108 protein-coding genes, 2 tRNA genes, 1 other RNA gene and 1 riboswitch (1 of these 112 only partly in view) are annotated in these 111465 nt (G+C 70.4%); of the genes, 50 read left to right on the forward strand and 61 right to left on the reverse strand.

Annotated features, from left to right (window positions below):
* Together BLQ50_RS00005 and BLQ50_RS00015 are read left to right on the forward strand one after the other, a co-directional pair.
* The coding region (locus BLQ50_RS00005; RefSeq protein WP_139185625.1) for a transposase at nucleotides 1-290 on the forward strand (290 nt) is incomplete at its 5' end.
* Between the two features lie 337 nt (nucleotides 291-627).
* Nucleotides 628-1599, forward strand: coding sequence for an AraC family transcriptional regulator (locus BLQ50_RS00015; protein ID WP_093180270.1), 972 nt, complete (start codon nucleotides 628-630; stop codon nucleotides 1597-1599).
* Nucleotides 1600-1640: 41 nt separating this feature from the next.
* Here BLQ50_RS00015 and BLQ50_RS00020 read toward each other — a convergent pair whose 3' ends face one another.
* Together BLQ50_RS00020 and BLQ50_RS00025 are read right to left on the reverse strand one after the other, a co-directional pair.
* The gene (locus BLQ50_RS00020) at nucleotides 1641-2753 is read right to left on the reverse strand and encodes a 3-deoxy-7-phosphoheptulonate synthase (protein ID WP_281181281.1); all 1113 of its coding nucleotides are present in this window, start codon (nucleotides 2751-2753) and stop codon (nucleotides 1641-1643) included.
* Between the two features lie 368 nt (nucleotides 2754-3121).
* Nucleotides 3122-3412, reverse strand: coding sequence for a helix-turn-helix domain-containing protein (locus BLQ50_RS00025; protein WP_093180273.1), 291 nt, complete (start codon nucleotides 3410-3412; stop codon nucleotides 3122-3124).
* 5 nt (nucleotides 3413-3417) lie between these two features.
* Between BLQ50_RS00025 and BLQ50_RS00030 the strand changes: the two genes are divergently transcribed.
* The 3 genes from BLQ50_RS00030 to BLQ50_RS00040 all read left to right on the forward strand — a co-directional run bounded on the left by BLQ50_RS00030 (nucleotide 3418) and on the right by BLQ50_RS00040 (nucleotide 6844).
* On the forward strand, nucleotides 3418-3639 hold the full coding sequence (locus BLQ50_RS00030) for a hypothetical protein (RefSeq protein WP_139185627.1): 222 nt from the start codon (nucleotides 3418-3420) through the stop codon (nucleotides 3637-3639).
* A gap of 231 nt (nucleotides 3640-3870) precedes the next feature.
* The gene (locus BLQ50_RS00035) at nucleotides 3871-4962 is read left to right on the forward strand and encodes a hypothetical protein (RefSeq protein ID WP_139185629.1); all 1092 of its coding nucleotides are present in this window, start codon (nucleotides 3871-3873) and stop codon (nucleotides 4960-4962) included.
* A gap of 67 nt (nucleotides 4963-5029) precedes the next feature.
* Nucleotides 5030-6844: a hypothetical protein gene (locus BLQ50_RS00040; protein WP_139185631.1), complete on the forward strand. Its 1815-nt coding sequence runs from the start codon at nucleotides 5030-5032 to the stop codon at nucleotides 6842-6844.
* Here the strand turns inward: BLQ50_RS00040 and BLQ50_RS00045 are convergent.
* The 4 genes from BLQ50_RS00045 to BLQ50_RS00060 form a co-directional block, all read right to left on the reverse strand.
* Complete coding sequence (locus BLQ50_RS00045) at nucleotides 6841-7239, reverse strand: hypothetical protein (protein WP_093180279.1); 399 nt, start codon at nucleotides 7237-7239, stop codon at nucleotides 6841-6843. The two genes, BLQ50_RS00040 and BLQ50_RS00045, sit on opposite strands and share 4 nt — an antisense overlap.
* Entirely contained in the window at nucleotides 7239-7871 is a 633-nt protein-coding gene (locus BLQ50_RS00050; protein ID WP_093180281.1) for a nucleotidyltransferase domain-containing protein, read from the reverse strand. The genes BLQ50_RS00045 and BLQ50_RS00050 overlap by 1 nt, the downstream gene beginning before the upstream one ends.
* Nucleotides 7872-8049: 178 nt before the next feature.
* Nucleotides 8050-9102, reverse strand: a complete 1053-nt coding sequence (locus BLQ50_RS00055; protein ID WP_093180282.1) for an aspartate-semialdehyde dehydrogenase — start codon at nucleotides 9100-9102, stop codon at nucleotides 8050-8052.
* Between the two features lie 50 nt (nucleotides 9103-9152).
* Nucleotides 9153-10445, reverse strand: coding sequence for an aspartate kinase (locus BLQ50_RS00060; RefSeq protein ID WP_093180284.1), 1293 nt, complete (start codon nucleotides 10443-10445; stop codon nucleotides 9153-9155).
* Between the two features lie 169 nt (nucleotides 10446-10614).
* Here BLQ50_RS00060 and BLQ50_RS00065 point away from each other — a divergent pair, with 169 nt between their 5' ends.
* Together BLQ50_RS00065 and BLQ50_RS00070 are read left to right on the forward strand one after the other, a co-directional pair.
* Nucleotides 10615-11604: an ABC transporter ATP-binding protein gene (locus BLQ50_RS00065; protein WP_093180285.1), complete on the forward strand. Its 990-nt coding sequence runs from the start codon at nucleotides 10615-10617 to the stop codon at nucleotides 11602-11604.
* On the forward strand, nucleotides 11601-12713 hold the full coding sequence (locus BLQ50_RS00070; protein ID WP_245700800.1) for an ABC transporter permease: 1113 nt from the start codon (nucleotides 11601-11603) through the stop codon (nucleotides 12711-12713). The genes BLQ50_RS00065 and BLQ50_RS00070 overlap by 4 nt, the downstream gene beginning before the upstream one ends.
* Before the next feature lie 45 nt (nucleotides 12714-12758).
* On the opposite strand, the gene BLQ50_RS00075 is transcribed toward BLQ50_RS00070, so the two are convergent.
* The 7 genes from BLQ50_RS00075 to ffs all read right to left on the reverse strand — a co-directional run bounded on the left by BLQ50_RS00075 (nucleotide 12759) and on the right by ffs (nucleotide 20277).
* Nucleotides 12759-13415, reverse strand: coding sequence for a DUF5063 domain-containing protein (locus tag BLQ50_RS00075; protein ID WP_245700801.1), 657 nt, complete (start codon nucleotides 13413-13415; stop codon nucleotides 12759-12761).
* Nucleotides 13408-14007 (reverse strand): recombination mediator RecR, encoded by a 600-nt coding sequence (gene recR / locus BLQ50_RS00080; protein WP_093180287.1) that lies wholly within the window; start codon nucleotides 14005-14007, stop codon nucleotides 13408-13410. The genes BLQ50_RS00075 and recR overlap by 8 nt, the downstream gene beginning before the upstream one ends.
* 31 nt (nucleotides 14008-14038) lie before the next feature.
* Nucleotides 14039-16606: a DNA polymerase III subunit gamma and tau gene (locus BLQ50_RS00085; protein WP_093180288.1), complete on the reverse strand. Its 2568-nt coding sequence runs from the start codon at nucleotides 16604-16606 to the stop codon at nucleotides 14039-14041.
* A 139-nt stretch (nucleotides 16607-16745) separates the two neighbouring features.
* Nucleotides 16746-17408, reverse strand: coding sequence for a methionine ABC transporter permease (locus BLQ50_RS00090; RefSeq protein WP_093180290.1), 663 nt, complete (start codon nucleotides 17406-17408; stop codon nucleotides 16746-16748).
* Nucleotides 17405-18625, reverse strand: coding sequence for a methionine ABC transporter ATP-binding protein (locus tag BLQ50_RS00095; protein WP_093180292.1), 1221 nt, complete (start codon nucleotides 18623-18625; stop codon nucleotides 17405-17407). The genes BLQ50_RS00090 and BLQ50_RS00095 overlap by 4 nt, the downstream gene beginning before the upstream one ends.
* 220 nt (nucleotides 18626-18845) lie before the next feature.
* Complete coding sequence (locus BLQ50_RS00100) at nucleotides 18846-19748, reverse strand: MetQ/NlpA family ABC transporter substrate-binding protein (protein WP_093180294.1); 903 nt, start codon at nucleotides 19746-19748, stop codon at nucleotides 18846-18848.
* A 432-nt stretch (nucleotides 19749-20180) separates the two neighbouring features.
* An RNA gene (ffs, locus tag BLQ50_RS00105) (signal recognition particle sRNA small type) lies at nucleotides 20181-20277 on the reverse strand.
* Nucleotides 20278-20480: 203 nt separating this feature from the next.
* Between ffs and BLQ50_RS00110 the strand changes: the two genes are divergently transcribed.
* From BLQ50_RS00110 to BLQ50_RS00145, 8 genes are all read left to right on the forward strand, one after another.
* Nucleotides 20481-20565 (forward strand) — tRNA-Ser (locus BLQ50_RS00110).
* Between the two features lie 201 nt (nucleotides 20566-20766).
* The gene (locus tag BLQ50_RS00115) at nucleotides 20767-21522 is read left to right on the forward strand and encodes a YbaB/EbfC family nucleoid-associated protein (protein WP_093180295.1); all 756 of its coding nucleotides are present in this window, start codon (nucleotides 20767-20769) and stop codon (nucleotides 21520-21522) included.
* A gap of 57 nt (nucleotides 21523-21579) precedes the next feature.
* Entirely contained in the window at nucleotides 21580-21894 is a 315-nt protein-coding gene (locus tag BLQ50_RS00120) for a hypothetical protein (protein ID WP_093180297.1), read from the forward strand.
* 34 nt (nucleotides 21895-21928) lie between these two features.
* Nucleotides 21929-22639 carry a hypothetical protein gene (locus BLQ50_RS00125; protein ID WP_093180298.1) on the forward strand — a complete coding sequence of 237 codons (711 nt, stop codon included), beginning with the start codon at nucleotides 21929-21931 and terminating at the stop codon, nucleotides 22637-22639.
* Entirely contained in the window at nucleotides 22636-23103 is a 468-nt protein-coding gene (locus BLQ50_RS00130) for a hypothetical protein (protein ID WP_093180300.1), read from the forward strand. The genes BLQ50_RS00125 and BLQ50_RS00130 overlap by 4 nt, the downstream gene beginning before the upstream one ends.
* A gap of 72 nt (nucleotides 23104-23175) precedes the next feature.
* Nucleotides 23176-25257: an alpha/beta-hydrolase family protein gene (locus BLQ50_RS00135; RefSeq protein WP_093180301.1), complete on the forward strand. Its 2082-nt coding sequence runs from the start codon at nucleotides 23176-23178 to the stop codon at nucleotides 25255-25257.
* A 33-nt stretch (nucleotides 25258-25290) separates the two neighbouring features.
* Entirely contained in the window at nucleotides 25291-25602 is a 312-nt protein-coding gene (locus BLQ50_RS00140; RefSeq protein ID WP_093180303.1) for a type II toxin-antitoxin system VapB family antitoxin, read from the forward strand.
* Nucleotides 25603-25611: 9 nt separating this feature from the next.
* Complete coding sequence (locus BLQ50_RS00145; protein ID WP_093180305.1) at nucleotides 25612-26271, forward strand: LytR C-terminal domain-containing protein; 660 nt, start codon at nucleotides 25612-25614, stop codon at nucleotides 26269-26271.
* A gap of 14 nt (nucleotides 26272-26285) precedes the next feature.
* On the opposite strand, the gene BLQ50_RS00150 is transcribed toward BLQ50_RS00145, so the two are convergent.
* Nucleotides 26286-27596 (reverse strand): uracil-xanthine permease family protein, encoded by a 1311-nt coding sequence (locus BLQ50_RS00150; RefSeq protein WP_093180307.1) that lies wholly within the window; start codon nucleotides 27594-27596, stop codon nucleotides 26286-26288.
* Nucleotides 27597-27862: 266 nt separating this feature from the next.
* On the opposite strand from BLQ50_RS00150, the gene BLQ50_RS18150 reads away from it, so the two are divergent.
* Nucleotides 27863-28144, forward strand: a complete 282-nt coding sequence (locus tag BLQ50_RS18150) for a hypothetical protein (RefSeq protein WP_139185635.1) — start codon at nucleotides 27863-27865, stop codon at nucleotides 28142-28144.
* A 1-nt stretch (nucleotide 28145) separates the two neighbouring features.
* On the opposite strand, the gene BLQ50_RS00160 is transcribed toward BLQ50_RS18150, so the two are convergent.
* The 5 genes from BLQ50_RS00160 to BLQ50_RS00180 all read right to left on the reverse strand — a co-directional run bounded on the left by BLQ50_RS00160 (nucleotide 28146) and on the right by BLQ50_RS00180 (nucleotide 33044).
* Entirely contained in the window at nucleotides 28146-29063 is a 918-nt protein-coding gene (locus BLQ50_RS00160) for an LLM class F420-dependent oxidoreductase (RefSeq protein ID WP_093180309.1), read from the reverse strand.
* 65 nt (nucleotides 29064-29128) lie between these two features.
* A complete protein-coding gene (locus tag BLQ50_RS00165) occupies nucleotides 29129-30406 on the reverse strand; it encodes a hypothetical protein (RefSeq protein WP_093180310.1) in 1278 nt (425 codons plus the stop codon).
* Nucleotides 30407-30454: 48 nt separating this feature from the next.
* Nucleotides 30455-31030 carry an NADPH-dependent FMN reductase gene (locus BLQ50_RS00170; RefSeq protein WP_093180312.1) on the reverse strand — a complete coding sequence of 192 codons (576 nt, stop codon included), beginning with the start codon at nucleotides 31028-31030 and terminating at the stop codon, nucleotides 30455-30457.
* Between the two features lie 312 nt (nucleotides 31031-31342).
* Nucleotides 31343-31432 (reverse strand) — tRNA-Ser (locus BLQ50_RS00175).
* Nucleotides 31433-31472: 40 nt separating this feature from the next.
* A complete protein-coding gene (locus tag BLQ50_RS00180; protein ID WP_093180313.1) occupies nucleotides 31473-33044 on the reverse strand; it encodes a peptide MFS transporter in 1572 nt (523 codons plus the stop codon).
* Nucleotides 33045-33116: 72 nt separating this feature from the next.
* On the opposite strand from BLQ50_RS00180, the gene BLQ50_RS00185 reads away from it, so the two are divergent.
* Nucleotides 33117-33989 (forward strand): Sir2 family NAD-dependent protein deacetylase, encoded by an 873-nt coding sequence (locus BLQ50_RS00185; RefSeq protein WP_093180315.1) that lies wholly within the window; start codon nucleotides 33117-33119, stop codon nucleotides 33987-33989.
* Here BLQ50_RS00185 and BLQ50_RS00190 read toward each other — a convergent pair.
* Both BLQ50_RS00190 and tadA read right to left on the reverse strand, forming a co-directional pair.
* Complete coding sequence (locus tag BLQ50_RS00190) at nucleotides 33973-34869, reverse strand: DMT family transporter (protein ID WP_217629057.1); 897 nt, start codon at nucleotides 34867-34869, stop codon at nucleotides 33973-33975. The genes BLQ50_RS00185 and BLQ50_RS00190 overlap by 17 nt on opposite strands.
* Nucleotides 34870-34912: 43 nt before the next feature.
* Entirely contained in the window at nucleotides 34913-35374 is a 462-nt protein-coding gene (gene tadA / locus BLQ50_RS00195) for a tRNA adenosine(34) deaminase TadA (RefSeq protein WP_425424076.1), read from the reverse strand.
* A gap of 133 nt (nucleotides 35375-35507) precedes the next feature.
* Here tadA and upp point away from each other — a divergent pair, with 133 nt between their 5' ends.
* Together upp and BLQ50_RS18755 are read left to right on the forward strand one after the other, a co-directional pair.
* Entirely contained in the window at nucleotides 35508-36146 is a 639-nt protein-coding gene (gene upp, locus BLQ50_RS00200) for a uracil phosphoribosyltransferase (RefSeq protein ID WP_093180316.1), read from the forward strand.
* Between the two features lie 250 nt (nucleotides 36147-36396).
* Nucleotides 36397-37086: a winged helix-turn-helix domain-containing protein gene (locus BLQ50_RS18755; RefSeq protein WP_093180318.1), complete on the forward strand. Its 690-nt coding sequence runs from the start codon at nucleotides 36397-36399 to the stop codon at nucleotides 37084-37086.
* A 55-nt stretch (nucleotides 37087-37141) separates the two neighbouring features.
* Here BLQ50_RS18755 and BLQ50_RS00210 read toward each other — a convergent pair whose 3' ends face one another.
* Entirely contained in the window at nucleotides 37142-41869 is a 4728-nt protein-coding gene (locus tag BLQ50_RS00210) for a sigma-70 family RNA polymerase sigma factor (RefSeq protein ID WP_175558953.1), read from the reverse strand.
* A gap of 219 nt (nucleotides 41870-42088) precedes the next feature.
* On the opposite strand from BLQ50_RS00210, the gene BLQ50_RS00215 reads away from it, so the two are divergent.
* Nucleotides 42089-42859 (forward strand): hypothetical protein, encoded by a 771-nt coding sequence (locus BLQ50_RS00215; protein WP_139185637.1) that lies wholly within the window; start codon nucleotides 42089-42091, stop codon nucleotides 42857-42859.
* A 74-nt stretch (nucleotides 42860-42933) separates the two neighbouring features.
* On the opposite strand, the gene BLQ50_RS00220 is transcribed toward BLQ50_RS00215, so the two are convergent.
* Nucleotides 42934-43239 (reverse strand): DUF1540 domain-containing protein, encoded by a 306-nt coding sequence (locus BLQ50_RS00220; RefSeq protein WP_093180322.1) that lies wholly within the window; start codon nucleotides 43237-43239, stop codon nucleotides 42934-42936.
* Between the two features lie 195 nt (nucleotides 43240-43434).
* On the opposite strand from BLQ50_RS00220, the gene BLQ50_RS00225 reads away from it, so the two are divergent.
* Entirely contained in the window at nucleotides 43435-44244 is an 810-nt protein-coding gene (locus BLQ50_RS00225; protein WP_093180324.1) for a phosphotransferase, read from the forward strand.
* A gap of 96 nt (nucleotides 44245-44340) precedes the next feature.
* On the opposite strand, the gene BLQ50_RS00230 is transcribed toward BLQ50_RS00225, so the two are convergent.
* The 4 genes from BLQ50_RS00230 to dnaK all read right to left on the reverse strand — a co-directional run bounded on the left by BLQ50_RS00230 (nucleotide 44341) and on the right by dnaK (nucleotide 48341).
* The gene (locus BLQ50_RS00230) at nucleotides 44341-44814 is read right to left on the reverse strand and encodes a heat shock protein transcriptional repressor HspR (RefSeq protein ID WP_093180325.1); all 474 of its coding nucleotides are present in this window, start codon (nucleotides 44812-44814) and stop codon (nucleotides 44341-44343) included.
* Between the two features lie 5 nt (nucleotides 44815-44819).
* Nucleotides 44820-45818, reverse strand: a complete 999-nt coding sequence (locus BLQ50_RS00235) for a DnaJ C-terminal domain-containing protein (RefSeq protein WP_093180327.1) — start codon at nucleotides 45816-45818, stop codon at nucleotides 44820-44822.
* A gap of 118 nt (nucleotides 45819-45936) precedes the next feature.
* Nucleotides 45937-46491 carry a nucleotide exchange factor GrpE gene (locus BLQ50_RS00240; RefSeq protein WP_093180328.1) on the reverse strand — a complete coding sequence of 185 codons (555 nt, stop codon included), beginning with the start codon at nucleotides 46489-46491 and terminating at the stop codon, nucleotides 45937-45939.
* A complete protein-coding gene (gene dnaK / locus BLQ50_RS00245; RefSeq protein WP_093180330.1) occupies nucleotides 46488-48341 on the reverse strand; it encodes a molecular chaperone DnaK in 1854 nt (617 codons plus the stop codon). Before dnaK ends, BLQ50_RS00240 begins: the two co-directional genes overlap by 4 nt.
* Nucleotides 48342-48597: 256 nt before the next feature.
* On the opposite strand from dnaK, the gene BLQ50_RS00250 reads away from it, so the two are divergent.
* Both BLQ50_RS00250 and BLQ50_RS00255 read left to right on the forward strand, forming a co-directional pair.
* Nucleotides 48598-49815 carry an amidohydrolase gene (locus BLQ50_RS00250; RefSeq protein ID WP_093180332.1) on the forward strand — a complete coding sequence of 406 codons (1218 nt, stop codon included), beginning with the start codon at nucleotides 48598-48600 and terminating at the stop codon, nucleotides 49813-49815.
* Nucleotides 49816-49901: 86 nt separating this feature from the next.
* Nucleotides 49902-50654 (forward strand): DUF4118 domain-containing protein, encoded by a 753-nt coding sequence (locus tag BLQ50_RS00255; protein WP_093180333.1) that lies wholly within the window; start codon nucleotides 49902-49904, stop codon nucleotides 50652-50654.
* Here the strand turns inward: BLQ50_RS00255 and cls are convergent.
* From cls to BLQ50_RS00275, 4 genes are all read right to left on the reverse strand, one after another.
* Nucleotides 50635-52077 (reverse strand): cardiolipin synthase, encoded by a 1443-nt coding sequence (gene cls, locus BLQ50_RS00260; protein WP_093180335.1) that lies wholly within the window; start codon nucleotides 52075-52077, stop codon nucleotides 50635-50637. The genes BLQ50_RS00255 and cls overlap by 20 nt on opposite strands.
* Nucleotides 52078-52092: 15 nt before the next feature.
* Complete coding sequence (locus tag BLQ50_RS00265; RefSeq protein WP_093180337.1) at nucleotides 52093-53133, reverse strand: hemolysin family protein; 1041 nt, start codon at nucleotides 53131-53133, stop codon at nucleotides 52093-52095.
* A complete protein-coding gene (locus tag BLQ50_RS00270; RefSeq protein ID WP_093180338.1) occupies nucleotides 53130-54467 on the reverse strand; it encodes a hemolysin family protein in 1338 nt (445 codons plus the stop codon). The genes BLQ50_RS00265 and BLQ50_RS00270 overlap by 4 nt, the downstream gene beginning before the upstream one ends.
* Before the next feature lie 121 nt (nucleotides 54468-54588).
* A complete protein-coding gene (locus BLQ50_RS00275; RefSeq protein ID WP_093180340.1) occupies nucleotides 54589-55101 on the reverse strand; it encodes a hypothetical protein in 513 nt (170 codons plus the stop codon).
* Here BLQ50_RS00275 and BLQ50_RS00280 point away from each other — a divergent pair.
* From BLQ50_RS00280 to BLQ50_RS00290, 3 genes are all read left to right on the forward strand, one after another.
* Entirely contained in the window at nucleotides 54984-55604 is a 621-nt protein-coding gene (locus tag BLQ50_RS00280) for a VOC family protein (protein ID WP_245700802.1), read from the forward strand. The genes BLQ50_RS00275 and BLQ50_RS00280 overlap by 118 nt on opposite strands.
* Nucleotides 55605-55675: 71 nt before the next feature.
* On the forward strand, nucleotides 55676-56257 hold the full coding sequence (locus BLQ50_RS00285) for a TetR/AcrR family transcriptional regulator (protein ID WP_093180341.1): 582 nt from the start codon (nucleotides 55676-55678) through the stop codon (nucleotides 56255-56257).
* Between the two features lie 185 nt (nucleotides 56258-56442).
* Nucleotides 56443-58728, forward strand: a complete 2286-nt coding sequence (locus tag BLQ50_RS00290; RefSeq protein WP_093180343.1) for an exo-beta-d-1,3/1,6-glucosidase — start codon at nucleotides 56443-56445, stop codon at nucleotides 58726-58728.
* On the opposite strand, the gene BLQ50_RS00295 is transcribed toward BLQ50_RS00290, so the two are convergent.
* Nucleotides 58718-59635 (reverse strand): diacylglycerol kinase catalytic domain-containing protein, encoded by a 918-nt coding sequence (locus BLQ50_RS00295; RefSeq protein ID WP_093180344.1) that lies wholly within the window; start codon nucleotides 59633-59635, stop codon nucleotides 58718-58720. The two genes, BLQ50_RS00290 and BLQ50_RS00295, sit on opposite strands and share 11 nt — an antisense overlap.
* The gene (locus BLQ50_RS00300; RefSeq protein ID WP_093181561.1) at nucleotides 59632-60657 is read right to left on the reverse strand and encodes an SPFH domain-containing protein; all 1026 of its coding nucleotides are present in this window, start codon (nucleotides 60655-60657) and stop codon (nucleotides 59632-59634) included. The genes BLQ50_RS00295 and BLQ50_RS00300 overlap by 4 nt, the downstream gene beginning before the upstream one ends.
* A gap of 97 nt (nucleotides 60658-60754) precedes the next feature.
* Between BLQ50_RS00300 and BLQ50_RS00305 the strand changes: the two genes are divergently transcribed.
* The gene (locus BLQ50_RS00305) at nucleotides 60755-61534 is read left to right on the forward strand and encodes an NUDIX hydrolase (RefSeq protein ID WP_093180346.1); all 780 of its coding nucleotides are present in this window, start codon (nucleotides 60755-60757) and stop codon (nucleotides 61532-61534) included.
* An 86-nt stretch (nucleotides 61535-61620) separates the two neighbouring features.
* On the opposite strand, the gene BLQ50_RS00310 is transcribed toward BLQ50_RS00305, so the two are convergent.
* Nucleotides 61621-62484 (reverse strand): NAD-dependent epimerase/dehydratase family protein, encoded by an 864-nt coding sequence (locus BLQ50_RS00310; protein WP_093180347.1) that lies wholly within the window; start codon nucleotides 62482-62484, stop codon nucleotides 61621-61623.
* Nucleotides 62485-62627: 143 nt separating this feature from the next.
* On the opposite strand from BLQ50_RS00310, the gene BLQ50_RS00315 reads away from it, so the two are divergent.
* Nucleotides 62628-63677 (forward strand): GNAT family N-acetyltransferase, encoded by a 1050-nt coding sequence (locus BLQ50_RS00315; protein WP_245700803.1) that lies wholly within the window; start codon nucleotides 62628-62630, stop codon nucleotides 63675-63677.
* Between the two features lie 193 nt (nucleotides 63678-63870).
* Here BLQ50_RS00315 and narI read toward each other — a convergent pair whose 3' ends face one another.
* From narI to BLQ50_RS00345, 6 genes are all read right to left on the reverse strand, one after another.
* Nucleotides 63871-64686, reverse strand: coding sequence for a respiratory nitrate reductase subunit gamma (gene narI / locus BLQ50_RS00320; RefSeq protein ID WP_093180349.1), 816 nt, complete (start codon nucleotides 64684-64686; stop codon nucleotides 63871-63873).
* Entirely contained in the window at nucleotides 64683-65396 is a 714-nt protein-coding gene (narJ, locus tag BLQ50_RS00325; protein ID WP_093180350.1) for a nitrate reductase molybdenum cofactor assembly chaperone, read from the reverse strand. The genes narI and narJ overlap by 4 nt, the downstream gene beginning before the upstream one ends.
* Nucleotides 65396-67084, reverse strand: coding sequence for a nitrate reductase subunit beta (gene narH / locus BLQ50_RS00330; protein WP_093180352.1), 1689 nt, complete (start codon nucleotides 67082-67084; stop codon nucleotides 65396-65398). Before narH ends, narJ begins: the two co-directional genes overlap by 1 nt.
* Complete coding sequence (locus BLQ50_RS00335) at nucleotides 67084-70869, reverse strand: nitrate reductase subunit alpha (protein WP_093180353.1); 3786 nt, start codon at nucleotides 70867-70869, stop codon at nucleotides 67084-67086. The genes narH and BLQ50_RS00335 overlap by 1 nt, the downstream gene beginning before the upstream one ends.
* Before the next feature lie 97 nt (nucleotides 70870-70966).
* Complete coding sequence (locus tag BLQ50_RS00340; protein ID WP_093180355.1) at nucleotides 70967-72277, reverse strand: MFS transporter; 1311 nt, start codon at nucleotides 72275-72277, stop codon at nucleotides 70967-70969.
* Nucleotides 72278-72423: 146 nt separating this feature from the next.
* Nucleotides 72424-73062 (reverse strand): helix-turn-helix domain-containing protein, encoded by a 639-nt coding sequence (locus BLQ50_RS00345; RefSeq protein WP_175558954.1) that lies wholly within the window; start codon nucleotides 73060-73062, stop codon nucleotides 72424-72426.
* A gap of 61 nt (nucleotides 73063-73123) precedes the next feature.
* Here BLQ50_RS00345 and BLQ50_RS00350 point away from each other — a divergent pair, with 61 nt between their 5' ends.
* From BLQ50_RS00350 to BLQ50_RS00365, 4 genes are read left to right on the forward strand one after another with little or no spacing between them, the layout of a single operon-like run.
* The gene (locus tag BLQ50_RS00350; RefSeq protein WP_093180358.1) at nucleotides 73124-73630 is read left to right on the forward strand and encodes a MogA/MoaB family molybdenum cofactor biosynthesis protein; all 507 of its coding nucleotides are present in this window, start codon (nucleotides 73124-73126) and stop codon (nucleotides 73628-73630) included.
* Nucleotides 73630-74058 (forward strand): molybdenum cofactor biosynthesis protein MoaE, encoded by a 429-nt coding sequence (locus BLQ50_RS00355; RefSeq protein ID WP_093180360.1) that lies wholly within the window; start codon nucleotides 73630-73632, stop codon nucleotides 74056-74058. Before BLQ50_RS00350 ends, BLQ50_RS00355 begins: the two co-directional genes overlap by 1 nt.
* Complete coding sequence (moaA, locus tag BLQ50_RS00360; protein WP_425424070.1) at nucleotides 74055-75173, forward strand: GTP 3',8-cyclase MoaA; 1119 nt, start codon at nucleotides 74055-74057, stop codon at nucleotides 75171-75173. The genes BLQ50_RS00355 and moaA overlap by 4 nt, the downstream gene beginning before the upstream one ends.
* Entirely contained in the window at nucleotides 75166-75780 is a 615-nt protein-coding gene (locus BLQ50_RS00365) for a hypothetical protein (protein WP_093180362.1), read from the forward strand. Before moaA ends, BLQ50_RS00365 begins: the two co-directional genes overlap by 8 nt.
* Nucleotides 75781-75788: 8 nt before the next feature.
* On the opposite strand, the gene BLQ50_RS00370 is transcribed toward BLQ50_RS00365, so the two are convergent.
* The 10 genes from BLQ50_RS00370 to BLQ50_RS00415 all read right to left on the reverse strand — a co-directional run bounded on the left by BLQ50_RS00370 (nucleotide 75789) and on the right by BLQ50_RS00415 (nucleotide 84854).
* Nucleotides 75789-76853 carry an ATP-binding protein gene (locus BLQ50_RS00370; protein ID WP_093180364.1) on the reverse strand — a complete coding sequence of 355 codons (1065 nt, stop codon included), beginning with the start codon at nucleotides 76851-76853 and terminating at the stop codon, nucleotides 75789-75791.
* Nucleotides 76854-76866: 13 nt separating this feature from the next.
* Complete coding sequence (locus BLQ50_RS00375) at nucleotides 76867-77547, reverse strand: TorD/DmsD family molecular chaperone (RefSeq protein ID WP_139185639.1); 681 nt, start codon at nucleotides 77545-77547, stop codon at nucleotides 76867-76869.
* A gap of 7 nt (nucleotides 77548-77554) precedes the next feature.
* Nucleotides 77555-78502 (reverse strand): dimethyl sulfoxide reductase anchor subunit family protein, encoded by a 948-nt coding sequence (locus tag BLQ50_RS00380; RefSeq protein ID WP_093180368.1) that lies wholly within the window; start codon nucleotides 78500-78502, stop codon nucleotides 77555-77557.
* A 1-nt stretch (nucleotide 78503) separates the two neighbouring features.
* Nucleotides 78504-79121, reverse strand: a complete 618-nt coding sequence (locus BLQ50_RS00385; protein WP_217629058.1) for a DMSO/selenate family reductase complex B subunit — start codon at nucleotides 79119-79121, stop codon at nucleotides 78504-78506.
* Between the two features lie 15 nt (nucleotides 79122-79136).
* Nucleotides 79137-81590 (reverse strand): DMSO/selenate family reductase complex A subunit, encoded by a 2454-nt coding sequence (locus BLQ50_RS00390; protein ID WP_093181566.1) that lies wholly within the window; start codon nucleotides 81588-81590, stop codon nucleotides 79137-79139.
* 120 nt (nucleotides 81591-81710) lie between these two features.
* Complete coding sequence (locus tag BLQ50_RS00395; RefSeq protein WP_093180370.1) at nucleotides 81711-81950, reverse strand: MoaD/ThiS family protein; 240 nt, start codon at nucleotides 81948-81950, stop codon at nucleotides 81711-81713.
* Nucleotides 81950-82291 (reverse strand): DUF6457 domain-containing protein, encoded by a 342-nt coding sequence (locus BLQ50_RS00400; protein WP_093180372.1) that lies wholly within the window; start codon nucleotides 82289-82291, stop codon nucleotides 81950-81952. The genes BLQ50_RS00395 and BLQ50_RS00400 overlap by 1 nt, the downstream gene beginning before the upstream one ends.
* A complete protein-coding gene (gene mobA / locus BLQ50_RS00405) occupies nucleotides 82288-83007 on the reverse strand; it encodes a molybdenum cofactor guanylyltransferase (RefSeq protein ID WP_093180374.1) in 720 nt (239 codons plus the stop codon). Before mobA ends, BLQ50_RS00400 begins: the two co-directional genes overlap by 4 nt.
* A gap of 24 nt (nucleotides 83008-83031) precedes the next feature.
* Nucleotides 83032-83511, reverse strand: coding sequence for a cyclic pyranopterin monophosphate synthase MoaC (gene moaC / locus BLQ50_RS00410; protein ID WP_093180376.1), 480 nt, complete (start codon nucleotides 83509-83511; stop codon nucleotides 83032-83034).
* Complete coding sequence (locus BLQ50_RS00415) at nucleotides 83508-84854, reverse strand: molybdopterin molybdotransferase MoeA (protein ID WP_245700804.1); 1347 nt, start codon at nucleotides 84852-84854, stop codon at nucleotides 83508-83510. Before BLQ50_RS00415 ends, moaC begins: the two co-directional genes overlap by 4 nt.
* Nucleotides 84855-84987: 133 nt before the next feature.
* Here BLQ50_RS00415 and BLQ50_RS00420 point away from each other — a divergent pair, with 133 nt between their 5' ends.
* From BLQ50_RS00420 to BLQ50_RS00450, 7 genes are all read left to right on the forward strand, one after another.
* Nucleotides 84988-85392: a TOBE domain-containing protein gene (locus BLQ50_RS00420; protein WP_093180379.1), complete on the forward strand. Its 405-nt coding sequence runs from the start codon at nucleotides 84988-84990 to the stop codon at nucleotides 85390-85392.
* Nucleotides 85389-86270: a molybdate ABC transporter substrate-binding protein gene (modA, locus tag BLQ50_RS18885; RefSeq protein ID WP_245700805.1), complete on the forward strand. Its 882-nt coding sequence runs from the start codon at nucleotides 85389-85391 to the stop codon at nucleotides 86268-86270. Before BLQ50_RS00420 ends, modA begins: the two co-directional genes overlap by 4 nt.
* Nucleotides 86267-87100, forward strand: a complete 834-nt coding sequence (locus tag BLQ50_RS18890; protein ID WP_245700806.1) for an ABC transporter permease — start codon at nucleotides 86267-86269, stop codon at nucleotides 87098-87100. The genes modA and BLQ50_RS18890 overlap by 4 nt, the downstream gene beginning before the upstream one ends.
* On the forward strand, nucleotides 87097-88332 hold the full coding sequence (locus BLQ50_RS00435) for a sulfate/molybdate ABC transporter ATP-binding protein (protein WP_245700807.1): 1236 nt from the start codon (nucleotides 87097-87099) through the stop codon (nucleotides 88330-88332). The genes BLQ50_RS18890 and BLQ50_RS00435 overlap by 4 nt, the downstream gene beginning before the upstream one ends.
* 101 nt (nucleotides 88333-88433) lie before the next feature.
* Nucleotides 88434-89399, forward strand: a complete 966-nt coding sequence (locus tag BLQ50_RS00440; protein ID WP_139185641.1) for a hypothetical protein — start codon at nucleotides 88434-88436, stop codon at nucleotides 89397-89399.
* A gap of 103 nt (nucleotides 89400-89502) precedes the next feature.
* Complete coding sequence (locus BLQ50_RS00445; protein ID WP_093180383.1) at nucleotides 89503-89766, forward strand: GlsB/YeaQ/YmgE family stress response membrane protein; 264 nt, start codon at nucleotides 89503-89505, stop codon at nucleotides 89764-89766.
* Between the two features lie 522 nt (nucleotides 89767-90288).
* On the forward strand, nucleotides 90289-90993 hold the full coding sequence (locus BLQ50_RS00450; RefSeq protein ID WP_093180385.1) for a hypothetical protein: 705 nt from the start codon (nucleotides 90289-90291) through the stop codon (nucleotides 90991-90993).
* Nucleotides 90994-91183: 190 nt separating this feature from the next.
* On the opposite strand, the gene BLQ50_RS00455 is transcribed toward BLQ50_RS00450, so the two are convergent.
* Nucleotides 91184-92023: a PP2C family protein-serine/threonine phosphatase gene (locus tag BLQ50_RS00455; RefSeq protein ID WP_093180387.1), complete on the reverse strand. Its 840-nt coding sequence runs from the start codon at nucleotides 92021-92023 to the stop codon at nucleotides 91184-91186.
* A complete protein-coding gene (locus BLQ50_RS00460; protein ID WP_175558955.1) occupies nucleotides 92020-93333 on the reverse strand; it encodes an RDD family protein in 1314 nt (437 codons plus the stop codon). Before BLQ50_RS00460 ends, BLQ50_RS00455 begins: the two co-directional genes overlap by 4 nt.
* Nucleotides 93334-93679: 346 nt before the next feature.
* Here BLQ50_RS00460 and BLQ50_RS00465 point away from each other — a divergent pair, with 346 nt between their 5' ends.
* The 4 genes from BLQ50_RS00465 (at nucleotide 93680) to pnuC (ending at nucleotide 97045) form a co-directional block, all read left to right on the forward strand.
* On the forward strand, nucleotides 93680-94288 hold the full coding sequence (locus BLQ50_RS00465) for a flavin reductase family protein (RefSeq protein WP_175558956.1): 609 nt from the start codon (nucleotides 93680-93682) through the stop codon (nucleotides 94286-94288).
* A 130-nt stretch (nucleotides 94289-94418) separates the two neighbouring features.
* On the forward strand, nucleotides 94419-94892 hold the full coding sequence (locus BLQ50_RS00470) for a cupin domain-containing protein (protein ID WP_093180393.1): 474 nt from the start codon (nucleotides 94419-94421) through the stop codon (nucleotides 94890-94892).
* Nucleotides 94893-94895: 3 nt separating this feature from the next.
* Entirely contained in the window at nucleotides 94896-96110 is a 1215-nt protein-coding gene (locus BLQ50_RS00475; protein ID WP_175558957.1) for an acetamidase/formamidase family protein, read from the forward strand.
* Nucleotides 96070-96198: riboswitch (FMN riboswitch) on the forward strand. Its footprint overlaps the gene before it by 41 nt.
* Nucleotides 96199-96370: 172 nt before the next feature.
* Nucleotides 96371-97045, forward strand: coding sequence for a nicotinamide riboside transporter PnuC (gene pnuC / locus BLQ50_RS00480; RefSeq protein WP_093180395.1), 675 nt, complete (start codon nucleotides 96371-96373; stop codon nucleotides 97043-97045).
* Nucleotides 97046-97269: 224 nt separating this feature from the next.
* On the opposite strand, the gene BLQ50_RS00485 is transcribed toward pnuC, so the two are convergent.
* Entirely contained in the window at nucleotides 97270-98046 is a 777-nt protein-coding gene (locus tag BLQ50_RS00485) for an HAD-IIB family hydrolase (protein ID WP_093180397.1), read from the reverse strand.
* A 260-nt stretch (nucleotides 98047-98306) separates the two neighbouring features.
* Between BLQ50_RS00485 and BLQ50_RS00490 the strand changes: the two genes are divergently transcribed.
* Genes BLQ50_RS00490 through BLQ50_RS00505 form a run of 4 tightly spaced genes read left to right on the forward strand, consistent with a single transcriptional unit; the run spans nucleotide 98307 to nucleotide 100871 of the window.
* Nucleotides 98307-98585 (forward strand): SAV_915 family protein, encoded by a 279-nt coding sequence (locus BLQ50_RS00490; protein WP_093180399.1) that lies wholly within the window; start codon nucleotides 98307-98309, stop codon nucleotides 98583-98585.
* On the forward strand, nucleotides 98582-98872 hold the full coding sequence (locus BLQ50_RS00495; protein ID WP_093180400.1) for a hypothetical protein: 291 nt from the start codon (nucleotides 98582-98584) through the stop codon (nucleotides 98870-98872). Before BLQ50_RS00490 ends, BLQ50_RS00495 begins: the two co-directional genes overlap by 4 nt.
* Complete coding sequence (locus tag BLQ50_RS00500) at nucleotides 98869-100080, forward strand: hypothetical protein (RefSeq protein WP_093180402.1); 1212 nt, start codon at nucleotides 98869-98871, stop codon at nucleotides 100078-100080. The genes BLQ50_RS00495 and BLQ50_RS00500 overlap by 4 nt, the downstream gene beginning before the upstream one ends.
* Nucleotides 100077-100871 carry a hypothetical protein gene (locus BLQ50_RS00505; RefSeq protein WP_093180403.1) on the forward strand — a complete coding sequence of 265 codons (795 nt, stop codon included), beginning with the start codon at nucleotides 100077-100079 and terminating at the stop codon, nucleotides 100869-100871. The genes BLQ50_RS00500 and BLQ50_RS00505 overlap by 4 nt, the downstream gene beginning before the upstream one ends.
* Nucleotides 100872-101029: 158 nt before the next feature.
* Here the strand turns inward: BLQ50_RS00505 and BLQ50_RS00510 are convergent, their stop codons facing one another.
* The 7 genes from BLQ50_RS00510 to BLQ50_RS00540 all read right to left on the reverse strand — a co-directional run bounded on the left by BLQ50_RS00510 (nucleotide 101030) and on the right by BLQ50_RS00540 (nucleotide 108700).
* Nucleotides 101030-101806: a creatininase family protein gene (locus BLQ50_RS00510; protein ID WP_245700808.1), complete on the reverse strand. Its 777-nt coding sequence runs from the start codon at nucleotides 101804-101806 to the stop codon at nucleotides 101030-101032.
* The gene (locus BLQ50_RS00515; RefSeq protein ID WP_093180406.1) at nucleotides 101784-103148 is read right to left on the reverse strand and encodes an FAD-binding oxidoreductase; all 1365 of its coding nucleotides are present in this window, start codon (nucleotides 103146-103148) and stop codon (nucleotides 101784-101786) included. The genes BLQ50_RS00510 and BLQ50_RS00515 overlap by 23 nt, the downstream gene beginning before the upstream one ends.
* A 53-nt stretch (nucleotides 103149-103201) precedes the next feature.
* Nucleotides 103202-104383 carry a substrate-binding domain-containing protein gene (locus BLQ50_RS00520; RefSeq protein WP_093180407.1) on the reverse strand — a complete coding sequence of 394 codons (1182 nt, stop codon included), beginning with the start codon at nucleotides 104381-104383 and terminating at the stop codon, nucleotides 103202-103204.
* A 126-nt stretch (nucleotides 104384-104509) separates the two neighbouring features.
* Complete coding sequence (locus tag BLQ50_RS00525) at nucleotides 104510-105415, reverse strand: ABC transporter permease (protein ID WP_245700809.1); 906 nt, start codon at nucleotides 105413-105415, stop codon at nucleotides 104510-104512.
* The gene (locus BLQ50_RS00530; protein ID WP_093181573.1) at nucleotides 105412-106194 is read right to left on the reverse strand and encodes an ABC transporter ATP-binding protein; all 783 of its coding nucleotides are present in this window, start codon (nucleotides 106192-106194) and stop codon (nucleotides 105412-105414) included. Before BLQ50_RS00530 ends, BLQ50_RS00525 begins: the two co-directional genes overlap by 4 nt.
* 5 nt (nucleotides 106195-106199) lie before the next feature.
* On the reverse strand, nucleotides 106200-107651 hold the full coding sequence (locus tag BLQ50_RS00535; protein WP_093180409.1) for an amidohydrolase family protein: 1452 nt from the start codon (nucleotides 107649-107651) through the stop codon (nucleotides 106200-106202).
* Nucleotides 107648-108700 carry an MBL fold metallo-hydrolase gene (locus BLQ50_RS00540; protein ID WP_093180410.1) on the reverse strand — a complete coding sequence of 351 codons (1053 nt, stop codon included), beginning with the start codon at nucleotides 108698-108700 and terminating at the stop codon, nucleotides 107648-107650. The genes BLQ50_RS00535 and BLQ50_RS00540 overlap by 4 nt, the downstream gene beginning before the upstream one ends.
* A gap of 112 nt (nucleotides 108701-108812) precedes the next feature.
* Between BLQ50_RS00540 and BLQ50_RS00545 the strand changes: the two genes are divergently transcribed.
* From BLQ50_RS00545 to BLQ50_RS18895, 3 genes are all read left to right on the forward strand, one after another.
* The gene (locus BLQ50_RS00545; RefSeq protein WP_093180412.1) at nucleotides 108813-109472 is read left to right on the forward strand and encodes a helix-turn-helix domain-containing protein; all 660 of its coding nucleotides are present in this window, start codon (nucleotides 108813-108815) and stop codon (nucleotides 109470-109472) included.
* Nucleotides 109473-109552: 80 nt separating this feature from the next.
* Nucleotides 109553-110251: a pyridoxine/pyridoxamine 5'-phosphate oxidase gene (locus BLQ50_RS00550; RefSeq protein WP_093180413.1), complete on the forward strand. Its 699-nt coding sequence runs from the start codon at nucleotides 109553-109555 to the stop codon at nucleotides 110249-110251.
* A 62-nt stretch (nucleotides 110252-110313) separates the two neighbouring features.
* Nucleotides 110314-111300, forward strand: a complete 987-nt coding sequence (locus tag BLQ50_RS18895) for a CG0192-related protein (RefSeq protein ID WP_245700810.1) — start codon at nucleotides 110314-110316, stop codon at nucleotides 111298-111300.
* 35 nt (nucleotides 111301-111335) lie between these two features.
* Here BLQ50_RS18895 and BLQ50_RS00560 read toward each other — a convergent pair whose 3' ends face one another.
* Nucleotides 111336-111465, reverse strand: partial view of a TetR/AcrR family transcriptional regulator gene (locus BLQ50_RS00560; RefSeq protein ID WP_483826437.1) — the end only. Its footprint extends 650 nt past the window's final position; the window shows 130 of its 780 coding nt (coding positions 651-780); the start codon falls outside the window, past its right edge — the gene reads right to left on this strand; the stop codon is at nucleotides 111336-111338.

The following is a 111465-nucleotide window of genomic DNA, read 5'->3' on the forward strand; positions in this document are numbered from 1 at the left end:
ACCGGGCCAAGGACACCACCGAGGGCAAGGCGCTGGCCGAGACGGTCCTGGAGACGTTCCATACCTGCCCGATCCCCGAAATCGCCCGGCTCGGGCGGACCCTACGACGCTGGAAGAAGGAGTTCCTCGGCTACTTCAGCACCGACCGCGCCAACAACGGCGGCACGGAGGCCATCAACGGAATCATCGAACTGCACCGGCGCATCGCACGCGGATATCGCAACGGCGATCACTACCGACTACGCATGCTGCTGGTCGCCGGCGGGCTGCTCCTCCCACCGCAACTCTGATGAGCCTGATTGAGCTCAAGCACCCCGGTGAAGTACAGCGAAAGGGCGACCCCGATAGCGACGATGCCGACGGGAATCTTGTTCCAGACAAAGACGATGACGGCGATGAACAGCACGGTCACGGTGATCCACATGTCGCTCACACAGCCAGACAGTACACGGACAGGAGTGTGGCTCCCCGGTATTCACCCGCCACGCCCCCGAGGCATTCCCTCTCCCACGAAACCGTCGATTAAACTCGGCGGTGAAGCGTGCGCAGGCGTCGATCCGGTGATCGCCTTGCACATCACCATCGCGCCCGGCCACGGCGTCCGAGAAGTCAGGGCATCCGTATCTCATGTGGGAACCGATCCCGTCCTGGGCCGTCAAACAGATCCTGCGGGACTATGGCGGCGAGCCGCACCCGGATCGGGTCGCGGAGATCGGGCGCCATCTCTGGGTCCCCAGCGGCCGCCCCTTTCACTACTCCGACCACAAGCGGACGGTCGGGGAGGTCTCGTTGATGGAGACGGACCAGTCCGCCTTCCGCTCCACCACCGGAAGAGATGTTTCCGAAGACGGCATCCTCAGCATCGGCGTCGTCACCTCGGGCCAGACGCAGATGGGGCGGTCCGGGCGCACGGCCGAGGTGGTGCCCACCGGCGGTGCCTACGTCCTGCGGAGCTGGACCGAGTGGACCGTCGAGATGAGCGATGAGACCCGCGGGACCGTCGTACGGATCCCCGAGCACCGGTTGCGCGAGCGCGGGATCCGGGTCCACCCGGACAGGGTCCGCCTCGACGGGGCGCCGTCCCTCGCCGGCCCGCTCTCATCCTTCGTCTCCTCCGTGGTCCGTCCGAGCTGGCAGTCGACGGCCGTCGGCGAGGACGTCGTCGAACGAGCGGTCGAGGATCTTGTGGTCGGCATGCTCCTGGAGACCAGCGGCTATGCGATGGACAGCGAGGAGCTGCGCACCGGGTTGTGCGCCCGCGCGGCCGGTGTCATCTCCCGTGAGCACCGCAGCGGTGACCTGACCCCCGCCATGGTCGCCACTCTCCTGGGTGTGTCGCTGCGCCACCTGCAGCGCGCGCACGAGCAGAACGGTGTGACGATCGCCGCGGTCATCGCCGCGGAGCGGACGCGATCGGCCGCGCTCCTGCTCGTCGCCCCCGGCGCGATGACCCTGACCCTCTCGGAGATCGCCCGCCGCTGCGGCTTCGGGTCGACCTTCGAGCTGCGCAACCAGTTCCGCTCCGCCTATGGCGTGCTGCCGTCCCAGTACCGGGCCGACGCCGCGCTCGCGTCCGAAGGCCGCGCGCTGACCTCCTAGGGTGAGCGCCCGGCGTCGGCCCGGCTGGGTGAACGGACGCGCTAGCGTCCCGCGACCACCGTGCGGCGTGCGCGCGACGCCGCGGCGAGCTCGCGCAGCAGGTCGGCTGTGGTGTCCCAGTCGATGCACGCGTCCGTGACGGACTGCCCGTAGGTCAGCCCGCTGGCCGCGGGCTTCTGCGCGCCGGCCACGAGGAAGCTCTCGATCATGATCCCGGCCACGCCTTGGCTGCCCGCGGCGACCGAGGCGGCGATCTCGCGGACGACCTCGGCCTGGCGGACGTGGGACTTGCCGGAGTTGCCGTGGCTCGCGTCGATCATGAGGCGCGGCTCGAGCCCCGCGGCGGTGACGACCGCGAGCGCGTCCGCGACCGAGGCGTCGTCGAAGTTCGGGCCGCTGCGCCCGCCCCGGAGGATGACGTGGCAGTCGGGGTTCCCGGTCGTGGCCACCGCGGCGGCCCGGCCCTGGGCGTCGATCCCGAAGAACGTGTGCTCGGCCGCGGCGGTCACGCAGCCGTCGACCGCGGCCTGGACGTCGCCGTCGGTCGCGTTCTTGAACCCGATCGGCATGGACAGCCCCGAGGCGAGCTGGCGGTGCACCTGGCTCTCGGGGTTGCGGGCACCGATCGCGCCCCAGGACACGGCGTCGGCGATGTACTGCGGGCTCGTCGGCTCGAGGAACTCGCACGCGGCGGGGACACCCTCGTCGAGCACGCCGAGCAGCACCTCGCGGGCCAGGCGCAGCCCGCGGTGCACGTCGAAGGTGTTGTCCATGCCGGGGTCGTTGATGAGGCCCTTCCACCCGACCGTGGTGCGCGGCTTCTCGAAGTACACGCGCATGACGATGCACAGGTCTGCTGCCAGTTCGCGTTCGAGCGCGGCCAGCCGTCGCGCGTAGTCGAGGGCGGCGACCGGGTCGTGGACCGAGCACGGGCCGACGACGACGAGGAGCCGGTCATCGGTCCCGTTCATCGCGCGGCGGACATCCTCGCGGCTGCGGGCCACGAGGTCAGCCGCCTCCCCTGTGAGCGGCAGCTCGGCGAGCATGTCGGCGGGTGCGGGCAGGGGATCGAGCGCACGGATGCGCAGGTCGTTGGTGCGCGGGGAATCCATGACGATCTCCGATGAGGTGTGGGTGGACATGGGGGTAGACATGGGGCGGGGCTCCGAATCTGGGCGGGTCTGAGGGGGCATCGATCTCAGACGGGGCCGCAGAGGCCTACCGGTGTCGCGGAGTCGGCCCGTCTGAAACGACGAAGGGCCAAGACGTGTCGACGTCTCAGCCCTGTGCTGGCTCCGGGTGGAAAGTTGGTCAGGCGACTGCCCGCTGAGCTCCACCAAGAGCCAGCGTAAAGCGCCAATACCAACCGATGTTCATGCGCCGAGATTAACACACCCACCTCCGCTGAGTGCGGCCGTTCGGCTGCCTGATGTCCGGTTTGGGCAGCCATTCGCCCGCACTCAGCGGGTTTTTGGTGGGCGACGGACGCTCTGCGAACGCGCGGCGGACGCTAAGCGGACGCTCAGCGATGGGCGAGGCCGTCGACGAGGTCGCCGACCTTGCAGCCGAGCGCGTGCGCGAGGTCGATCAGCGTGGACAGCGTCGGGTTGGCGGGCGTCTTCTTCGCCCGGTCGGAGAGCCCCGACTCGAGCAGCTGGTAGTGGTTCCGGCTCAGCCCGGCGCGCTCGGCCGCCTTCTCCTGCGTGAGCCCGACGGCGTCGCGCCGGTCCCGCTTTCTTCGCCTCCCCCGAGGGCTACGGGCTCGATTCCCCGCAAACCCGGCGCCTCCTCGACGTCGTGACCGGCTACGCAAGGGACGTGCGGGGAGACGACCCGCTGCGCTGGAGCCCGGACGCACTCAGCGCCCTGCTCCGGCGGCTCCCCGGCCCCGTGGCGACCGAGGACCTCGCGCCGCTGACCGACCTGCTCCTCGCCTGGGTGCCCTACACGTGCCGGGTGCGCGACGTCGCCCCAGACACCATCCGGCAGATGGTCCCCGCCCCTCCAGGCCAGGACCCGCACCTTCCTCGACACCCTTGACGACCGCAAGAACCTGCCCGACACGGAGCCGAGGTAGCCGCGAGCGCCCGGAGCGCTATCCACAGGCAGGAGAAAACCGCCCTCGGAGGGCTCTCGCGGTCATAGATTCGGGGCATGCCCAGACATCGAACTCGCCGAAGCCGCCAACGTTCCCACGACAGCCGAGCCCTCCATCCGCGACAGGCTGCTCGCGTGCCGGCTCAGCCCGGCATTGCCGCTCCCCTCCGCACTATGCTGCGTTCCAGTCCGCTCGATTTCCTCCTCCTGATCAGCGGCCTCATCGAGACGGTTGCGCCGCCGTCGGCTCCCTCCCCTGACGACGCTGCGTTCACCTTGGCCCGCTTCGTTGCTAGTTTCGAGGCGTTCCCGTGCACCGAGACCACGGCCGCCCTCCGTCTCGTCGCAGCATTCAGCCAGGACGAGGATCTGCGCACCCACATCGGCAGCACCCTCGCCGCGAGGCGCCAGCCTCTCCCGCCCTGGCTCGCTCATCTCGACGACGCATGCGTCGACGGCGACGTGCTCCTCGTGACCGATCCCCTCGGTGACAGCTCCGGCTACACCTTCGCTGTGCGCATGGCCGGCGGCGTACGGTTCACGGTGGTCGTCGGCGTCGACCACACCGTTGCCGACGCAGTCCGGGAGGCGATGGTCGTCATCAACAGTCCGGAGGCGGTCGCGGCGACCTCCTGCGAGGCGATCAGACTCGCCAGCGCGATCGGTGGCGAGCCGGTCGTCACGCATCTCGATCCTGGCGATGCACGTGCCGTCATCGAGTACGCGATCTCACAGGGTGACCGGGTCGATCCCCCGTTCGAGTCACCGACGTGGCCAGCAAACAGGGCGCTCGTGGAATGGGCAGTCGGTCTCTTGCCCCCGGGTGGCGCGGTCCCGGTCCCGCCGTCGTGGAGCGATGACGATCTCCACCAGATCGCCGACACGTTCTTCGCCTCCACCGACGGGGCCGACTTCCCGTCCTGGGTATTCGGACGCTTCCTCGACCTGGCTCTCCGCTTCGCCGTCACCTCCCGGGCCACCGATCCGCTGCGGTGGACTCCGCTGACTACCAAGGCCCTTCTCGACTGGGCCCTATGGAGCCGTCTGATCGATCACGACGACGCCGAGCTGCTGGCCGATCTGCTCATCACGTGGGTCCCGTACACCTGCCGTCTGCGCGGCGTCGACCCGCTGATCATCGACCAGGTCCGCGACGCCGTCGAGCAGCTGGCGGATGAGCTTGTCGACCTCGTCGACGAGGTCATGACGAGCGAGGAAGAGGAGTGGGATGAGCCGGAGGACCACCTCTGCGCCCGCGACTCCTGAGCCGGAAGGATCTGCCCGCCACCCCGGTCACATCGACCGTGCTCCCGCCCACCACTATCCTCAGTCGGTGGCCAAAAACAACACGCACCGCGCGCACGAGCCTCGCCGCAGGACCCTGCGCGCACCCCACCAAGACGCTCACCCCGGCGCTGAGCCGATGATGCTCGACAGGCTGCGCAGCGGGCTGCGCTCCCCCGAACCGCTCTCGCTCCTGGACTGGATGAGCGCCATCGTCGAGGCAGGTGAGCCGTACGCCCTGCCCATGCCCGGGCAGGCCCCGACGGCGGTCACCCTCGACGAGCTGGTCGCCTCTTTCGAGGGGACCCCGTGTGCCGAGACGACGGCCGCACTGCGCGTCATCAACGAGTTCACCCGGGACGACGCGTTGCGCACCCGGATCGCAGCCACCCTGGCCGGCCGGCCCCACCACCTGCCCTTGTGGCTGTCCCACCTCGACGAGGCGCGCATCTCCGGTGACGTGCACTTCCTCACCGAGAGCCTCGGCGACGGCGACGACTTCATCTTCGGAGTGCGTCTGGCCGGCGGCGAGGAGATCACCGTCGTCGTCTTCGTCGACCACAACCTCGGCGGTGCGCTCAAGGATGCCTTCGTCGCTCCCGAGCCCCTGCGCGACGCGATCATCAAGTTCGTCGACATCCTCGAGCCGGGACAGACCCTCACCGTGACCGATGCCGCCACCGCGCGCGCCGTCATCGAAGAGGCTCAGCAGCTGGGCGCCTCCTTCCTGCCCCCACTGCAGTCCGACACGTGGCCAATGAGCCGCCCGCTCGTGGAGTGGGCCACCAGCCTCCTGCCCGCTGGCGGGACCGCCCCGGCGCGCAAGGGATGGACCCGGGCCGACGTCGCGGCGATCACCGCCGACTTCTTCGCCTCCTCCGAAGGCCGCACCCTCGACACAGCCGATAACCGCGAGATCCTCGACCTCCTCCTGGATTTCCGCGTCAACCACCGGGGCGACGACCCGCTGCGCTGGAGCGCTGCTGTCCTCGAGGACGTCCTCACCTGGATCCCGGGCCACCTGCTCGTGGACACCGGATTCCTCGACCCGATCCCCGACCTGCTCGAGACATGGGTGCCCTACGCCCACCGGGTGCGCGGCGTCGACCCCGCACAGTCCGCCCAGGTGATGGTGGCCCTCGCGGCCTTGTCGGCGGACTTCTTCGACGCCCTCGACGACCTGGACTCTGGGGGTCCGCAGACCTCGACCGATGCGCTGCTGCGCACGCTCGGGTTGGACTCGATCGAGGAGCTGGCCAGGATCGACCCCGCGATGGCCCGCAGGGTGGCCGAGATCGCCGGATCCGCTGGTGACTTCTCGCCGGGCGCGTACCTGCTCAATCGGCTGGCCGTCGCCGTCGGCGGCACGGAGGAGCTGGCTGCCCTGGACACGACCCCGCTCCCGGACGAGCCCTTCGACTGGACGGGGGTCCCCGAGGACATCCGTCCCATGGTCACCACGTGGCTCGACCTCGCGGACCGCTGCGCCGACGAGCTGTTCGACGTCGAGCACCGCACGGTCTTCCGGCGCTTCCTCGCCCGCGCCGCCGCCGTCGACCCGGCTGTGTTCCGCCGCGTGAAGGCCTCACCTGTGCGCGGCGCGGCCGCGCTCGTGTGGGTGGCCACCAAGGCCAACCAGACGGTAGGCCTGTACAAGCCACTCAACGTCAAGGACCTCTTCGCCTGGTTCGGGTTCACTGGCTCGGTGTCCCAGCGCGCCGAACCCCTGCTCAAGGCGGTCGGGGTGAACCCGCACCACCCCTGGGACGGCCTGGGTTCCCCCGACCTGCTCGTCGCCCTCCGCCGCGCCGAGATCATCGCCGACCGCGACCGGTGGACCGCCGATCCGCCCTCACCCGTCTAACCCACGCGACGGACGGCCTCCTCGACCAGCGCCTGGGCTGCCCTCAGCGCCGCTGCTCGGTCTGCGGTCCCCAACAGACGTTCGCCGTAGTGGCTGGCTGGCTTGGCCGAAGCGAGCCGTCTGAGATGCTTGCCCAGACCTGTGTCAACCCTGGCGAGGAGTTCAGCGGCACTCTGATGATCTGGTCCTGAGTAGCGTTCACCCAAGGCCACAAGGCAGATCGCATCACCGGCGGCGATGCCAGCGAGCACTGCGAGCCCGACGCAGACGTTGACTGCGGCGCCATCCTCAGCATCGACAAGCTGAGCCACCTCGAGGTACTTGTCGGCGATGCGGGCCCGGCTCTGCGCCTGCCCGCGATCACCAGGGCGGGTGGTCAACTTCTTGGGTGCCATCACGCATCCATGTCGGCGGGAGCGACCAGGCCTTGCGGCCGGGGGCCGATCAAGGTACGCGCATCAGCCGTCCACGTCTCCACGAGCGGCTCTCCCGCCTGGACGATCTCACGCAGTCTCGTGGACGACAGCACCATCGTCTCAAGACGATTCCCTGTCCACCTCAGCACGTGGTCTTCGAGATCGTCCACCTGATCGGTCCACCTCGCGTCATGGACGTCCAAGCCATCATCGACAACAAGCATCAGGTCGATATCACTCGTGGCAGTGGCCTGCCCCCGCGCATGCGAACCAAAGACTGATACGTGGATGGGAACCGGGGAGAGGCTCTGACACGCCAGGGTCAGCCGCGACAAGAGTTCTTCGCCAGCGCGCACCGCGGTGAGGATCGCTGGCGCCAGAAGATGGTCCCTGTTGAGTCGGTACAGGAATCCGTTGTTGGCCGGGTCGGCGATGACCAAGCCGTGCTCCACGAGGCGGTTCAGGACCGCATGCTGCCCCGCACGAGTCCCGCGGCGGGACAGTCGGGCTATCTGAGTGGCGCTGAGACCCGACGCGGTACCCGCCAGCACTTCGAGAACGGCGGAGTCCAAGCTCGGGACCAACGAGCGCAGCGGCGAGGTGAGGTCCATACTCCCCAGCGTGCAACTATCCCGACACGCTGTCAACTATTCCGTCATGGTGCAGAAATAGTTGACACCATCCACGCCCCAGCAGGTCCCTCACCCCGCCGAGTGCTGGCTTTTACGCACGAAACGCCGTGAAAGGCGTGTAAAACCCAGCACTCAGCGGAATGGGGAGGGGGTGGGGCTAGCGAGCGAGGCGGGCGGCTACTAGTTCGGCTACCTGGACGGCGTTGAGGGCTGCGCCCTTGCGGAGGTTGTCGTTGCTCACGAACAAGGCCAGACCCCGGCCACCTGGGACGGACTGGTCGGTGCGGATGCGGCCCACGAAGCTCGGGTCTGCGCCGGCCGCCTCGAGCGGGTTGGGCACGTCGGCCAGCTCGACGCCGGGCGCGGCGGCGAGCAGCGCCCGTGCCTCGTCCGGGGTGATCACCCGGGAGAACTCGGCGTTGATCGCGAGGGAGTGCCCGGTGAACACGGGGACCCGCACGCAGGTGCCCGAGACAGCGAGGCTGGGCAGGCCGAGGATCTTGCGCGACTCGTTGCGCAGCTTCTGCTCCTCGTCGGTCTCCTCCGAGCCGTCGTCGACGATCGAACCGGCCAGCGGCACGACGTTGAAGGCGATGTTCTTCACGTACTTGACCGGCGCGGGGAGGGTGACCGCCCCGCCGTCGTGCACGAGGGCGAGGGTGTCCTGCCCGACGGCGGCGCGCACCTGGGAGTCGAGCTCAGCCGCGCCGGCCAGCCCGGAGCCGGAGACCGCCTGGAAGGTCGTGACGATGAGACGTTCCAGGCCCGCGGCGTCGGCCAGCGGCTTGAGCACCGGCATGGCTGCCATGGTGGTGCAGTTCGGGTTGGCGATGATGCCCTTGGGCGCGGCGTCGACGGCCTCGGGGTTGACCTCGGCGACGACGAGCGGGACGTCGGGGTCCAGCCGCCAGGCGGAAGAGTTGTCGATGACGATCGCGCCGGCCGCCGCGAAGCGCGGTGCCTGGACCGTCGAGGTCGCCCCGCCCGCGGAGAACAGCGCGATGTCGATTCCGGACAGGTCCGCGGTCGCGGCGTCCTCGACGACGACGCCGCGCCCCTGCCACGGCAGGGTGGTCCCGGCCGAGCGGGCCGAGGCGAAGTAGCGGATCTGCGCGACCGGGAAGTCGCGCTCGGCCAGCAGCCGGCGGATGACTGCGCCGACCTGCCCGGTGGCTCCGACGACGGCGACGTTCACACCTGATGCACTCATGGAATCACTCTTTTCACGATGACACGGTCAAGAAGAAGGGGGCGGGCAGATCAGCGACCGGTGCCGCCGTAGACGACGGCCTCGCCCTCGCCGTCCAGCCCGAAGGCGGAGTGCACGGCGCGCACGGCGTCGTCCAGGCTGTCCTGGCGGGTGACCACGGAGATGCGGATCTCGGAGGTCGTGATCATCTCGATGTTGATCCCGGCGTCGCGCAGCGCACCGAAGAGGCGGGCCGAGACCCCGGGGTGGGACTTCATGCCCGCGCCGACGAGGGAGATCTTGCCGATCTGGTCGTCGTACTGAAGGGAGTCGAAGCCGATCTCTGCGCGGACGCCGTTGAGCGCGGTCGTCGCGATCGGCCCGTCGTCCTCGGGGAGGGTGAAGGAGATGTCGGTCCGGCCCGTCGCCGCGACGGAGACGTTCTGCACGATCATGTCGATGTTCGCGCCGGCGCTCGCGACGACCTCGAAGATGCGGGCCGCGGTGCCGGGGACATCGGGCACGCCGACGACGGTGATCTTGGCCTCGCTGCGGTCGTGGGCGACTCCGGAGATGATCGGGTCTTCCATGGCTTCTTCTCCCTCGTTCGGACCGGCCGCGGCGATCGCGGGGACGTTGGTGACCAGCGTTCCTTCTTTGCCCGAGAACGACGAGCGGACGTGGATGGGGACGTTGTAGCGGCGCGCGTACTCCACGCAGCGCAGCGCGAGGATCTTCGCGCCGCTGGCCGCCATCTCAAGCATCTCCTCATAGGTGATGCGGTCGACCTTGCGCGCGGACGGGACGAGGCGGGGGTCCGCGGTGTAGATGCCGTCCACGTCGGTGTAGATCTCGCAGACGTCGGCTCCGAGGCCGGCGGCGAGCGCGACGGCGGTCGTGTCGGAGCCGCCGCGGCCCAGCGTCGTGACGTCGTTCGTGTTGAGGGTGACCCCCTGGAACCCGGCGACGATCGCGACCGAGCCCTTCTCGATGGTCTCCCGGATCCGGCTCGGCACGACGTCGACGATCCGCGCCTTGCCGTGCACGGCGTCGGTGATCACACCCGCCTGCTGGCCGGTGAAGGACTTCGCCTTGACGCCCAGGTTGTTGATGGCCATCGCGAGCAGCGACATCGAGATCCGCTCGCCGGCGGTGAGGAGGATATCCATCTCCCGCGACGGGGGTAGCGGGGTGATCTGCCGGGCGAGGTCGATGAGCTCGTCGGTCGTGTCACCCATCGCCGAGACCACGACGACGATGTCGTTCCCGGCCCGCTTGTACTCTGCGATGCGCTTCGCTACGCGCTTGATGCTCTCGGCATCAGAGACGGATGAACCGCCGTACTTCTGCACAACAAGTGCCACGTGCTTGCTCCGTTACGTTGCTGGTCCCGTCGATCTAAACGTCCACCAGGTATTGTCCGAACGCCCCGAGTGTAGGACGGCCCCGCGGCAAACACCAGAACGCCCGCCATACGGACCCGAGCGTGATGCACCTATTGCCCGGATCGGGCGTGCTTGTAGGATCACGGTCATGACGAGCGCCCAGCCGTACCCGCCACCCGCCTACGGGATCACCCCAGGCCCGCCGCCCCCTCCGGACCCCTTGGCCGAGTTCGGCGTGATCGCCCACGGCGTGCAGCGCAGCTTCGGCTCCGTCGCGGCCGTGGTGGGCATTGACCTGCGTGCCCGGCGGGGATCTGTGACAGCGTTAATCGGTCCTAATGGCTCGGGCAAGACGACGCTCATGCTCATGCTCGCCGGTCTGATCGCGCCCGACGCCGGCCGGATCCTGATAGGCGGCCACGACCCGGTGACCGCGAACTACGCGGCCCGCTCGCAGGTGGGGTGGATGCCCGATTCCTTCGGCACGTGGGACTCCCTCACCGCCCGGGAGGTGCTCATCACGACCGGGGCGACCTACCGGATGTCCAAGGAGCACTCCCGCCAGCGCGCCGCCGAGCTGCTCGAGACCGTGCACCTGGTCGACCTCGCCGACGCCCCCGCGCATGTGCTCTCGCGCGGGCAGAAGCAGCGCCTCGGGCTGGCCCGGGCGCTCGTCCACAACCCCGCGGTGCTCATCCTCGACGAACCCGCGAACGGCCTCGACCCCCGCTCGCGGATCGAGCTGCGCACCCTGGTCCGTTCCCTCGCCGCGAACGGCACGACCGTGCTCATCTCAAGCCATATCCTCACCGAGCTCGACGAGATGGTCGACGACGCCGTCTTCATCTCCCGCGGGCGCACGGTCGCCCAGGAGTCCGTCGTCGAGGCCCGGATCCACCACCGCACGTGGCGGGTCAAGGCGCTCGCACCCGAGCCGCTGCACGCGTGGTTGCGGTCGGTCAACGTCCCGTTCGTCGAGCATGCCGACGGCGGGCTGCTCATCCAGATCGGCGGTGAGGAGGCCGCCGCCCGGATGCTGCGCGACGCGATCGGAGCCGGCGTCCCCGTCGTCTCCATGGCCCCCTCCGGCGGCGCGCTGGAACAGACGTATCTCTCACTCGACGAGGACCGACGATGACTGCCTTCCCATACCCGGCCGCACCGCCGAAGCACCCGGCCCTGCCGCCTGCCCTGCGCCCGCGCGGGACCTGGTCGCTGTCCTGGCACGGTGTGCGCACCGTCGCCAAGCTCGAGCTCACCCAGCGGCTGCGCTCGACCAAGTGGAAGGTCGCGCTCGGGGTGTGGTTCCTCGTGGTGGGCGGCATCTGCCTGCTGATCAGCACCTCGGTCAACTATGAGAACACCGGGCTCTCCCAGCCCGGACCGCTGATGTTCAGCCTCAACGTCATGTTCATCCTGTCGATGGGCCTGCTCATCACGCCGACCCTGAGCTCCGCGGCGATCAACGGGGACCGGATCGCCGGGACGCTCGCCATCCTCCAGGTCACGCTGCTCACCCCGATCGAGATCACCCTCGGCAAGCTCCTCGCCGGGTGGCTGGCGTCCCTCGCCTTCGTGGTGATCAGCGTGCCGTTCATCCTCTGGTCCTTCCTCGCCGGCGGCGTGGCGGTCGGAGCAGTGTTCAGCACGCTCGTGCTGCTCACCCTCATGCTGGGCGTCGTCTCCGCCGTCTCGCTCGGCTTCTCGGCGTTGACCACCAAGCCGACCGGCTCGACGGTGCTGTCCTACCTGACTGTGGCCTTCTTGACGGTCGGCACGCTCATCCTCTTCGCCGTCACGCTCTTCCCGATGTCCGGGACGGAGCAGTACTCCGTCCAGCAGGCGAGCGAGTGGGACAACAAGTCCGGTGACGTGGTGGCCTGCGAGTGGCAGGACACCACGCAGTCGGTCGCGCACACCGAGCGCACCTGGTGGCTGCTGGCCATCAATCCCTACGTCGTCGTCGCCGACGCCGCTCCCGGCAGGGAAGCGTTCAACGGCTCGAGCGCCGACCCGCTCGCCGCCATCCGCGACGGGGTGCGCTCGGCCCGGGCTGGCGCGGGCGAGCCGTACTCGACCTGCCCCGCGTCGATCTCGGGGGTCGAGGAGATCGATCCGTCGACGGCGCCGGTGTGGCCGCTCGGGCTGGCCGTCAACCTGCTGCTCGGGGCCGGGGCGGTCGTGCTGACCGTGCGGCGCCTGCGGATCCCGCAGGGCAAGCTGGCCCGCGGGACCCGGGTCGCCTGAGCGGCGAAGTCAGCCCGTTCGGGCTGGCCACGGCGGGCCGGCCGGTCAGGACTGGAGCGCCTCGTACTCCGCCTCGGCCGCGACATCGTCGGCGACGTCGAGGCGGAGGTGGGCGAGGATGAGCTGAAGGACGCGCAGCGCGCTCGCAGCACGCTCACCCCAGGCTGACAGGTAGGAGAACTGCCACCACCACAGCGCCTCGACCTCGTTGCCCGCCTCGAAGTGCGCGAGGCCCTGGGTCAGCGCCGAGGCGACCATGGCGAGGTCGGCGCTTATGGCCGACCCACCGAGCTCGGCGTCCAGGAGGGGGTCCACGACCTCGACGTACTCGTCGATCCCATCGAGCACCTGGGCGAGTCCGAGGCGCAGCGGGTCGAGGTCGGTCTCCTCGCCTGCGTCCGGCTCGAACCGCGCCGAAGGCACGACGTCGACCATCGCACCCAGGCGTGCGCCAGCGCTGAGGATGTCGGACGTGGCCAGCAGCAGCAGCGCGATCGCCGCGTCGGGAGCGGCGCCGGAGGCGACCTCAGCGCACGTCTGCAAGAACCGCTTCGCCTGGCCCGCGACGGCGACGGCCACCGACCGCAGGTCGGCTGCGTCGGCTGCGTCAACGGCATCCGCAGCGTCTGCGGCGCTGGTGGTCGTGACCGCACGCGCGCCGGCCTCGTCCTGGGGCGCCTCGACCATCGTCTCGTCAGCCACTGACAACTCTCCGTCCCTCGAACGCCCGCCCGAGGGTGACCTCGTCGGCGTACTCCAAGTCTCCCCCGACCGGCAGCCCGGAGGCGAGGCGAGTCACGCGCAGGCCGAGCGGGCCGAGCAGTCGCGCGAGATAGGTCGCGGTGGCCTCGCCCTCGACGTTGGGGTCCATCGCGAGGATGACCTCCAGGACGGCGCCGTCAGCGAGCCGGGTGAGCAGCTCCTTGATGCGCAGGTCGTCGGGGCCGACGTTGTCGATGGGATTGATGGCGCCGCCGAGAACGTGGTACTTGCCCCGGAACTCCCGGGTTCGCTCGATCGCGACGACGTCCTTGGGTTCTTCCACGACGCAGATCACCGCGAGGGACCGTCGGGGATCCAGGCAGATGCGGCACTGCGCGGACTCTGCGACGTTCCCGCAGATCTCGCAGAACCGCACGCGGAGCTTGACCTCGGTCAAGGCGTCGGCGAGTCGACGTGCGTCGTCCGCGTCCGCCGCGAGGAGGTGGAACGCGATCCGCTGCGCGCTCTTGGGCCCGATGCCGGGAAGCCGGCCGAGCTCATCGATCAGGTCTTGGACTGCGCCTTCATACACCCCCCCAGCCTACGTCGAGCCGGGGCGAGGCTCAGACGTCGAGTATCTCCTCGATGACCACGCCGCCGAGGATCTGGGCGATCAGCGGCGCCCCGACCTGCCCGGAGGAGGCGAGATCCTCGTCGTCGGGCTGGGGATCGTCGACGATCTGCGCACGTGCTTCCTCCTGCGCCCGGGTGGCCGCGACGACTCGCTCGGCGGCCCGGCGCGGGCTTTCCGCGACCGGCGGTGCGGTTTCGGCGACCGGCTGGGGCTGAGCACCGTTCGAAGGGGCGGCGTTCGAGGGGGCGGCGCTCGGCCGGGCGGATCCTGACGCCGCAGGCCTCGACGTGCCTGCGGGCGTCCGGCCCGACCCGTACTCCGGGGCGGGTTCGTGATCGAAGTCGCCGGGCGGCTCCTCGCCGTACTCGGATGCGTGCCCCGGCGACGCCGGTGCGCTCCCCGGGCTGCCGCCCTCGCGGGACTCCGCGCGGGCGGGGTCGGGGACGGCGGAGTCGGGAACGGTGGAGTCGGGAACGGTGGAGTCGGGAACGGCCCGGCCCGCGCGGACGGGTGCCGCGGTGGTCGGCTGCACGCCAGGCACCGCAGCGGCTGGGCGGCTCGCCGCGGGCGTGGCCGGCATGTCCCAGGAGGCCGCCGCAGCGACCGGGTCGATCCCGGCGACAGATCCGGAGGACGGCGGACGGACGGACGGCAGCGCAGCGGCGGCGGGCGCCGCCGGTGCCCGGCCGGGCTCCTCGATCCCACCTTCGACGCGGACGTCGAAGCCGAGCGTCTCGCGGATCGCGCGCTGGACGAGCTCGGCTCCGGGGCCGCTGCGGAACGCGGTCGCGAGCCCCGCGGAGGCGAAGGTCAGCCGCAGCGTGCTGTCGTTGAGATCGGCGACCTGTGCGTTCTGGGCCACGAGGGCCCAGGTGGCCTTGCGCAATCGGCTCAGGGTGTCGAGCACCTCGGGCCAGCGCCGACGGAGCATGTCGGTCGTCGACGCGCCGACTGCGGAAGCCTCCGAAGAGACATGGGCCTGCGGAGCGGTAGCCGGCTGTACGGGAGCCAGTTGTCCCGGAGCAGGCTGGGCCGGAGCAGGCTGGGCCGGAGCAGCCTGCGGTGCCGCCGGAACCGCCTGGGCCTGCGCTTGCGCTTGCGCCAAGTCAGCAGCAGCGGGAGGCGCCACCGCAGCTGGTTCCTGGGGGACCGAAACCTCGGGCTCGGCGGGCGCGGCCGTCACCACGGCCGGGTCGTCCCACGGAGGCGGCGCGATCGCCCCGCCGGTGGAGGCGGGGATAGGCGCCGCAGGGCTCGCGGGCGCGGGCTGGCTCACCGGAGCCGGAGCCTCCTGCGCCACTGCGGCGACCGGCGCAACAGCCGCGGGCGCGGGCGCGGGCGCAATCACAGCCGACGTCGTCGCGACTGGCCGAGCCGCCGCCCCGCTGGCGAGGCCTCGCTCGAGGCGATCCAGGCGGGCGCCGATCCCGGCCGTCGTGTCGTCCGCGGCCGGCAGCAGCAGCCGGGCGCACAGCAGCTCCAGGTGCAGGCGCGGGGAGGTCGCCCCGCTCATCTCGGTCAGCGCGGCGTTGACCACGTCGGCTGAGCGGGACAGCTCGCTCGCGCCGAGGTTCACCGCCTGGGTGCGCATCCGCGCCAGCTGGTCGGCCGGGACGGATCGCAGGACCGCCTGCGCGGCGTCGCCGGAGACGGACAGCACGATGAGGTCGCGCAGGCGCTCCAGGACGTCTTCGACAAAACGGCGCGGCTCGTGGCCGGTCGCGATGACGTGGTCGACCACCCGGAACATGCTCGCGCCGTCGCGGGCAGCGAGGGCGTCCACGACGTCGTCGAGCAGGGTGACGTGGGTGAAGCCGAGCAGCGACACAGCGCGCTCGTAGTCGAGGGTGGCGCCCTCGGCGCCGGCCATGAGCTGGTCGAGCACGGAGAGGGAGTCGCGCACCGACCCGCCGCCAGCCCGCACCACGAGCGGGAGGACCCCGGCGCCGACCGCGATGTGCTCGCTCGCGGCGAGCGAGGCGAGGTACGTCTGCAGGGTCTCGGGGGCGACGAGGCGGAAGGGGTAATGGTGGGTCCGCGAGCGGATCGTCCCGATGACCTTCTCGGGCTCGGTCGTGGCGAAGATGAACTTCAGGTACTCCGGCGGCTCCTCGACGATCTTGAGCAGGGCGTTGAAGCCCTGCGCCGTGACCATGTGGGCCTCGTCGAGGATGAAGATCTTGAAACGGTCACGGGACGGGCTGAACGTCGCCCGCTCCCGGAGCTCACGGGCGTCGTCGACGCCTCCGTGGCTCGCGGCGTCGATCTCGACGACGTCGAGGCTCCCCGGACCGCCGCGGGCCAGCTCGATGCAGGACTCGCACTCCCCGCACGGGGTGTCCGACGGCGTCTCGGGGGTGTTGCGGGCACAGTTGAGGATCCGCGCGAGGATGCGCGCGGACGTCGTCTTGCCGCAGCCTCGCGGCCCGGAGAACAGGTAGGCGTGGTTGACGCGGTTGGAGCGCAGAGCCTGCATGAGAGGCTCTGTCACATGCTCCTGGCCGATCACCTCGGCGAAGTTCTCTGGACGGTAGCGGCGGTACAGGGCTGTGCTCACACCGCAACCTTAGACGGTGCGTCCGACATCGCTCTCCGCGCGCTGGGGGCATCCACCGGGCGCAGCACCGCGACCTCTGGGTGGGTCGGCAGGATCGCCTCGATCACCTGCCACCGGGCCGGCCGCCCGGCCGGCACCGTCACCGGCGCAGGGCCTTCTTCGCGAGCCCGTTGCCGATGAACTGTGCCGCCTGCACCATCAGGATGATGATGATGACCGTCACGAGGGTGACCTCGTTGTTGAACTTCTGGTAGCCAAAGCGGATGGCGAAGTCACCCAGACCACCACCGCCGATCGCCCCTGCCATCGCCGACATGTCCACGACGCCGACAAACAGGAACGTGAAGCCGAGGATGAGCGGGGCGAGCGCCTCGGGGACGATGACGGACCAGATGATCCGCAGCCGGGAGGCACCCATCGCCCGAGCGGCCTCGACGACCCCGGGGTCGAGGGCCACGAGGTTCTGCTCGACGATCCGGGAGAAGGCGAAGGCCGCCATGACCGTCATCGGGAAGATCACCGCCCCTGTCCCGATCGTCGCGCCCGTGAGCTGCAGGGTGACCGGCCGGATGGCGGTGATGAAGATGATGAAGGGGATCGGCCGGATGATGTTGACCAGCACGTTGAGCACGTTGAACACCACGGCGTTAGGGAACAGGTTCCCCTTGCGGGTGACGTACAGGCCGAGCCCGATGAGCAGGCCGAAGAACCCGCCCACAACCAGCGTGACCGAGACCATCTGGAGGGTCTGGCCGAAGGAGTCGACAAGCTTGGGCCAGAGCTGGGACCAGTCGGTCTTCATCGATTCCCCTTCCGGAATCCACCGAGCGGGTTCGGGTTGCCTGGGTCGATGCCGCCGATCTGGGCGGCGTTCTCGGCGGCCAGGCGGTCGAGAGGCAGTGGCGCCGACGGACTCTGCGCGTCCGGGCGGTCCGTCTCCGTCCCCGGCGCGTAGGCGTCCGGGTCGGCGAGCGGGTGCTCCGCGGTCCCCAGGTCGACGACCCGGGTATATCCCTTGAGGGTCTCGATGGAGCGGGCGATGTCCGCCGGCGTTCCGACGAGCTCCCAGGTGAGGGAGCCGAAGGGGCGTTCGGTGACCTCGCTGATCCCGCCGAAGATGATGCTGCCCTGCACAGAGTTGGCGCTCAGCACGTCGGTGATGCGCCCGCCGGAGGTGCCGTCCTCATGGACGGAGACCGTGATCAGGTGGTGCGGGTGGCGCCGCCGGAGCCGCTCGAGGGCGTCCTTGCTCGGGCGGTCCTTGATCGTCGCCTCGACGAAGCGTCGGGTGGCGGGGTGGCGGGGGTTGGCGAAGACGGAGTAGACGTCTCCGAGCTCGACGACCTTGCCGCGTTCCATGACCGCGACCCGGTCGCAGATCGTCTTGACCACGTCCATCTCGTGGGTGATGACCACCACGGTGATGCCAAGCTCGGCGTTGACCTTCTTGAGCAGGGCCAGGACGTCCTGGGTGGTCTCGGGGTCGAGGGCACTGGTGGCCTCGTCGGCGAGCAGGATGCCGGGGTTGGTGGCCAGAGCCCGGGCGATGCCCACGCGTTGCTTCTGGCCGCCGGAGAGCTGGCTGGGGCGTTGCTTGGCCTTGTCCGAGATCCCGACGAAGTCGAGCAGCTCGGCGACCCGTGCCTTGCGCTTGGCCTTGGGCCAGCGGGCGACCTCGAGCGGGTAGGAGATGTTCCCGGCGATCGAGCGCGAGGAGAGCAGGTTGAACTGCTGGAAGATCATCCCGATCCCGGCGCGGACCTCACGCAGCGCGCCCTCGGGCAGGCCGGTGATCGATCGGCCGTCGACCTCGATCGTCCCACCGGAGGTCAGCTCGAGGGCGTTGATGAGCCGGACGAGGGTCGACTTCCCGGCTCCGGAGTAGCCGATCACCCCGAAGATCTCCCCCCGGGTGATGTCGAGCGTCACGCCGTCGACCGCGTTGAACGGCCCGTTGTCCCCGACAAAGGTCTTGGTGACGTCGCTGAACCGCACCATCGCGGACGTGGTGCCGCTCATCCTTGCTCCGTTCTCACCCGTGTCGACTTCATGACCCCACATCCTGCCAGCCCCACCCACCCGATGCCCCCTCACCCACCCTCACCATCCGGTCGCCACGCCCCGGTCCCGCTGAGTGCTGGGTTCTACACGCTAAATGCGGCGTTTCGCGTGTAGAACCCAGCACTCAGCGGAAAGGGTGGGGTGGGTGGGTGGGAGCGGGAGGGGAGGGCTGTTGGGGTTACTTCTTGAGGGCGGTCTGGATGGGGGTGAGGATCGTCTGGAGCTCGGCCGGGGTCTTGTGCACGAGGACCGCGGTGTTCAACGACGCTTCCTGGAGCGCGGCCTCGACCTCGGGCGACTGGGAGATCTCGACGAGTTTGGCGAAGGTCTTGTTGTCCTTGTCCTCGGCGCGGGAGACCCAGATGTTGATGTAGGGCAGGGCGCCCTCGGAGTCGGCCGAGTCGGCGGCCAGCGCGTCCGCCGGCTTGAGCCCCGAGTCCTTGACGAAGTCGTTGTTCACCACGGCGCCGTCCACGCTGTCGAGGTTGAGCACGGTCTGGGTCGCGTCGATCGGGGTGACCTTGACCCGCGAGGTGTCGAGCACGTCGAGCTCGGTCGAGGTGGCGGACCCGCCGTCCTTGAGCTCGACGAGGCCGGCGTCGCGCAGCACGAGCAGCGCCCGCGCGAGGTTCGACGGGTCGTTGGGGACGACGATCTCGGCGCCCTGGGGGATCGCGTCGAGGGAGTCGTACTTGTTCGAGTACAGGCTCAGCGGGTAGATGGCCGTCGAGCCGATCGGGGTGAGGTCTTGACCGGAGCTGACGTTGTACTCCGCGAGGTACTGCAGGTGCTGGAACTGGTTGAGGTCGAGCTCGCCCTCGGTCAGCGCCGGGTTCGGCAGCGGGTACGTGCCCAGGTCGATGATGTCGACGTAGATGCCGGCCTTCTCGGCCTGCGTCTCGAAGACGGACCACTGGTCGTTCGCCGCGGCACCGACAACGCCGATCTTGATCGGGTCGTCCTTCTCCCCGCTGGCGGCCTTCGAGTCCGAGCCCGAGCCGCAGGCGGTCAGGGTGAAGCTGAGGACGGTGGCGAGAGCGAGGGCGCCGAAGGCCTTGGCTGCGCGGGTGCTGCGGATCATGAGGGAGTTCCTTCCGGATGCGCCTGGTTGGGCGCAGGACAGTCTCGGCGGATAGCCGATGGATGGATCGAGCGAAAGACGTGTGATGGCCCGCTGCGGACGGGTCGGTCTGCGCGCGTGCCGTCGGCACGGGCAAAGGCAAGGGGCGCCGCGGGTGCGGCAGACACCGGGACGAATCCCGATCCGGGTGAGTCGCTAGATCAGCGACAACACCCGCCGGGCATGAGGCCCGCACGGCAGCACATCATCGGGCGGCGCATGGCGCAGGCCCGGATGACGGTGGCGTGGTTCGTGGTGAACATGGGACCAATCATGCGCCGTCGCTACGGAAGATCTCAACCCGAGAGCCGGAAAATCTCACTGAGCGGACAAGCGGCGGGTCGCATCGCGAGATCACTCGGGCAAACCATCTGAAATTGCCGACCGGGGCGAGCAAAGGACCCCCCGCACACCCACCAGAGCCCACCTGCCCTTGCTGCCTTCCGGCCCTGGGGGAGTTCAGTGAGATGACGCCGTACGAGGGGTCTGCCCACAGCCTAACGCAAGCCGGGCGCCCGACGTGAAACGCGTCGTCGTGCAGGCGGGGCGGACCTGCCGCGCTACCCAGAGCCCCGCGTGAAGGCGCTCTCCGCGCGGCGGAGCGCGCCACCCGAGCGCCCTCCCGAGGGCCGGATTCGGTCGGACGGCGTCTGTCCGGTACTCTCATCAGGCTGGCTTCAACCAGTGCTTGCTGGAGGATTCGCCTAGTGGCCTATGGCGCCGTCTTGGAAAGGCGGTTGGGTTAACGCCCTCGGGGGTTCGAATCCCCCATCCTCCGCAACAGAAGGACCCGCACCGGACCGGTGCGGGTCCTTTGTGTTGTACGGAGTGCTGTACGGAGCGCCGTACGGACCGATGGGCACCGCTCCCCATTCCCTTCCCGAACCCCTTCTGGGCACGATCTCCCTATCCTTCGGGACCCGTCCACCGGCAACCACCTGCAGACATGCACGCGAACAGCACCACACAGGAGACGACCATGAGCGACGACCGCACTGAGGACCTCGCCGTCATCCGCGAGGAGCTGGACCGCAAGGCCCAGCTCTTCGAGACGGCCAGCACCCGGGCGAAGGGCGCGTTCACCGGCCAGGATGCGTCGGGGCTCGTCAAGGTGACGGTGACCGACGACGGCAAGCTGCGTGAGGTTCAGGTCTCCAACAGCTGGAGCTCGTCGATCGAGCCTGAGGCGCTCGGCGGCTCGATCCTCGAAGCACACACGAACGCCGGGCTCTCCCGGATGGAGCAGTGGGGCAACGCCATGGCGGAGGAGGCAGACCGCGGTGAGCCGCCGCTGCGTCCCGTACCACCGCTCGCCGAGAACCTCAGCGCACGTCTCGACGAGGTCGTCCGGGACACCTCCGACCCTGCACAGACCGAGGCGACGCTGCAGGCCCTGGCCGCCCTGCTCACCGAGATCAACGACAGCATCGACACCGTCTCGGCCGACGTCACCGCCTTGCAGCAGTCACAGGTGAGCGGGCGCAGCGACAGCGGCCACGTCGACGTCGTGCTCAGCGGCACCGGGGACCTGCAAGAGATCCGCTTCGACCAGGGCTGGCTACCGCGAGCGCACCCGATGAACATCAACCGCGAGATCCTCAACGCCCACGACAAGTCGCTAAGGTCGCTGGCCGGACGCAGCGTCGCGGACCTCCTCGCGCAGAGCCCGCTGGGCAAGCTGCAGGCCCTGGCCGACGACCCCGTCGCACTCGCCGACCTCCTCCGACTGCGCTGACCGTCCGACTTCCGTCTTCCGACCTCCTCGATCGAGATCTTCGAAAGGTACGAGCACATGGCTATCGACGTCGCACTGCAAGCCCTGAAGGATGACGCGTTGCTCTGGGACGGGGTGTCGGCGACGCTCAATACCGCGAGCACCTCGGCGAGCGGGCTGAGCCTGACCGCCGGTCAGCTCTCCTGGGCCGCCGACGAGATCGGTCTGGTGACCCTCTACGAGACCGCACGCAGCAAGGTGGAGCAGCTGCTCCGCGAGGGGAGTGACGCGACGGGCACCATGGCGGACACGCTCGTCGACGTCAAGAAGGTCTACGAGTCCACCGACGAGAACGCTCAGAGCAGCCTGCACGGGACCTGGGACCCGAAGTAGCACTGACCGACAACCACGAGAGAGGCAGTGACACATGGACGTCGTGGAGCAGATTCGCGAGCTCATCGTCAAGGTGGAGAACAAGATCAAGGAGCTTCAGAACGCCGTCAACAGCGTCCTGGGACGCATTCCTGGTTGGGCGAGCTGGGTGGCGGACAAGATCCATTCGGCGTGGGACACCATGTGCGCGCAGGTGGACAAGTTCTGGGCGACGGTGACCAGCTTCTCGCTGAACATGGGAGAACCCTGGACCTTGAGCAGCACAGCGAGCAGCTGGAGCGACAACGTCGGCGGGCCGGTCAGCGCAGAGGTCCAGGTCGCCGAGGCCGGCAACCTTGCGACCGACGATGCCTGGTCCGGAACCGCGGCCGACCAGTACCGCCAGCGCATCTCACTGCACAAGTCCGCGCTCGACAAGATCAAGTCGACCCTGACCGACGGGATCAGCGGAGTCCTCGACACCATCCAGAAGGGGATCTGGACCTTCTGGGGCAGCCTGGTCGTCGCCCTCGCCGCTCTGGTCACCGGCATCATCGGTGCCATCGCATCGACTGCCACGATCTTCGGCGCCCCGGCCGGACCGTTCATCGCCGGCGGCGCCGTCCTGGTCTGCGCGGCCGCTATCACCGGCGGCACCTTGATCCTCAAGTCCAGCTGCCAGAGCGCCAAGACGACGCTCGAGCAGAAGGTCAACGACAACGCCGCTTTCCTCGACGGCCACTGGCCAGCAGGCGCGCTGACATGAGCGCTGCGGACCGCGACACACTCCGCCCTGTCCGCAAAGCCGCCATCGCCAGAGTGGCGTCCTCCGTCGTCGTGGCCGTCGCATCGGCTGTGGTGGCGGCTATGTTCTGGCTTGCCGCTGGAGGCTGGGCGTCCGGCGAAGAGATGGACGCCGGTCTGACCACTGCCGCAGTCATCTGCCTGATCTCGGTGCCCGTCGCGGTGGCGATCGCGGCCCTGAACGCGACGCTCCTGCGCACCGTCGCCGCCGGGCGACCCCTCGAGCCGCTCCGCAGGCGCGCCCGGGCACTCTGGGTGACCGCGGGCGCTCTGCTGGGTGTGATCCTTGCAGCTGCGGTGGCGCAGGCCGTCACCGGCAGGCCCGGACTCGAGGCGCTGGCGTGGGGATTCATCAGCGCGATCTTGCCGTCGATACTCGTCATCCTTGCTGTGGGTACGGAGTCGGCCATCCGCAAGAGGGGTTAGCAGCGGTGCCCTTCGCCAGTCCCGCAGCCCCCACACGGGGCGCCCCCAGGCCCGCGATGCTTGAATGACTGGGTGGAAGCCACGTTCATCGCGCCCCTCCCACCCCGCCCCAGCGCCGCGCAGACGGGTCTGCTGATCGCGTCGGCTCTCGTGTCGGAGACGTTCGTCCCGTCCCTCGCCCCCCGCACCTCCCTCGACCAGGGCATCATCACCGGGCTCGCCGTCGGCTCCCACTACCTCATCGCCGTCGCCGCGCAAGACCTGCTGTCCGACGCCGCGCACCGGCTCGTCGACTCGACCTTCCTGCGCGGGGCAAGCTGGCTCGACGACGCCCAGCGGGTCCGCTTCCTCGAGGGCGCGGTCGACCTGTCCGTCGTGCCAGCCGGGTGCGCGGTCGGGCTGCTGCTCTTCGCCCGGCCCGACGAGCGGCCCCTGCGCGCGGTCGTCCGCTTCGCGGGGTATCGCTTCGCGATTGCTGGCGCGGGCGGCGCATCGCTCATGATCGGACGTGCGCTGCTCACAGCGATCGATGAACGCGCAGGTTCCCGGGGAGCCCTCGCCCGGTTCCCGCTGTCCATCCCGCTCGGTGGCGCCCTGGCCTACACGCTCGAGCGTCGACGCTCCCACCGGGCGTTGCCTGCGACCGAGCTGCGGGCACTGAGCTCGAGCTCCCGCCTCGCCTCGGGCGCGATCGCGGCGGGCGTGATCGCCACCCTGACCGGCTTCGCGGCGGGCGAGAGCCTGCTGACCAGGCACCTGGGCGACGCCCTGGACCGCCGGCTGCCGGGGCCGCGGCGAATGTGGCACATGGCGGCCCGGACCGCGAGCCTGGCTGGGCTGGGCGCGGCGATGGTCGGGGTCTGGGACGGCGCCATGCAGCGTATCGAGGCCGCGACCCAGACCGAGGAGGCGCTGCTGCCCGGGGTCGACACCTCCCTCCTCACCCGGCCGACGGTCAGCGGCAGCACCGGGAGCCTTGTGCCGTGGAGGACCCTCGGGCGCGAAGGGCGCCGCCACGTGCTGTCCCAGCTCCCGACCTCCCCCGAGCGCATCATCGCCGCCCGGCCGGAGATCCCCGACTTCTCGATCGAGACGGTGGTCGGCAAGCCGGCCCTGGCCGAGCCGGTCCAGGTCTACGTCGGCCTGGACAGCGCGCCGTCGGCCAGGGAACGGGTGAACCTGGCGCTCGCGGAGATGACCCGCCTCGGCGCCTTCGAGCGCTCGCTCCTGGTGCTCATCTCCCCGACCGGGACCGGGTACGTCAACTATGTCGCCCTGGCCACCCTGCAATACCTGACCCGCGGTGACGTCGCGACCGTGACCATGCAGTACTCCAAGCGTCCCTCGCCGCTGTCCCTGGCCAAGGTGCCCGGAGCCCGCGAGCAGAACCGCCTGCTGTGGATGGAGATCCTCATCCGGCTGCGGGACATCCCCGAGGCCCGTCGCCCCCGGGTCGTCGTCTTCGGCGAGAGCCTCGGCGCGCACACAAGCCAGGACGTCTTCCTCAACTGGGGCACGCTGGGCCCCGCGGCCCTCGGGATCGACCGCGCGCTGTGGATCGGCACGCCCTACACGAGCGGGTGGATGCACGAGGTGACTCGCAGCGACCGGCTCGACGTCGACCCGCAGGCAGTCGCGGTGGTCAACGACTTCGGTGAGATCACCGACCTCAGCCCCGGACGCCGCCGTCAGCTGCGGTACGTGCTGGTCAGCCACGACAACGACGGCGTGACCAAGCTTGGCCTGGACCTCGCAGTGAGCGAGCCGGGCTGGCTCGGACCCGACGCCCGGCGCGTCGGGTCCGCCCCGCATCCGAGCGCTCAATCGATCCCGACGAGCCCCCGCGGCACACCGCCATGGATGACCTGGCGTCCGATCACGACCTTCTTCCAGACCCTGGTCGACATGAAGAACGCCCAGCAGCCGGGCAGCTACCGTGCGTGGGCCCATGACTACCGCGCGGACCTCCCGCGGTTCATCAGCGAGGTGTTCGACCTACCTGCCTCCGCCGAGCTCATGCGTCGCCTCGACGAGGTGCTGCCGGCCCGAGAGAAGCTCCGCGAGACCCTCATCGCGGACGCCCACCGGCGCCGGGAAGCCGCCCACCACACGCCGCCGGACGAGGAGCCGGTCGGGGCTCCCGGTGCGGGGTGACCGCCAAATCGGGCATCCGACTACAGTGGTCCCATGATCTTCAAGCGTGTTGGTGACGGTCGTCCCTACCCGGAGCACGGGCTCGTGACGGCACGGGACTGGTCGACGGTTGCACCACGCCAGGTGCGCCTCATCGATCTCGTCACGACCAAGGTGACACTCAACCTCGACAACCTGCTCGCGGAGGACTCCACTTTTTACGGGGACCTCTTCGCTCACGTGGTCCAGTACGAGGGCGTCATGTACCTCGAAGACGGGCTGCACCGGGCGGTCCGCGCGGCCCTGGCCCAACGCGCACTCCTCCACGCGCGCGTGCTAGTGCTCGACTCGCCAGAACAAGGGTAAATTTCTCGGATGACCACCCCGGATGAAGCCAAGCGCGCTCGCGCGGCGCGCCGTCGTCACAAGCACGAACGACAGGCTGTCGTCTTCGGCGTGCTCATCGCATTCCTGGCGGTCAGCGGGCTCGCCGCGGCTGCCATCTACACGGGAGCGATCGACCCGCCCTTCGCGCGCGACTTCACCGCCAAGGAGTCCACCGACGACAAGGTGACCCCGCAGCCCTGCCTGCCGGCCGACACCCTGCCGGTGCCGTACTCCTCCATCACGATCCGGGTGCTCAACGGCACCGACCGCGCCGGCCTCGCGTCCTCCGCGGCCGACGACCTGGCCGCGCGCGGGTTCGTCATCGAGTCGACCGGGAACTCCACGTCCTACACCGGTGTGCAGATCGCCTTCGGCTCTGCGGGCCTCGCCTCGGCGTACACCCTCGCCGCGCACCTGCCCGAGGCTCGCTTCATCTATGACGACCGCGAAGACGCCAGCCTCGACCTGTACCTGGGCAAGAGCTTCACCGCCATCGCCGACATCGACGCGGTCAACCTCGACCCGACCGTCGCCATGGCCTCGATCGAAGGCTGCACCGTGATCGAGAGCCTGACCCCCACGCCCCGCGCCACGACCGCTCCGCCGGCCGCCCCCTCCGCACCGGTGGAAGAGGCTCCGGCGGGCTGAGCGGATCGACTGGCTCAGGCCGTCTCGAGCTCGGTGCCGGCTGGGGCCGACGCAGGCGAGGCGGGCTCCTGGCTCGTGCCGCGCCAGCGGGCGATCGTCCGCATGAGGTGATAGACGACGAGGGCCGTGGCCGTGCCGAGCGCGATGCCCGCGAAGGTCAGGTCGCCGACCACCCAGGTGAAGTCCGCGATGCCGACGACGAGCGCGATCGCAGCAGTGGTCAGGTTGACCGGGTCGGAGAAGTTGACCTTGTTCTGCACCCAGATACGGGCGCCGAGCATGCCGATCATCCCGTACAGGAGCGTTGCCGCACCGCCGAGCACACCGAGCGGCACCGAGGCGATCAGGGCGCCGAACTTGGGTGACATGCTCAGCACGAGGGCGCCGCAGGCGGCCACCCAGTAGGCCGCGGTGGAGTAGACGCGGGTCGCCGCCATGACGCCGATGTTCTCGGCGTACGTCGTGGTGCCCGAGCCTCCACCGATGCCCGCGAGCGTGGTTGCGATGCCGTCGGCGAGCAGCGCGCGGCCGGCGAGGTCGTCGAGGTTCTCACCGGTCATCGCGGCCACGGACTTCACGTGCCCGACGTTCTCGGCGATCAGCACGAGGACCACCGGAACGAACAGACCAAGGACCGAGACGTGGAAGGTCGGCGTGACGAAGTCCGGGAAACCGATCCAGGAGGCCGCCTTGAAGTTGGTGAAGTCGACCTCGCTGCGGAGCATCGCGGTGAAGTAGCCGACGAGCACACCGAGCAGGATGGCCAAGCGCCCGATGATCCCGCGGAACAGCACCGTGATCAGGACGATCGCGGAGAGCGTGACGATCGCGGTGACCGGCGCCACCTGGAAGTTCTTCCAGGCCTGCGGTGCGAGGTTGAACCCGATCAGCGCGACGATCGTCCCGGTGACCACGGGTGGCATGATCGCGTTGATCCAGCGCGCCCCCGCGAAGTGCACGACGACGCCCACCACGGTCAGAGTGAGGCCCGCGACCAAGATGCCGCCGACGGCCGCGGACTGTCCCCCGGACGCTGTCGCGGCGCCGATCGGGGCGATGAAGGCGAAGCTCGACCCGAGGTAGCTGGGGAGCCGGTTCCCGGTGATGACCAGGAACAGCATGGTCCCGATCGCGGAGAAGAAGAGAGTCGTGGCCGGGGAGAATCCGGTGAGCAGCGGAACGAGGAAGGTCGCGCCGAACATCGCGACGATGTGCTGCAGCCCGATCCCGATCGTCAGCGGCCAGATGAGCCGCTCTCCGGGTCCGACGACGTCAGTCGGGCCCATCGTCTTGCCGTCGCCATGAACTGTCCACCCAAGGTTCACCGTGCTGCTCCTGATCTGTCGCCCCTACTGTTGGCCCGCTGCTGCGGCCCAGGGAGCAGGATACTGCGGCTCTCCACGTGGGCTTCACGCATCGTCACTACGATGTTCACAGATGCGGATCCTCACCGTCCTAGGAGTTCGTCGTGCCCGACCCCATCGCCCCTCACGAAGGTGCCCCTCCGGACGACCGGAGCTGGCGTCCATACCTGGAGGGGGCGGTCAACGATCCGTACGCTGCTCAGGGCCCCGTCCCACCGGTATCGCCGATGCAGACGCCGCCTGAGCCCACCCCGGGCTATGGCTATCCCCAGCCGGGCTATTCCCAACCCAGCTATGCCCAACCCGGCTACTCGCAGCCTGGCTATCCACCGTCCGGATATCCCCAGCCCGGGTATCCCCAACCGGGGTACCCGGGGTACCAGGGCTATCCCGGATACGGTCCCCCGCCGCCGACCAACGGCCTGGCCATCGGGTCGCTGGTCGCTGGGATCGCAGGCTGGAGCGTGCTCCCGCTCATCGCCTCGATCGTCAACACCCAGAGCGGCTGACCTACAGGCCCGTCGCCACCTCGCGCGCCACGAGGTCGAGGTGGTCGAGGTCGGCCATGTCGAGGACCTGCAGGTACACGCGTTCCGCGCCTGCCTCGGCGAGCTCGCCGAGGCGGGCAACGGCCTCGCTCACCGTCCCCGCCACCCCGTGCTCGCGCAGCTCCGCCGGCTCCCGGCCGATCGCGGCCGCCCGCTTGACGAACTCGGCCTCGTCCCGGCCCACGCAGAGCACGAGGGCCGTGGAGTAGATGAGCTCGTCGGCATTGCGCCCGGCGTCGTCGCAGGCCGCACGGACCCGGGCAAACATCGGTGCGATGTCGGCGATCTCCGGGAAGGCCGCGTTGAACTCGGTCGCGAAACGGGCTGCGAGCGCGGGCGTCCGCCTGGGTCCGTTGCCGCCCACGATGACCGGGACCGGTGACTGCACCGGCTTGGGCAGCGCGGGGGAGTCCTCGAGGGTGTAGTGCGTGCCCGCAAAGGAGTAGCGCTCCCCTACCGGGGTGCCCCACAGGCCCGTGATGATCTCGAGCTGCTCTTCGAGCAGACCGAAGCGCTTGGCTGGGAAGGGCACACCGTAGGCGCTGTGCTCCTGCGCGTACCAGCCGGCGCCGAGGCCAAGCTCGACCCGCCCGCCGCTCATCTGGTCCACCTGGGCGACCTGGATGGCCAGCAGCCCGGGGTGGCGGAAGGTGGCCGACGTGACGAGCGTGCCGAGCTTGATCCGAGAAGTCTCCCGGGCCAGCCCGGCCAGGGTGAGCCAGGCGTCGGTGGGGCCTGGGAGGCCTTCGCCGCCCATCGCCATGAAGTGGTCAGAGCGGAAGAACGCGTCGAAGCCGAGGTCCTCGGTGGCTTTGGCCACCGCGAGGATGTCGTCGTAGGTGGCGCCCTGCTGGGGTTCGGTGAAGATTCTCAGGTCCATGTCACCAGGGTAGACAGGAGAATGCCCGTGCGCGGTCCACGCACTGCCAGCCTGGGTCGTGACTGCTAGTGCGACCCGGTCGCCCCGGACCCGCGCCACCGTCGCGGCACTGCCATGTCCGCAGCGCTGAGGACCGCCGCGACGGCGAGGGCCCACCCGGCCGCCCGGCGCACGCCGGTGCGCCGCGACGTCGGCCCGACCATCGGTGCCCGCAGGAGTGCCACCGCGCCCCCCGCGCAGGCGACGGTCTCGACAGCCGAGAGCACCCAGTACAGCCGCGGCCGACGGATCCACAGACGCTGCAGGTCGTTGATCCGGCCCGGTTCGGTCGGCACGGTCGTGAGCGAGGACCACATGGCGCGGACGAAGGGCTGGGCCTCGACCCGGCGGACGCCCGGCAGGTCAGCCGGAGGCAACCAGCCCTCGGCAACCTCGGCCGCCTCGACCGGCAGGTCGAGCAGGCGCAGGAGCGCGGTGAAGGGGTCGTCGACGTCGACGTCGTCGAGCAGGTCGGCCAGGAGGTCTGTCTGGGCGGGCCCCAGGTTGAACTCCTGGGCGATGTCCTCAGCGTCGGCGCTCGGCACATCGAAGTAGTCGTCGACGAGGGCGAGCACGTCCGAGGCGGGGTCCGCTCCACCGGAGGGGTCCACCCGGAACCACTGCGGGCCCCACTGGTGGGCCGTGACGATCGCACCCGAGCGGACCAGGCCCATCCGGCGCCACGGACCGTTGCGCTCCAGGCCCACATTCGCCGTGGGAGAGGCGCAGGTCACCACGGGTTCGAGGTCGGTGGTCGGGTCGACGCCGGCCACGATCGAGGCCCCGTCGATCTGGGCGAACCACAGGTCGGAGGAGGCCAGGTGCGCCAGCCGCGGCAGGTCGGTCGAGCGCATGCCGCCGACCACGGCCCCGGAGCGCTGCTCGATGACCAGCCCGACGGCGTCGTCCCCCGAGGTCTCCCCCGGGATCTCCAGGTCGCTGGCCACCCGGCAGCTCACATCGATGGCCCGGGCGAGGTAGGTGGCGACGTCGTCGCTCGAGAGCGTCGGGTAGGGCCCGTTGACCGGGTTCTCGTCGGGCGCCCAGCGCACGATCCGGCCGTCGCTCCAGCCCACCGTGCGCGCGACGATCCAACCCGGCGCGCCGAGAACCGCGCCGTCGAGCAGGTCGGCGGGCACACCCAGCTGGATGAGCACCTCGGCGACCTCGCCCAGGGTCGCGGCCGGGATGTGCTCGAGGGCCTCGGTCGACCGCGGGCCCTCACCACGCGGGTCGCGCGGTTCGACCGCGATGTACAGGGGAACCAGGGCAAGTCGGTCAATGTCTGAGGAGAGGTCGTGCATGCCTCGAGTCTCACACACCGGCGCGGGCGAGGGCGACGGCGTTCATCATCACCCGCGGCGCTGCGGCAGGATCGTGTGCACCCGTTCGACGAAGTCGGCAAACTCCTGCAGGTACGTCCGCAAGAACTCTCGCGTGCCCTCGTTGGTCACGGTCCCGTCCGCCAGGAACACCTCGGGCGTGAAGTGGATGTACGCCTCCGGCGCGGTCATCTGCGGGGCGTTGCAGAAGGCGAGCACCCCTCGCAGGCTCTGCTGGGCCAGCACCGTGCCCAGCGCGCCAGACGACGCGCCGATGACACCCGCGGGCTTGTGGGTGAGCGAGTTGGTCCCCCACGGCCGGCTCGCCCAGTCGAGCGCGTTCTTCAGCGCTCCAGGGATCGACCGGTTGTATTCCGGCGTGATGAACAGGATCGCATCGGCCGCCGTGATCGCCTCCTTGAGCGCCCGAGCCGACGGCGGGTAGTCCGCATCGAAGTCGCGGTTGTAGAGGGGGAGGTCGCCGATCGGAATCTCGGCGAAGCTCAGCTCAGGCGGAGCGAGGGCTATCAACGCCTTGGAGAGCGTGCGGTTGATCGACTCCCGGGACAAGCTCCCGACGAAGTACCCGACGGTGAACGCGGTCATCTCCCACCTCCGTGGGGCGTGCGGACAGGCTGTGCGGATCGGCTGACGCCAGACGGCGAGCGCTCCTTCGAAACTACGCCCCGGCACCCGCCGAAGCCACACGGGCCCGGTCTCCCGCCCAACTCATAGCGCGTCGCCGAGCTCGTGGGCCAGCGGGGATCTCAGGTAGGAAGCGGGCCTGATTCACGAGTTCGGTGAACGCTTCCCGAGTTCGGAGAGGAGAGGAGACGACAGAACCCCCCGCGCCGGACCCTTGCGGGCCCCTCGCGGGGGGTTCTGGCACTTACGAGCCCCGACTCGCGTCGGGACATCTGGCGGTAGCGGTGAGATTCGAACTCACGGTGGACTTTCACCCACACACGCTTTCGAGGCGTGCTCCTTAGGCCGCTCGGACACGCTACCTCGCCCAGAACAGTACCGTCTGATTCCCTGATCGACTAAATCAGGGCTCAGGCGCCGCGCCCGCCATCCCCTGCTCCCCCGCGGCGATGTGCCGGGTGATCCACGGCGTCAGGGTGAAGAAGACCCCCGTGAGCCCAAGCGTCACGAGCCCGATCCCGCCGAAATAGGCACCGAAGTTGTTCGCGAGGTCCGAGGTCGCCGAGACGAGCTGCGCCGTGATGGCCTGCCCGGCGGCCTGGGCGAGGAACCACAGCGCCATCGCCTGGGAGCGGAACGCCTTCGGCGCGAGCAGCGTCGTCGCCGCGAGCCCGACCGGGGACAGGCACAGCTCCCCGAGCGTCTGCACGAAGTACGTCCCCACCAGGACCCAGGAGCTGACCTTCGAGTCACCGGCGAGCATGGTCATCACGGACAGGAACAGAAAGGACGTCGACGCCAGGCCCAGCCCGATCCCGAACTTCACGGCTGTGCTCGGCCCGCGGTCCCCCAGGCGGATCCACAGCCACGCGAAGACCGGCGCGAGCAGGACGATCAGGGCCGGGTTGACCGACTGGAAGAACTCGGGCTTGATGCTCACCCCGGCAAAGTCGAGCTGCGTCTTGCTCGCGGCGAAGGCGGACAGCGACGACGCCGCCTGCTCGAAGATCATCCAGAACAGCATCGCCGCCACGAAGAGCGGGATGTAGGCGAGCACCCGGGAGCGCTCGGGCGCAGTGACCTTGGGCGAGCGGAGCATGACCGTGAAATACGCGATGGGTGCCGCGAACGCGAGGTAGCTGATGAGGTTGACGATGCCGTCGGCGCCGAAGGCCAGCTCGCCGGCCTTCGCGCTGGCCACCGCGAGCGAGGCGAGCGCCAAGACGGCGACGAGCGCGCCGATCGCGAGCGCGCCGCGCACCAGCTGTGGGCGTTCGGCGCGGGTCAGCGGGTTCAACACCTTGTCCCCCGCGCCGCGCAGCTGAGCCCGACCCAGGACGAAGAACACGAGCGCGAAGGCCATGCCCACGGCCGCGACGACAAAGCCGGCGTGGAAGCCACCGAGGCTCCGGGCAGCCCCGACCAGGAACGGCGCAGCGAGGGACCCGATGTTGATCCCCATGTAGAAGATCGAGAAGCCGGAGTCCCGGCGGTCGTCCTCGCGGTCGTAGAGCTCACCGACCATGCTCGACACGTTGGGCTTGAGCAGCCCGGTCCCGATCGCGACCGCGATGATGCCGGAGAAGGAGTAGCCCGCCCCGCCCGGAACCGACAGGAGCACGTGCCCGGCGGCGATGACCACACCGCCGTAGAGCACGGACCGCCGGGCCCCGATCAGCCGGTCGGCGCACCAGCCACCGACCACGGACAGCAGGTAGACCGAGGAACCATAGATGGCGGTGATGGCGAGCCCGGTCTCGGGGCTGAGCCCAAGACCGCCGTCGGCGAGCGCGTCCGTCAGGTAGAACAGCAGGATGGCGCGCATCCCGTAGTAGCTGAACCGCTCCCAGAGCTCGGTACCGAAGAGCGTCATCAGCCCGAGCGGGTGACCGAAGAACCTCGTGTCGGTCGCGTTCGACCCGGCGGCCCCGGGCGGTTCCGCCGAGCGCGCGGATCGACCTTCGGGCACGGACATGCGCCCAATCTAGGACCGAACGCCCGCCTGTGCCCGAGCAGCCAACCCTCGCCGACGTCGTAGCCTGGAGGGGTGGATACACCTCTCCTCGACCTGCTCTCTGCCGGTCCCTTCACCGTGCTCACCGGCGCGGGGCTCTCGACCGATTCCGGGATCCCGGACTACCGCGGCCCCGGTTCCCCTGTCCGGCGACCGATGACCTATCAGCAGTTCATCGGCGACCCGGACTTCCGGCGCCACTACTGGGCCCGCAATCACGTCGGCTGGCGGCACGTGCGCCGCGCCCTCCCCAACGACGGCCACCGGGCCCTCGCCGAGCTCGAGGCCGCGGGTCACGTCGCCGGTGTCATCACGCAGAACGTCGACACCCTGCACGCGGCCGCCGGCAGCTCTCGCCTCATCGACCTGCACGGCAGCTACGACCGGGTCGTGTGTCTGGGCTGCGGGGCGGTGGTTTCACGTGAATCCTTGGCCGTCCGCCTCGAGGCCGCCAACCCTGGCTTCGTGGAGTCGGTGGGCCGGGTCGAGGACATCGAGATCGCCCCCGACGCCGATGCCGTGATCGAGGCCACCGCGCACTTTCGCACCGTGGACTGCGAGCGCTGCGGTGGGCTCCTCAAGCCCGACATCGTGTACTTCGGCGAGATGGTCCCCAAGGACCGCGTCGCGGGCGCCTTCGCGATGCTCGACGACTCCGCGGCCCTCCTGGTGGCCGGTTCCTCCCTGACCGTCCACTCAGGCCTGCGCTTCGTCAAGCACGCCGCGAAAACCGGCAAGCCGGTCGCGATCGTCAACCGTGGGGCGACCCGCGGCGACCACCTCGCCGCCCTCGTCCTGGACGCGGGGACGACGACGACGCTGCGCGCCCTCGCGGACGCGCTCGGCTCCCGCGCGCCCAACACTCCCGGACCGCCCAGGACTCCCGCGCCTAAGGTCCGACGATGATCTCCGCCGGCGCTGCCTCGGCCGACGCGGCGGCCAGCATGATCGTGGCCACCGCCATGGCGGCCCCCACCACGATGATCACCAGGCCGCGCAGACCGTGCATGTTCAGGGTGTCCCCGTACACCGCCAGACCCAGCCCGACGGCGACGACCGGCTCCGCGACCGTGACCGCCGGCATCGAGGCGGACAACGGCCCCGCCTGGAAGGCCGACTGCTGGATCACCGTGCCCGCGATCGACACCGCAACGAGCACCCACAGCTGCCAGCTGCCCACGATCACCCCGAGGGCGGCCAGCACCCCGGAGTGGTCGAAGACGTCGACGAGCGTCTTAGTCAGCGCAGCGAGCACGCCGTAGAGCACTCCCGCGGCTGTGCCCAGCAGGAGCGCCTTGCGGGCGCTCGACCGCCGCCCTGCGCCCAGAAAGCACGCCGCAAGCAGCACGGCGACGAGGAGCCCCGGCGCCCGCCACTGGGCAAGGCCCGGGGACAGCCCACCGGACGTGGGCGCGCCGACGACCATAAAGGCCGCGAGCGACGTGACCAGCACGAGCGCCCAGACGCCGTCGCTCACCCGCAGCCGGCGCCCGGACCACCGGGCGGCCAGCGGCAGCGCAAAGAGCAGCGAGGTGACCACGAGCGGCTGCACCACGAGCAGGGAGCCGACCGCGAGGGCGAGAGCCTGCAGGGCGTAGCCGGCGACGTCGGCGACCAGGCCGAGCCACCACAGCGGCATCCGCACCAACCGCAGGATCAGTCGCAGGCCGCGCGCCTCGGCGTCGGGCACGGTCTGCGCGGCGCGCTGCAGGGTCGCCGAGCCGAGCGCGAAGAGGAAGGAACCGCCGAGGGCGAGCAGGACCGGCGCGGTCAGCGACGCGCTCACGGCCGGTCACCGGGGCAGTCGGCCCCCTCCAGCGCCCGCACGATCAGGCCCGGTGCTCGGTGAAGAAGTCGACAAGCTGGGCGGCGCACTCGGCCTCGCGGACACCGCCGAGGACTTCGACGCGGTGGTTCATCCGGCGGTCGCGCACGATGTCCCACACCGACCCGGTCGCCCCGGCCTTGGCGTCCCAGGCCCCCAGGACCAGGCGCGGCACCCGGGCGAGCAAGATCGCACCGGCGCACATCGCGCACGGTTCGAGGGTAACCACGAGCGTGCAACCCGCCAGGCGCCACTCCCCCACGGCCTCGGCGGCCTGGCGCAGCGCGAGCACCTCGGCGTGGGCCGTGGGGTCCCCGGTTGCCTCGCGGGCGTTGTGCCCACGGCCGATGACCGCGCCGTCCGGCCCGACGACGATCGCACCCACCGGGACGTCCCCGGTCTCGAGCGCGAGGGCGGCCTCGGCGAGGGCCAACCCCATGAGCGCCTCGAGGTCGGCGCGGGCCAGGACGGGTGAGGTGGGCTGCTGCTCTGTCGGCTCTGGCACGGCTCGAGCCTATCGCCCGCCCCGGCCGGCGGACCGGCGCAGGTCCCGCGCCGGTCCTGCAAGCTGCCCGGCCCGGAGACGGTAAGTTGGGGGCATGCGCCTGCACGTCATCGACCACCCGCTGGTCGCCCACAAGCTCACCGTCCTGCGAAACCAGGAGACGGCGTCTCCGACGTTCCGGCTGCTGGTCGACGAACTCGTCACGCTCCTCGCCTACGAGGCGACCCGTGAGGTGCGCACCGAGCCACATATGATCACGACGCCCGTGACGACCACGGTCGGCACCCGGATCGCGGACCCGCGTCCGCTCGTCGTGCCGATCCTGCGCGCCGGGCTGGGCATGCTCGACGGCATGACCCGCCTGCTCCCCACGGCCGAGGTCGGCTTCCTGGGCATGCAGCGCGACGAGCAGACCTTCGAGGCGGTCACGTACGCGAACCGCCTTCCCGATGACCTGACCGGTCGGCAGTGCTTCCTGCTCGACCCGATGCTCGCGACCGGCGGCACGCTCATCGCCGCGATCAACTTCCTCTTCGACCGCGGCGCCCGTGACGTGACCGCCGTGTGCCTGCTCGCGGCCCCCGAAGGCCTGGATATCCTCGACAAGGCGATCGGCGACCGCGTCGACGTCAAGGTCGTGGTCGCGGCCGTCGACGAGCGCCTCGACGAGAACGGCTACATCGTGCCCGGGCTGGGCGACGCCGGCGACCGGTTGTACGGCGTCGTCGACTAGCTCGACCAGCCCGGATGCCATCGGTCGCCTAGGCGACCGATGGCCACCATATGAGACTTTCGGTGTCATCTCTAGGTGATCGGGAGATCACCTGCCACTCTTCCACTATGAACAGCCCACGCTTGACTGACGCCGCCGCCTCGGTGCGCCTCGTCATGTCCGCGTGCGGCCGTGCGTGTTGTCGGTTCTGACCACTCAGACCAGACCGACCTGTCCCGTACCCGGGACCCACGCATACCCGGAGAGTGCCATGACGGCCCCCATTGATGTTTCAGCGCCGACCCGTTCCCAGCCCGGATTCCTGCTCTGGGTCGGGGTGAACCCTGCAGACCGCCGGCGTCACGCCGCCGAGATCATCGAGCTCGCCGAAACGCTGGGCGAGCTCGCCCGCGAGCTCCTGCCCACGGCCGAGACGTTCACCGCCCTGTCCCTGGGCGAGTCCGGCCCCCAGACCCCGCGCACAGAGGACCTCGGAGCGCTGCGCCAGCGGCTCACCGCGCTCGAGGTGATCGCCCACACACCGCTGTGGTCCGAGGCGGGTGTGTTCGACTCCGCAGCGAGTCCGGCCGACGGCGCACCCGGCCCCGCGGACCAGGCGGTGCCGTTGTTCGAGATCGACCTGTCCCCCCGGGTCCGGATCGACCTCCCGGCCCGTCGGGTCGTGGCCGACGGTGCAGAGCAGCGGCTCACGTACAAGGAGTTCGAGCTGCTGTCCCACCTCGTCACGTCGGCGGGGCGCGTCGTCTCGCGCTCGGAGCTGCTGCTGTCCGTGTGGCGCTCGGAGAGCGTGGACTCCGCGTCCCGGACCATCGACGTCCACGTGCGCCGGCTGCGCGAGAAGCTCGGCCTGCAGAACCAGATCATCACCGTCCGTGGTGCTGGCTACCGCTTCGCCCGGAGCGAGTACGTCGAGGTCATCGAGGCCGCGCAGGCCGGGTGACCCGAGCCGCCGCAGTCGTCGTCAGTGAGGCCGTCGAAGGCCGTCGCACCGCCGGTCACCGGGTGGTGACGGTGAGGACGCCGATCACGTACTGGTCGCTCGAGGTCTCCGCAGAGACGGTGTTCTGCCCGGCCAGCACCTTCGAGGTCTCGAACTTCTTCGCGTCGACGCCGAGGGAGTTGCCGTAGCGGGCGGCCGAGCCCCAAGCTGTCGAGTTGAACGCGTCATTGGCCTGACCGAGCAGCTCCTTCGCCGGCGTCGACCCGTGCAGCACCGGACGCAGCGGCGCCGCGTTGAGCAGCAGCCGGTCCCCGGTCACCCCGCGGTCCCCCTCCCACGCGACGACGCCGAAAGTCACGTTCCCAGCCCCCTCGCCGAGGAAGCTGAAGCTCGCCTTGGAGTTGGTGGTCACCGCCATCGCCCCGTCGAGCACGGTCACCGTCCCGTTGGGCAGCGCCGCGTCCTCGTAGACCACGACGAGGGACCAACCGGCGTAGTAGGAGTCCATTCCGGCGGACTTCTGGGTGTAGTCGAGCGCGGGCAGCGCGACGTCGGCCACCGACCACTCGCCCTCGCCCTGGAGGGCGACCAGCGCGGTGACGTCCGCATAGGACTGGTAATAGACCCGCCCGGCACTGTCGGCGACCTGGCCGAGCACCTCGCCCGTCACGGCCTCGTAGGACTTGGCTGCCGGGCCGCGCAGCTGCGCCGAGGTGAGATCCTGCGTGAACGACTCCCCGGGCTTGCGGTTCGCCGACCAGTAGAGCCCGGCGTGCTTCACGGTCGCCCCCGCCGGGATGTCCACGGTGGCTGACGACGAGGAGGTGACGCCCCCGGCATCGTTGAGCGGCTTCATGATGTAGTGGTTGTTCTGCGCCAAACCGCCCGCAGTATCAGCTGCGAGCGAGCAGGCCGAGACGGACCCAGGCGCGCACCGCATCAACGGTGCGCCGACCTCGGTCACCGCGACCGGGCCGGGCCAGGTCCCACGGACGCCCAGCTCGGTCTGCGACGTGACGGTGAACGCGCCGTTCGCCTGCGCCGGGGCGCCGGTGACAGGATCCGTCCCGGTCACCGTGTAGCCGACGTCGCCCGAGCTCACCAGTCCGTCGACGCTCGTCAGCGTGAGCGGCACGATCCTGGCCTTTTCCGCGGCGAGGGGGCCGATCGTGCAGGTGAGGGTGTCGTCGTCGCAGGTGGTGGGCGCGGCTGAGGTGGCGAGGCTGCCCAGGATCCCGTCTGGGAGGTCGAAGGTCACCACGACGTCCGTGAGGTCGAGAGTGGCGGTGTTGCGGACCGTCACCGGGACGGTCACGCCCTTCCCGATCGGGACCGTGTTGATGGCGTCGACGGAGACGGCGGGCTCCGCGAGCGGCGCCTGGGGCTGGTCGAGCACTCCCGAGAGGTCCGTGCCGGGGTCTGCCGAGGCGGGCGTGGAGTGCACGGCCAGGACCCCGAAGCTGGTGGCTCCAGGGTCGATGGTCAGTGCGAGCGGCTCCCGGGCGCCCGCGGGGACGGACAACAGGCCCGCGGACCGGAAGGTCGCGACGTCGGGCAGGGCGGCGGGGAGCGGCTCCAGGAGGGCGCCGTTGACCGTGAGGCCCGCGGCGTCCCGAGCCGTGCCGACGGCCGCGACGCGGACCGGGCCTGCGGCGGGGAGCGAGAGCAGGGGCGAGCCCGGCACCGAGGCGGAAGCTGCGTCGTCGTTCGCGCCGGAGGCAGTTGGGGCCGCAGGTAGGCCGAGGAGCATCGTCACGGTCGCCTCGGGCAGGCCGATCCGGTCGTAGATGACGGTCAGGGACCATGTGAGGTCCGCCGGCAGCGCGGCTCCGGGGACAGGTGCGACGAACCATCGACCGGGCTGGGCGTGGCCTGCAACCAGGGCGGTGACGTCCGCTGCGGCCCAGTACCCGGACGGCCCGACACCCGTGGGTGCCAGGACCGTCCCGCGACCGGTGATCGCCTCGGAGGCGAAGTCGCCGGCGTCGGTGCGCAGCTCCACGGTGGACAGGCCAGTGGCGTCGAGGCCCTCCGCATCCCGCCCGGACCACACGAGCGTGGCCTCGCGCACCGTGGCGCCGTCGGGCAGCGCGAGGTTGAGCGGGCTGCCGATCGGGCTGGCGACGTGCGCGACCTGCAGCGGGCCCCGCAGGACGCTCGCCGCGGACAAGCCTGCGGGGGCGACGGACAGCGTGGACGGGACGGCCGCAGGTGTCGGGACCGGTGCCCGCCGGAAGCTCGTCGAGGGCGCGACCGTCCCGGTGAAAGTGGAGTCGGCATCGACCTGGACGGGCAGGATGACCGAGGCCCACCAGTCCCCGTAGACCGCCGGCCCGGCGCAGGTCAGGACGTCGAGCTCGAGGACGCAGGACCAGCCGGGCGTGCTGCCCGGCGCGGGGACGACCACGGACCCGCCGTCCGGCGTGCTCGTGTCGATCGGCGCGCGCGCCTGGGCGGGCGCGTTCGGGTCGGCTGGCGCGTTCGGGTCGACCGGCACTGCGGTGGTGCGCCAGGTCAGGCCGCTGCCAGCAGGGAGAGCCAGCTCTACCCGGGCGTCGGAGGCCGTGACCTGGCCGCCGTTCGTCACGGTCACCGCGACGTGCCCGGGCTGGCCGGCCACCAGGGCCGACACAGGGACCACGGTCGCGGACAGTCGCGCCGGGGCGGCCTGTACCGGGGAGGTGAACGGCCACGGCTCGCCGACCGGATCCCGGCCGATGAAGACCTGTGCCGCCAGGTCCGCGGTGTCGGCGTCCTCGGCGTAGAAGGTGAGCTTGAGCGTCACGTCGGCGTCCGGTGCGATCTCGTCGACCACGCACCGCACGACGTGCGTCCCGGCGCCAGAGCCGGTGTCGGCGCAGCTCCACCCGTCCGCCGTCGTCAGCAGCAGACGCGGACCGAAGACCCCGCTGCTCACGGCGTCCTGGGGGATGAAGCGCAGGGTTTCCGGGACTGTCAGCGCCACGGCCACGTTCGTGGCGGCTGTCCCGCCCTGGTTGCTCACCGAGATCTCGACCGTGTTGTCCTGACGCGCCACGAGCGTCGTTCCGGCGTCGAAGCTGACCTGGAGGTCGGCCGGAGACGCAGGTGGGTCGGTCGCGTCTGAGGGGTCGGTCGGGTCAGTCGTGTCGGTCGTGGGCTCAAGTGTTGGGGTCGGTGATGCAGCTGGGCTAGGGAGCGCGGTGGAGCCCGCCGTCGGCGAGGCAGACGGGGTCGCCCCTGGTGCTGCGGCGGTCACCGACGTACCTCCAGCCGTCGACGGCGCGCCGCCGGCGTCGGCCGAGCGGGCGGGGTCCGGGACGAGGGTGTTCGCCGGGTCGGCGGGGTCGGCCGACGGGACCTGGGTTGGAGGCTGCTGGTCGGGGACAGCGTCGGCGCCGTGCGCAGCGCCGCCCGAGGTTGCGGCGTCGTTCGGAGGCTCGACCGCCTCATCCGACCCGGAGAAGACCCCGAGCGCGGCCGAGATCGCTACCGCGGCACCCACGACGACGACCGCGGCGGCTCCGACGAGCAGAGCCGGGAGGCCCGCCAGCGCAGCGCCGATCCCCGACGCCGCAGTGCCAGACGCCGCTGCTCCTGACGCCGCCGTACCAGCCACGGAGGCGCTGGCCCCAGTTCCGTGCACGCCCACGCCAGCGCCAGTCGCGGCAGGACCGGTCGTGGCCCCACCGGTCGTGGCAGTGGCAGGCGTGGCAGTGGCGGGCGTGGCAGCCCCGGAGGCCCCCGGTCCGGCCGTGGCCCCGGTTCCCGCAGCGGAGGCCGTGCCAGCGGCACTGATCCCCGCGACGACACCGGCCCCGGCGACTGCGCTCACACCTGCGACGGACAAGACCCCGGCGACTGCGCTGCCCCCCGCAGCTCCTGATGCGCCGACGGACAGACCGGAGCCTCCCCCGGCGGTCACCCCAGACGCGGTCCCCCCGGCGGTCGTCCCACCAGCTCCAGCAGAGGTTCCGGCGCCCGCGGTCGAGGCGGTCGCCACGGCGGTCCCCCACAGCGGGAGCCCCCCACGGATGACGGCCATGCCAGCGAGACCGAGCACAAGCGGAGCGATGACGCCGCGCATACCGTGCGAGACGTCCGCGAGCTCGACGAGCAACCCCCGGCACTCCCCGCAGGACTCGAGGTGGGCATTGACGAGAGCCATGTCGCGCTTGGACAACGCCTCGCGCACGTAACCGGCCAGCAGCGAGTTGGTCCTCGCGCAATCCTCGGTGGGCGCAGACGTCAGGTGCTGCTGCAGATACTGCTGACGCAGGCCCTCTCGGGCGCGATACGTCAGTGCCGCGGCGCTGTTGGCAGTGAGCCCCAGGCTCGAGGCGAACTCGGCCGGGGTGAGACCCTCAACCTCGGAATACCACAGCGCCGCCTGCCAGCGCTCGGGGAGCGCCCGGTAGGCCCGGGCCACGGTCGACCGCTCGAATCCCTCGAGGGCGGGTTCCTCGCTCGAGGCGGACGGGCCGAAGACGGACTCGAATCCTGCGTCGTCGGTCGGTTGCATCCGGCGGCTCTGGTTGACGGCCACGTAGGCGAGGCGGCGCACGACCGTGAAGAGATAGGCGCGGAAGGCCGTGTCCGGTCCGCCCCCGCCAGACAGGATGGTCAGCACCTTGGTGAACGCGTCGGCGACCACGTCGTCCGCTCCGGCGGAGGACGGCATGTACTGGCGCGCAACCGTGCGCGCCGCGCCCGCGTGCCGCTCGTACAGTGCGCCGAAGGCGGCCGTCGCTCCCTTGCGAACAGCCGAGATCAGCTCCGTGTCAGAGGATGCTGCGTCCCACACAGAAATCTGTTCTTGGGTCACTTCACCCCCCATTCGACGCTCATGGATGCCCACAGGCATCTTGCCTGACATAAGCCAACACGTCTATGGCTGCCGGAAGCCTCCGCGACCGGCCGAGATGGCCCAGCTAGCCCCGAGGATATGTCCAATTCTGGAGATTGAGAAAAACTGGTGTGCAGATCAGCGTCATAAATGCCGCCCGACGGTGTCTCTCTTGACGTGAACATCCTCGTGACGGGTGCCCTGCCACCCCAAGAAGCCCTGCGCAAGCAGTGGCGGTCCGCGAGCCTCGCTTCCACCTGGCTGCACGCCGACGACTGGTACCACCCCTCGGTCGACGCATTGTTGGAAGCGCTCTCACTCGGCTCGTCCGCCGAGTCCGCGTGCGAAGGCCTTGGATTCGCCCGCGCCGACGCGGGGTGCGGCATCGGGGAGGCGATCGACGACCTCACCTGCCTCTTCAGCACGCTCAACCGCCCCACCCCGGTGGCTGCGGTCCGCGCGCTGACCATCGGCTGGGTCGACCGGGAGATGATTTCACCGCCCTCGATGAGTTGCGTCGACGCGGGCTCAGGCCTGCACACCCTCGAGTACTTCACGATCCGGCTGCTAGAGGTGTACGGCACGCTCAACCACGGAGATCATGCCTCCCACGAGAACCATCTGCTGCTCTTCGTCGACGTCGGGCTGGAGAACCTCTCCCTGTGCGACCGCGTGGGCCGCTCGGCCGGGATGGGCCACACCCTGATCAACGCCTTCGGGGCGGGGCACCCGATCGCAGTCCTCGGCGGAGGCTCCTATGTGTCCCTGATCGAGCCCTCGAGGGGGACGGCCCCCTCCGAACGCGCACTAGCAAAGAACATCGAACAGTCCGCCCACGATCTGGGAATCTCCGAATTCCTCCGGCGCCCCCCACGCGTGTGGTGCGAACCTCTTCCCGAAACCCACGAGGAAGCGACGGCCCTTCTTCTCGCGCAGCGCCGTCGATAACACGCCACCGACAAACAAGTGCCCCCGACCCACACTATGCGGGCCGGGGGCACTTGTTTGTTGCGGACGAGGCGTCAGCGGGCCCTATAGGTCAGGCAGTCAGCCAGCTCGTCGACAGAGGCCCCGGCTCCGATACGGACGGACGACGCTGCGCACTCCAGGGCGGCGTTGTGGACGCATTCACTGCGCTGGCAGGCGCCGACCTGAGCGATCACCTTGTCCAGCCCGCCCTTGTGAGACAACGGGATGAAGGTCACGCACTCGGCGGACCCGGTGTGGCCAGCCACCGTCACCGCGCCGGCGTGGCATCCGTCGTGGTTGTAGCCGCAGGTCGCGACGGAGCACTCACTGACGCGAGGTAGATCGAGAAGTGCACTCATGGTTCCTCCAACGTTATTCGGTGCACCCAGTCCTCCGGCGTGCCGTGACATCCACCGTAAACCTGACAATGAATTCTTGCCTAGCAAGCAAGGACTAACTAACTCCCGTATTTATGCCAGACCTAAGGGCAGTACATTGTTGCGTATTCACGTTCTCCCCGGTCAGGGAGGTTCCGTGCCCGCCGGGAGATCAGGGTGGTCGCTGACATGGGTGCGCAGGAGTCCCTCGAGGGCTACCGTGAGGCTATGGACGCCCAGGTTCAGAGCTCGACGGACGACGACCGCACCGCCGCGCGCGACCACGCCACATCCCCAGTGCGGGCCTTCGTGCCCGACTCGGCGCACCTACTCACTCGCGGACGCAATGCGGACGTCTACCTGATCAACGACACCCAGGTGCTGCGGCGCCTGCACACCGGTGCAACGAGCTATCCCAACGTCGACCTCGTGCTGCATCTCAACGCCCACGACTATCCCACCGCCCGGGTCATCACGGTCGAGGGGACAGACCTCGTCATGGAGCGTCTCCACGGACCGACCCTGCTTCAGGCCCTTGATGCCGAAGAGGTGACGATCCCCGAGGGTGTCCGCATCCTGCTCGATCTGCACTCCGCGCTGCACGCGCTCCCGCTCCCGCCAGGGGCCGCGCCGCCTGCTGGAGCAAGCATGATCCATCTCGACCTGCACCCGGGGAACATCCTTCTCACGTCGAACGGCCCTCGTGTCATCGACTGGGAGTCGGCGCGTCTGGGGCCCGCTGAGCTGGACCTCGCGACGACGGCACTGGTCTTCGCCGAGGTGGTCGTCGACGGGAACGAGTACGCCCACGCCGCGCACAGCATGCTCCGCCACTTCACCGAGGCGACCGGACCGGGCTACGGGGGCCTCGTCGCGCAGGCAGCCGCGATCCGCTCCGCTCACCCCACGCTGGACCCGGCGGAACGCGAACTGCTGCCCGACGCGATCGTCGTCGTCGAGCAGGAGCTGCGGCGGCTAGGCAGATAGCCAGCAGGCACCGCAGCCAACGGCTGCGGCGGCTAGGCAGATAGCCAGCAGGCACCGCAGCCAACGGCTGCGGCGGCTAGGCAGATAGCAGCCGATTCAGCGCTGGGGCCGCCAGAGCACGAGGGCGCCGCTCTCGTTCTGGTCCTCGCTCGGGCCCTGGTCGCCGCGCCCCCAGCCGCGACGCCGGAACCGCTGCCCCCTGCGCACCGCGACGACGTCGCCCGAGGCCCCGGCCGTGAACACCCGCGAGCCGGGGTCGGCGGCAGCGGCGAGCAGGTCGACGCGGTGCTGCAGGCTGCGTACCTGCGACTCGAGGTCGAGGATGCGCTTGATCCCCGCGAGGTTGATGCCCTCGTCGTGGCTGAGCCGCTGCACCTCGATGAGCTGGCTGATGTCACGCAAGGAGTACCTACGCCCACGGCCGCTCGTGCGCTGCGGGGAGACGATCCCCAGCCGGTCGTACTGGCGCATGGTCTGGGGATGCATGCCCGCGAGCTCGGCGGCGCGGGAGATCGCGAAGACGGGCTCGTCCTCGCGCGGTCCACCGTCGAACACCACCTCGACGCGCATGGTCCCTATTCCTTCGCTCGCGTAAGCAGATCGGCTCGGATGTCGTCGCCGCCGGTCGCCGCCGCGAAGGCCTCGACCGCCTCACGGGCCGCCTTGGACAGCTTCTGCGGGACGGCGACCTGGACCGTGATGAGCAGGTCCCCGGTCTGCTTCGCCGTCTTGACCCCGTGCCCCTTGACCCGCAGCACGCGGCCGGACGGCGTGCCCTCAGGGACCTTGACCTTGACGGTCGGCCCGCTCAGGGTCGGCACCTCGATCTGGGTGCCGAGGGCGGCCTCCGCGAAGGTCACTGGGACGGTCATCCGGAGGTTGACCCCGTCGATCGTGAACACCGGGTGCGGTGTCACCGCGACGGTGATAGAGAGGTCACCGGCCGGTCCCCCGCCGATCCCAGGGCGCCCCTTGCCGCGCAGGCGGATCTTCTGGCCGTCGCGCACACCGGCCGGGATGCGCGCGGTCACGGAGCGTCCCTCGACGCTCAACGTGACGGTGCAGCCCTCGACCGCGTCGCGGAAGGGCAACGTCGTCGTCGCGGCAATATCTTGGCCGGCCTGAGCGCGCGCGTTGGGACGGAAGCCCGTCTGGCCGCCTCCCCCGGCGCCGCCGCCGAACATCGAGCTGAGGATGTCGTCGAAGCCGTCGGGCATACCGCCGCCGCGGGTGGAGTGCTGGGTACGCCCCCCACCGCCTCCGAACATCCCACCGAACATGTCCTCGAAGCCTGCGGAACCGCGCCCGCCCGACCCGGCCGAGAACCGGGCGCCGCCGCCGGCCATCGCGCGGATGGCATCGTACTGCTGGCGCTGCTCGGAGTCGGAGAGCACCGAGTAGGCCTCGCCGATCTCCTTGAACTTGGCCTCTGCCTTGGGGTCACCGGAGTTCTGGTCCGGGTGGTACTTGCGGGCGAGCTTGCGGTACGCCTTCTTGATCTCGGCGTCGTCCGCGTCCTTCGAGACGCCCAGCGCGGCATAGAAATCTTTCTCGATCCAGTCCTGACCGGTCAAGGCGCCTCCTTTCGTGTACTGCACCCATCGCGAGATGGGCCCAGGGGTGAGCTGTCATCAATCTAGTGGTGCGAGCCCGGACCCGGGTCGGGTCCGGGCTCGCAGGGTGCTGCAGGGGTCAGGCCTCCGGGCCGACGACGGCCACGCGCGCGGCGCGCACGATGCGGTCGCCGATCCGGTAGCCGGTCTCAATGACGGCCGTGACCGTCGTCGTCGTGGCGTCCGGGGACGTCTGGTGCATGAGTGCCTCGTGGACGGCGGGGTTGAACTCTTCCCCGGCCTCCCCGTAGGACTCGACGCCGAACCGCGTGAGCGTCGCCGTGAACTTGTCGGCGATGGCCTCGAACGGCCCGGTGAGGTCGCCTGCCTGGCGGGCACGGGAGACGTCGTCGAGCACGGGGAGCAGCCCGACGAGCAGGTCCTCGATGCCGCGGTTGCGTGCCAGCTCCTGCTCGCGCTTGGCGCGCTTGGAGAAGTTGGCGTACTCCGCGTTGAGGCGCTGCAGGTCACCAAGATGCTCAGCCGACGCGGCCTGAGCCTTCTCGAGCTCGGTCAGCTCGACCTGGGCCGCCGGGGTGGCGTCGACGTCGAATGCCTCCTGGGAGGGCTCGAAGTCGAGCCCGTCCAGGGGGTCGACGCCTTCTGCGCCGGTGGGGCTGTCATTCGTGGTCACTTGGCCTCCTCTTCGTCATCGACGATCTCGGCGTCCACGACGTCCTCGTCAGAGGCCGCTGCCTCGTCCGACGCGGCAGCGCCCTCGGGCGCGTCGGCCTGCGCGGCGTAGAGCGCCTCGCCGATCTTCTGCGCGACCGTGTTGAGGGTCTCCTGCTTGGCCTTGACCTCGGCGATGTCCGTTCCCTCGAGAGCGGTCTTCACCTCGTCGATCGCGGTCTGGACCTCGGTACGGATCTCCTCGGAGATCTTGTCCTCGTTCTCCTTGAGCAGCTTCTCGGTCGAGTACGCGAAGGACTCGGCCTGGTTGCGGACCTCGGCCTCCTCGCGGCGGGCCTTGTCCTCGGCTGCGTGCTCTTCGGCCTCGCGGACCATGCGCTCGATGTCTTCCTTCGGCAGCGCGGAGCCACCGGTGATCGTCATCGACTGCTCCTTGTTCGTGCCACGGTCCTTGGCGGAGACGTGCACGATCCCGTTCGCGTCGATGTCGAAGGTGACCTCGACCTGGGGGACCCCACGCGGGGCCGGCGCGATGCCGGTCAGCTCGAAGGTGCCCAACGGCTTGTTGTCCCGGGCGAACTCACGCTCACCCTGGAACACCTGGATGAGGACTGAGGGCTGGTTGTCGTCAGCCGTGGAGAAGATCTCGCTGCGCTTGGTCGGGATGGCCGTGTTGCGCTCGATGAGCTTGGTCATCACGCCACCCTTGGTCTCGATGCCGAGGGACAGCGGGGTCACGTCGATGAGCAGGATGTCCTTGCGCTCACCCTTGATGACGCCGGCCTGCAGGGCGGCGCCGACGGCGACGACCTCGTCCGGGTTGACGCCCTTGTTGGGCTCCTTGCCACCGGTGAGCTCCTTGACGACCTCGGTCACCGAGGGCATCCGGGTCGAGCCGCCGACGAGGACGATGTGGTCGATGTCCGCGATCGAGACGCCCGCGTCACGGATGACGGCGTGGAACGGTGCCTTCGTCCGGTCGAGGAGGTCCTGGGTCATCTGCTGGAACTGAGCACGCGTGAGCTTCTCGTCCAGGTGGATGGGGCCGTTCTCGCTCATGGACAGGTACTGCATGGAGATGTTCGTGCTCGTGGCCGAGGACAGCTCCTTCTTTGCCTGCTCGGAAGCCTCCCGCAGACGCTGCAGGGCGATCTTGTCCTTGGACAGGTCGACCCCGGACGAGTTCTTGACCTGCTTGATCAGGTACTCGACGATGCGGTTGTCCCAGTCGTCGCCGCCGAGGCGGTTGTCACCGGAGGTCGCGCGGACCTGGATGGTCGAGAAGTCGTCCTCGTCCTTGCCCACCTCGAGGAGGGAGACGTCGAAGGTTCCGCCACCGAGGTCGAAGACGAGGATGAGCTCGTCCTCCTTGCCCTTCTCCAGGCCGTAGGCCAGGGCCGCGGCGGTGGGCTCGTTGACGATGCGCAGGACGTTGAGCCCGGCGATCTGGCCGGCGTCCTTGGTCGCCTGACGCTCCGCGTCGTTGAAGTACGCGGGGACGGTGATGACGGCGTCCGTGACGGGCTCGCCCAGGTACTCCTCGGCGTCGCGCTTGAGCTTGCCGAGAATGCGCGCGGAGATCTCCTGCGCGTTGTACTTCTTGTCGTCGATCGCGACCGACCAGTCGGTCCCCATGTGACGCTTCACCGAGGAGATGGTGCGGTCGACGTTGGTGACGGCCTGACGCTTGGCGATCTCACCGACGAGGACCTCGCCGGTCTTGGAGAACGCGACGACGGACGGAGTGGTGCGGGCGCCCTCGGCGTTCGCGATGACGGTGGGCTCGCCACCTTCGAGGACCGAGACGACCGAGTTGGTGGTTCCGAGGTCAATTCCGACTGCACGTGCCATGTGTGTTGCCTTCCCTTGCCTGCGCCGGCGGGCTTCCCCGCGGCGACCTACGCCCGACGGCGGGTGGCCGCTCGGCGTGCTGGTTGAGTCTGTTCCACTCAAGTTTGCGCCTCGAGTTCGCGATGCGCAAGCTCGGCGGCTCAAACTTGAGTCTATCTGGCTCAACCTTGGACGTAATTGCTGTATTCCCGGATTCGGTGCCGCTGGGCGTTCGGTCCAGCCGCGCCTCCTGCCTTCCGGCGATAGGGTTCTGGCCATGAGCATCGACCTCGCACCCCTCTACCGTGACCTGCACGCACACCCCGAGCTGGGCTTCGCCGAGGTGCGCACGGCCGCCATCGCGGCCGAGGCCATGCGAGGCCTGGGTCTGGAGGTGACGACCGGCGTGGGAGGCACCGGTGTCGTCGCCGTCCTGGCCAACGGCCCCGGTCCCGTCGTGTACCTGCGCGCGGACATGGACGGGCTGCCGGTCCTGGAGAAGTCCGGGGTGGCCTACGCCAGCACGGACTCTGCCGTCGACGTCGACGGCGCCGAGGTCCCGCTCATGCACGCCTGCGGTCACGACGTGCACGTCACCTGCCTGATCGGCGCGACCGGTGACCTGGTCGCGCGGCGCACGCAGTGGTCCGGGACGCTCGTCGCCGTCTTCCAGCCGGCGGAGGAGCTCATCGCCGGGGCCGCCGCGATGCTCGCCGACGGGCTCCTGGACCGCTTCCCCCGGCCCGACGTCGTGCTCGGCCAGCACGTGGCCCCCTTCCCCGCCGGGTCGATCGCGCTGCACACCGGCGCGGCGATGGCCGGAGCCGACAGCATGACCGTCACCTTCCACGGCCAGGGCGGCCACGCTTCACGCCCGCACGCGACCATCGACCCGGTCCTGGCGGCGTGCTCGGCCGTGGTGAGGCTGCAGTCGGTCGTCTCCCGGGAGGTCGAGCCGGGCCAGCTGGCCGTGGTCACGGTGGGCAGCATCCACGCCGGCACACAGGGCAACATCATTCCCGACGACGCGACGATCGAGATCAACATCCGCACCATCAGCGCCGCGAGCCGCGAGCACGTCCTGGCCGCGGTGCGGCGGATCCTCGACGCCGAGGCGAGCGCCGCGGGCATGACCACCCCGCCCACGGTCGTCCTCGGCGATCACGCTCCGGCCACGATCAACGACGCCGCATCGGCCGAGCGGCTCCGCGCGCGGTTCGTCGCCGAGTTCGGACCCCAGGGCGTCTGGAGCCCTGCGGTGGTCGCCGGCAGCGAGGACGTCGGGCTCATCGCGACAGCCGCCGGCGTCCCCCTCGTCTTCTGGTTCCTCGGCGGGACCGACCCGGAGATCTTCGCAGCCGCGGCCCAGGCGGGAACGGTCGACCGGGACGTTCCGGGCAACCACTCCCCGTTCTTCGCGCCTGTCATCGAGCCGACGCTGTCGCGCGGGGTAGCCGCGCTGAGTGCGGCCGCCCGGGAGTGGTTCGGCCAGTAACGGTCGGCGGGCCGAAGCCGTCAAGAGCCCGTCAAGACTCCGTCGATGTGATTGACATTCGCGCCCGTCGGGACGTTCATGGAGAGATGAGGACTTCGCGGAACGGATCGACGTTCGTGCTGGCTGTTGCGCTGGTGGTGCCGTTCGTCGTGTGCGCGGTGCTGTACTTCTTCCGCGACAGCGTGGTGAACACGAATGCCGCGCTCGTCCTGGTCCTTGTGGTCGTCGCCGTCGCGGCTACCGGGTACCGTGCGGCCGGGATCATCGCGGCGTTGTCGTGCGGCATGTGGTTCGACTTCTTCCTCTCCCCGCCTTATCACCGGTTCGCGATCACCGACCGGACGGACATCGAGACCACGGTCCTGCTGTTGCTGGTGGGCGTGGCCGTCACGGAGATCGCCCTGTGGGGGCGTCGCCAGCAGGCCGGATCGAGTCGGCGTGACGGCTACCTAGCGGGCATCGTCGAAGCAGCCAACACCGTCGCGACCGGCAGCGCGACGCCGTCGGCGCTCATCGAGCACGTCGAGCGTCAGATCGTCACCATCCTCGACATCGACGACTGCCGCTTCGACTCCGGCACGGGCGCCCGTCACCCCCGGCTGAACAACGACGGCTCCGTGAGCCGCCAGGACCACGTCATCAACGTGGACCGGGACGGGCTGCCGACCGACGACAGGATCGAGCTCCTGATCGAGAACGGCGGAAGCGTCCACGGCCGCTTCCTTCTCACAGCTTCCACCCGCATCGCCAGACCTGACCTCGACCAGCGCTTGGTCGCGGTCACCCTCGCAGGACAGGTCGGCGCCGCTCTGGCAGCAACTACTGGAACGACGACGTGAGCCGGGCCAGGTTGTCCAGAACCTTCTGGGCCACCGGGCGGTCCAACCAGGCGGCCAGCTCGAGCTTGTCGCTGTTGGCCCGGTAGTCGTCCTCGACCGTGCGCATGCGGTCGACGAACTCCCGGCCGTGGACCATGACCGAGACCTCCATGTTGAGGCTGAAGGACCGGATGTCCATGTTGGACGAGCCGATGACGGCCGTGTCGTCGTCGATCGTGAAGTGCTTGGAGTGCAGCACGGTGGGGCTGCGGTAGAGGTAGATGGAGACGCCGGCGCGCAGCAGCGCCTCGTAGTAGGAGCGCTGCGCGTGATAGACGAGCACCTGGTCGCCGACCGCGGAGACGAAGAGCTCGACGTCCAGGCCGCGGGAGGCCGCGGTGACGATCGCCAGCAGGATCGACTCGTCGGGGACGAAGTACGGGCTCGTGATCGACACCCGGCGCTCGGCGTTGTGGATCGCCAGTGCGTAGAGCTTGAGGTTGTTGTCGTTGTCGAAGCTCGGGCCGCTCGGCAGGACCTGGGCGTCGAGACGGTCCGCGCCCGGTTCGAGCACGACCGGCGTGGTGTCCAGGGGCAGCATCTGGTCGGTCTCGGAGAACCAGTCGGTGATGAACACCGCGTCGAGCTCGCGCACGGCGGGACCGGTGATCCGCACCATGAGCTCGTGCCAGTGCAGGCCGCGGGCCACGTTCTTCTTCTTGAGGTAGCTCGAGTCGATGAGGTTCTGCGAGCCGGTGAAGCCCACCCGGCCGTCGACCACCACGAGCTTGCGGTGGTTGCGCAGATCCGGACGCTGCCACTGGCCCTTGAGCGGTCGCAGCGGCAGCATCGCGTGCCACTGCGCACCCATCGCGCGCAGCGCCTCGATCGTCTGCTTCCGCCGCGGGAACATCAAGCCAGAGAGGTGGTCGGAGAGCACCCGGACCGTGACCCCACGTGCCACCGCGCGGGCCAGCGCGTCGAAGAACGGCGCCGTCGCAGGGTCGAGCACGAGGATGTAGAACTCGACGTGCACGTGGTCTCTCGCCGCATCGATGTCGGCGATCATCTGGTCGAAAGACCCGGTGTAGTCGTCGATGAGGTCAACGGTGTTGCCGCCGACCATGGGCAGCGCGCCCAGGTTGCTGTTGAGGGCGACCGCGGACGGCAACCAGCCGGGCCACTCCTCGCGGTGGCTCACCTGGGCGAGGCCGTCGGTGCGGGTCAGGATCTCCTCGGTGACCTCGCGCTGCTTCTCCCGGCGCCGCCGGGGCAGCCGTCCCACCCCGACGAGCAGGAAGAACGCCGCCCCGAGGAAGGGGATGAAGATGATCGCCAGCACCCAGGCGATCGCCGCCGAGGGCCGCCGGTTTGCCGAGATGAGCACGGTCGCCACGAAGCCGACGACGATGTGTGCCAGGAGGAGGGTGGTGGCGAGGGTCACGACCGGAACACTACGTCACCGGCTCGTCGCGTCGTCGACCTCTCCCACGAGCTCTTCGATGATGTCCTCGAGGAAGAGGACACCCACGGTCGTCCCGGCCTCGTCGACTGCGGCGGCCATGTGCGAGCCGGTGCGCCGCATCGCCGCCAGAGCGTCCTCGAGCTCGGCCGCAGCCGGCACCGCGCCGAGCGGACGCGCCCGGTCGGCTGGGATGGGCCGTGCGACGTCCGCCGGGCCGGTGAGGTCGAGCACGTCCTTGAGGTGGACATAGCCCGACGGTGCGCCGCTCACGTCCGCGAGCGGATACCGCGAGAACCCGTGCTCGGCGACCGCGCGCTGCAGATCGCCCGGTGTGGAGGACGCCGGGAGCTGGATGAGGCCGGCCAGGGGGACCTGGACGTCCGCGACCGTCTTGGTGGTGAACTCGAAGGCCTTGGTCAACGTGCCCGAGGCGTCGGCGAGCATGCCCTCGTAGGTGGACTGCTCCACGATCGTGGCAACCTCCTCGAGGGTGTAGGTGCTCGTCGCCTCGTCCTTCGGCTCGACGCCGAACGCCCGCAGCACGAGGTTCGCGAGCCAGTTGAGGGTGACGATGACCGGCCTGAGCACCCGGCCCACCAGCACGAGCGGCGGGGCGAGCAGCAGCGCGGCGCGGTCCGGGACCGAGAACGAGAGGTTCTTCGGGACCATCTCGCCGAAGACCACGTGCAAGAAGGTGACCAGCGCGAGAGTGAGGGCGAAGGCAATTCCCGTGATTGCGCCGTCGGACAGGCTGGTTGCCCCGAGCGGGATCTCCAGCAGGTGGTGGATGGACGGCTCGGCGACGCTGAGGATGAGGAGCGAGCACACGGTGATGCCCAGCTGGCTCGTGGCCAGCATGAGCGTGGCGTGCTCCATGGCCCACAGCGTCGTCTTGGCGGCCTTGCTGCCGGCCTCGGCCTTCGGTTCGATCTGGGAGCGGCGAGCGGAGATGACCGCGAACTCGGCGCCGACGAAGAAGGCGTTGACGGCGAGCAGGACGACGAGCCAGACGAGGCCTGGTAGGTACGCGCTCATCGGAGGGTGTCCTCGTCGTGGGTGTCGTCGGCGGCGGGGGCTGGGGTGTGCGGGATGTAGGTGATCTCCTCGACGCGGCGTCCGTCGACGGCGCTCACACGGAGCACGCCGGTCTCGAGGGTGACCTCGTCGCCGACCTCGGGCAGGCGGCCGAGCTCGGCCGTGACGAAGCCGGCGACCGTCTCGTAGTCGCCGGTGTCCGGGACGACGATCTGGGCGCGGTCGGCGAGCTCGTCCGGGCGCAGGCCCGCATCGAAGATGACTGTCGTCCCTTCGCGGCGGACGCCGGAGGGTGTGTGGTCGTGCTCGTCCTCGAGCTCACCGATCAGCTCCTCGACGAGGTCCTCGAGGGTGACCAGACCGGCCGTCCCGCCGTATTCGTCGGTCGCGACCGCGATCTGGAAGCCGCTGCGGCGCAGCAGACCGAGCAGCGCGTCGATGCGCATGGACACCGGGATGAGCAGAGGCTCGACCATGAGCGAGGTGACGGGAGTCGTCGCCTGGGCGTCGACGGCGACCGCGAAGGCGTGCTTGACGTGCACGACGCCGACGATGTGGTCGATGTCGTCACCGGTCACCACGAAGCGGGAGTGGCCGGTGCGCTGGGCGAGGGCGAGCACGTCGGCCGCGGTGTCCAGCTCGGTCACGGTGTCCATGCGGACCCGCGGGGTCATGACCTCTGCGGCGGTGTGCCCGGAGAACTCCAGGGCCTTGCCGAGCAGGGTCGCGTGGTCCTGGTCGAGCATTCCCTGCAGCGCCGAGCGACGCACCAGGGAGCTGAGCTCTTCGGCCGAGCGCGCGCCGGAGAGCTCCTCCTTGGGTTCGACGCCCATCGAGCGGATGATGGCGTTCGCGGTGTTGTTGAAGGCGAGGATCAACGGCTTGAAGACCGTCGTGAACGCGGCCTGGAAGGGGATGACCACCTTGGCGGTGGCGACCGGCAGGGCGAGGGCGAAGTTCTTGGGGACGAGCTCGCCGATGACCATCGAGAAGAGGGTCGCGAGGGCGATCCCGAGGATCCCGCCGACGGCGCGCACGGAGCCCGCGGGCAGGCCGAGGCTGGTCAGCGGCTCGGTCAGCAGGGAGGTGATGGCCGGTTCGAAGGTGTAACCGGTGAGCAGCGTGGTCAGCGTGATGCCGAGCTGGGCGCTCGAGAGGTGCGTCGAGGTGATCTTCAACGCCTTGATGGTCGGTCCGAGGCGCTTCTCGCCACGGCGTTCGCGGGCCTCGAGGTCCTTGCGGTCCAGGTTGACCAGCGCGAACTCGGAGGCGACGAACAGCCCGGTGCCGACTGTGAGCAGGAGGCCGATTCCGACCAGGGCCCATTCGTTCATCGGATGCCCCCTGGCGAGTCCTGACGCGGGTTGTGGCCGGTCGATTCGTCACGAAGGGGCGATGGTCTATGCGAGGGAGGGTCATCCATGGTGAGAAAAGTCTAGTGGATGCGGCGGAACACTAGTCCGTGACGACGTACGCCGCGAACGGGGCGTCCAGGTCGAGGGTCTGCCCGGTCAGAGTGTGGGCCACGGAGAAGATGTAGTCCTCGTCCACCCCGTCGGGGCCGACGGCGACCGCGAGCTCGGCGGGGAGCTGCTCGCCCACCTCCTCGACGCGCTCTCCCTCGGAGAACACGACGGCGCGGGTCAGGGCACCGTCCTCGTAGTACCAGAAGCCGTAGGTGTCAGACGTGGAGAAGACCAGCACGACGAGTGCGACCGTCCCTAGCAGCACCTCGGTCGCCTCGATCGTCATGAGCGCGTCGGGGTCGAGGACGACGCGTGCGGAGGGGTCCCACAGCTGCGTCCAGGAGCCGTCGCTCTGCAGGTACACGCGGTCGGCGGGGAAGCTGGATGTCGCCTCTTCCGCGCTCACCTCGCCCGCTGCCTCGATCGGCGTACCGCCGAGCAGGGAGAGCAGGCTCTCGGGGGTGCGGTCGCGGACGAAGAGTGCAGACGTGTTCCAACCCATGGGGAGATTCTCCCTCACCCACACGCCTTCCCGGACGTGTCCGTTCTGTTCAAGACACGCTGCGGGCGGTGGCCCACCGTGGCAGGCATGACACCTCGACTCGACCTCATCGGCTTCGTCGTCACCGACATGGCCCGCACGCTGGACTTCTACCGCCGCCTGGGGCTGGATATCCCCACCTCCGCCGACGCCGAGCCGCACGTCGAGCACGTGCTGCCCGGCGGGCTGCGCCTGGCCTGGGACACGACCGACGTGGTGCTGTCCTTCGAACCCGCCTGGACCCCACCGTCGGGCGGGCACCGGATGCCACCGGCCTTCCTGTGCGACTCCCCGCCGACGTGGACGCGACATTCGCGTCGCTCGTCGCCGCCGGTTTCGAGGGACACCGCGCGCCGTGGGACGCATTCTGGGGTCAGCGCTACGCGACTGTCCTCGACCCGGACGGGAACACTGTCGACCTGTTCGCGGACCTGGCAGCCGGACACGCCGCCGCCCCCGCCTGAGTCAGGACGTGGCGGTACCGCGATACGCGGTAGCGCGCCCGTCGGCGAGGCGGTCACCGTAGGATCGCCCGATGGCCACTGACGGCAGGTATCCCAAGGGCGTGCTCAAGCGCGAGCAGATTCTCGACACCGCGCTCGAGGTGTTCGCGGACGAGGGCTATCGAGGCACGAGCCTGCGCACCGTCGCGGCGCGCTGCGACCTCAGCGTGGCCGGGGTGCTGCACTACTTCGACTCCCGCGAGGATCTGCTCGCCCAGGTGATCGCCCGCCGCGACCAGATCCCGCGCCCGGCCGGCACGGCGAGCGTCGAACCGTTCGCGCTCGCCGACGGCATCCGTGCCAACATCGACCAGCCCGGGCTGGTCGAGCTCTTCGTCTCCCTTACTGCGGCGGCCCGCGACCACACCCACCCGGCGCACGAAGTGCTCGCGCGCCACTACACGTCCATGCGCCTGAGGATCCAAGGAGCGATGCGCGACCTCCAGGACGCCGGGCAGATCCCGGCACACCTCGACCCCGACGCCCTCGCGCGCCTGATCATCGCCGCGGCCGACGGCGCCCAGCTGCAGTGGATGGTCGACGACGAGGCCAGCCTGGACGGGCCGCTGGCCACCTTGATCTACGGCGTCCTCGGACTCACCCGGCTGGAGTGAGCGGGCAGGCCCGGACCCGATCGCCTCCTGCCCCGTGCTGCGCCGTGAGGCACGGCTTGAAAAGCTCTCGGTGGGATCGCTTCCATGTGAAAACCTAGCGGTGTATGGTTTCTTGGACGTGCACCGCAGCACGCCGCGCTCGAATCGATCCGATCCGCGCCCGCCAGCCTCGAAAGGACGCTCAGATGAGCTCCCTCCCCGCATACCGCGACGCCACCCTGACCACCGCCGAGCGTGTCGCCGACCTGGTCGGTCGGATGACCCTGGCCGAGAAGGTCGGGCAGATGCTCCAGCTCAATGCCAAAGACGGCGTCGGCCCGCTCGTCACCGACATGCACGCCGGCTCGATCCTGCACACCTCCCCCGAGCGCGTCCTGGAGGCCCACGAACTCACTGCGACCACGCGTCTGCAGATCCCGCTGCTCATCGCTGAGGACTGCATTCATGGCCACTCTTTCTGGAAGGGCGCCACGATCTACCCGACCCAGCTCGGCATGGCCGCGACCTGGGATGCGCCGCTCGTGGAGAAGACCGCCCGCGCCACCGCGGTCGAGGTCGCCGCGACCGGCATCCACTGGACCTTCTCTCCCGTCCTGTGCATCGCCCGCGACCTCCGCTGGGGCCGCGTATCGGAGACCTTCGGCGAGGACCCCTTCCTCATCGGCGAGATGGCCTCCGCGATGGTCCGCGGTTACCAGGGCGACGGCCTCGACGACCCGACTGCGATCCTGGCCACGGCCAAGCACTTCGCGGGGTACTCCGAGACCCAGGGCGGACGTGACGCGAGCGAGGCGGACATCTCCCGGCGCAAGCTGCGCTCGTGGTTCCTTCCGCCCTTCGAGCGCGTGGCCCGGGAGGGCTGCCGCACCTTCATGCTCGGCTACCAGTCGATGGACGGCGTGCCTGTCACCATCAACGACTGGCTGCTGAGCGACGTCCTGCGCGGGGAGTGGGGCTACACCGGCACCCTCGTCACCGACTGGGACAACGTCGGGCGCATGGTCTGGGAGCAGCACATCCAGCCCGACTACACCCACGCCGCGGCCGCCGCGGTGCGTGCCGGCAACGACGTCGTCATGACCACCCCCGGCTTCTTCGAGGGCGCCCAGGACGCGGTCGCCCGCGGCATGCTCGACGAGGTGCTCATCGACGCGGCCGTCGCCCGGATCCTCACCCTGAAGTTCGACCTGGGCCTCTTCGAGAACCCCCGCCAGCCCGACCCCGAGCTCCAGCGCGCGGTCATCGGCTGCGCCGAGCACCTCGACCTCAACCTTGAGGTCGCCCGCCGCTCGCTCGTCCTGCTGACCAACGACGGCACGCTGCCCCTCGCCGGTGGCCTCGCTTCCGGTCCGAACGGCCGCGCCACGAGTTCGGCCGCGCCGCGCACCGTCGCCATCGTCGGCCCCAACGCCGACGACCAGCACTCCCAGCTCGGCGACTGGGCCGGCGCCTCCGGCCAGGCGGACTGGCTCCCCGAGGGCCACCCGCGCGAGATGACCCGGACTGTCCTGGACGGCTTCCGCGAGCACGCACCGGCCGACTGGACCATCACGCACGCCCGCGGCGCGGACATCCTCACGACGGGTATCGACCCGGAGGGCGAGTTCATGCCCGACGGCCAGCCGCGCCCGCTCTTCGCCTACGCCAGCGAGCCGGATGCGGCAATGATCGCCGAGGCCGTCGCGAACGCGCGGGCGGCCGACTACGTCGTCGCCGTGGTCGGCGACCAGATCGAGCTCGTCGGCGAGACCCTCTCGACCGCGACCCTCGAGCTCTTCGGCGCGCAGATCGCCCTGCTCGACGCGCTCGCCGAGACGGGCACGCCGATGGTCGTCGTGGTCATCGCCTCCAAGCCGCTCGTCCTGCCGAAGTCCGCACGCAGCGCCGCCGCGATCATCTGGGCGGCCAACCCCGGCATGGCCGGCGGCCGCGCGATCGCCGAGCTTGCGCTCGGGCTGATCGAGCCCTCCGGGCGCCTGCCGATCTCCTTCGCCGAGCATGCAGGTCAGCTGCCGGTCTACTACAACCAGCTCCCCGGGCAGCACGGCACCCGCTACGCCGACCTCACCCAGCGTGTGCCCTTCGCCTTCGGCGAGGGCCTGAGCTACACCACGGTCGAGTACTCCGACCTCACGGTCCTCACCCCGTCGGTGACCCTCGGCGAGGACGTCCGCGCCCAGGTCACAGTGGCCAACACGGGCACCCGCCCGGTCCGCGAGACGGTCCAGGTCTACCTCCGCGACACCGTCTCCTCGGTGACGTGGGCGGAGAAGGAGCTCAAGACCTACCGCCAGGTCGACCTGGCACCGGGCGAGAGCCTGACCGTCGACCTCACCCTTCCGGTCGCGGACTGCACGCTGGTCGACGCCGAGGGTCGCCGCGTGGTCGAGCCCGGAGAGTTCCAGCTCCGGGTGGGGCCGTCCTCACGCGATGAGGTCCTGCTCGACGCCGCGTTCGTCGTCAAGGTCTGACCGCAGCCCCGACAACAAGCCGCACGGTCTTCGACGACCGGCTCACCCGGATCTCCTGTCCCCAGGCCGCGGTGAGCCGGTCGTTCTCCATCCCGTCCCCGAAGACGACGAGCGACTCCGACTCGACTACGATCCGCAGCGCCTCGCCCGCGAGCAGCCCCTCGGTCTGCGAGGTGCCCGTGGCGACCGACGGCCAGGCCTCGCGGACGAACCAGGCCAGCGCCGCGTCGTCGGGCGCGGGGAGGGCGCCCGGGTTGTGCCCGCGCTCTCGGACGATCGAGGCGCACCACCCGGTCACGCCGGTCCCGGTCGCCACGACCAGGCCCGACGACGACTGCCGCTCCCACGGGGCATCGGTCGCACCTGCCCGCACGCGGTAGCGGGCGGACTGATGGGTGGGGTGCCCGACGAAGATCTCGTTGAGCGCGTCGAGGTGCTGGCCGTCGTCGAGGTCCGCGGCGGCCATCGTCAGCTCGAGCGTGCGGGCCTGCCCTGTCGCGGCGGGGACGAGGAGCCCGGCGACGTCGGCAGGGGCGTGCCGCACGAGCACCCCGGCGTTCGCGCGCGGGTCCGGGTTGACCCCGATGACGGGCTGGCCGTCGAGGTATTTCGCGACGTTGGCCACCAGGCCGTCCTGGCCGACGACGACCACGACGTCGAGCGGGTCGACGAGGAACCGGTCGAGGTCCTCGCGGTCGACCGCGGCCCGGCGCCACTCGAGCGGCACCGCCGCCGAGGCCCGCGCGAGGGCCTCGGCGACGAGATCGTGCCGGTCCTGGACCTCGGCGAGGGTGCGGCCGCGGGTCCGCAGGAAGAACTCGACCTGCCCGCGAGTCCCGTGCCGCTCGACCAGCTCGTCGAGCTCGGTGCGGCGCCGCACGATCACGGCCCGCGGCTGGAGGGTCACCGGTCTCCCTCCTCGCCGGCCGCGGCGGCTCCGCCGAACAGCCGTCCCAGCATCCCGGTGAGCAGGTCGGGGGTGACGGTCAGCTGGCCGATGGCCGGCAGGTTCTGAGCCAGGTCCCGCAACGCGAGCGCCATCAGGACCGTCCGGTCGACGCCGTCGAAGGCGGCCATGGCCGCCCGCTCCCGTTCTCCCTCGGCCGCTCCGATGTCGCGGATCCGCGCGGCGTCGGCCACGGTCGTGACCTGCGTGCGCTCGGCCGCGGCCGTCGCCCGGATCGCCTCGGCGGCCGCCTGCTCCTGGGCCACGCGCCGGGCGTTGGCGCCCTCCTGGACCACAAGCTGCTGCTCGCGGGTGGCGAGCTCGATCTTGTTGCCGAGCTCGTTCTCCGCGATGGCTCGCTCCATGTCGACGGCCGTGGCCCGGCGGTCGTAGGTCGCCCGGTCCGCCTCCAGCTGGATGGCCTCGCGGGCGGGGGTCCGCAGGGCCCGCTCGACGTCCGCCTCGGGGCGGATCGAGAGCACCCGCACGCCGAGCACCTGCAGCCCGGTCGTGGTCAGCCGCTCCTCCCCGGCCAGGCCGACCGTGATCGCCTGGCGCGTGGCACGGAGCCCCTCGGTGAGCGCAGCGGCCAGGGGCGCACCGGCGAGGACGTCAACCGCGTGCCCCTGGGCCAGCTCGGTGAGGATCTGGGTCACCTGGTCCAGCCCCGCCGTCGTGGCCGCTCCCGTGTCGGGGTCGACCGAGAAGTCGAGGCGGGTGCTGGCCATCTCCGGGTCGGCGAAGCGGAAGGTGAGCGTCGCCTGGACGGCCACGTCCTGGAAGTCGCTCGTGCGGGCCCGGAACATCAGCTGGATCTCGCGGTCGTCGATCGGCAGCTCGCTGAGCACCGAGGTGAGCGGGCGGTACCAGAACGACAGGCCCGTCCCGGCGTTGCGCACCGTGCCGTGCGAGAGGTGGATGACGTGCCGGGTGGGGGATCCACGGAAGTGGCGGATGCCTGGGTAGCGCTTGATGTCAGCCATGGTGTGCTCCTCGTCGGTACGGGTGACGAAGTTTCTCGTCACTTAGACGATAAACCCGGGCGGCGGTTCTCGTCAATGTGACGCATATGATGGGGGCATGTCGACGCCCTCCTCGGTTCCCTCCTCGGAGCCCCTGCGCACAGAGTTCGCCGTGACCGTGGACCTCGTTGTGCTCACGGTCCGCGCCGACCGCCTGCACGCGCTGCTCATCACCCGCGGCCTGGCGCCTTTCCACGGAGCCTTCGCCCTGCCCGGCGGCTTTGTCCTGCCCACCGAGGACCTGGTCGGAGCGGCCGTCCGCGAGCTCCGCGAGGAGAGCGGGGTGGTGCGCAGCGCCGGCCACCTCGAACAGCTCGCGACCTACGGCGCGCCGGGGCGTGACCCCCGCGGGCGGGTCGTGTCGGTCGCCTACCTCGCCCTCGAGCCCGACCTCCCGGTCCCCAGGGCTGGGTCGGACGCCTCGACCGCGCAGTGGGTCCCGGTCGACGAGCTGCTGGGCGGGCTGGGAGGGACGGGCAGGCTCGCCTTCGACCATGCCCAGATCCTGGCCGACGGCGTCGAGCGGGCCCGCTCGAAGCTCGAGTACACCCAGCTCGCTACGGCATTCTGCCCACCCGAGTTCACGGTCGGCGAGCTCCGCCAGGTCTACGAAGCGGTGTGGGGCGTGCGGCTGGACCCGCGCAACTTCCATCGCAAGGTCGCCGGGACCCCGGGGTTCATCGAGGCCACCGGCGGGATGAGCGAAGGCGGCCGAGGACGCCCGGCCGCACTGTTCCGGCGGGCGCGATCCGAAGCTGGCGCGCCCGGCGCGCCCGGCACACTGGCGGGCGCGGGCAGCGTCGCCCTCAACCCGCCGATGATGCGCCCGGTCGGCTGAGCCTGCGTTGCGACGGCCGATCCGGTGTCCGGCCGGCTCAGTCGGCGCTCCGCCAGCGATACCTGCACCCGCCGGCCGCGTCGGCGCTACGCCTCGAGCGGCTGGCGCCAGCTGTGCTGCGGCTCGAAGCCGAGCAGGCGTCGCGCCTTGTCGATGCTCAGCAGCGTCTCGTGCTCACCGACCTCCCGGGCGAGCGGGACCCCGGGGAACTGGTTGGCAAGAAGCTCGGCGTTCGGCGTCGTCATGACGGTGTCCGCGTTCGCGACGATGAACACCTCAACTCCGGTGAGCTCGACCTCCAAGGCCCTGCGGACGGCCTGGGCGCCGTCGCGCGCGTCGATGTAGCCCCAGAGGTTCCACCGACGCGCGGCCGGGTCCGTCTCGAAGGACGGGAAGGCCGCGTAGTCGCCCTGTTCCATGACGTTGGAGAAGCGCAGGCCGATCGCCTTGAGCGCGGGGTTCCAGCGGGCGAACTGTCGGGCCATCTCCTCCTCGAGCGTCTTGGCGAGGGAGTAGGAGGACTCCGGGCGCGGGTGGTACTCCTCGTCGACGGGGACGTAGGGCGGCGGCGTCTGGAAGGGCAGTCCCAGCACGGTCTCGCTCGACGCCCACACGATCGTGGTGATCCCGGCCGTGCGCGCGGCCTCGAAGACGTTGTACGTGCTCGTGATGTTGTTCGTGAACGTCGCAGCGTTCGGTGCCAGGCCCGGTGCCGGGATCGCACCCAGGTGCACGACGGCGTCGACCGGGCCGCTCGTACGGTCGTCGATCCCGGAGAGCGCGCCCAGAACCTGGCCGTAGTCGGTCAGGTCGACCCGGGTGTAGAGCTCGCGATGGGTGGCCGGCGCCACCTGGTCGAGGAGCACGACGTCGTAGCCGTGCTCGATCAGGTCTCGGACGACGGCGCGGCCGAGCTTCCCGCTCCCACCGGTGACAGCGATGACGGACATGGTGAACCTCCTGGTTGAGAACGGGCCGGGACGATATTCCGTTGCCCCGCTGGTACCAGCCTGCCACGCTCGGGGCATGACCCAGTGGACCATCACCCCCATGCCGCTCCCCGAGACGATCGACTCCCCCCGACGCCTGGGCGGTGCGTGGCGCCAGCCGCCTGTCCACCGAGATCGAGCGCCTCACCTGGGGCCATGCCGATCTCGCATACCCGGCCGACATGCTCCTCGGGGTGCTCCGCAACCAGGCCCACACCACGCGGGTTCCCATGGTCGCGACCGTGAGCCCCGCCCCGGCCCAGCCGGACGCCGACGCCGTGCGCGGCGTCGTGCAGGTCAATCTCGACCGCGCGGGCAACACGCACCTGGCCGCAGTGAGCGTGTCCGTCGACCCCGCGTACCGGCGTCAGGGCATCGGCTCAGCGCTGCTGGTCGCCGCCGAGGAGGCGGCTGCCGAACGCGGCCGCACGACCGTCATCCTCGACAGCGCCCACAACCGGGAGGTGTCCGCGGACGATCCGCGCGCGCTCGTCCCGCCCACGGGGAGCGGCCGGATCAGCCCCGACGACCCGGCCGCGATATTCGCTCTGAGCCACGGCTACACGCTCGAGCAGGGCGAGCGGTACTCGATCCTGCACCTGCCGCTCGAGGATCCCGAACTCGTCGACCGCCTGCACGCCGAGGCTGCCGCCGCGGCCGGGGACGCCTACCGGATCCTCACGTGGACCGACCGCTGCCCCGACGAGCTCGTCGACCAGTACGCGGCCCTCGCCACCCGCATGTCCACCGCGATCCCCGTCGCCGGGCTCGACGTCGTCGAGGACCCGTGGGACGCCGCCCGGGTCCGCGACCACGAGCGCACGCTCGCCGAGACCGGCCGCGGCTACGTCCTGTGCGCGGCCGAGCACGTGGCCACGGGAGAGCTCGTGGCGTACACGGAGATCGTCGTGGCCGTCGACTACCCCGAGATGACGTTCCAGGACGACACCCTCGTGCTCACCGGCCACCGCGGGCACCGTCTCGGCATGCTCCTCAAGACGGCGAACCTGAATTCGCTCCTGCGGCTACGGCCCGGCACCCGTCGCATCCACACCTGGAACGCGGAGGAGAACGAGCACATGCTCGCGATCAACGTCGCCCTCGGGTTCCGCCCCACCGGCGTGGTCGGCCTCTGGCAGAAGAAGCTCGACTGAGCCTCGCCAACTTCGCCGGCCGGCCCGCCCGCTCCAACCTCGACCCAACCTCGATAGGTGTCCGATCTCCGCCCCATTCTCGAGTCAGACAGGGCGAAAATCGGACACCTATCGAAATGAGGTGGGGGGTTCAGGGTCAGGGGCGGGCGGGCGGGCGGGGGGCGGGCAGGCGGGGGCGGGCGGGGGGGCGGGGTCAGAGGCGGCGGAGCTTGTCTGGGTCGGGTTGCTTGATCTCTTCCCAGCCGCGGCGCTTCTTGCGGGAGCCGGTGCGGTCGTCGCGCGAGCGGTACACGATGTAGGGCCGCACGAGGTAGCCGACCGGGGCGGAGAACGCGTGCACCAGCCGGGTGAAGGGCCACAGGATGAACAGTGCCGTCGCGCACAGCACGTGCAGCTGGAACATGAGCGGCACCCCGGCCATGAGCGCGGGCTCGGGCTGCAGCGAGATCAGGCTGCGCACCCACGGCGAGATCGTGCCGCGGTACTCATACCCCGACCCGAACACCTGCAGCATGAACGTCGCCGCGGTCCCGAAGGCGAGGGTGGCTCCGAGTGCGACATACATGACCTTGTCCATGGTCGTCGTCGCCAGGAACACCGGACCCACGGTGCGGCGCCGGTAGATGAGGATGACCAGCCCGGCGAGGGTGAGGACCGCCGCGAAGGACCCGAGCCACGTCGCCCCCAGGTGGTAGGCGTGCTCGTTGATGCCGATCGCGTACAGCCAGCCCCGTGGGACGAGCAGCCCGACGACGTGCCCACCGATCACCATGAGCATGCCGACGTGGAACATCGGCGAGCCGAGCCGCAGCAGCCGGTTCTCATAGACCTGGCTCGAGCGGGTGGTCCAGCCGAACTTGTCGTAGCGGTACCGCCACAGGTGCCCGACGACGAAGACCGCCGCCGCCACGTAGGGCAGCGCCACCCAGAGCAGCGCGCTGAGCGCGCTGACCGACTGCGAGCCCGCCTCTGACAGCACAGCCAACGCCCCCACCGCCGACGCCGTCATCGCCGTGCCTCCTCGGGTGCGGCTCCGCCGGCGGAGAAGGGTTGAAGGTCGCCCAGGAAGGTCAGCCCGACCGTCTCGGTCGGCGGGCCCTCGTTGACCAGGGCCAGGTAGCGGTCGCGGGTCGCGTCGTCGATCTCCGGCAGCGACATGCAGACGGCCTCGATGACCCCCGCGTAGGGGCTGGACACCGCGAGCAGGGCCGCGCGCAGCACCTCGATGCCCTCGCGGTGCGCGGCGAGCAGCTGCTCCGCTATGGGCGACTCGCTCACCGCGGAGAACTCCAGGACCGCGGGGAGGTAGTCGGGCAGCTCCTCGGCGTCGAACTCCCACCCGGCTGCCCGGTAGGCCTCCATGAAGGTCACCAGGGCCTGACCGCGCCGGCGGGTGTCGCCGGCGGCGTAGTAGCTCAGGTACAGGCAGCACTTGCGCTTGAGGTCGAAGGTTCCCACGTAGGCCTTTTCGAAGTCCTGCGCATCCGCCGCCATCGCGGTGGCGAGGAAGGTCTCCAGTACCCGGCGGACGGCGTCGGGCAGGGTGGTGATGGCTGCGGCGACCTGCTGGGTGCGGGTGTGGAAGCTCCCGTCGGGGTAGTCGAGCAGCAACGACGTCGCCATGTGGGTCAGCGCGCGCTGGTCCCTCGTCATGGCGATCGCCGGGGTCGGCTCGGGCATCACCGACAGCTTGATGTGCGGGGGTGGTCGCAGGGCCATCACTCCTCCTCGGCAGAATCGGGCGTCGTCGGGTCGTTCTTCTTCTGGCGGGCGGACCTCGGTGGGAACAGGCCGCCGGCCGTGCCGTTGCCGTCCCAGTTGAGCAGGTTGACCCGGCCCGGGGTGGACGGGCGGTCGGCCGTCTGGCGGTCCTGGAGCACGTGGAAGTTCTCGACTGCGACCGGGACCGCGGGGCCGCTCGAGGAGCCGAAGGGCCCCGCCCCGCCCATGCCCGGACCATCCTCGTAGTCGAGGGAGCAGGCGAGCTCCTCGAGCTCGGCCGCCTGCTCGGCATGCGCCGACGGGATGACGTAGCGGTCCTCGTACTTGGCGATGGCCAGCAGCCGGTACATCTCCTCGATCTCGGTTCCGGTCATGCCGACCGCCGCGGCGATGGACTCGTCCCGGCCCTCGTCGCCGCGGAGGTTGATGCCACGCATGTACGAGCGCATCGCCGCGAGGCGGCGCAGCACGGCATCGACGGGGGCCACGTCACCGGCCGTGAACAGCCCCGCGAGGTACTCGATGGGGATGCGCAGCTTGTCGATCGCGGCAAACAGGGTCCGTGCGTCCTCGCCGTCGTTGCCGGAGTTCGCCACGACGTCGACGACGGGCGAGAGCGGCGGGATGTACCAGACCATGGGCATGGTGCGGTACTCCGGGTGCAGCGGCAGAGCGACCTTGTACTCCTGGATGAGCTTCCAGATGGGGCTCTTCTGGGCGGCGTCGATCCAGTCCTCGGGGATGCCCTCGGCGCGGGCGCCCTCGATCACGGCCGGGTCGTGGGGGTCGAGGAAGACCTTGCGCTGGGACTCCAGCAGGTCCTTCTCGTCCTCGACGGCCGCCGCCTTGGCGACCTGGTCGGCGTCGTAGAGCACGAGGCCGAGGTAGCGCAGGCGGCCCACGCACGTCTCCGAGCACACGGTCGGCAGGCCGACCTCCAGACGCGGGTAGCACATGGTGCACTTCTCGGCCTTGCCGGTCTTGTGGTTGAAGTAGACCTTCTTGTACGGGCAGCCCGAGACGCACATCCGCCAGCCGCGGCAGGCGTCCTGGTCCACGAGCACGATGCCGTCCTCGGCCCGCTTGTACATCGCCCCCGACGGGCAGGACGCCACGCAGGAGGGGTTGAGGCAGTGCTCGCAGATGCGCGGCAGGTAGAACATGAAGGTCTTCTCGAACTCCATGGCCACGTGCTCGCTCATGTGCTGCAGGATCGGGTCGTCCTGGATGGTCTCCGGGGAGCCGCCCAGGTTGTCGTCCCAGTTGGCCGACCAACCGATCTTCATGTCCTTGCCGGTCAGCAGGCTCTTGGGCCGGGCGACCGGGGTGTGCTCCCCCGCCGGGGCGTTGAGCAGCATGTCGTAGTCGTAGGTCCACGGCTCGTAGTAGTCGTGGATCTCGGGCAGCTTGGGGTTGGAGAAGATGGTCGCGAGCTTGGCGAAGCGGCCGCCGCTACGCAGCTTGAGCCGGCCGCGCCTGTTGCGCACCCAGCCCCCGCCCCACTTGTCCTGGTCCTCGTAGCCGCGCGGATACCCCACACCGGGGCGGGTCTCGACGTTGTTGAACCAGACGTACTCCACGCCGGTGCGGTTGGTCCACGCCTGCTTGCAGGTCACCGAGCACGTGTGGCACCCGATGCACTTGTCGAGATTCATGATCATCGACATCTGAGCCATGACCTTCATCAGTACTCGACCTCCTGGCTGCGGCGACGGATCACGGTGACTTCGTCTCGTTGGTTCCCGGTCGGGCCGAGGTAGTTGAAGGCGAACGCCAGCTGGGCGTATCCGCCGATGAGGTGGCTCGGCTTGAGCAGCACCCGGGTGAGAGAGTTGTGGATCCCGCCGCGTCGCCCGGAGGTCTCGGTGCGGGGCACATCGACCGTGCGGTCCTTGGCGTGGTACATGTACACCGTGCCCTCGGGCATCCGGTGCGAGACGATCGACCGGGCCACCACGACGCCGTTGCGGTTGTAGGACTCGATCCACTCGTTGTCCCGGACGCCGATCTTGTCCGCGTCCTGAGGGCTCATCCAGATCGTCGGCCCCCCTCTAGACAAAGACAACATGAAGAGGTTGTCCTGGTACTCGGAGTGGATGGACCACTTCGAGTGCGGGGTGAGGTAGCGCACCGCGACCTCAGCATGGCCCTCGGACCCGGGCGCGCCGGTCGGTTCCATCGACCCGACCTTGGAGTCCCCGAACAGCCGATGCATGTCGAGCGGGGGCCGGTAGACCGGCAGGTTCTCCCCGAGCTCGCTCATCCAGTCGTGGTCGAGGAAGAAGTGCATCCGCCCGGTCAGGGTGTGCCACGGCTTGAGGTGCTCGACGTTGATCGTGAACGCCGTGTAGCGCCGGCCGCCGTGCTCGGAGCCGGACCACTCCGGGGAGGTGATGACCGAGACCGGCCGCGCCTGGACGTCCGGGAAGGTGATCCGGGTCCCCTCGTGATCGGTGGCCAGGCTCGCGATCTCCTGGCCGGTGCGCTTCTCCAGGGCCCGGAAGCCCTGGACCGAGAGCCGTCCGTTCGTGGTCCCGGACAGCGCGAGGATCATCTCGCAGACCTTGACGTCGGTGTCCAGACGCGGCAGCCCTGCCGTCGGGCCGGCCGCGACCGTGCCGTTGACCTGGGCGAGCTTGGCGACCTCGGGGGTCGGGTCGAAGGTGATGCCCTTCGTCGTCATCCCGAGCTTCGTGGTCAGCGGGCCGAGCGCGGCCATCCGGGCCGCGAGCGCCGGATAGTCCCGCTCGACGACGATGAGCTTGGGCATGGTCACGCCCGGTACGAGCGGCAGATCGTTCTCGACCGTGCCGTGCGGGGTCGCCATCGCGTCGGGGGTGTCGTGCAGCAGCGGGGCCGCGACGAGGTCCTTGCGCACGCCGAGGTGCTCCACGGACATCTCGGAGACCTTCTTCGCGATGACGTGGAAGAGGTCGAAGTCGGTCTTGGTCTGCCACGGCGGCTTGATCGCCGGGTTGAAGGAGTGCACAAAGGGGTGCATGTCCGTGGAGGACAGGTCGTGCTTCTCGTACCAGGTGGCCGCGGGGAGCACCACGTCGGAGAACAGCGTGGTGCTCGTCATCCGGAAGTCGGTCGTCACGAGCAGGTCGAGCTTGCCCTCGGGGGCGTCCTCACGCCAGTCCATGGTGCGGGGACGGCGGTCCCCCTCGCACTGCGGGGCGCGCACGGAGGAGTCGGTTCCGAGCAGGTGCTTGAGGAAGTACTCGTTGCCCTTGCCCGAGGACCCCAGGATGTTGGCCCGCCACACGTTAAGCACGCGGGGGAAGTTCTCGGGGGCGTCGGGGTCCTCGCAGGCGTACCGCAGCGAGCCGTCCTGGAGGGAGTCGATGACGTACTGGGCGGGCTCCTTTCCGGCCGCCTCGGCGTCGTCGACCAGGTCGAGGGGGTTGCGGTCGAAGGTCGGGTAGCTGGGCATCCAGCCTCGCTTGGCCGACTCCACGAGGCAGTCCGCCGTCGTCCGGTCGGAGAACATGCCCTTGGCCAGCGGGGAGGCGAGCTGGTCGGCGGGCAGCCCGTCGTAGCGCCACTGGTCGGTGGCCAGGTACCAGAAGGCCGTGCCGATCATCGACCGGCTGGGGCGCACCCAGTCGGCGCCGCCCGCGTACTGGTTGTAGCCGGTGAGCGGGCGGACCTTCTCCTGGCCCACGTAGTGCGCCCAGCCGCCGCCGTTGACACCCTGGCAGCCGGTCATCGTGGTCAGCGCGAGGAAGGTGCGGTAGATGGTGTCGGAGTGGAACCAGTGGTTGGTCCCGGCGCCCATGAGGATCATCGACCGGCCGCCGGACTGCTCGGCGTTCTCGGCGAACTCGCGCCCGATCCGCTCGGCCTTCTCGGCGGGGACGGAGGTGATCTCCTCCTGCCAGGCGGGCGTGCCGGGGGAGGTGGCGTCGTCGTATCCGGTGGGCCACTGCCCGGGCAGGCCCGGGCGACCCACCCCGTACTGGGCGAGCAGCAGGTCGAAGACGGTGGTCACGACGCGTCCGGCGACGCGCGCGACCGGCACCCCGCGACGCACGACGCCGGTCCCCCCGGTCTGCTCCTCGCCCGCCTCGGGCATCACGTCGAAGCGCGGCAGGTCGACCGCGACGGCCTCCCCGTCCCAGGTGGGGCCGTCGGAGATGGACAGGACCGGGTCGATGTCACCCAGGTCGAGGTTCCAGCGGCCCTCGTCCGCCGGGCCGAAGCGGTGGCCCAGGGAGCCGTTGGGCACGCGCGGGACGCCGGAGGCGTCGAGCAGGACGGTCTTGAAGGCGGGATTCGCCTCGGTCGAGTCGGCGCCGGCCGGGCCGGTCTCGGCGAGCTCGACATCGGTGAGGTCGGCCGCGGTGAGGAACTTGCCGGGCACCCAGGCGTCCCCGCGCTGCTCGAGGGAGATGAGGTAGGGCGCGTCCGCGTAGGACTTCATGTAGCTCTCGAAGCGCGGCGTGCGCCGGTCGACGTAGAACTCCTTGAGGATGACGTGCCCCATGGCCATCGCCAGGGCGCCGTCGGTCCCCGGGTGCGGGGCGAGCCACTCGTCGGCGAACTTCGTGTTGTCCGCGTAGTCGGGCGAGACGGTGATGACCTTCTGGCCGCGGTAGCGGGCCTCGACCATGAAGTGGGCGTCGGGGGTACGGGTGACCGGGACGTTGGAGCCCCACATCATGAGGTAGGAGGAATTCCACCAGTCGGCGGACTCGGGCACGTCGGTCTGGTCGCCGAACACCTGCGGGCTGGCGACGGGGAGATCGGCATACCAGTCGTAGAACGAGAGCATCGTCCCGCCGAGCATGTTGATGAACCGGGCGCCGGCGCCGTGGGAGACCATCGACATGGCCGGGATCGGGGAGAACCCGGCGACCCGGTCGGGGCCGTAGGCCTTGATCGTGTGCACGTGCGCGGCGGCCACGATCTCCGCGGCCTCCTCCCACGTGGCCCGGACCAGGCCGCCCTTGCCGCGGGCCTTCTTGTAGGCCCGCGCCGACTCGGGGTTGCCGGTCACGTCCGCCCAGGCGAGCACCGGGTCACCCAGGCGCGCCCTCGCCTCGCGGTAGAGCGTGAGCAAGACTCCGCGCACGTAGGGGTAGCGCACCCGGGTGGGTGAGTAGGTGTACCAGCTGAACGCCGCCCCGCGCGGGCAGCCGCGCGGCTCATACTCGGGGCTGTCCGGGCCGACGCTCGGGTAGTCGGTCTGCTGGGTCTCCCACGTGATGATGCCGTCCTTGACGTACACCTTCCACGAGCAGGACCCCGTGCAGTTGACCCCGTGCGTGGAGCGGACCACCTTGTCGTGGGACCAGCGGTCCCGGTAGAAGGAGTCCCCGGAGCGGCCTCCCTCGAGGAACAGGGACCGCAGGTCCTCCGAGACCTTCCCGCGGCGCAGGAAGCGGCCGAGCTTCATGAGCGAGTCGGCGACCGGGCCGTCGGTCGCGGCCTGCGGGGTCGCGGCTGGCTGTGTCTCGGTGGTCATGGTGCTCCTTGATCGTGGGGGCTTGATCGCGGGGTGAGCAGAGTGATCGGGGTGATCGGGGGAGCCGACGACGCTGGGCGAGCAGCGCCGTCGGGCGTCAGCTGGGCGCTTCCGCGCCCGGGCGGGTGTAGTAGTGCCAGGCCAGCCACGTGCCGAAGGCGCACCACAGCGCGCACTGGATGAAGAACGCCGTCGGGCTGATGACCGAGAGCGCCATACCGACGAGGAAGGGGCCGAAGGCCGCGATCGCCGACGTCCAGCCGATCGCCCCGCCGGCCTGGCGCTTGGGGAAGATCATCGGCATCTGCTTGAAGGTGCCGGCGTTGGCGAAGCCCGCGAAGAAGAAGATGATGAGCATCCCGGTGAGGAAGCCCCAGAACTCCCCCACGCTCGAGGGGGTGAGGAAGAAGAGCGTCACGATCGTGCCGATCGTCATGCCCACGCCGCCGATGAAGGTGAAGATCGCGCCGCCGAAGCGATCGCACAGCGGACCCGATCCCGCCCGGACCAACGCGCCCAGGGCCGGTCCGATGAAGGCGAAGGCGAGCGGGTTTGGAGCGCCGTCGAAACCGCCGTAGAGGTTCTTGATGAGCAGGCCCATCTGCGCCGCGAGGCCACTGTACGCACCGAAGGACATGAGGTAGATGGCCGTCATGATCCAGGTGTGCTTGAGCCGGAAGATGTCCATCTGCTCGCGGAAGTTCGCCTTCACCGGCACCCGGCGCAGGAACACGAGCGCGAGGATGATGGCGAGGACCACCCACGGGATGAGCACAAGACCACCGTTGTGCAGCCAGATCAGGGAGCCGTCCGTGGTGCTCTGCGGGGTGAGGGTCGCGGTGCCGAGCAGGCCGAAGCCGACGACCCACGGGGTGAGCACCTGGACCAGGGAGATGCCGAAGTTCCCCAGGCCTGCCTGCAGGCCCAGGGCCGTGCCAGCGAGGCGCTTGGGGAAGAAGTAGCTCGTGGACGGCATGAATCCGGAGAACGTCCCGCCGCCGATCCCGGCGGCGAAGGCCAGGGCGAGGAGGACCCCGTAGGGGGTGCTGGTGTCCCGGACGACGATCGTCCAGCCGAGCATCGGCAGCAGCAGCAGGGCCGAGCTCACCGCGACGAGGTTGCGGGTGCCCAGGATCGGCGGCAGGAACATGAAGGCCATCCGGAAGAGGCCCGCTGCGAGGCCGGGGATGGCGACCAGCCAGTACAGCTGCCCGGTGGTCAGGGAGTACCCGATCGAGTTCAGCTGGGGGGCGATCGCGCTGACCAGGTACCAGGTCGCGAAGCCCAGCATCATGGAGTAGGTGCTGATCCACAGCGTGCGCCAGGCCAGCTTGGAGTCCCAGGTCTCCTCGTTCTCCGGGTCCCAGTTGGACAGGTCTGGGGAGAGGAGGGTCTTCGCAGTCGTCATTGGTGCGTCCTCGATGTCAGGAGCGGACGCCAAGGTCAGCGCCGCACATGTCACCGAGTCTGGCCCGGGACCTTAGACCCTGCAACGGGACTTCGCCGTGAATAATCGTCCTCACGGGTGAGATCTCTCAGGTGAGATCTCGCGGGTCAGCTCTCGCGGCGGCCGCACTCCAGGCTCAGGGTGCAGCACCCCGGACCGGAGAACGGGAGGAGCGCACGCGCTGTAACGGGCCCGCCAGCCTGGGACAGGACGGTGCGCACGAGCCCGAGATGGACCACGCAGACCATGCCGTGGGACTCGGCGACCATGTCCTGGTAGGGGCAGTCTGTGATGTCCACCCGGAGCGCCGCCTCGTCGATGCAGGCGTTGAAGCCGCTCTGGTCGAGGTGGTCGTCGAGGGCGTCGATCTGGCGCAGGGCACCCTCGGGCAAGCGGGCGGTGGGCGTCGGGACCGTGGACTCCAGGTATCGGCGCAGCAGGTCCCCGCGCTCGGTGGCCGAGGCGACCTTGCGCGCAACGTCGTCGTTCGTCTCGACATCCGCGCCGGTCGCCGCGCTGTAGAGGGTGCGCGGGCGCCCGCGGGTCGTGCGCGTCTCGACGATCGAGGTGACGTAGCCGCCGCGGGTGAGGCGCTGGAGGTGCTCGCGGACGGTGTTGGGGTGCAGTCCGGTCGCCTCGACGAGCTCGGCGAGCGTGCGCCGGTCCCGCTCCTGGAGCAGATGGAGCAGTTCCACCCGGCTGGGCGAAGCGAGCGTCCGGAACGTCTCGGTGCGCGGTGCGGCCATGGCCCCCATTATTCACGACAGGTCCCAGAAGAAAAGAATGTCGCTGGTCTAGGCTGGACTGATGCAGCCGGATCGAAGCTCCCCGCGCCACCGCGCCACCGTGATCACCGTCTCCGATCGCAGCGCCGCCGGCACCCGGGCCGACACCTCGGGCCCGCTGGCCGCCCAGCGCCTGACCGACGCCGGCTATGCCGTCACGACCGCGATCGTGCCCGACGGCGCAGCGCCCGTCCGCGCGGCCCTGGCCGCCGCGGTCTCCGACGGCGCGCGTGTGGTGATCACGACCGGCGGGACCGGCGTCGGGCCCCGAGACGAGACTCCCGAGGGCACGGCTCCCCTGCTGACCCGCGAGCTGCCCGGGATTCCCGAGGCGCTGCGCCGGGTGGGCGCGGAGCACACCGCGTCCGCGGTGCTCTCCCGGGGGCTGGCCGGGATCGTCGACAGCGCCCACGGCGGGGCGCTCGTGGTGAACCTGCCCGGGTCGCTCGCCGCCGTCGACCAGGGGCTCGATGCGCTGCTCCCGCTCGTCGACCACGTGCTCTCCCAGCTCGACGGCGGGGACCACTGATGGCGCTCCTGGCCCAGGTCACCGCGGAGCCACTGTCCCTCGAGGAGCACCTGCGGGCGGTCGCCAGCCCCGACGCCGGGGCGGTCGCGACCTTCGTCGGGCAGGTCCGCGACCACGACCACGAGGCGACCGGCGAGGTGGTCTCCCTCGAGTACAGCGCCCATCCCGACGCGGCGCGGATCCTCACCGAGATCGCCTCACGGTTCGCCGCTCAGTTTGCCGCAGACGGCGTGCGGGTGGCCGTGAGCCACCGCGTCGGCGTGCTCGCGGTCGGCGACTACGCGCTCGTGGCCTGCGTGTCCAGCGCGCACCGGGCCGCCGCCTTCGACGCCTGCCGGGACCTCGTCGAGGCGGTCAAGGTCGAGCTGCCGGTGTGGAAGCGTCAGAGCACCGACGACGGCACGCACGGCTGGGTGGGGTTGACGTGAGCACCGGTGTGCACTGGCTGCCGACGCCTGGGGTACGTGGGGACGCTGCGCCGGGCGTCTCCGCTCCCGCGCCCGCAGCGGGTCCGCCTGCCTCCCAGACCGCGGAACCGGAACACGGTGCCGGGCCGCTGGTCGACCGCTTCGGTCGGGTGCACCGCGACCTGCGGATCTCTCTGACCGACCGCTGCTCGCTACGCTGCACCTACTGCATGCCGGCCGAGGGCGTCGAGTGGTTGTCCAAGGACAGCCTCCTCACGACCGACGAGCTCGAGCGGGTTGCCCGGGTGGCCGCCGGGCTCGGTATCACCGAAGTCCGCCTGACCGGCGGAGAGCCGCTGCTGCGGCGCGACGTGGTCGACGTCGTGCGCCGGATGGCCCGGATCGAGGGACCCGACGGGCCGCTCGAGGTGTCGATCACCACCAACGGGCTGCGCCTGGTCGAGCTCGCCCGTCCCCTGGCCGAGGCTGGGCTGGCGCGGGCGAACGTCAGCCTCGACACCCTGCGCCCGGACCGCTTCCTCGCCCTCACCCGCCGCAATCGGCTCGGCGACGTGCTCGCCGGGATCGACGCCGCACGCGCCGCCGGGCTCGACCCGGTGAAGATCAATGCCGTCGCCATGCGCGGGGTCAACGACGACGAGCTGGTCGACCTGGTGCGGTTCGCCGCAGACCGCGGTGCCCAGATGCGGTTCATCGAGCAGATGCCGCTCGACGCCGGGCACACGTGGTCCCGGGTCGAGATGGTCCGCGGCGAGGAGATCCTCGACCGGCTCTCCGAGGCGTTTACCCTCACCCCAGTGGGCGAGCGCGGCGCGTCCCCCGCCGAGACCTGGCTGGTCGACGGCGGCCCGACGACGGTCGGCGTCATCGCCTCCGTGACCGCGCCGTTCTGCGGTTCCTGCGACCGGGTGCGGCTGACCGCCGACGGCCAGCTCCGCAGCTGCCTCTTCGCCCGCACCGAGTCCGACCTGCTCCCCCTGCTGCGCGGCGAGGCCTCCGACGCCGACGTCGCGGCGCTCATGCGCCGCTGCATCGCGGGCAAGCAGGCCGGTCACGGGATCGACGACGAGGGGTTCCTCCAGCCGGACCGCCCGATGAGCGCGATCGGTGGTTGAGGTGACGCTGCCGGCGGGCTTCCTCACGAAGGTCTCCCAGACCGCGACGGACCGCGCCCACGGCTGGGACGCCGTGGCGGACGTACTCACCTCGCCGGACGCCACGCTCGTGGACCGGCTCCGGTCCGGCGCCCTGGCGCAGACGTGGCGAGACAGCACCGGGTGGCTGGGCGAGGATGCCCATGTCCTGACGGCCGAGCTGATGAGCCTGGACGTGTACGCCCGCGGTGCCTCGCGGCGCACCGCCGATGCCGACCTGGCGGACCTGCGCTCCGGGTATGCCGCGCTCGTCGCCCGCGACGCCGGGCTCGTCGCGAGCATCCGTGAGCTCGCGGACCTGTGCCGGGAGGAGGCCGCGGCGTGGACGGACGCCCGCTCGGACGAGGCCAAGGCCTCCCGCGTCGGCCAGCAGGACTTCATCACTGCCCGGCTCGTCCCCGCCCTGCCCGATCTCGGCGGGCGCCTGGCACTCGAGGCGGAGGCGAGCGTCTGGCGCCTGCTCGGACGGGTGATGCTCGGGCTGTTGTCGGCGGACACCGGCAAGGACTTCCAGCGCGCGGTGCTCGGCGAAGACCGCGGCCGGCGACGTCGCAGCGCTCGCGGCTGACCCTCAGGTCACCTGCCGGGCGGGAGGCGCGAGGAGAACGGGTTCTGGCGCCGGTACGTGCATACCGGGCACAGGGGCGCGGCGTCGGTCGTGGGGAACCGGGTCCGGCACCGCTGGCACTGGGCTGTGGTCAGGGACGCGACGGCAGCCACCGCGGGTGAGTCGACCCGGGACAGCAGCCCGTCCCAGGCCCACACCCCGGCCACCGTGAGCACGTCTTCGGGGCACAGCTGGACGCAGAGCTGACAGCCGTCGCACGACGTCGGGTCCTGCAGCAGGCTTGTGACCATCGGCGTCCCGGCCGCAACCTCCCCGGCCGCGGCACCATTGCTCGGCGCGGGCTGCTGCGCCCCGAAGTGGCGCAGGCTCAAGGCGTCCGTGGGGCAGGCCCGCACGCACACCCCGCACGCCGTGCAGCCCCGCGCGCGCAGCTCGACGGCGGCGCTGGCCGGCTCCAACCCGGCGCGGGAACCGGCCGGGACCAGTGCCGCGATCGCGGCGTTGAGACGCCGGGGACCAGACTGGAACTGGTCGGCCAGGTCCCGCGCCGGCCCGCCACCCAGGCCCAGCATCTGACGCCGGGCCACGGGCATCGCGGTGGCGTCGAGGACGTCGCGAGTCGTCTCGCGGCGGGTCCGGGGTCCGCGACGACGGCCCCGCAGCCCGCGGGGGTGGTCGTCGGGCGCGGGGTTGGCGTCGGGCGCGGGGTTGGCGTCGGGCGGGGTGTCATGCGCAGCGTCTGGTGCGGTGTCTGGTGCGGCCTCGGGTGCCCCGGCGATCTGGAGGCGGGGGACCCCCGCCGCGGCGAGCACGGCCGCCGCGGACGCGAGGTGGCCGGCCGCATCCGGCTGGGCGCATCCGTCCAGCCGCACGAGGACCGTTCCCGCTCCCGCGGTGAGCAGCTCCAGCACCTCATGAGCCGGCACGTCGCGGAGGCAGCCAGGCAACCGAATGACTGTGCGCGTGCGATCACCGCGGGACGGCGACGGGCACTCGACGCAGACCAGCTCGAGCGCCACCCCCTCGCTCTGGCGCGCGACCCAGCGCGCGACCCCCTGCAGCGCGTCGGTCATGGCCTGGCCCTGCTCAGACCCGGAACGTGCGGTCGGCGTCGTCGAGCAGGCCGAGGCCGAGGGAGCCCACGCCGCGGTAGAAGCACGTCGTGGCCTCCCCCATGACGAGGGTCAGGCACTGCGGCCCCCACGCCAGAAGGTGGTCGTCCAGGAACGTAGCGACTCCGGCCAGCACGCGCCGCAGCTCGAGCTCGTCTGCGCCGTCGAGCGCGTCCAGCCCGCGCACGCACAGCTCAGCGACGAAACCCATCTCGAGGCCGATGTGGTCGTCAGGCTCCTGGTTGAGGCGCGGGGCCGCCAGGCCGAATGCCGCGTAGGCGGCCCGCACCAGGAACGTCTCCTGCTCGAAGACGAGCTTGTCCTCGGACAGGTGCACCGACTCGTACGGCGGCGCGGTCATCCGCTCGGGGCCCACAAACAGCTGGTTGAAGTCACGCCGCACGTCGCGGGCGTCCTCACCTGCCTGGGCCGACTCGAGCAGCTGGTTGATCCCGTCCCGGCTCTCCGGAGACGGCAGCGCGGGCCACTGGGACAACAAGTCCGCGTCGCGCAGCTGGTCGAGCACCTCCGGCGCCGGGGGCACAAGCAGCACCCGGGACAGCGTGGTGAACGCCGCGGCCATCCTGTCCAGGTGCCGGGCGAGCTCGGCCCGGTCCTGGAGCAGGTGGTCGACGACGGTCGTCGCGCGGGTCATCGTCAGCTCACATCCCGATCCGGAACATCGAGCCATAGAACTGCGACCGTCCGATGAACTCACCCGCGAGCACGAGCGCAAACGCGCTGGTGGCCAAGATCGCGAGCGGGCGTGCCATCTTCGAGCTGCTCGCGTAGCGGTACACGAACACCGACAGCAGGCCAGCACCGAGGAAGACCAGCACGAGCCGTGCGATGAACCAGCCGCCGCTGAAGACCGCGACGGACTCCCCGGCGACGGCTCCGCCACCGGCAAGGTTGGAGATGTGCAGGGCGATGATGATGAACTCCACGCCCAGCAGGACCACGGCCGCGATGCCGATCCCCTTGAGGATCGACGTGAGCAGCTTGCGTGAGTCCGGGTCGACGACGCCCTCGGTGTCGGCCGCGGCGGTGCCCGCCCGGGCGGCCACCTTGATCCGCCACATGACGGTGCCCATCAGCGCGGCGCCCACCGCGAGCGCGCCCAGCAGGAACGTCGTGGTGAAGAACTGGGCGGGCGTGGCGAGGGTGTGCCACGCGGGAACCGTGATGAGGGAGTAGTAGATCATCGACATCGACGTCACGAGCATGAGCCCGACGGCCGCGGTGACGAGGGCGAGCGCCTGGCGCTGGCGGGTGCTGCCCCACTTCTTCCACTGCAGAAAGGCGAACACGAAGCCGAGCCCCGCGAAGGCCGAGCCGAACACGATCTCCCGGGTCAGCCAGGAGGAGTCGAAGTGCCGCAGCACGTTGAGCGTGTTCGTCAGGTCGTTCATGTGGAACATCGAGACGATCAGCCCGAGGACCATGACCGGTCCGATCGCGAACAGCGCGGGGTCGGTCACCTTGTCGATCGCCGCGGAGCCGAACCGGCGGGCCGCGACGATCTGGATGATGCCGAGGACCACGAAGGCACCGACACTCATCTGCGCCAGGATCGTGAAGAGGATCATGGGAAGTTCGTGGACGTTCATCTCACAGCTCCTCAGGGTTGACGATCGCGCCCGTACCGTGGCCGGTCATCTGCGCGTCACGATGCGGGATGATCACCAGGCGCGGTCGGGTCAGAGCGGGGTCGGGGAGGGGTTCGACGCCGGCCAGCGTGCCGTGCTTGGCGCGGAGGTCGTCGATCGGCCCCCACCCCAGGGCGCGCGAGGGACAGGCGGCCACGCAGGCCGGGTCCTCCCCCTCGGCGCGGTAGTCCGCGCACATGTCGCACTTGCTCATGTGCCCGGTGCCCGGGTTGAACTGCGGTGCGGAGTAGGGGCAGGCCCATTCGCAGTACCGGCACCCCACGCACTTGTCCTCGTCGATCGAGACGATCCCGTCCTCGCCGACGTGCATGGCGGTCGTCGGGCAGACCTTGACGCAGATCGGGTCCTCGCAGTGGTTGCAGGACATCGAGGTGAAGTAGGAGAACACGTTCGGCACGAACGTGTCGCCGTCCTGCTGCCAGGTGCCACCGGCGTATTCGGCGACCCGGCGCCACGTGATGCCGACGGGCAGGTCGTGCTTGTCCTTGCAGGCGATCGAGCAGGCTTTGCAGCCGTTGCACAGCGTCTGGTCGAAGCTAAATCCGAGCTTTTCCATCATGATCCCGTCTTGCCGTCAGGCTTTTCGCAGCTGGGCGAGCGTGGTGTGCTGGGCGTTGCCCTTCGCGATGGGCGAAGGATGCCAGCTCGTGAGGGTGTTGACCGATCCGCCCATGTCGACGCCGTCGGCGTCGGGCTTGAACCATGCCCCCTGGGGTACCGAGAGGACACCGGGTGCGATCCGCGGTGTGACCCGGGCGGGAAGCCGGAGCCGTCCCCGGTCGTTGAACACCTCGACCAGGTCGTCGTTGACCACGCCACGGACCTCAGCATCCATGGGGTTGATCCACACGACCTGCGGGTGCGCTTCCTTCATCCAGTCGACGTTGCCGTAGGTGGAGTGGGTGCGCTGCTTGAAGTGGTGCCCGATCACCTGGAGCGGGAACGCGTCGTTGGTGCGAGCCTCCTCGGCGCCCTCCCAGGTGCTCAGGTGCTCAGGAAGGGCCGTGATCCGGTCCCCCTCGGGGAGCTCCCAGGTCTTGGAGATCTCCCACAGCGGCTTGGAGAAGATCTCGATCTTCCCCGACTCGGTCCCGAGCGGGTTGGCGACCGGGTCGCCGCGGAAGTCCGCGAGCCCGATGTAGCTCTCGCCCTTGACCTTCCAGACGCCCATCTCGCGCAGGTCCTCGAAGGAGGGCAGGTCGGGGATCTCCGCGCGGCTCTCGTCGATCACCTGTCGGACCCAGTCCTCCTGGGTCTTGCCCTCGGTGAACTCGCGCTCGACGCCGAGCCGACGTGCGATCTCGGTCATCATCTCGTAGATCGTCTTGCAGTTGTACAGCGGTTCGATCGCCTGGTCGGCGACGATCGCGTACCCCATGTTGCCCGCGCTGCCCTGCTGAATCACGTCGAGCTGCTCCGCGTTGGAGACGTCCGGCAGGAGGATGTCTGCGTATCGCGCGGAGACGGTCATCTGGTTGTCGATCACGACGATCATCTCGCACAGCGAGTCGTCCTCGAGGAGGGCGACCGTGCGGTTGATGTCGCCGTGCTGGTTGGTCAGTGCGTTGCCCGCGTACTGCCAGACCATCTTGATGCCGGTGTCGAGCTTATCCTTGCCTCGCACCCCGTCGCGCAGCGCCGTCATCTCCGGGCCGTGCTCGATGGCGTCGGTCCACGAGAAGACGGAGATCGCGGTCTCGACCGGGTTCTCCGACACGAAGGGGTTGGCCATCGGCAGACCGAAGGACCCCTCGCGCTCACCGGTCCCACCTCCGGGGACGCCCACCGATCCGGTCATCGCCGCGAGCGTGAAGATCGCCCGGGCTTGGTTCTCACCGTTCGCGTGTCGCTGTGGGCCCCAGCCTTGGGTGATGTGCACGGGCCGGGCCTGACCGATCTCGCGGCCGAGCTGGATCAGCGTGCTCGTCGGGACCCCCGTGATCGCGGAGGCCCACTTGGGGGTCTTCTCGATCCCGTCGGGACCCAGACCCATGATGTAGCTGCGGTAGGAGTTGCCCGGTGGGACGCCGTCGGGCATGTGGTCCTCGTCGAATCCCTGGCAGTAGGTATCCAGGAAGTCCTGGTCCTGCAGGTTCTGGGAGATCATCACATGGGCGATCGCTGCCACCAGTGCGGCATCGGTCCCCGGCTTGGGGGCGATCCACAGGTCCCCGATGCCCTGAGCCGTCTCGGAGTAGCGCGGGTCGATGACGATCGTGCGCACGTTGTACAGCTTCTTGGTCTGCTGGGTCACGAAGGTCTCGCCACCCCCGCTCATCCGGGTCTCGAGCGGGTTGTTGCCGAACATGACCTGCAGCTGGGAGTTCTTCACGTCGTCGAAGCTGTTCGAGCCGATCCACCCGCCGTAGTGATAGCCCGCAGCGCCGGCGATCTGCGCTGAGGAGTAGTCCCCGTAGTGGTTGAGGTATCCCCCGACGCAGTTCATGAGGCGCGCCACCGGCGTGTCGATCGGTGGCCAGCTGCGGGTGATGGTGCCGCCCAGCGTCCCGGTCCCGTAGTTGAGGTAGATCGACTCGTTGCCGTGGTCGCGGATGAGCCGGGTCATGGTCGCGGCGATCTCGTCGAAGGCCTCCTCCCACGTGATCTCGTCCCACTGGCCCGCACCGCGCTTGGTCCCTGGTCGACGGCGCATGGGGGACTTGAGGCGGTCCGGGTTGTAGATGCGGTGCCGGATCGAGCGGCCCCGGACGCATGCGCGGATCTGCTGCGTGCCGATCGCGTCGTCGCCGGTGTCGTCGGGGAGCACGCGGGTGATCTGACCGTCCTTGACGACCATGCGGAGCGGGCAGCGGGATCCGCAGTTGACGTTGCAGGACGACCAGACGATCTTGTCCTCGGCGGCAGGGGACAGCGCTACCGCGTTCTCGCTCCCGATCCCAGGCAGCACTCCGGCGTAGACGCCCGTTCCGACGAGGGCCGCACCGCCACCTACCGCGGCGCTCCACTTCAGGACCGAGCGGCGGGACACGCCACCGTCCACTGCTGGCTCTACGTCTTTGGTCTCCATCAGCACTCCCAGGTCGTACTGGCCATCCGAACTCCAAGTGGACCCCATGTTTCTGAGGTTTTGGCGTCCGAAGGTCCTAGTACCGCTTCCCGGAAGGGTGCGACGGAGGGCCGGCTGAGGTCAGCCGCCCGCGAAGGGGGGCAGGACGTCGACCGCGTCGGCGGGGGACAACGGGGCGGCGGGGTCGCCGGAGCGGACCCCGTTGACGAGCAGGGAGCACCTGGTCAGGACGCGCGCGAGCGGTGCGCCACGGGTCTCACCCATCCGGACGAGGAGATCTCCGACCGTCGCCGCCTCGAGCGTCTCGGAGTCCACGCCGGCTGCCTCCGCGGCGCCCGCGAAGTATCGGACGGTCGCCATCACGGAGCCTGTTCGGTTGCGGGCGCCGTCTGCGACGCCCGGTCTGTCCATCGACCAGCGAGGTCGCTCGTGCGGCGCGCCGCATCGTGCAGCGCGGCGGTCAGGTCTTCGCCCGCGGCGGCGCGCTGGGCTGCGGCCATGCCGACCATGAAGGTGCTCAGCGGCGCGGCCGGACGCGCGACGTCGTGCGCCACGTCCCGGGCTACGTCGAGGATCGCGCCGGTCGGCACGAGCGCGGGGTCGAGCCCGAGCTCGGAGGCCAGGGCGACGAGCCACTCGTCGAGCGCCTCCGGGGGCAGCGTGCGGCTGGGGGTGGCTGCGGGCGTTGTGGGGTTCGTCATCTCAGGTCTCTCTCGGGTGGGGTCGGTAGGGCGTGCGGGTCCGTCGATTCGACAGGGCCGGCAGGACTGGCGGGGTCCGCGCGACGTGCACGGTCGACGTCGTGCCAGGTGTCGACGTCGGCGGCGACGCCGCCCGGGTCGGCGACAGCCAGCAGGTCGAGGGTCCCGAGCAACCGGGCCACCGAGGCACCGGACAGACCGTCCGGGCCGTTCATCTCGGCGACCGCCCGGTCGAGGGACGTCCGCCGGTACACCCCGGCGAGCCACTGCGTCCGCCCGCCCCCGTCCACGAGGCAGAGCCCGTCGGTGAGCTCAGCCCCCGGGGTGGCGAGCAGCGAGTGCAGCGCGGCCAGCAGGATGGCGCCGACGTCGGGGGCCCGCGGCAGGTCGCAGGCCAGGACGAGCACCCAGTCGGCGTCGAGCACTCTCAGCCCGGCGGCGAGGCCGGCGGCCGGCCCCCCGAAGGCAGGAGCCTCCTGGACGCAGAGCAGCGGCGCCTCGACAAGCCCGGGCGGCCCGACGACGACGGTGCGCCGGGCTCCGACCTGCGTGGCGGCCGCGAGCGCGTGGTCGAGCAGGGTGCGTCGCCCGACGACGACGCCCGCCTTGTCCGTCCCGCCCAGGCGCGCCGAGCGGCCCCCGGCCAGCACGAGCGCGTCGAGCGAGGGCGCGTCCGGACGCTGTGCGGACGACAGTCGGACGGGCGAGGCGGTCATCAGGGGCTCCGCGTCATGAGTGGCTCAGTCCTGCGCTCGGTGCCAGTCGCCGGACTTTCCGCCGGTCTTGGCCACGAGCTTGACGTCCTCGATCGAGACGGACTTGTCGAGGCCCTTGACCATGTCGACGACCGCGAGCGCGGCGACGGCGACCGCGGTGAGCGCCTCCATCTCCACCCCCGTACGGTCGGCGGTGCGGACGGTCGCGCTCACCCGGACCCCGTCGTCGTCGATCGCGAGGTCGACGCTTGCGCCGTGCACCCCGATGACGTGGGCGAGCGGCAACAGCTCGGCGCAGCGCTTGGCGCCCTGGATCCCGGCGATCCGCGCGACGGCGAGGACGTCGCCCTTGGGGGTGACGCCGTCGCGCATGGCCGCGATCACCGCCTCCCCGCAGCGGACGAAGCCGGTCGCGGTCGCGCTGCGGACGGTGGGGATCTTCTCTGTGACGTCGACCATGCGGGCCTGACCTGCGGCGTCGAGGTGTGTGAAGGGCTGGTTCATAGTCCGACCAGCATGACATCGATCATGTCGCCCTGGCGAACCTCTGTGACGTCGGCGGGGACCACGGCGAAGCCCTCGGCTGCGCCGAGGCCTCCGACGAGGTGCGAGCCTGATCCGCCCCGGGTGGCCGGGCGGACCCAGAGTTGGCCTGGCCTGGTGGCGGGGCCGTCGGGCCCGTCGGGGCCGTCGTCGAGCACCACGGGCATGTACTGCGCGCGACCCAGCGGCGTCCGCCAGCCCTCGCTGACCTGCGCAGTCAGCATCCGGCGGAACAGCTGTGTGCGTCCGAGCAGCCGGGAGAGCGCGGGCCGCACGAACACCTCGAAGGACACGCAGGCGCTCACCGGGTTCCCGGGCAGGCCGAAGACCGGCGTGCCGCCGGGCAGGTGCCCGAAGGCCTGCGGCTTGCCCGGCTGCATGGCCACCGAGACGAAGTCGACCGTGCCGAGCGGGGCGAGGACGGCCTTGGTGACGTCGTAGGCGCCGACGCTCACCCCACCCGAGAGCACCACGAGGTCGACGCCGGCCGAGACGACCGAGGCGAGCTCGGCGCGCAGGGCGTCGTCGTCGTCGGGCACGGTCACCGCGCGCTCGACGGTCCCGCCGGCCTCGGTGACGAGGGCGGCCAGCAGGGTGGAGTTGGACTCCGGGATCTGCCCGCGGCCGAGCGGCTGTCCCGGCGGCACGAGCTCGCTGCCGGTCGCGATGACGGCCACCCGAGGGCTGCGGTGGACCGGGAGGGTCGGGTGCCCGGCCGCGGCGGCGGAGGACAGGTGCCGCGAGCTGAGCACGGACCCGGCGGTCAGGACGACATCGCCCGCGTGCAGGTCCTCCCCGGCTCGGCGGATGTGCGCGGCGGGGCGGGGCGCGGTCGTGATGGTCACGTGGGCGGTGCCGGGATTGGCGGCGCCTGGGTGGGTAGACCCTGAGTGGGTGAGGTCGGCGTCGGTGTGCTCGACGGGGACGATCGCGTCGGCGTCGGCCGGGACGGGCGCACCGGTCATGATCCGCGCGGCCGTCCCGGGGGCGAGCGGCGGGTCCTCCGGGCTGCCGGCGGGCAGGTCGGCGACGACCCGGAGCGTGACCGGGTGGTCGGGCGAGGCGTGCACGACGTCGCCGTGGCGGACGGCGTAGCCATCCATCGCGGAGTTGTCGAAGACGGGGATGTCGCTCGTGGACAGCACATCGTGGGCGAGGGTCCGCCCGAGGGCCGCGGCGAGCGGGAGGGTCTCGGTGGTCAGCGGTTCCAGGCCCGCGAGCACGTGGGCGAGCTGGTCCTCGACGGTGATCATCGGCGCTCCTGGGTCGGTCCGGGCGTGGGCTGGCGGGGCAGTGCGGGGCATGGTCACACGCTAGCGCTCTGCGCAGCAGGGGGATGTCGCGTGTCCCCCTGGACAACCCAGTCCCGGTTGCGATTCCGCGCGAGCGGGACCATCGTCCTTTTTTCCCCGCATCTGCGGTGCTAATCTTCCGGCCATGGCTCAGTACCGGATTAGCGAAGCGGCCCAGCTGCTCGGCATCAGCGACGACACCGTGCGCCGCTGGGTCGACTCGGCAGACCTCGACGTGAGCATGGACGACTCCGGCCGGCGGGTGATCGCCGGCGCCGACCTCGCCGCCCGCGCGGTCGAGCTGGCGCAGGCGCCCCGCGATCCGTCCACGGTCGGGCGCAGCGCCCGCAACCGCTTCGTCGGCCTGGTCACCCGGGTCGTCATGGACCAGGTCATGGCGCAGGTCGAGATCCAGGCCGGGCCGCACCGGGTGGTCTCGCTCCTGTCAGCCGAGGCCGTCCACGAGCTGGGGCTCGAGGTCGGGTCGCTCGCCGTCGCCGTCGTCAAGGCCACCAATGTCATCATCGAGACGCCGGGAGGCACGCAGTGACCGCACCATCCACCGCCATCGTTGCATCCACCGCGACAGCGTCGGCCCGACTACGGCGGACGACCGCCGCCCTCGCGCTGCTCACCGCTGCGTCGCTGCTGGGCGCGTGCAGCGCCCAGTCGCAGCCCGACGGCGCACCCGGGGCGACGGGGTCGACCGGGACGACGTCGGGCACCGGCGCCGCGGCCGGCCCAGAGCTGACCGGCGAGCTCACCGTCTACGCCGCCGCCTCCCTCACCGCGGCCTTCGACGACCTCGCCACCCGGTTCGAAGCGCTCAACCCGGCCCTCGACGTCCAGCCGATCGTCTACGACGGCTCCTCGACGCTGGCCACGCAGATCGTCGAGGGCGCCCCGGCCGACGTCTTCGCCTCCGCGGACGAGAAGAACATGACGGTCGTCTCCGACGCCGGCCTGCTCGCCGATCCCGCGCAGCTCTTCGCCTCCAACACCCTCGTCATCGCCTTCCCGCCGGGCAACCCCGGCGGTGTGACCGGCCTCGACGACCTCACCAAGGCCGACCTGTCGGTCGTGCTCTGCGCCGCCGAGGTGCCGTGCGGCGCCGCATCACAGCGCCTGCTCGCCGCCGCCGGGCTCACGGTGACCCCCGCGAGCGAGGAGCAGAACGTCACCGCGGTGCTCACCAAGATCAAGGCCGACGAGGCCGACGCCGGGCTCGTCTACGCGACCGACGTAGCCGCCGCGGGCGCCTCGGTCGAGTGGATCGTCCCGGCTGGCGCCGCGGACGTCGTCAACCACTACCCGGTCGCCACCCTCGCCGGAGCGGGGAACCCGACGGCGGCCGCCGCCTTCGTCACCTACGTGCTCAGCGCGGACGGACAGGCCGTGCTCGCCGGGTACGGCTTCAGCGCACCGTGAGCCACCCGGCGGGGGTGGCGCGCGGCGTCGGGCAGCGCTCTCCTGGAACGGTGCCGCGGGCGCTCTATCTGCCGGCCGCGCTCGGTCTGTGCCTGCTCGTCCTGCCGCTCGCGGGGCTGGTTGCGCGCGTCGACTGGGCGACGCTGCCGGCCGACATCACCTCCCCCGAGGCACTCAGTGCCCTGGGCCTCTCCCTGCGCACGGGGCTCGCCGCGACCGCGGTGTGCCTCGTGCTCGGGCTGCCGCTCGCGCTCGTCATCGCCCGCAGCCCGGCGCGCACGGCCGGGGTGCTGCGCGCGCTCGTGACGATCCCGCTCGTGCTGCCGCCGATGGTCGGCGGGATCGCGCTGCTCTTCCTGCTCGGGCGCAACGGGCTGCTCGGGCAGGTGCTCAACGTCTGGGGCGTGCGTCTGCCCTTCACCACGGCCGCCGTGGTCATCGCGCAGTCCTTCGTCGCCCTGCCGTTCCTCGTGCTGTCCGTCGAGGGAGCACTGCGCACCGCGGGCACCAGCTACGAGCACGTCGCGGCGACCCTCGGGGCGAGCCGGTGGACCGTGTTCGTGCGGATCACGCTGCCGCTCGTGCGGCCCGGCCTGGTTGCCGGCACGGTCCTGTGCTTCGCCCGGGCGCTCGGGGAGTTCGGCGCGACCGCGCTGTTCGCCGGGAACGCGGCGGGCACCACCCGGACCATGCCGCTGGCGATCTACACGGCCTTCAACGGGGCTGGGGTGAGCCAGGGGTCGGCCGTCGCGCTCTCCCTCATGCTGCTGGTCGTCGCGGTCGTCATCCTGGTTCTTGTGCGCGGCTGGCAGCCGGGGGCGGCGCGGTGAGCGGGGAGCGCGGCGCGGTGAGCGGGGAGCGCGGCGCGGTGAGCGGGGAGCGCGGCGCGGCGCCCGGCGACCCCAGCCCCGAGCGCCGCGGCGCGGTCCTCGATGCCGACCTGCGGGTGAGCCGAGGGACCTTTACGGCGCGCGCGCGCCTCTGCCTCGCCGGCGGCGACGTGCTCGCGCTGCTCGGTCCCAACGGCGCCGGAAAGTCGACGCTGCTCGCCGCCCTCGCCGGTCTGCTGCTGCCCGACGACGGCCACATCCGCCTCGACGGCGCCGACCTGACCCGCGTCACGGCGGCCCCGGACGACGCCCGAGGGCGCGGCCCTCACGTCCTGACCCAGGTCCCGCCGTCGGGCCGCGGCGTCGGGCTGCTGAGCCAGGACCCGATGCTCTTCCCCCACCTCAGCGCCCTCGCCAACGTCGCCTTCGGGCCGCGCGCCCAGGGCGTGACGGCGCGCACCGCGACCGCGCAGGCGGCGCTCTGGCTCGAGCGCGTGGGCCTCGACGGGCTGGGTGACCGCCGTCCGGCCGAGCTGTCCGGTGGCCAGCAGCAGCGGGTCGCGATCGCCCGCGCCCTCGCCGCGGCGCCGCGCCTGCTGCTCCTCGACGAGCCGTTCGCCTCCCTCGACGTCGACACCGCACCGGCCGTCCGTCGGATGCTGCGCGACCAGCTGCGCGCGAGCGGGACGACCGCCGTGGTCGTCACGCACGACGTGCTCGACGCCGTCGTCCTCGCCGACCAGACCGCCGTCCTCGTCGACGGCGAGATCGTCGACGAGGGTCCCACTGCGCGGGTCCTGGTGGCCCCGCGCTCGCCCTTCACCGCGAGCATCGCGGGCGTGAACCTCGTCCTGGGCACGGCCGACGACGGCGCACTGGTCACCGCGGACGGCCTCCGGTTCGCGGGAGCGCACCCGCAGGGTGCGGGCCGGGCCGAGAAGCCGGACGGCGCGCGGGTCAGCCTGCCGGACGGCGCGCCCGTTGCGGCGGTCTTCCGCCCGGCGGCCGTGATCGTCGGGCTGCACCGCCCGGAGGGTGCCAGCCCGCGCAACGTGTGGCCGGCCACGATCACGTCCCTCGAGCACGGGCCGAACGGCATCCGGGTGCAGACCACCGAGCCGGCCGTGGCCGCGGACCTCACCGCGGGGGCGGTCGCCGAGCTAGGCCTGGCCGAGGGCACCCCGGTGTGGTTGTCGGTCAAGGCGACCGAGGTCGCGCTGCATGCGCGCTGATAACCGCGGCGGGCGCCGTTGCAGGTGAGGCACAGCATGGGCTCGGCTCCTAGGACCTCTGGTGGGGTGAGTTCACAGAAATGTCTGAGAAGATTCAACAAATGAGTCTTTCGATCTTTGCTGCGTTGGCCGCCGCCGCCGGGTACGGCGGTGGTTCTGTCGTCCAGGCGATGGCCTCGACACAGGCCGCCGGCCTCAAGGTCTTCCGCCGGCCCGCCTACGCCGTCGGCACCTCCATCACCCTCGTGGCCTGGGCCTTCTCCCTGGTGGCGCTGAAGTATCTGCCACTGCTCACCGTGCAGACCGTGCTCGCCTCCGCGCTCGTGGTCACCGTCCTGCTGGACCGGGCGGTCTTCGGTACCCGGCTGAGGCGCATAGACGTACTGGCCGCCCTGGCGGTCACGGGCGCACTCGCCCTGCTCGCGGTCGGCAGCGGCGCCCAGTCGCGCGTCGCGACGCCCAGCTGGTTCGGCTTCTCGATGCTCGTGCTGCTCGCGGCGCTGATCGTCGCGACGGCCGTGACCTACCGCCGGGCCGACGCCTCCGTGCAGGCCGTGCTCAGCGGCCTCGCGTCCGCGGGCCTGGCCATGTGCGCACGCGCGGCACACGGCTCGGGCGGCTGGATCGACTTCTTCCTCACACCGATGGCGTGGCTGACCATCGGGTTCGCGATCCTGTCCTCGGTGACCTTCTCCCGCGCAGTCGAGCACGGGACGGTCGGCCCGGCCCGTGCTCTGGTCAGCGTCACGCAGGTGATCATCCCGGGGCTCGTGGGAGTGACGATCCTCGGCGACACCGTCCGCGACGGCTGGGGCGCCACGACTCTCGTCGCGGTGCTGATCGCTCTTGTCGGATGCATCATCCTGGCCACCCGCCCCGCCGGAGCGACCCCACACCTGGCCGATGTGCGCGCTCACGCAGCAGGCACGCTGGACTTCGACCCGACGATCTCAGAGGTCGAAGCGCTCCGCACGACCCCGGCCGACATCGTCGCGCTGGACCTTGCCGCGATCGAACGGTTCCCGGCCCCGCGTGTCCACCTCGCGGGACGCGGGCGCACGCGGTAACGATCTCACCGATCTCCTGCGCTCGGCGGCGTTGCGTGCGAAGGTTGGAAAGCGGAGAGCCCGCCTGGGAGATACCTCCCTGACCTGGAGGGACGGTCACCTTATGTGGCTGCTGTCGTGGATCATCATCGGACTCATCATGGGCGCGATCGCCCGCGCTGTACTGCCAGGGCGGGCCAACGGCGGGTGGTTCGTCTCGCTCATCATCGGCATCGTCGGGGCGATCGTCGGCGGGTTCATCGGGCGCAACGTCTTCAACGCCAACCCCAACGACCACTTCTTCAGCCTGGCGACGTGGTTCTGGGCTTTCATCGGCGCACTCATCGTGCTCGCCGTCTGGGGCGCCCTCTCCCGCAAGAAGACCTGACCGGGCCGCAGCAGCCAGCTGCCCCCGCCCCTGCCATCCCGTGCCCCCACCCGCGCCGCGGCACGGCGCGGCACCTGTCAGTCCTACCAGCCAGCCCTCCCTCATGGGTCGTCTATTTTGCTTGGGGTCGTCTATCTGAATAGACGACCCCAAGCAAAATAGACGACCCATGAGGTCTTGAGCCGGCGAACAGGTCGGGCCCGGCAGTTATCCACAGGTCGGGGATCGGCGGGTGCATCCGCCAGCGTCAGGCGCAAGGATCAGGTGGTGCCCCGCCGACCAGGTCCCGCCTCCCCCGCGCAGCTCAACCGGATGCCTCTCCCCCGCGTCCATCTCGCTCGCAGCTATACCCGCTCGCATGTGGCCGAACGGGTGCGGAGCCGCGCGTGGGAGCAGGTCCGCCCAGGCGCATACGTGGACGCTCTCCCGGGCGAAGAACCCCATGCACGACGGCGCAGGCACGCACTCGCGCGAATCGTCGCGCTCGCGGAGCAGAGCTCAGGGCCCCTGACCTTCAATCTGGTGTCCGCCGCCCTGCTCTGGGGCCTGCCACTGCTGATCATGTCGCCCCAGACGCACATCGTGCAGCGCTCTCGCCCCACGGGTCATGGCGCTCTGGACGTCGTCCGGCACCACCCGCGACTCCCGGAGGAGCACCGCACCACCCAGCACGGGCTGTCCGTCACGACACTCGAGCGCACTCTCATCGACTGTGCGCAGGCCCTGCCGCCGCTGGCCGGTCTCGTCGTGGCGGATGCGGCCCTGCACATCGGAGCAGACCCGGATGTCTGCGCGGAGATCCTCGCGTCCCGGCTCCGTCAGCAGGGTGTGGTGAGGGCGCGCGAGATCCTGGCTCTCGCCGACGCCGGCGCGGAGTCTCCGGGAGAGACCACGGTGCGCTTCACCCTGCTGCAGCTCGGACTGCCCGTCCCCGAGACCCAGATTCGCATTCCGACGCACACGGGGACCTTCTGGGTGGACCTCGGGTGGCGCGAGTCCCGTCTGCTCTGCGAGTACGACGGGCGGACCAAGTACGGCGCGAACGGCACCGCGTCAGAGGCCGTCATCTCAGAGAAGCGCCGTCAGGACGCGATCGAGGAAGAGGGCTGGCGGATGCTCCGGGTCGTCCGAGAAGACCTCCGATCACGCCCGTCGTTCCTCCGACGTGTCCAGCGGTGGATGCCCGACGTCGTCCTCTGCCCCCGCCCCGTCCTCAACGCCTCCTGACGGTCCCCCGCACAGTCTCACCTGTGAGCCAGCGAGCTGCATCCCCCCACCCAGATAACCGGCAGGTCGCCGCCCCCTCCCCTGAGAGACACCTATGGGTCGTCTATTTTGCTTGGGGTCGTCTATCTGAATAGACGACCCCAAGCAAAATAGACGACCCATGAAAGGCGGGGTGATGCCGCGCGGGGGCTTAGGTCGCCGGGTGGGTGGGGATGGTGTCCTCGATCGAGGCGTCGTCCCCGGAACCGGCGGCCAGGCGTTGCCACAGGCCGCCCGGGTCGTCACCGCGGGCGATCTGCACGACGTCGACGACGACCGCGGTGATGTTGTCGCGGCCACGCTCGGCGAGGGCACGGGCGACGAGCTCGGCCGCAGCCGTCTGCGGATCGTCATGCGCCAGCAGGACGTCGCGGATCTCGTCGTCGGTCAGTTCCCCGGTGAGCCCGTCCGAGCAGGCCAGGTACCGGTCGCCCACCCGCGCCGGAACGGACCACACGTCCGGCTCGGAGTCTGCCGTCGGGCTGATCGCTCGGGTGATGACGTTGCGCTCAGGGTGCGTGCGCGCCTCGAGCGCCTGGATCGCGCCGGAGTCGATGAGCTCCTGGACCGTCGAGTGGTCCTTGCTCAGCTGCTCGAGCACCCCCTGGCTCAGCCGGTAGGTCCGTGAATCGCCGATGTTGACAACGACGACGGCCGCCTCGCCGTCCACGCTGCTCACCCCGATGCCGGTGAGCGTCGACCCGCCGGACAGTCCCGACGGCTCGAAGTACTCGCTGATCGACTGCCGGGCATGCGTGACGGCCTGACGGACCTCGTCCTCGGAGACCGAGGGCTGCTCGACGAAGCGGGCGAAGGACGCGACGACCATCGCTGAGGCGATGTCCCCGGCGTCGTGCCCGCCCATGCCGTCGGCCACGAGGAAGAGCGGCGGCGAGGCCAGCAACGAGTCCTCGTTGTGCCGGCGCACGGCACCCTTGTCCGTCGCCGCACCCCACCTCCCGGTGAACGGTGAGCGCCCGGCTAGGGTCACCGAGGGTCCCGCAGGAAGGTCTCGCCCGCGTCGGCGAAGTCTTCCTGAGGAGTGGTGACCCGCGCGAGGGTGAAGGAGTGCTCACCGACCGTGACGGTCGAGCCGTAGGCCACCAGTACGGCAGTGCCGGCGATGAGCGGGACCGCCGTACCGTCGGGCACGATCACGGTCGACCCGTTGGTCGAGCCGAGGTCGGTGACCCGCACCCCGGACGCCTCGACCTCGTAGGACAGGTGCGACTTGGACACGGTCCGGGTGACGTCCGTGATGGTCAGGAGGGCCGGCTCAGGAGCGACCGGAGCCTCCCCCTCCCGGGCGGGGCGCGGCATGCGGCCGATCGTGCCGGCACCGGTGACCTCGCGGACGTCACCTGAGTCGAACGTGAAGGCGGCGCGGGGCGGGGCGGGGGGTGCAGGCGGTGCGGGCACGGCCGCGACCGGCTGCGCGACGGGCTCGGCGACCGGTGGCGGCGGGACCGGCGCAGACAGCCGGCCGGCCGGGTGCAGCGGCGCGCCGTCCAGGCCGACGAGCACCGGGACCCCCGCGAAGGGCTGGTCGGGCGGGGCGAAACCGCCCGCGCTCTGCTGACTGAACTGGGTGCCGTGCTGACCGGAAGAGATGGCAGTCAGACCGGGGGCACCCCACCCGGCGTCCGCCCCGGGGGCGCGGCCCGCGCCGCCCGTGTCGTAGGCGGAGGCCGGGCGCTCCGGGGCGAGCTCACCCTGCTGGGCCAGGAACGGATCCCGGCCGGCGACGACGTCGAGCAGGATGAGGTTGGTCGACGAGTCGTACCAGGCGCTACGGTCGCCGCGCTTGTTCGTGAGGATCTGTACGACCGCGATGATCCAGCCGATCAGGACCGCTCCGCCGAGACCTGCCAGCAGGAACCTGCCCCAGGCCGCTGGACCCGGCGCGCCACCGGTACGCGCGTCGACCAGGCGCAGGCCCATGGCCTTCTTGCCGGGGCTGGCCCCGGTCCGGGCGAAACCGGCGGCGACGACCACGAAGCCCGCGAGCCAGGCCAGACCCAACGCGGCCCCGAGCACGACGAGCGCAGGGAGCTCCTTGGCCAGCCCCACCTGCAGGGACACGCTCGCGCAGCCGACCGGCAGTCCGGACGCGAGCCCCTCGAGCACGGCCGAGCCGGTCCGCCGGCCGGGGGCGGCGGGGACACAGCCGACCAGCGCAGGCGGAGGCCCGACGGGCCTGCCGTAGGGGGCATACGACCCCTGGGCCGCCTGCGGGACGAAGGGCTGCGCCGGGCCCGGCTGCACGGAGAAGGGCTGCGGGGGGCCTGGCACGGACGACATGGAGGGCTCCTTCGGCAGGACCGGCAAGACCGGTAGATCGAGGGCCACTCTACGAGGTTCGCTGCCCGGATGTTTCACCCGCTCCGCTGCCGGCCCCGAGCCCCTGAGGTCGCGCTGGCCACAAGCCATCACGTACGTCGTCTTCCACAACGTTTACCCGCCGGAAACGCGTCCGGCCCTGGCGGAAACATTCGGCACCTACCGTGAATGTTGATGTCATCAACATCGGCGACGCGCGCGTCGCCGAAGACGTCGAATGCGCTCGGGCAGCCCCGTCCGAGCACGCGCCACACGATCCGCAAACACAGATCCGCAGAACACATCCAGGGAGACGAGGAGGTTCACCGTGACGACCCTTGCACTTGCACCGGGACACGCAGTGACCACGCCGATGGCACCGGCCTTGACCTCAGAGCCACCCCGCACCACCCCCTCCGAGCAGCCGGCGCCGGACGTGCGCACGGCCTACCGCGACGCCATGTCCACCCTCGCCGGTGGCGTCTGCGTCATCACGACCGACGACGGCGACACCCCGACGGGCCTGACCGTCACGACGGGTTTCAGCGTGAGCATGGATCCCCCGATCTTCGGGGTGTGCGTGGACAACGCCTCTCGGACCCTGCCGGCCCTGCTCGCCCGGGGCGCCTTCGTCGCCAACGTGCTGGGCGGCGACGCCGCGCACGTCGCAAGCAGTTTTGCGAGCCGCGCACCCGACAAGTTCGTGGCGGCGTCGGGCCCCATCATCCGGGGCACGACCGCGAGCGGGCTGCCCTGGCTCCCCCAGGACAGCCTGCGCGGCGTGGAGTGCGAGATCACCCAGACGATCACGGCGGGCGACCACACGATCATCCTCGCGACAGTCCGTCAGGTGCACGCCTCCCAGGGCGACTGCGCGCACAGTCTGGGCTACCTCGCCCGCGCCTTCCACCCGCTGGCCCTCGCGCCCACGGTCTGACCGACAGCCGAACCCGCCGACCGACCTGCCTCGGACCCGCCGGGCGGCGGCACCAGCCGCCGCCCGGCACGACGTCGGGCATCGCACCCGGCGCACCCATCCACCACTCCCGCTTCTCGAAGGGCCTCCCATGACCGGCGCAGCACCCATCATCCGCAAGCTCACCGACATCCCCGGCTACCTCATCTCTCCCGAGGACACCGTCCGACTGGCCGAGCTCGCCGGCCCCTCACACGGGACCAGCACGAGCGTCTTCCTCGAGATCTGGGAGCCGGGCGGCGCGCAGCCGCTCAACTCCCACGAGGACTCCGCCGAGATCTTCATCGTGCTCGCCGGCGAGGCCGAGGCGCACAGCGACGACGACGCCGTGAACCTCGTGGCCGGGGACGTGCTCATCCTGGCGCCCGGCTCCGAGCACCGGATCATCAACACCTCCGCGACGGACCGCCTCTACACGATCACGATCATGGCCAACGACGGCGGCTTCGCCAAGCTCGTGACCGACGGCATCACAGCGCCGCTGACCACCCAGGACCTCGGCTACCTCGTGCGGTCACTGGCCCCCGAAGCCGACGCAGCCACCGACGCCACTGTGGCCGCCTGAGAGATGACCACCACGGCCGAGCGGATCCCCGTCCTGCAACCCCTCTCGACGGGGATCGAGATCCCCGGGCACGGCCGCGGCTCGCGCCCGGGCTACCTCCCCGCAACGCCACGCACCGTGCTGTGGGGCCGGCTGCCCTGCGCCGACGACTCCCCCGTGCTGAGCATCAACGCGGGGGAGTCGCTGTGGATCGACACCGTGAGCCACGAGGGCATCCTCGAGGACCAGGGTCGCGACCCGGTGACCTTCTTCGGCGGCCACGGCGTGCCCTCCTCCGACGTGCTGCACGACGCCGTACGGGTCGCCGCGGAGGTCCCGCGCGACCCGCTCGGCGACGGACCGCACGTCGTGACCGGGCCGATCGAGATCCGCGGCGCCCGGGTGGGCGACGTGCTCACGATCACCGTGCTCGACCTCGAGCTGCGCACCGGCTACGGCATCGTCTCCAACCGGCACGGGCGCGGCGCGCTGCCCGTGGAGTTCCCGGTCGGGGGCTCCCTCGACCCGGTCTCGATCCTGTGCACGGTGGACGCGCCGGTCTGGCCGTCTGGTGGGGCGTCAGTTGGGGGCTCCCGCACGAACGGGGCCTCTGGCACGGGCGCCTTCCCGAGCGTCGCCTCCGGTGCGGTGCTCACCGGTTCGATCGCCGCCGGACCCGGCGACCGGCGTCGGGTCCGGTTCCCGCTGCGACCCTTCCTCGGGACCATGGGCGTGGCCGTGGCCGGGACCGAGCGAGCGCACTCCGTGCCGCCCGGCCCGCGCACGCTGTGGGGGGAGACAGAGGAGCTGCTCATCCCGATCGGCCTCGACGTGGACCTGGGCGAGGCCATGCGTCAGGCCACCCGTGGCGCGATCGCGCTGCTCACCGACGCCGGGATGGACCCGACCCACGCCTACGCCTACCTGTCCGCCGCCGGCGACTTCGCCGTCTCGCAGGTGGTGGACCGGGTCAGCGGGGTGCACGGGAAGATCCGCAAGGCGGACCTGGTGGAGCTGCTGGAGGAGCCAGGCGTCGGAGCGTGGGCGCCGTCGTGCCCGGCAACGGGCCGACGGCGCGGCGGGCTGCGGAGCACGCCGCGTCGTCGGGCAACGGCGACGCGCCAGGTCACACGCGGACACATCGTCCTGAGGGACAAGACGTCCCACGGGAATGAAATCGGCGAGCGGTACGCTATCGCCATTGCTTCGGGGTCGGTGAAAGTCCGAACCGGCGGTTAAAGTCCGCGACCCGTCCAGGGCAACCTGGATGGTTGAACCGGTGGAACTCCGGTACCGACAGTCAAAGTCTGGATGGGAGAAGCAGCGGCAGAGCCCTGCCATCGCCCTTTCGGCGACGGCTCCAGGCCCTGCTGCAGAGAGGGTGCGTCCACCGACGCCGCCGCCTCGACGGTTCGCCGTCGACGCCGGAGGGCCGTCTGCGGACCAGCCGTCTCCTCCCTGTGCCTACCCCGGAGTCGACTTCGGAAAAGGTGGACGCAGTGGACCTCATCAGCTGGTTGTTCGACGCTCAGCTGGTCATCGGCGACCAGCACATCCTGTGGCGCGAGATCATCGGGAACGTGTTCGGCCTGATCTGTGCCCTGGGCGGGATGCGCCGCAAGGTGTGGGCGTGGCCGGTGGGCATCGTGGGCAACCTGCTGCTGCTCACGGTCTTCCTCGGCACGGTCTTCAACACCCCCAGCTCCGTCAACCTGCTCGGCCAAGCCGGCCGGCAGGTCATGTTCATCGTGGTGTCGGTATACGGCTGGGTCCGCTGGAGGCAGAGCAAGGCCGACAACGGCACGAGCGTGCAGCCCGACTGGGCTACGGGGCGCCAGCGGGTGTTCATCGTCGTCGCGCTCGTGGGCGGGACGGCCCTGCTCACCCCGGTGTTCCGGGCCCTCGAGTCCTACGAACCGGTGTGGGCCGACGCATGGATCTTCGTCGGCTCGCTCCTGGCGACGTACGGCATGGCGCGCGGGTGGGTCGAGTTCTGGCTGATCTGGGTCGCCGTCGACGCGGTCGGCGTCCCGCTGCTGATCGACGCCGGGTTCTACGCCTCGGCATTCATGTACCTGTTCTACGGGGCGTTCACGCTGATCGGCTTCTTCGTCTGGGCGCGGGTGCGCCGGGCGCAAGGCGTCCCGGAACCGGAGGCGGTCGCAGCAGCCTGACCGCGCGGTGCGACACCTCATGCCGACGGCACGGCACGCAGACGGTGCGGGCCGACGTCGGGCATCGATGCGGCCCCAGGCTGCCCCTTCCGCCGGCACGGGGTCGTCTATTTTGCTTGGGGTCGTCTATCTGAATAGACGACCCCAAGCAAAATAGACGACCCGTCGGTGCCCGGCGGACAGGCGGGCTGCCGGCTGCCGGTCCGGCGGGCCGCCCGCTGGGCTTAGCGCTGGGCGGGGAGCGGGAGGGTCGGGATGAGCTCGTCGAGCAGTGCGGCGGTGTCTTCCCAGCCTTCGACCGCGCGGCACGGAACGCCGAGGGCCAGGACCGGGTAGTCGTTGCCGGCCTCGTCGAGGCGATCGCCGACGAAGAGCATGTCCTGCAGGTCGATCCCGGTGATCTCCGCAAGCTTCGTCATGCCGTAGGCCTTGTCGATGCCCTTGCGCGTGATGTCCACCGACGTGGACCCACCCGAGCGGACCTCGAGGTCGGGCAGCTGCGCGGCGACGGCCTCACGCAACGTGGTCTTCTTCTCCCCGGTGGGGTCCCACGCGGTCTTCGCGGCGACTGGCGCCGCCTGGCCCAGCGCCGAGAACGTGATCTGTGAGCCGCGGTCTTCCAGGATCGGACCCCAGGTCTCGTCCTCCCACAGGCCGAGCTCGCGGGCCGAGCTCTCGACAGCCGCGAGCGCCCGCACCTTCTCGTCCTCGGTCAGGTTCTCGGCGTAGACCTGGTCCCAGTCGCCGCCCGCGTAGCGGTAGTACTGCGTGCCGCAGGTGGGCATGAGGTGCAGGCGGGCGAGCTGCTCCGGCGTGGCGTCGTCGAGCCGCTCGATGAGCTGCATCTGGAACTGTCCGAACTGCCCGCCGGAGATCACGCAGACCTCGACGACGTCGACCAGCGCAAGCAGCAGGGTCGCCATCCGCGGGTCGAGCGGCGACTTGGACGGCGCCAGGGTGTCGTCCAGGTCGAACGCGACGAGCAGGGGTGGGCGGGACACGAGCGCCTCCGAGAGGTGTGCGGGAGCGGGCGCAGGCGCCCGGCGCCGGTGGTGCCCGACGTCGTCCCTATCTTCCCAGATGCAGCGCACCACCCGGGCGCCGCCCGCACCACCGATGGCGGGAGTCGGGGAGAACTCACCATCGAAGCCACGGGACGCGGCTATCCCATTCCGGTAGCCTCGCGTTGACGGACAACCCACCTTCCCGTGGGCAGCAGCAAGGCCAACCAGTCTCAGGCCCCGACGCAAGGACCCTCGCCATGATCCCGAACGACTTCCCACCGGTCGTCTACGTCCCGTGCACGGCCGTCGCCGAGACCGGCACCGTCAACGTGACCTTGCGCAAGACCGCCGACGGCCGCACCGCGCTCCTGGCCTACTCCGCCCTCGACCGGCTCCGCGCCGGAGCGGGTGACCAGGTCCCCTGGTCCCTCATGACCATCCCCGACCTCCAGCGGGTCCATGACGAGACCCCTTACGACGTCCTCTATCTCGACCTGCGCATCCCCGAGCGCGCCCGAGGCGAGGTGCCCGCATGAGCGCGCAGGTCGGGGTCGATCTCAACTCCCTCAGCTCCATCACAACCAAGCTCGAGGGTGCAGCCGAGGCGATGGGCGCATCGGCCACGGGCGCACCGAACCAGGTGTCCCCCTCAGCCGGTGCAGCGGCGACAGCCGCGATCCTCAAGCACCTGACTGCCGGGGCCGTGAACATCTGCGAGGTGCTCGACGTCGGCGCGGCCGGGGTGAGCGCATCCCGGGCGACCTACTCCACGGTCGACGAGAACAACCGCGCGTCACTGACCGGGACGGGACCGGGCTGGTGACGATCGGCACCGTGGTGGACGGAGATCCCACCCAGCTGACGACCATCGCGACCTGGTTGCGCTCAAGCCTCGGGTCAGGCGTGGACGACGCCGGAGCCGCGCTCGGCTCGGTCCGCCAGGATGACGGCGGATGGGACGGGGCCGCCGGGGACAACTTCCGCGGCCGGATGGACACCGCGTACAAGCACGCCATCGCGCTCTATGACACGACCCAGTCAGGCGCGCTCGGCATCGACACCTTCTCCTCGGCGCTCCGTACCGCCCAGACTGACGTCGGTGCAGCCCGGACGGTGGCCTCGACGGCGGGCCTCACGGTGACGGCCACCGCGATCCTGGCCCCCGCAGCGGTCCAACCGCTCCCGACGACGCCGACCGCCGACGCGACGGCGGCTCAGGTGACGTCCTACAACTCCGCGGTGACCGCCTACAACACGAACGTGACCAGATGGCAGGCCTACACCGCGGCCTCGACCGAGGTCACCCGGATCGGCACGGCACTCGATACGGCCGCCACCAGCCTGGCCGATGTGCAGGCGAACGTCCTCGCCGTGACAGTACCCACGGCGAGCATCCTCCTCGCCGGCGTGATCGACACCTACGCCGGCCTCGGCACCGCGGCGATCACCGGTCAGGCCGCGCACCTGCGCACCCTGGCCGAGACGCTCGAGACCAACATCAAGCTGCCCGGTGCGGCCCTGCACCCAGAGCTCTTCTACCAGGATCTCGATGACGCTGCTCGGCTGCGCGCCCAGGCCGCCGGCACCGCCGACGACGCGATCCGGGGTGTGCGCGCCGGACGGATCTTCGGTGCGGCTACCGGCGGGATCCTCACCGGAGTCTCGATCTGGATGGACATCCAGGCCGGGGAGAGCGCAACCCAGGCGACTGTCTCGAACGTTGCCGGGTTCGCCGCGTCCGTCGGAGTAGGCGTCGCGATCGGTGCGGGCGTGGGTACGTTGATCCCGGTGCCGATCGTGGGGACGGTGGTCGGCGCGGTCGCCGGAGCGGTCATCGGCGGTGCCGTGGGGATCTTCACCTCCGGCATGGTGGACGGGTTCTTCGAGAACGGACCCGACGTCGGCGCGGCCTTCCAGCAGGGCGTGGATGACCTGGTCGGCACCGGCAAGGCGATCGGCGACCTCGCGAGCGGAGCCGCCGGATGGGTCGGCGACGGTCTCAGCGACGCCTGGGACTCGGTGTTCGGATGAAGGGACCCGGGTCCGCGCTCGCCCCGGTGCGGTCGGTCGGTCGCGACGGACTGCGCGCGATCGACATCGTGGGCATCGTTCTGCTGCTGGTCGTCGGCGCGTTCGCGCTCATCAGCGGCGTGGCGAACGACGTGCCGGCGATAGCGGTGATGGGCGCCGGGAGCCTCGGCGTCTTCCTCGTAGGAGGAGCGTCCGTCGTGCTGCAGATGCGCGTCGTGACGCCGCCGGCACCGACCTTGTCCGTGGTAGGCGGCCGCCCGGCGACGGTCCTGCGCCGCGAGCCGGTCGCCTTCACCCTGGGGCTCGTGGTCATGGCCGTCCTGGGTGCCACCTGCCTGGGCTGGGCGATCCTCGCCGTCGGATCATCGATTCCGCTGGCCGTGATCCTCGGCGCCCTGGGGTTGTGGCTGTTTGTCCCGCTGCTGCTGGCCGCGTGCGGACGCTTCAACGCCGGGGTACTCCTGCTCACCCCGGACGGTCTCGACTACCGGTCTCGCGGGCTGACCCTGTCGATCGGATGGGACGAGATCGCGGCAGTGAGCAGTGAGCGTCCCATGGGGGTGATGGTGCTCAGCCGGGGCGGGCAAGCCATCACGCACTCCCGGACCGCCGGATGGTTCACCGGAGAAAAGCTGATCAAGGCCGACTCTGCGGTCCTGCGTACAGACGCCATGGCTATCGACAAGAGCCAGCTCGCCCCCGTGCTGTGGCGGTATGTCATGACCCCGACCGCCCGGGCCGAGCTCGGCACCCCGGCATCCCTCCCCCAGTCCCCCACCCCTCCTCGCTGAGTGCGGTCAGATGGCTGCCCAAAACGGACATCGGGCAGCCATCTGACCGCACTCAGCGGAGGTGGAACGGGGCGAACCGGGGCCAGTCCGGACCCTGGCAAGCCGGGCCGGTCCGGACCGGACCGGACCGGACCGGACCGGACCGGACCGGACCCCAGTCAGCCGATCTTGAAGGTGCTGGCTTCCACGATGGACTCGGCGATCTTGGCCACCGCGGCCTCGAAGAGCTCCTTGCCGAGGTCGGCCGAGGCTCCCGTGGGGTCACCGATCACCCCGCCGGGACCGAAGTCGTCCGAGGTCCAACCGAAGCTCACGGACTTGCCGAAGCCGATGTGCTTGTACTCGGCCATGGCGTCGGGCACCTGGCGGGTTGCCAGGTCCATGTGCACGAGCTCGGGACGCAGGTGCAGGACCATCGACGTCTCGGAGTGACCGCCGTGCACGCCGAAGCCGTTCTCGACGTCGATCGCGGCCACGCCGCCCTGGTCCTTGGGGACCGAGGAGTGGGCGAAGAAGGTCTGCAGCCCGAAGCGGCGGTGCAGCTCCCGGCAGGCGACCTGGCCCAGCGCCGAGTTGCCGCCGTGACCGTTGACGAACATGAGCTTCTTGACCGGGGAGTTCGCGAGCGACCTCCCGATGTCGATGAGCGTGTTCATGAGCGTCTCCCAGGTCAACCAGATGGTTCCCGGTGCCCAGTGGTGCTCGTCGGACTTCGTGTACGCCAGGCCCGGCAGCAGGACGACGTTCGCCGTGCCCGCCTCGGCGACCGAGGCGACGGCCGCCTCGGCGACGCTCGTAGCCACGAGGTAGTCGGTCGAGACCGGCAGGTGCGCGCCGTGCTGCTCGATCGCACCGAGCGGCAGGATCGCCACGGTGTCCTCAGGCAGGGCTGCGACCTGCTGGAAGGTCAGGTCAATGAACTGGGGTGCGGGCAACGAGAGCCTCATTCCTGGTGTCGATCCGCGCTGGGACCACACCGTCTCGGTCAAGCTTGAGCTGGTTGAGCAGGCCCTTGGGGTCTGTGATCGGGGAGATGGCCAGGGCCTCGGCGACGTGCCGGTCGACCATCCACTGGTGCGGGCTGTGGATGCCCACACCCAGTTCTTCGAGCGCGGCGAACCCGCCGAGCACCTGGTCCTCGGACTCGTAGTCCGCGACGTACATGCCGAGCGGACCCATGGTGCGCAGCTCGACGTGCACCATGGCGTTCGGGTACACGGTGCGGATGAGGTCGGGGGCGTCCCACAGCGCCGTGCCGCCCACCTCGAGGTGGAAGCAGGGGTACCCGGACTGCTGGAGGAAGTACACGGGGTGGTTGTAGGACATCGAGGAGAGCTTGTCCGTGGCGGCATAGTCGTCGAAGACCGCCACGACCTCGCCGCCGGCGGCCACCACGCGGCGCGAGACCTCCTCGACCGTGGACACCTCGAGGATCATCCGCAGGCTGGTCCGGGTCGCGTCGAGCTCGATCGGGGCCGGCAGGGTCGCGACCAGGCCGGGCTCGTCGAGGGAGGCCAGCCGGGGCAGGACCGCGAGGTCCGGCAGGGACCGGTGGACCGCGATCGCCCGGCCGTAGTCGGCGAAGGCGGCGTAGACGGCCACCCAGTGCCGGGCCGGGTCGGTACGCACGGTGAGCTCGGTCGCGATGCCGGTCACGCCGTAGGTGTGGATGTAGGGGATGGTGTCGGCGCCCTCGACCCGGAAGGACCGTCCCGAGCCGTCGCACGGAGCGATCGTCATGGCGGTGACGAAGCCGTCGGCGGTCGTGCCGCGCTCGACCGTCCCGGTGCCGGCGCTGCCGCCGGCGATGAAGCCGCCGATCGTCGAGCCCTTGGTGGACGGGAACATCCACAGGTCGTGCCCGGCGTCGCGCACCGCGGCGTCGATGACGGTGAGCTTGGCGCCGGCCTGAGCGGTGACGAAGCCGTCGCCGATCTCGGTGACCTTGTCCAGGGCACGCAGGTCCAGGACCGCTCCCCCGGTGAACGGGGTCGCCTGGCCGTAGTTGCCAGTCCCCGCGCCCCGCGGCACGACGGGAACGTCGCGGTCGTACGCCAGCCGCAGGAACGTCGGCACCTGCTCGGGGGTGGTGGGCCGCACCACGAGGTCGGCGGGGTAGCGGCCCGGGGGGAGCTTCTCCTGGAGGATCGGCGACATGCGCGACCAGTCCGAGGAGCACTTCTGGATGAGGTCCGGGTCGGTGCTCGCGACCCCTTCGCCGAGCTCGCTCGTGACGAGCTCGGCGAAGGAGGCAGCACCCTCGGGGGTGAGGGTCATGAGGGGTCCTTCTCAGTTGCGCGGGTGAGGCGGTGAGGCGGTGTGCGACCGGGTCAGTCGAGCGTGATCGACGGGTCCAGGAACTTGTTCGTGAACAGGTCCTCGGGGGTGAGGTCGTCCGCGACGTCCGTCCCGCTCGACTCGAGGATCGGGGTGAAGGTGTCCATGACGGACTGGATGCGAGCCGTGTCCATCCCGCCGAAGATCCCGGAGGCGTCGGTCTGGACGATGTTGAGGTCCGTCAGCGCCTGGTGAGAGAACTCCGCGACGCCGGCGGAGTACACCCAGCCGGTGTTGTACTCCTCGACGAGCTTGACGATCAGCGCGTTCGTGGAGGCAGGGTCCGCGAGGTAGTCGATCTGCGTCTGCTGCAGGATCGGCACGATCTTCTCCAGGCAGGGCGTGTACTTCTCCAGGTCCGCGGTGCGCACGGCGAGCGGCTCGGGGTAGATGTCGTAGCCGACCTCGGAGGCGAGCTGGTAGGCGACGGGCTTGCCCCACGAGGAGATCTCGTTCTCGTAGACGAACGGCTCGGCCGTGGCGAAGCCCTGCTGGGCGATCGTCGGGTCACCGACGAAGCGGGACGGGTCACCGTTGTAGGAGGGATCGATCTGGTCGGCCGGGACGGTGCCGTTGCCCGAGAGCAGCGCGCCCAGGTTGCTGCCGCCCCCGGAGACGACGATCGAGGCGCCCTCGGCCGCGATGTCGGAGATGGTGGTCGCGTCCGGGTACGTCGCCGGGTCCCACATGATGACCTGCGGGGAGACGTTGAGCTGGGCGATGACCGCGGTGACCGGCTGCTTGGCCGACGACGCGATCGCACCATCGGTGTTCACCGCGCCGAACATGATGTCTTCGTCGACGAACATCTGGGAGGTCACCGACTGGTAGCTGATCGCGGATCCGCCGGGGCGGACCTCGATGTTGACGCCGGTGTCCACGCCCTGGGCGACGAGCGAGCCGGAGACCCGCTTCTTGTCGGTGTCGATCGTGTAGTCCGCGCCGACGAGGGAGTACATGCCCGCGTGGTCGGCTTCGGGCTCCCAGTCCTGCTGAAAGACGACGGTCGCGGGGCACACGTCCGACAGGTCGAGGGCGGAGCCCTTCTCGGCGGCGGGGATCTCGAGCTTGGAAGCTTCCGCGGTGTCTTCCCCGGCCGAGCACGCGCTGAGCGCGAGCAAGGAGACGAGGGAGAAGGTGGACCCGGCGATGACGGCTGCTCTGGAGCGGATCATGGTGCAACTCCTTGTGGAAAGGGGGTGGGGGTCTGCCAAGGGAAGGCGGTGAAATGGGTGTGCGGGGTGGAGCGGCCCGCGGTCGCGGGTCGCTGGATGAGGGGTGGAGAGGGGTGGGGCGAGCGGTCAGCGCCGCCCATACCACTTCGCCATGACGGCCTTGTCGATCGCAGAGAAGACCGCGAAGACGAGGACGCCGAACAGGGAAGCCAGGGCGATCGCGGTGAGCAGGTTCTCCGACTCGACCCGGGCCCGGTAGACGTCGAGCAGGCTGCCGATGCCGGGCTTGCCCTGGCGGAAGAACATGTCTCCCACGATCGCGCCGATCACGGCGAGGCCGGCGGAGATCTTCAGGCCGGCAAACATCGACGGGACCGCGGCGGGCATCTGCAGCTTCCACAGCCGCTGCGCCCGGGTCGCCTTGTTCAGGGTGAACAGGTCGTGCGCGGCGGGCTCGGCGGCCTGGATGCCGAAGAGCGTGTTCGAGATCATCGGGAACAGCGCGATGATGACGCAGACGATGACCCGCGACGTGAAGCCGAAGCCGAACCACAGGCCGATCAGCGGCACGAGGGCGAGGATCGGGATGGTCTGCAGCACGACCGCGTAGGGGTAGAGCGACTTCTCCAGCCAGCGCGCCTGGCTCATGAGGATCGCCTGCCCGACGCCGAGGACCACCGCGATGGCGAGCCCGGTCATCGCGACCTGCGCGGTGAGCGCGAGCGCCTCGAACATCGGCTGGACCTTGGACCAGTCCAGGACGGACTCGGTGAGCACCTGGTGGGGTGGTGGCAGCAGGAACCGGCGGCCCTCGGGGAGCACGAGGTAGCTGATGAGGTACCAGAGGGCGATCGCACCGGCGAAGGCGCCCACGACCGGCCCCGCGCTCGCGGCGACCTTCTTGGTCACCCGCCAGCCCGTGCCCGACGACGCGGCCCGGGCCGGGGATTCGGCCGCCGGCTGGGCGGCGTCGGGCACAACCGGGGTGGGTGCACTCATTGCGCGGGCAGCGGCGCGGGTCTCGGTGGTCATCGGTGGTCTCCTTCCAGTGCGGCGGACACCCGGCCGGACAGCTCGGCGAAGGCGGGGTCGAAGCGCAGCTCGGGCGGTCGGGGGTAGGAGAACGGGATGTCGAGGTCGGCCACGACCGTCCCGGGGCGCCCGCTCATGACGATCACGCGGGTGCTCAGGTAGACGGCCTCGGAGACCGAGTGCGTGATGAACAGGCCGGCGAACCGCTTGAGCGCGAAGAGGCGCTGCAGCTCGGTCTGCATGTTGAGCCGGGTGATCTCGTCGAGCGCACCGAAGGGCTCGTCGAAGAGGAAGAGGTCCGGCTCGGCGACCAGCGCCCGGGCGAGGGAGACGCGCATCCGCATGCCGCCGGAGAGCTGGCGCGGGTACTGCTTCTCGAAGCCACCCAGGCCCACGAGCTCGAGGGCCTCCTGGGCGGCCTTGCGACGCTCGATCTTGGACTTGCTGCGCAGCTCGCCGATCAGCTCGACGTTCTTCTGGGCCGTCCGCCACTGCAGCAGCGTCGGGTCCTGGAACACGTAGCTCGTGGAGTCCGTGTTGACCTCGACCGTGCCCGTCGTGGCGTCGTCGAGCCCGGAGGCCAGGCGCAGCAGAGTGGACTTGCCGCAGCCGGAGGGGCCGACGACGGAGACGAAGTCACCTGCGGCGACCTTGAGATCCACGCCGGTCAGGGCGACGGTCCCGGTGGAGAAGGTCTTGGACACGTTGTCCAGGACGAGGGTGCGGGTCTGGGAGATGTGCTGGATGCGTTCGTGGACTACGTCGGTGGGAGTGGTCATGGTGATCACCTCACGTGCTCGAGGACGGGTCGGTCAGGTATGCCAGCAGAGGCCTTGGCGGGGTGGATCGGGGTTGAGGGAGAACGCTGGGAGAGGTCGAGGGTCCGGGAGGTGCGGGTGTCGGCGAGCACCCGACCGCCGTGCAGGACGACGCGGGCGTCGACCGCTCCGGCGAGCACGTCGCCGAGGTCGACGTCCGGCACGAGGATCAGGTCGGCGGCCACCGGTGTGGCCTCCGCGAACGGCGCGCGTCCCGGCCCGACGTCGAGCACTGCGGGGAGCCCGAGGACTGTGCGGGCGCCGGTCGTCACGGCGGCGAGCGCCTCGACCGGGGTCAGGTGGCCTGCCGTGATGAGCAGCGACGTCGTCTCGAAGGGGTCCGCCCGGCCGACCGGGTTGAAGGGGTCGCGGAGGTTGTCCGCGCCTGCGGCGAGCGGGATGCCGGCGTCGAGGATCGCCCGGACGGCGGTCAGGCCGCGGGGGGCGAGGTGCGTGGCGTCCCAGCCCTGGAGGTAGAGGTTGGTGATCGGCAGGGTCACGATGCCCATCCCGGAGCGGGCCACGAGGTCGAGGACCGGGTGCAGTCGCTCGGGGGGCAACGAGCCGAGCCGGACGCAGTGGCTCGCAGTGACGAGCTGGCCCAGGTCGCGGGCGATCACCTGGTGGGCGAGGTCGACGATGTCGAGTTCGTCCGCGTTCGTCTGCTCGTCGGTGTGCAGGTCGACGGGCAGCCCGGTGCGCTCGGCGAGGTCGAGCATGCGGGTCGTCTCGCGGTGGGGGTCCTCGGAGATGTGCGGGCAGCCGCCGATCACGTCGAGGCCGAGGGAGATCGCGTCCTCGATGACGGCGTCGGGGGTGTGCTGCCCGGCGAGACCGACCACCTGGATGGTCATGACCCCGGCGAGGGCGTCGCGCACGGCCGTGAGCGCTTTGAGCCCGCGCAGCGGGTCGCCAGTCAGCGGGAAGTCGACGTGGGTGCGGATGCTCGTGATCCCGCGGGAGACATAGCGTTCGACGGCGCGGGTCGCGCGGTCGCGGATGTCGGCCTCGTCGATCGTGGCGAGCAGGCCGCGCCACTGCTCGATCGCGGCGGCGAGGTCGTTCTGGGTGGTCCCGGAGAAGTAGTCGACTCGCTCTCCGCTGAGGGCCTTGTCGAGGTGGGCGTGCGGCTCCGAGGCGGCCGGGATCACCCGCCAGCCGTGCGCGTCGAGCTCGACGGCGCCCGTCGCGGTGCCGGTCGGGATGCCGGTCGCGCCGAGCGGCCCGGCCGGGCGCGGGGCGCCGGCCGGCAGCACGGCGGTGATCTGGCCGCCCGCCACCACCAGGTCCGCGAGCGTCCCGTCGACCAGGCGGACCGAGCGGATCGCGCTGACCTGCAGACCGGCGGTGTGTCCCGCGGCGCCGGGGGCACAGAGCGGGACGGTCCGGGTCACCGGGACGTGCGTGGGCTGGCTCATGCGAGCTCCTTGGCGAGGTCGGCCCTGCGGTGGGCGGTGGGGGCGCCTGTGACGGCGAGGTCGCTGACGGCGGCCGCGTCGTCGGCCGTGCGAGAAGACGGGGAGGCGGGCAGCAGCAGCGTGACGCCGGCGTGGGTGTGGCGGTCGACGGGGTAGCCGAGCAGGTCCCACCCTGCGACCGGCCGGGTGCCACCGTCGCGGGTGAGGGCGGCCGCTCGGGCGACCGCCGCGACGCGCTCCGGCGGCTGCACGGCGATCAGGTTGTGGGCCGTGAGCACCCGGGTCAGCGGCAGCCCCGCGAGGTGGGCCGTCGAGGCGGCGAAGGCGGCCAGGTCGCTGCCGTCGTTGTGGAGCCAGGAGGCCGCCGCGATGACGGTGTCACCGGCGAGCAGCGTCCCGCTGCGCTCGTCGACCAGGACGAGGGAGTCGGGGCTGTGGCCCGGGGTGTGCACGACGCGCAGCGTCCGGTCACCGAGGTCGATGCGCGCGCCGTCGTGCAGCGCGAGGGTGGGGCGGACCCCGGGGACGTGCCAGGTGGAGGTGTCCGGCATGGGACGCATCCGGCCGAGGCCTGCCAGGACGAAGAAGCTCTGCTCGTCGAGTGCCTCGAAACGGAGGTAGTCCTCGTAGACCCCAGTCATGGCGGCTGCGTAGTCGAGCAGGAAGCCGGGGTCGGCCGCGCGGTGGGTTGCGCTCGCGGGGTCGACCGCGCTCGGGTGGGCGGCGATCGCGACGAGCCGGAGCTCCTCGGCGTGGGCCACCAGGTCGGCGTTGCCGCCGCGGTGGTCGACGTGGTCGTGGGAGCTGACCACCAGGAGCGGTGTGTCGGTGAGCGAGGCGACGATCTCGGAGATCGGGGCGATGCCCAGGCCGGAGTCGAAGAGCAGCGCGCGGTCGGTGCCCTGGACGAGGAAGCAGTTGACGTGCCCGGGTTCGGAGATGAGCGTCACGCCGTCGCCGAGGTCCTCGACGTGGAACCAGGTCGCGGCCGACGCGCAGCCTGCGGGCGGTGCCTGCGGCGGTGTGGCCGTCTGGGCGGTGCTGGGCATATCCACCTCCTGGTGTGTCCGGTGTCGAATGAATGTTGATGTGACTAACATTCAGAACGTTAGGCAGCCTCTGTTTCGCGCACGTAACCACCAGGAACCGGATGTGTGACCGATGTCCTCAGCCGTCCCAGATCGGTCCAGAACGCCCATCACCCCCGTCCCCGAGTCCGCTGACGAGCGCCTGGGACAGGTCATCCGCACCCGCCGGCACGCCCTCGGCAAGACCCTCGTGGAGGTGGCCGCGGCGAGCGAGCTGTCCCACTCCTTCCTCAGCCAGCTTGAGCGCGGACGGGCCCGCCCGTCCATGCGTTCCCTCTTCCTGATCGCCGAGGCGCTCGGGACGACCCAGCAGTCGTTGCTCGCCGAGGCGACCCCGCCGAGCTCCCCGAGCACGGGCCTGGTCGACGCCGCGTCCAGCCCGGTCCTGACCGTCCAGAAGGGTTCGGCGCGCCTGCTCAGCCACGTGCCCGACGGCGCGGACGTCACCGAGTTCATTAACGTCCCCGACACTTTCGAGGGCTACTTTGCACATGGCCGCCACGAGTTCGTCTACGTGGTCTCCGGCCACCTCGAGGTCGAGCTGCGCTCCCCGGCGGACCCCGCCACGGGCGCCGAGCACGTCGAACTGCATTCCCTCAACGCCCGGCAGTCCATCGGCTACCCCGGCACGACCCAGCACCGCCACCGTCGGGTCGGGACCGAGGACTGCGTGATCCTCGTGGTGCACTCCGGCCCCGAGAACGTCGCTGGCGGCGCGCTGCACACCCACTGACCCACAGAGCCCTCTGCCGGACGCCCGCTCCGGCGCACGCTCGACCGCACGCAACTAGACCGCACCGAAGGAGCCCGACCATGGCAGAGCACCCCACCACCGGACCCGACGCCAGCATCACGGAGGGCACCGCGCCGCGGGAGGTCACCGCGTCCGCGGACCCGCTCGCCACGCTCGCCGAGTGGGTCGAGGAGGCAGCCCTGGCCGGCGCCCCGAGCCCGCGCACGCTCACCTTCGCTACGGTCGGGCCCGATGGCGCGCCGCACGCCCGCACCGTCCTGAGCACGCTCATCGACTCCGAGCACGTGCGCTTCCACTCCTCTGCCCCGACCACCAAGACCCGAGACCTGCTCGGCGACCCGCGGGCGAGCGCGGTGTTCTTCTGGCCCGAGATCGGCCGCCAGGTGATCCTGCACGGGAGCGCGGTCGAGCTCGACGAGGCGACCTCCCGGGCCGCCTACCCCACCCGCCCGCGCCAGCTCCAGCTCGTCGCCTGGGCCTACGACGACGTTCTCACCGGCGCCGGCGACGGCGCGATCGACCCGGAGGTCGTCTCGGCCGACGTGCCCACGAGCGCCACCCTCGTCGCCGAGCGCGTGGCCCACCACGCTGCTCGGCCCGCAGAGGGACTGCCCATGCCCGCCTCGTGGACGACCATCGAGTTCACCCCGACCCGCGTCGACCTGTGGCAGGGGGTGGGGCGGGATGTCGCGGCCCTCAAGACCCGGTACGACAAAGGCGCGGACGGCGTTTGGACGCACGCGGAGATCCTCCCCTGATCTCGCCGTCGAGGGCGCGGCGACGGCCGACATCGCAGCCGCCACCTCGCTAGAGTCGGACCATGGCTCTCATCCACAAGGCGACGATCCGACCGACCAAGCTTGAGCTCCTCGACGCGTGGGCACCGTCCCAGCCGTGGTTCGAGGGCGAGGCAGACACGGGCCTGACGCTCGTCGCCTCGTTCCGCTTCGACGACCCCGACGGCGAGGTCGGCATCGAGACGCTGCTCGTGCGTGCGGGGAACGGACCGGTTCTGCAGGTCCCGCTCACCTACCGCGGCGCACCCCTCGAGGGTGGCGACGCCTGGCTCATCACGACCATGGAGCACTCGGTGCTCGGCCCGCGCTGGGTCTACGACGCCGAGGGCGACCCGGTCTACCGCGCCGCGCTCGCCACGACCGTGCTCACCGGAGGCCGCGAGGCAGACCAGTACGTCGAGTCCGATGGCGCTCCCGTGCTGCGCGAGTCCACGGCCACGGTCGTCGGCAGCGGCTCGGATGCGGAGGGCCCCGCCGGCAAGGCCCGCATCGACCTCGTGCGCGCGCCGGACACCGACGCACCCGACCTCCCACCAGTGACCGACGGTTCCCAGACCGAGATCCTGACCGCCACCTGGACCGACCGCGGAACACGATCCGCGACCCGAGTCCTGGCCCGAGTGCGCATCCTTGACACCAAGGTGCAAGCGTCACCACATCGACACCACCACATCGACTACATCGAGCTCGCTGTGCTCGATGTAGTCGATGCAAAAAACTTCTACTCTGAGGCGTTCGGGTGGACGTTCGTCGACTACGGGCCGGAGTATGCCGGCATCCGGGACCTCGCCGTTGAAGGAGGCGAGATCGGCGGGCTTCGTCTCGCCGAAGCAGTGCACTCGGGAGGCCCGCTCGTTCTCCTCTTCTCTGACGACCTGGACGCCAGCGTCACACGTGTCCTTGCGGCCGGGGGAAAGATTGCGACAGGGCCTTACGAGTTTCCAGGCGGACGTCGCTTCCATTTCATGGATCCCAGCGGGAACGAGCTGGGCGTCTGGGCGAAGCACTAGGCCGCGACGCCTGTTCGGCGAAAAGACGTATCACTCTATTTCGAAGCGATGAGCTGCTCGATGCCGTCGAGCACGCGAGCGAGGCCGAACTCAAAGCTCAGCGTCGAAGCCGATGCGCCGTTGTAGAGTTCGCCGACATTCTGGCCAACGCGACCAGAGAGCGGA

Origin of the sequence: Sanguibacter gelidistatuariae (assembly GCF_900096585.1) — a bacterium.
Taxonomy (GTDB): domain Bacteria; phylum Actinomycetota; class Actinomycetes; order Actinomycetales; family Cellulomonadaceae; genus Sanguibacter; species Sanguibacter gelidistatuariae.

Bases quoted from the DNA above. Each gene is read 5' to 3' on its own strand.
- BLQ50_RS00015 (WP_093180270.1), top strand. From the start codon at position 628: ATGTGGGAACCGATCCCGTCCTGGGCCGTCAAACAGATCCTGCGGGAC.
- BLQ50_RS00020 (WP_281181281.1), bottom strand. From the start codon at position 2,753: ATGTCTACCCCCATGTCCACCCACACCTCATCGGAGATCGTCATGGAT.
- BLQ50_RS00035 (WP_139185629.1), top strand. From the start codon at position 3,871: ATGCTGCGTTCCAGTCCGCTCGATTTCCTCCTCCTGATCAGCGGCCTC.
- BLQ50_RS00045 (WP_093180279.1), bottom strand. From the start codon at position 7,239: ATGGCACCCAAGAAGTTGACCACCCGCCCTGGTGATCGCGGGCAGGCG.
- BLQ50_RS00050 (WP_093180281.1), bottom strand. From the start codon at position 7,871: ATGGACCTCACCTCGCCGCTGCGCTCGTTGGTCCCGAGCTTGGACTCC.
- BLQ50_RS00055 (WP_093180282.1), bottom strand. From the start codon at position 9,102: ATGAGTGCATCAGGTGTGAACGTCGCCGTCGTCGGAGCCACCGGGCAG.
- BLQ50_RS00065 (WP_093180285.1), top strand. From the start codon at position 10,615: ATGACGAGCGCCCAGCCGTACCCGCCACCCGCCTACGGGATCACCCCA.
- BLQ50_RS00070 (WP_245700800.1), top strand. From the start codon at position 11,601: ATGACTGCCTTCCCATACCCGGCCGCACCGCCGAAGCACCCGGCCCTG.
- BLQ50_RS00090 (WP_093180290.1), bottom strand. From the start codon at position 17,408: ATGAAGACCGACTGGTCCCAGCTCTGGCCCAAGCTTGTCGACTCCTTC.
- BLQ50_RS00095 (WP_093180292.1), bottom strand. From the start codon at position 18,625: ATGAGCGGCACCACGTCCGCGATGGTGCGGTTCAGCGACGTCACCAAG.
- BLQ50_RS00100 (WP_093180294.1), bottom strand. From the start codon at position 19,748: ATGATCCGCAGCACCCGCGCAGCCAAGGCCTTCGGCGCCCTCGCTCTC.
- BLQ50_RS00115 (WP_093180295.1), top strand. From the start codon at position 20,767: ATGAGCGACGACCGCACTGAGGACCTCGCCGTCATCCGCGAGGAGCTG.
- BLQ50_RS00120 (WP_093180297.1), top strand. From the start codon at position 21,580: ATGGCTATCGACGTCGCACTGCAAGCCCTGAAGGATGACGCGTTGCTC.
- BLQ50_RS00125 (WP_093180298.1), top strand. From the start codon at position 21,929: ATGGACGTCGTGGAGCAGATTCGCGAGCTCATCGTCAAGGTGGAGAAC.
- BLQ50_RS00130 (WP_093180300.1), top strand. From the start codon at position 22,636: ATGAGCGCTGCGGACCGCGACACACTCCGCCCTGTCCGCAAAGCCGCC.
- BLQ50_RS00140 (WP_093180303.1), top strand. From the start codon at position 25,291: ATGATCTTCAAGCGTGTTGGTGACGGTCGTCCCTACCCGGAGCACGGG.
- BLQ50_RS00145 (WP_093180305.1), top strand. From the start codon at position 25,612: ATGACCACCCCGGATGAAGCCAAGCGCGCTCGCGCGGCGCGCCGTCGT.
- BLQ50_RS18150 (WP_139185635.1), top strand. From the start codon at position 27,863: ATGCAGACGCCGCCTGAGCCCACCCCGGGCTATGGCTATCCCCAGCCG.
- BLQ50_RS00160 (WP_093180309.1), bottom strand. From the start codon at position 29,063: ATGGACCTGAGAATCTTCACCGAACCCCAGCAGGGCGCCACCTACGAC.
- BLQ50_RS00165 (WP_093180310.1), bottom strand. From the start codon at position 30,406: ATGCACGACCTCTCCTCAGACATTGACCGACTTGCCCTGGTTCCCCTG.
- BLQ50_RS00170 (WP_093180312.1), bottom strand. From the start codon at position 31,030: ATGACCGCGTTCACCGTCGGGTACTTCGTCGGGAGCTTGTCCCGGGAG.
- BLQ50_RS00180 (WP_093180313.1), bottom strand. From the start codon at position 33,044: ATGTCCGTGCCCGAAGGTCGATCCGCGCGCTCGGCGGAACCGCCCGGG.
- upp (WP_093180316.1), top strand. From the start codon at position 35,508: ATGCGCCTGCACGTCATCGACCACCCGCTGGTCGCCCACAAGCTCACC.
- BLQ50_RS18755 (WP_093180318.1), top strand. From the start codon at position 36,397: ATGACGGCCCCCATTGATGTTTCAGCGCCGACCCGTTCCCAGCCCGGA.
- BLQ50_RS00220 (WP_093180322.1), bottom strand. From the start codon at position 43,239: ATGAGTGCACTTCTCGATCTACCTCGCGTCAGTGAGTGCTCCGTCGCG.
- BLQ50_RS00230 (WP_093180325.1), bottom strand. From the start codon at position 44,814: ATGCGCGTCGAGGTGGTGTTCGACGGTGGACCGCGCGAGGACGAGCCC.
- dnaK (WP_093180330.1), bottom strand. From the start codon at position 48,341: ATGGCACGTGCAGTCGGAATTGACCTCGGAACCACCAACTCGGTCGTC.
- BLQ50_RS00250 (WP_093180332.1), top strand. From the start codon at position 48,598: ATGAGCATCGACCTCGCACCCCTCTACCGTGACCTGCACGCACACCCC.
- BLQ50_RS00255 (WP_093180333.1), top strand. From the start codon at position 49,902: ATGAGGACTTCGCGGAACGGATCGACGTTCGTGCTGGCTGTTGCGCTG.
- BLQ50_RS00265 (WP_093180337.1), bottom strand. From the start codon at position 53,133: ATGAGCGCGTACCTACCAGGCCTCGTCTGGCTCGTCGTCCTGCTCGCC.
- BLQ50_RS00270 (WP_093180338.1), bottom strand. From the start codon at position 54,467: ATGAACGAATGGGCCCTGGTCGGAATCGGCCTCCTGCTCACAGTCGGC.
- BLQ50_RS00280 (WP_245700802.1), top strand. From the start codon at position 54,984: ATGTCGCCTCTTCCGCGCTCACCTCGCCCGCTGCCTCGATCGGCGTAC.
- BLQ50_RS00275 (WP_093180340.1), bottom strand. From the start codon at position 55,101: ATGGGTTGGAACACGTCTGCACTCTTCGTCCGCGACCGCACCCCCGAG.
- BLQ50_RS00285 (WP_093180341.1), top strand. From the start codon at position 55,676: ATGGCCACTGACGGCAGGTATCCCAAGGGCGTGCTCAAGCGCGAGCAG.
- BLQ50_RS00290 (WP_093180343.1), top strand. From the start codon at position 56,443: ATGAGCTCCCTCCCCGCATACCGCGACGCCACCCTGACCACCGCCGAG.
- BLQ50_RS00300 (WP_093181561.1), bottom strand. From the start codon at position 60,657: ATGGCTGACATCAAGCGCTACCCAGGCATCCGCCACTTCCGTGGATCC.
- BLQ50_RS00305 (WP_093180346.1), top strand. From the start codon at position 60,755: ATGTCGACGCCCTCCTCGGTTCCCTCCTCGGAGCCCCTGCGCACAGAG.
- BLQ50_RS00310 (WP_093180347.1), bottom strand. From the start codon at position 62,484: ATGTCCGTCATCGCTGTCACCGGTGGGAGCGGGAAGCTCGGCCGCGCC.
- narI (WP_093180349.1), bottom strand. From the start codon at position 64,686: ATGACGGCGTCGGCGGTGGGGGCGTTGGCTGTGCTGTCAGAGGCGGGC.
- narJ (WP_093180350.1), bottom strand. From the start codon at position 65,396: ATGGCCCTGCGACCACCCCCGCACATCAAGCTGTCGGTGATGCCCGAG.
- narH (WP_093180352.1), bottom strand. From the start codon at position 67,084: ATGAAGGTCATGGCTCAGATGTCGATGATCATGAATCTCGACAAGTGC.
- BLQ50_RS00335 (WP_093180353.1), bottom strand. From the start codon at position 70,869: ATGACCACCGAGACACAGCCAGCCGCGACCCCGCAGGCCGCGACCGAC.
- BLQ50_RS00340 (WP_093180355.1), bottom strand. From the start codon at position 72,277: ATGACGACTGCGAAGACCCTCCTCTCCCCAGACCTGTCCAACTGGGAC.
- BLQ50_RS00345 (WP_175558954.1), bottom strand. From the start codon at position 73,062: ATGGCCGCACCGCGCACCGAGACGTTCCGGACGCTCGCTTCGCCCAGC.
- BLQ50_RS00350 (WP_093180358.1), top strand. From the start codon at position 73,124: ATGCAGCCGGATCGAAGCTCCCCGCGCCACCGCGCCACCGTGATCACC.
- BLQ50_RS00355 (WP_093180360.1), top strand. From the start codon at position 73,630: ATGGCGCTCCTGGCCCAGGTCACCGCGGAGCCACTGTCCCTCGAGGAG.
- BLQ50_RS00370 (WP_093180364.1), bottom strand. From the start codon at position 76,853: ATGACCGACGCGCTGCAGGGGGTCGCGCGCTGGGTCGCGCGCCAGAGC.
- BLQ50_RS00375 (WP_139185639.1), bottom strand. From the start codon at position 77,547: ATGACCCGCGCGACGACCGTCGTCGACCACCTGCTCCAGGACCGGGCC.
- BLQ50_RS00380 (WP_093180368.1), bottom strand. From the start codon at position 78,502: ATGAACGTCCACGAACTTCCCATGATCCTCTTCACGATCCTGGCGCAG.
- BLQ50_RS00385 (WP_217629058.1), bottom strand. From the start codon at position 79,121: ATGATGGAAAAGCTCGGATTTAGCTTCGACCAGACGCTGTGCAACGGC.
- BLQ50_RS00390 (WP_093181566.1), bottom strand. From the start codon at position 81,590: ATGGAGACCAAAGACGTAGAGCCAGCAGTGGACGGTGGCGTGTCCCGC.
- BLQ50_RS00395 (WP_093180370.1), bottom strand. From the start codon at position 81,950: ATGGCGACCGTCCGATACTTCGCGGGCGCCGCGGAGGCAGCCGGCGTG.
- BLQ50_RS00400 (WP_093180372.1), bottom strand. From the start codon at position 82,291: ATGACGAACCCCACAACGCCCGCAGCCACCCCCAGCCGCACGCTGCCC.
- mobA (WP_093180374.1), bottom strand. From the start codon at position 83,007: ATGACCGCCTCGCCCGTCCGACTGTCGTCCGCACAGCGTCCGGACGCG.
- moaC (WP_093180376.1), bottom strand. From the start codon at position 83,511: ATGAACCAGCCCTTCACACACCTCGACGCCGCAGGTCAGGCCCGCATG.
- BLQ50_RS00415 (WP_245700804.1), bottom strand. From the start codon at position 84,854: ATGCCCCGCACTGCCCCGCCAGCCCACGCCCGGACCGACCCAGGAGCG.
- BLQ50_RS00420 (WP_093180379.1), top strand. From the start codon at position 84,988: ATGGCTCAGTACCGGATTAGCGAAGCGGCCCAGCTGCTCGGCATCAGC.
- BLQ50_RS00440 (WP_139185641.1), top strand. From the start codon at position 88,434: ATGAGTCTTTCGATCTTTGCTGCGTTGGCCGCCGCCGCCGGGTACGGC.
- BLQ50_RS00445 (WP_093180383.1), top strand. From the start codon at position 89,503: ATGTGGCTGCTGTCGTGGATCATCATCGGACTCATCATGGGCGCGATC.
- BLQ50_RS00460 (WP_175558955.1), bottom strand. From the start codon at position 93,333: ATGTCGTCCGTGCCAGGCCCCCCGCAGCCCTTCTCCGTGCAGCCGGGC.
- BLQ50_RS00470 (WP_093180393.1), top strand. From the start codon at position 94,419: ATGACCGGCGCAGCACCCATCATCCGCAAGCTCACCGACATCCCCGGC.
- BLQ50_RS00475 (WP_175558957.1), top strand. From the start codon at position 94,896: ATGACCACCACGGCCGAGCGGATCCCCGTCCTGCAACCCCTCTCGACG.
- BLQ50_RS00490 (WP_093180399.1), top strand. From the start codon at position 98,307: ATGATCCCGAACGACTTCCCACCGGTCGTCTACGTCCCGTGCACGGCC.
- BLQ50_RS00495 (WP_093180400.1), top strand. From the start codon at position 98,582: ATGAGCGCGCAGGTCGGGGTCGATCTCAACTCCCTCAGCTCCATCACA.
- BLQ50_RS00505 (WP_093180403.1), top strand. From the start codon at position 100,077: ATGAAGGGACCCGGGTCCGCGCTCGCCCCGGTGCGGTCGGTCGGTCGC.
- BLQ50_RS00515 (WP_093180406.1), bottom strand. From the start codon at position 103,148: ATGACCCTCACCCCCGAGGGTGCTGCCTCCTTCGCCGAGCTCGTCACG.
- BLQ50_RS00520 (WP_093180407.1), bottom strand. From the start codon at position 104,383: ATGATCCGCTCCAGAGCAGCCGTCATCGCCGGGTCCACCTTCTCCCTC.
- BLQ50_RS00525 (WP_245700809.1), bottom strand. From the start codon at position 105,415: ATGACCACCGAGACCCGCGCCGCTGCCCGCGCAATGAGTGCACCCACC.
- BLQ50_RS00530 (WP_093181573.1), bottom strand. From the start codon at position 106,194: ATGACCACTCCCACCGACGTAGTCCACGAACGCATCCAGCACATCTCC.
- BLQ50_RS00535 (WP_093180409.1), bottom strand. From the start codon at position 107,651: ATGAGCCAGCCCACGCACGTCCCGGTGACCCGGACCGTCCCGCTCTGT.
- BLQ50_RS00540 (WP_093180410.1), bottom strand. From the start codon at position 108,700: ATGCCCAGCACCGCCCAGACGGCCACACCGCCGCAGGCACCGCCCGCA.
- BLQ50_RS00545 (WP_093180412.1), top strand. From the start codon at position 108,813: ATGTCCTCAGCCGTCCCAGATCGGTCCAGAACGCCCATCACCCCCGTC.
- BLQ50_RS00550 (WP_093180413.1), top strand. From the start codon at position 109,553: ATGGCAGAGCACCCCACCACCGGACCCGACGCCAGCATCACGGAGGGC.
- BLQ50_RS18895 (WP_245700810.1), top strand. From the start codon at position 110,314: ATGGCTCTCATCCACAAGGCGACGATCCGACCGACCAAGCTTGAGCTC.